Source organism: Pseudomonas sp. CIP-10 (assembly GCF_020911845.1).
Lineage (GTDB): Bacteria > Pseudomonadota > Gammaproteobacteria > Pseudomonadales > Pseudomonadaceae > Aquipseudomonas > Aquipseudomonas alloputida.
On the sequence record NZ_CP087161.1, the window covers coordinates 57672 to 173014 of the forward strand.

109 protein-coding genes and 1 pseudogene (1 of these 110 only partly in view) are annotated in these 115343 nt (G+C 54.9%); 53 read left to right on the plus strand and 57 right to left on the minus strand.

Annotated elements, in window-relative coordinates:
* A protein-coding gene (locus LMH93_RS27370) for a TetR/AcrR family transcriptional regulator (protein WP_230065416.1) crosses the window boundary here: on the minus strand, positions 1-281 show its 5' end (the start). It extends 358 nt beyond the left edge of the window; 281 of the gene's 639 nt are visible here — the first part of the coding sequence; its start codon is at positions 279-281; its stop codon lies beyond the left edge, outside the window.
* Between the two features lie 217 nt (positions 282-498).
* On the opposite strand from LMH93_RS27370, the gene LMH93_RS27375 reads away from it, so the two are divergent.
* On the plus strand, positions 499-1416 hold the full coding sequence (locus LMH93_RS27375; RefSeq protein WP_230065417.1) for an NAD-dependent epimerase/dehydratase family protein: 918 nt from the start codon (positions 499-501) through the stop codon (positions 1414-1416).
* Between the two features lie 113 nt (positions 1417-1529).
* On the opposite strand, the gene LMH93_RS27380 is transcribed toward LMH93_RS27375, so the two are convergent.
* From LMH93_RS27380 to LMH93_RS27405, 6 genes are all read right to left on the minus strand, one after another.
* Entirely contained in the window at positions 1530-2324 is a 795-nt protein-coding gene (locus tag LMH93_RS27380; protein WP_230065418.1) for an IclR family transcriptional regulator, read from the minus strand.
* A gap of 213 nt (positions 2325-2537) precedes the next feature.
* Entirely contained in the window at positions 2538-3686 is a 1149-nt protein-coding gene (dgoD, locus tag LMH93_RS27385; protein ID WP_230065419.1) for a galactonate dehydratase, read from the minus strand.
* A 48-nt stretch (positions 3687-3734) separates the two neighbouring features.
* Positions 3735-4355, minus strand: a complete 621-nt coding sequence (locus tag LMH93_RS27390) for a 2-dehydro-3-deoxy-6-phosphogalactonate aldolase (protein WP_230065420.1) — start codon at positions 4353-4355, stop codon at positions 3735-3737.
* Between the two features lie 12 nt (positions 4356-4367).
* Positions 4368-5357, minus strand: a complete 990-nt coding sequence (locus LMH93_RS27395; protein ID WP_230065442.1) for a 2-dehydro-3-deoxygalactonokinase — start codon at positions 5355-5357, stop codon at positions 4368-4370.
* Between the two features lie 253 nt (positions 5358-5610).
* Positions 5611-6492, minus strand: a complete 882-nt coding sequence (locus LMH93_RS27400) for an SMP-30/gluconolactonase/LRE family protein (RefSeq protein WP_230065421.1) — start codon at positions 6490-6492, stop codon at positions 5611-5613.
* Between the two features lie 496 nt (positions 6493-6988).
* A complete protein-coding gene (locus LMH93_RS27405) occupies positions 6989-7753 on the minus strand; it encodes an SIR2 family NAD-dependent protein deacylase (protein ID WP_230065422.1) in 765 nt (254 codons plus the stop codon).
* Between the two features lie 197 nt (positions 7754-7950).
* Between LMH93_RS27405 and LMH93_RS27410 the strand changes: the two genes are divergently transcribed.
* Positions 7951-8661 (plus strand): hypothetical protein, encoded by a 711-nt coding sequence (locus tag LMH93_RS27410; protein WP_230065423.1) that lies wholly within the window; start codon positions 7951-7953, stop codon positions 8659-8661.
* A gap of 103 nt (positions 8662-8764) precedes the next feature.
* Positions 8765-9061: a hypothetical protein gene (locus LMH93_RS27415; protein WP_230065424.1), complete on the plus strand. Its 297-nt coding sequence runs from the start codon at positions 8765-8767 to the stop codon at positions 9059-9061.
* Positions 9062-9333: 272 nt separating this feature from the next.
* On the opposite strand, the gene LMH93_RS27420 is transcribed toward LMH93_RS27415, so the two are convergent.
* Genes LMH93_RS27420 through LMH93_RS27440 form a run of 5 tightly spaced genes read right to left on the minus strand, consistent with a single transcriptional unit; the run spans position 9334 to position 15046 of the window.
* Positions 9334-9801, minus strand: a complete 468-nt coding sequence (locus LMH93_RS27420; protein ID WP_151883987.1) for an antitoxin Xre/MbcA/ParS toxin-binding domain-containing protein — start codon at positions 9799-9801, stop codon at positions 9334-9336.
* Between the two features lie 47 nt (positions 9802-9848).
* Positions 9849-10259 (minus strand): hypothetical protein, encoded by a 411-nt coding sequence (locus LMH93_RS27425; RefSeq protein ID WP_151883986.1) that lies wholly within the window; start codon positions 10257-10259, stop codon positions 9849-9851.
* A complete protein-coding gene (locus tag LMH93_RS27430; RefSeq protein ID WP_230065425.1) occupies positions 10234-12216 on the minus strand; it encodes a hypothetical protein in 1983 nt (660 codons plus the stop codon). Before LMH93_RS27430 ends, LMH93_RS27425 begins: the two co-directional genes overlap by 26 nt.
* A gap of 48 nt (positions 12217-12264) precedes the next feature.
* Complete coding sequence (locus LMH93_RS27435; protein WP_230065426.1) at positions 12265-13860, minus strand: site-specific integrase; 1596 nt, start codon at positions 13858-13860, stop codon at positions 12265-12267.
* Positions 13844-15046, minus strand: coding sequence for a tyrosine-type recombinase/integrase (locus tag LMH93_RS27440; protein WP_151883982.1), 1203 nt, complete (start codon positions 15044-15046; stop codon positions 13844-13846). The genes LMH93_RS27435 and LMH93_RS27440 overlap by 17 nt, the downstream gene beginning before the upstream one ends.
* 210 nt (positions 15047-15256) lie before the next feature.
* On the opposite strand from LMH93_RS27440, the gene LMH93_RS27445 reads away from it, so the two are divergent.
* Positions 15257-16444 (plus strand): hypothetical protein, encoded by a 1188-nt coding sequence (locus tag LMH93_RS27445; protein ID WP_230065427.1) that lies wholly within the window; start codon positions 15257-15259, stop codon positions 16442-16444.
* 61 nt (positions 16445-16505) lie between these two features.
* Here the strand turns inward: LMH93_RS27445 and LMH93_RS27450 are convergent, their stop codons facing one another.
* The 4 genes from LMH93_RS27450 to LMH93_RS27465 form a co-directional block, all read right to left on the minus strand.
* Entirely contained in the window at positions 16506-17270 is a 765-nt protein-coding gene (locus tag LMH93_RS27450) for a hypothetical protein (RefSeq protein WP_176483540.1), read from the minus strand.
* Positions 17271-17390: 120 nt separating this feature from the next.
* A complete protein-coding gene (locus tag LMH93_RS27455; RefSeq protein WP_023383606.1) occupies positions 17391-17606 on the minus strand; it encodes a hypothetical protein in 216 nt (71 codons plus the stop codon).
* Positions 17607-17645: 39 nt separating this feature from the next.
* Positions 17646-19658, minus strand: coding sequence for an RNB domain-containing ribonuclease (locus tag LMH93_RS27460; RefSeq protein ID WP_023383605.1), 2013 nt, complete (start codon positions 19656-19658; stop codon positions 17646-17648).
* A 61-nt stretch (positions 19659-19719) separates the two neighbouring features.
* Positions 19720-20520 carry a phosphoadenosine phosphosulfate reductase domain-containing protein gene (locus LMH93_RS27465; RefSeq protein WP_023383604.1) on the minus strand — a complete coding sequence of 267 codons (801 nt, stop codon included), beginning with the start codon at positions 20518-20520 and terminating at the stop codon, positions 19720-19722.
* Between the two features lie 648 nt (positions 20521-21168).
* On the opposite strand from LMH93_RS27465, the gene LMH93_RS27470 reads away from it, so the two are divergent.
* Positions 21169-22188 carry a hypothetical protein gene (locus LMH93_RS27470; RefSeq protein ID WP_023383602.1) on the plus strand — a complete coding sequence of 340 codons (1020 nt, stop codon included), beginning with the start codon at positions 21169-21171 and terminating at the stop codon, positions 22186-22188.
* The gene (locus LMH93_RS27475) at positions 22176-22943 is read left to right on the plus strand and encodes a hypothetical protein (RefSeq protein WP_023383601.1); all 768 of its coding nucleotides are present in this window, start codon (positions 22176-22178) and stop codon (positions 22941-22943) included. Before LMH93_RS27470 ends, LMH93_RS27475 begins: the two co-directional genes overlap by 13 nt.
* On the opposite strand, the gene LMH93_RS27480 is transcribed toward LMH93_RS27475, so the two are convergent.
* Genes LMH93_RS27480 through LMH93_RS27490 form a run of 3 tightly spaced genes read right to left on the minus strand, consistent with a single transcriptional unit; the run spans position 22938 to position 24171 of the window.
* Positions 22938-23414, minus strand: a complete 477-nt coding sequence (locus LMH93_RS27480; RefSeq protein WP_023383600.1) for a hypothetical protein — start codon at positions 23412-23414, stop codon at positions 22938-22940. The genes LMH93_RS27475 and LMH93_RS27480 overlap by 6 nt on opposite strands.
* Before the next feature lie 5 nt (positions 23415-23419).
* Positions 23420-23728, minus strand: coding sequence for a hypothetical protein (locus LMH93_RS27485; protein ID WP_023383599.1), 309 nt, complete (start codon positions 23726-23728; stop codon positions 23420-23422).
* Positions 23729-23745: 17 nt separating this feature from the next.
* Positions 23746-24171 carry a hypothetical protein gene (locus LMH93_RS27490; protein ID WP_023383598.1) on the minus strand — a complete coding sequence of 142 codons (426 nt, stop codon included), beginning with the start codon at positions 24169-24171 and terminating at the stop codon, positions 23746-23748.
* Between the two features lie 884 nt (positions 24172-25055).
* Here LMH93_RS27490 and LMH93_RS27495 point away from each other — a divergent pair.
* Positions 25056-25970, plus strand: a complete 915-nt coding sequence (locus tag LMH93_RS27495) for a TniQ family protein (RefSeq protein ID WP_110765414.1) — start codon at positions 25056-25058, stop codon at positions 25968-25970.
* Positions 25971-25997: 27 nt separating this feature from the next.
* Here the strand turns inward: LMH93_RS27495 and LMH93_RS27500 are convergent, their stop codons facing one another.
* The gene (locus tag LMH93_RS27500; RefSeq protein ID WP_082422064.1) at positions 25998-27632 is read right to left on the minus strand and encodes a TnsD family Tn7-like transposition protein; all 1635 of its coding nucleotides are present in this window, start codon (positions 27630-27632) and stop codon (positions 25998-26000) included.
* Positions 27633-28261: 629 nt separating this feature from the next.
* Here LMH93_RS27500 and LMH93_RS27505 point away from each other — a divergent pair.
* From LMH93_RS27505 to LMH93_RS27535, 7 genes are all read left to right on the plus strand, one after another.
* Positions 28262-29224 (plus strand): hypothetical protein, encoded by a 963-nt coding sequence (locus tag LMH93_RS27505; protein ID WP_060519787.1) that lies wholly within the window; start codon positions 28262-28264, stop codon positions 29222-29224.
* On the plus strand, positions 29221-29889 hold the full coding sequence (locus LMH93_RS27510) for a hypothetical protein (protein WP_230065428.1): 669 nt from the start codon (positions 29221-29223) through the stop codon (positions 29887-29889). Before LMH93_RS27505 ends, LMH93_RS27510 begins: the two co-directional genes overlap by 4 nt.
* A 40-nt stretch (positions 29890-29929) precedes the next feature.
* Entirely contained in the window at positions 29930-30910 is a 981-nt protein-coding gene (locus LMH93_RS27515; protein WP_064613796.1) for an IS5 family transposase, read from the plus strand.
* Between the two features lie 289 nt (positions 30911-31199).
* Positions 31200-32426: a transposase gene (locus LMH93_RS27520; RefSeq protein ID WP_230065429.1), complete on the plus strand. Its 1227-nt coding sequence runs from the start codon at positions 31200-31202 to the stop codon at positions 32424-32426.
* A complete protein-coding gene (locus tag LMH93_RS27525; RefSeq protein ID WP_060519786.1) occupies positions 32423-33754 on the plus strand; it encodes a hypothetical protein in 1332 nt (443 codons plus the stop codon). Before LMH93_RS27520 ends, LMH93_RS27525 begins: the two co-directional genes overlap by 4 nt.
* A gap of 264 nt (positions 33755-34018) precedes the next feature.
* Positions 34019-35317 carry a HEPN/Toprim-associated domain-containing protein gene (locus LMH93_RS27530; protein ID WP_060519785.1) on the plus strand — a complete coding sequence of 433 codons (1299 nt, stop codon included), beginning with the start codon at positions 34019-34021 and terminating at the stop codon, positions 35315-35317.
* 193 nt (positions 35318-35510) lie between these two features.
* On the plus strand, positions 35511-35987 hold the full coding sequence (locus tag LMH93_RS27535) for a DUF488 domain-containing protein (RefSeq protein ID WP_060519784.1): 477 nt from the start codon (positions 35511-35513) through the stop codon (positions 35985-35987).
* Here LMH93_RS27535 and LMH93_RS27540 read toward each other — a convergent pair.
* Entirely contained in the window at positions 35944-36684 is a 741-nt protein-coding gene (locus LMH93_RS27540; protein ID WP_197864294.1) for a hypothetical protein, read from the minus strand. The two genes, LMH93_RS27535 and LMH93_RS27540, sit on opposite strands and share 44 nt — an antisense overlap.
* A gap of 503 nt (positions 36685-37187) precedes the next feature.
* On the opposite strand from LMH93_RS27540, the gene LMH93_RS27545 reads away from it, so the two are divergent.
* A complete protein-coding gene (locus LMH93_RS27545) occupies positions 37188-37376 on the plus strand; it encodes an AbrB/MazE/SpoVT family DNA-binding domain-containing protein (protein ID WP_060519780.1) in 189 nt (62 codons plus the stop codon).
* Positions 37377-37481: 105 nt separating this feature from the next.
* Here the strand turns inward: LMH93_RS27545 and LMH93_RS27550 are convergent, their stop codons facing one another.
* From LMH93_RS27550 to LMH93_RS27575, 6 genes are all read right to left on the minus strand, one after another.
* The gene (locus tag LMH93_RS27550) at positions 37482-37937 is read right to left on the minus strand and encodes a DUF411 domain-containing protein (protein WP_230065430.1); all 456 of its coding nucleotides are present in this window, start codon (positions 37935-37937) and stop codon (positions 37482-37484) included.
* Complete coding sequence (locus tag LMH93_RS27555; protein WP_060519775.1) at positions 37927-38709, minus strand: c-type cytochrome; 783 nt, start codon at positions 38707-38709, stop codon at positions 37927-37929. Before LMH93_RS27555 ends, LMH93_RS27550 begins: the two co-directional genes overlap by 11 nt.
* A 10-nt stretch (positions 38710-38719) precedes the next feature.
* Complete coding sequence (locus tag LMH93_RS27560) at positions 38720-39835, minus strand: copper resistance protein B (RefSeq protein ID WP_060519774.1); 1116 nt, start codon at positions 39833-39835, stop codon at positions 38720-38722.
* A complete protein-coding gene (locus LMH93_RS27565; protein ID WP_019470286.1) occupies positions 39825-40148 on the minus strand; it encodes a hypothetical protein in 324 nt (107 codons plus the stop codon). The genes LMH93_RS27560 and LMH93_RS27565 overlap by 11 nt, the downstream gene beginning before the upstream one ends.
* 14 nt (positions 40149-40162) lie before the next feature.
* Positions 40163-42076: a copper resistance system multicopper oxidase gene (locus LMH93_RS27570; RefSeq protein WP_060519772.1), complete on the minus strand. Its 1914-nt coding sequence runs from the start codon at positions 42074-42076 to the stop codon at positions 40163-40165.
* Positions 42077-42257: 181 nt separating this feature from the next.
* The gene (locus tag LMH93_RS27575) at positions 42258-42464 is read right to left on the minus strand and encodes a co-regulatory protein PtrA N-terminal domain-containing protein (RefSeq protein ID WP_060519770.1); all 207 of its coding nucleotides are present in this window, start codon (positions 42462-42464) and stop codon (positions 42258-42260) included.
* Positions 42465-42629: 165 nt separating this feature from the next.
* Between LMH93_RS27575 and LMH93_RS27580 the strand changes: the two genes are divergently transcribed.
* From LMH93_RS27580 to LMH93_RS27615, 7 genes are all read left to right on the plus strand, one after another.
* Complete coding sequence (locus LMH93_RS27580) at positions 42630-43307, plus strand: heavy metal response regulator transcription factor (protein WP_060519766.1); 678 nt, start codon at positions 42630-42632, stop codon at positions 43305-43307.
* On the plus strand, positions 43307-44713 hold the full coding sequence (locus tag LMH93_RS27585) for a heavy metal sensor histidine kinase (protein ID WP_060519764.1): 1407 nt from the start codon (positions 43307-43309) through the stop codon (positions 44711-44713). The genes LMH93_RS27580 and LMH93_RS27585 overlap by 1 nt, the downstream gene beginning before the upstream one ends.
* A gap of 470 nt (positions 44714-45183) precedes the next feature.
* Positions 45184-46434, plus strand: coding sequence for a TolC family protein (locus tag LMH93_RS27595; RefSeq protein ID WP_060519761.1), 1251 nt, complete (start codon positions 45184-45186; stop codon positions 46432-46434).
* A complete protein-coding gene (locus LMH93_RS27600; protein WP_101195989.1) occupies positions 46431-47894 on the plus strand; it encodes an efflux RND transporter periplasmic adaptor subunit in 1464 nt (487 codons plus the stop codon). Before LMH93_RS27595 ends, LMH93_RS27600 begins: the two co-directional genes overlap by 4 nt.
* The gene (locus LMH93_RS27605; RefSeq protein WP_060519757.1) at positions 47891-51049 is read left to right on the plus strand and encodes an efflux RND transporter permease subunit; all 3159 of its coding nucleotides are present in this window, start codon (positions 47891-47893) and stop codon (positions 51047-51049) included. The genes LMH93_RS27600 and LMH93_RS27605 overlap by 4 nt, the downstream gene beginning before the upstream one ends.
* Entirely contained in the window at positions 51046-51399 is a 354-nt protein-coding gene (locus LMH93_RS27610) for a copper-binding protein (RefSeq protein WP_060519755.1), read from the plus strand. The genes LMH93_RS27605 and LMH93_RS27610 overlap by 4 nt, the downstream gene beginning before the upstream one ends.
* A gap of 160 nt (positions 51400-51559) precedes the next feature.
* Positions 51560-51886 carry a four-helix bundle copper-binding protein gene (locus tag LMH93_RS27615; RefSeq protein WP_101195988.1) on the plus strand — a complete coding sequence of 109 codons (327 nt, stop codon included), beginning with the start codon at positions 51560-51562 and terminating at the stop codon, positions 51884-51886.
* A 135-nt stretch (positions 51887-52021) separates the two neighbouring features.
* Here the strand turns inward: LMH93_RS27615 and LMH93_RS27620 are convergent, their stop codons facing one another.
* On the minus strand, positions 52022-52354 hold the full coding sequence (locus LMH93_RS27620; RefSeq protein ID WP_039614978.1) for a DUF2790 domain-containing protein: 333 nt from the start codon (positions 52352-52354) through the stop codon (positions 52022-52024).
* Positions 52355-53087: 733 nt separating this feature from the next.
* On the opposite strand from LMH93_RS27620, the gene LMH93_RS27625 reads away from it, so the two are divergent.
* From LMH93_RS27625 to LMH93_RS27660, 8 genes are all read left to right on the plus strand, one after another.
* Positions 53088-53444, plus strand: a complete 357-nt coding sequence (locus LMH93_RS27625) for a metalloregulator ArsR/SmtB family transcription factor (RefSeq protein ID WP_060519748.1) — start codon at positions 53088-53090, stop codon at positions 53442-53444.
* A gap of 27 nt (positions 53445-53471) precedes the next feature.
* Positions 53472-54755, plus strand: a complete 1284-nt coding sequence (locus LMH93_RS27630; protein WP_060519746.1) for an arsenic transporter — start codon at positions 53472-53474, stop codon at positions 54753-54755.
* Positions 54756-54769: 14 nt separating this feature from the next.
* A complete protein-coding gene (locus tag LMH93_RS27635) occupies positions 54770-55240 on the plus strand; it encodes an arsenate reductase ArsC (protein ID WP_031314387.1) in 471 nt (156 codons plus the stop codon).
* 23 nt (positions 55241-55263) lie between these two features.
* Positions 55264-55977 carry an arsenical resistance protein ArsH gene (arsH, locus tag LMH93_RS27640; RefSeq protein WP_060519744.1) on the plus strand — a complete coding sequence of 238 codons (714 nt, stop codon included), beginning with the start codon at positions 55264-55266 and terminating at the stop codon, positions 55975-55977.
* Between the two features lie 4 nt (positions 55978-55981).
* A complete protein-coding gene (locus LMH93_RS27645) occupies positions 55982-56485 on the plus strand; it encodes a cyclin-dependent kinase inhibitor 3 family protein (protein ID WP_082422063.1) in 504 nt (167 codons plus the stop codon).
* A gap of 25 nt (positions 56486-56510) precedes the next feature.
* A complete protein-coding gene (locus LMH93_RS27650; protein WP_101195987.1) occupies positions 56511-57593 on the plus strand; it encodes an ArsO family NAD(P)H-dependent flavin-containing monooxygenase in 1083 nt (360 codons plus the stop codon).
* Positions 57586-58146: an arsinothricin resistance N-acetyltransferase ArsN1 family B gene (locus tag LMH93_RS27655; RefSeq protein WP_060519738.1), complete on the plus strand. Its 561-nt coding sequence runs from the start codon at positions 57586-57588 to the stop codon at positions 58144-58146. Before LMH93_RS27650 ends, LMH93_RS27655 begins: the two co-directional genes overlap by 8 nt.
* Positions 58147-58310: 164 nt before the next feature.
* Positions 58311-59309, plus strand: coding sequence for a DUF4917 family protein (locus LMH93_RS27660; protein ID WP_060519736.1), 999 nt, complete (start codon positions 58311-58313; stop codon positions 59307-59309).
* A gap of 570 nt (positions 59310-59879) precedes the next feature.
* Here the strand turns inward: LMH93_RS27660 and LMH93_RS27665 are convergent.
* The 5 genes from LMH93_RS27665 to LMH93_RS27685 all read right to left on the minus strand — a co-directional run bounded on the left by LMH93_RS27665 (position 59880) and on the right by LMH93_RS27685 (position 63119).
* Positions 59880-60725: a hypothetical protein gene (locus LMH93_RS27665; RefSeq protein ID WP_060495097.1), complete on the minus strand. Its 846-nt coding sequence runs from the start codon at positions 60723-60725 to the stop codon at positions 59880-59882.
* Positions 60726-61199: 474 nt separating this feature from the next.
* Complete coding sequence (locus LMH93_RS27670) at positions 61200-62018, minus strand: hypothetical protein (RefSeq protein ID WP_224459407.1); 819 nt, start codon at positions 62016-62018, stop codon at positions 61200-61202.
* Between the two features lie 94 nt (positions 62019-62112).
* Positions 62113-62265: a hypothetical protein gene (locus tag LMH93_RS27675; protein WP_156342216.1), complete on the minus strand. Its 153-nt coding sequence runs from the start codon at positions 62263-62265 to the stop codon at positions 62113-62115.
* 89 nt (positions 62266-62354) lie between these two features.
* The gene (locus LMH93_RS27680) at positions 62355-62915 is read right to left on the minus strand and encodes a hypothetical protein (protein ID WP_224459408.1); all 561 of its coding nucleotides are present in this window, start codon (positions 62913-62915) and stop codon (positions 62355-62357) included.
* A gap of 39 nt (positions 62916-62954) precedes the next feature.
* The gene (locus tag LMH93_RS27685; RefSeq protein WP_156342218.1) at positions 62955-63119 is read right to left on the minus strand and encodes a hypothetical protein; all 165 of its coding nucleotides are present in this window, start codon (positions 63117-63119) and stop codon (positions 62955-62957) included.
* A gap of 250 nt (positions 63120-63369) precedes the next feature.
* On the opposite strand from LMH93_RS27685, the gene LMH93_RS27690 reads away from it, so the two are divergent.
* The gene (locus LMH93_RS27690) at positions 63370-64401 is read left to right on the plus strand and encodes a TniQ family protein (RefSeq protein ID WP_230065431.1); all 1032 of its coding nucleotides are present in this window, start codon (positions 63370-63372) and stop codon (positions 64399-64401) included.
* Positions 64402-64416: 15 nt separating this feature from the next.
* On the opposite strand, the gene LMH93_RS27695 is transcribed toward LMH93_RS27690, so the two are convergent.
* Together LMH93_RS27695 and LMH93_RS27700 are read right to left on the minus strand one after the other, a co-directional pair.
* Positions 64417-65567, minus strand: a protein-coding gene (locus LMH93_RS27695; RefSeq protein ID WP_087535084.1) for an IS3 family transposase whose coding sequence is annotated in 2 segments (ribosomal slippage) — positions 64417-65333 and positions 65333-65567 — 1152 coding nt in all. Because the reading frame shifts where the segments join, the coding sequence is not laid out codon by codon here.
* 322 nt (positions 65568-65889) lie between these two features.
* Positions 65890-67473, minus strand: a complete 1584-nt coding sequence (locus LMH93_RS27700; RefSeq protein ID WP_230065432.1) for a TnsD family transposase — start codon at positions 67471-67473, stop codon at positions 65890-65892.
* A gap of 609 nt (positions 67474-68082) precedes the next feature.
* Between LMH93_RS27700 and LMH93_RS27705 the strand changes: the two genes are divergently transcribed.
* The 9 genes and pseudogenes from LMH93_RS27705 (at position 68083) to LMH93_RS27745 (ending at position 80377) form a co-directional block, all read left to right on the plus strand.
* The gene (locus tag LMH93_RS27705) at positions 68083-69042 is read left to right on the plus strand and encodes a hypothetical protein (protein WP_230065433.1); all 960 of its coding nucleotides are present in this window, start codon (positions 68083-68085) and stop codon (positions 69040-69042) included.
* Positions 69039-71048, plus strand: a complete 2010-nt coding sequence (locus tag LMH93_RS27710; protein ID WP_230065434.1) for a transposase — start codon at positions 69039-69041, stop codon at positions 71046-71048. The genes LMH93_RS27705 and LMH93_RS27710 overlap by 4 nt, the downstream gene beginning before the upstream one ends.
* Positions 71045-72388: an AAA family ATPase gene (locus tag LMH93_RS27715; protein ID WP_230065435.1), complete on the plus strand. Its 1344-nt coding sequence runs from the start codon at positions 71045-71047 to the stop codon at positions 72386-72388. Before LMH93_RS27710 ends, LMH93_RS27715 begins: the two co-directional genes overlap by 4 nt.
* A 481-nt stretch (positions 72389-72869) precedes the next feature.
* Positions 72870-73061, plus strand: a complete 192-nt coding sequence (locus LMH93_RS27720; protein ID WP_230065436.1) for a hypothetical protein — start codon at positions 72870-72872, stop codon at positions 73059-73061.
* Between the two features lie 69 nt (positions 73062-73130).
* Positions 73131-76103, plus strand: coding sequence for a type I restriction endonuclease subunit R (locus tag LMH93_RS27725; RefSeq protein ID WP_230065437.1), 2973 nt, complete (start codon positions 73131-73133; stop codon positions 76101-76103).
* Between the two features lie 62 nt (positions 76104-76165).
* Positions 76166-76408, plus strand: a pseudogene (locus LMH93_RS27730) (RNA-binding domain-containing protein); the annotation flags it as partial.
* On the plus strand, positions 76405-77634 hold the full coding sequence (locus tag LMH93_RS27735; protein WP_230065438.1) for a restriction endonuclease subunit S: 1230 nt from the start codon (positions 76405-76407) through the stop codon (positions 77632-77634). The pseudogene LMH93_RS27730 and the gene LMH93_RS27735, both read left to right, overlap by 4 nt.
* The gene (locus tag LMH93_RS27740; RefSeq protein WP_230065439.1) at positions 77631-78746 is read left to right on the plus strand and encodes an AAA family ATPase; all 1116 of its coding nucleotides are present in this window, start codon (positions 77631-77633) and stop codon (positions 78744-78746) included. Before LMH93_RS27735 ends, LMH93_RS27740 begins: the two co-directional genes overlap by 4 nt.
* Complete coding sequence (locus LMH93_RS27745; RefSeq protein WP_230065440.1) at positions 78743-80377, plus strand: type I restriction-modification system subunit M; 1635 nt, start codon at positions 78743-78745, stop codon at positions 80375-80377. The genes LMH93_RS27740 and LMH93_RS27745 overlap by 4 nt, the downstream gene beginning before the upstream one ends.
* A gap of 615 nt (positions 80378-80992) precedes the next feature.
* Here the strand turns inward: LMH93_RS27745 and LMH93_RS27750 are convergent.
* The 8 genes from LMH93_RS27750 to LMH93_RS27785 form a co-directional block, all read right to left on the minus strand.
* Positions 80993-81826 (minus strand): hypothetical protein, encoded by an 834-nt coding sequence (locus LMH93_RS27750; RefSeq protein ID WP_224459409.1) that lies wholly within the window; start codon positions 81824-81826, stop codon positions 80993-80995.
* A gap of 167 nt (positions 81827-81993) precedes the next feature.
* A complete protein-coding gene (locus tag LMH93_RS27755; protein ID WP_023383586.1) occupies positions 81994-82227 on the minus strand; it encodes a hypothetical protein in 234 nt (77 codons plus the stop codon).
* Positions 82228-82465: 238 nt separating this feature from the next.
* Positions 82466-83110, minus strand: coding sequence for a hypothetical protein (locus tag LMH93_RS27760; RefSeq protein WP_023383585.1), 645 nt, complete (start codon positions 83108-83110; stop codon positions 82466-82468).
* A gap of 218 nt (positions 83111-83328) precedes the next feature.
* Positions 83329-83670, minus strand: coding sequence for a hypothetical protein (locus tag LMH93_RS27765; RefSeq protein WP_023383583.1), 342 nt, complete (start codon positions 83668-83670; stop codon positions 83329-83331).
* 185 nt (positions 83671-83855) lie between these two features.
* Positions 83856-85403: a DNA cytosine methyltransferase gene (locus tag LMH93_RS27770; protein ID WP_023383582.1), complete on the minus strand. Its 1548-nt coding sequence runs from the start codon at positions 85401-85403 to the stop codon at positions 83856-83858.
* A 668-nt stretch (positions 85404-86071) separates the two neighbouring features.
* The gene (locus LMH93_RS27775; protein WP_023383581.1) at positions 86072-86389 is read right to left on the minus strand and encodes a hypothetical protein; all 318 of its coding nucleotides are present in this window, start codon (positions 86387-86389) and stop codon (positions 86072-86074) included.
* A 188-nt stretch (positions 86390-86577) separates the two neighbouring features.
* Positions 86578-86916 (minus strand): hypothetical protein, encoded by a 339-nt coding sequence (locus LMH93_RS27780; protein WP_175442754.1) that lies wholly within the window; start codon positions 86914-86916, stop codon positions 86578-86580.
* A 116-nt stretch (positions 86917-87032) separates the two neighbouring features.
* Entirely contained in the window at positions 87033-87929 is an 897-nt protein-coding gene (locus LMH93_RS27785; RefSeq protein ID WP_023383579.1) for a hypothetical protein, read from the minus strand.
* Positions 87930-88290: 361 nt separating this feature from the next.
* On the opposite strand from LMH93_RS27785, the gene LMH93_RS27790 reads away from it, so the two are divergent.
* A complete protein-coding gene (locus tag LMH93_RS27790; RefSeq protein WP_023383578.1) occupies positions 88291-89583 on the plus strand; it encodes a DUF5623 domain-containing protein in 1293 nt (430 codons plus the stop codon).
* Positions 89584-89648: 65 nt separating this feature from the next.
* Here LMH93_RS27790 and LMH93_RS27795 read toward each other — a convergent pair whose 3' ends face one another.
* The 10 genes from LMH93_RS27795 to LMH93_RS27840 all read right to left on the minus strand — a co-directional run bounded on the left by LMH93_RS27795 (position 89649) and on the right by LMH93_RS27840 (position 98411).
* On the minus strand, positions 89649-90014 hold the full coding sequence (locus tag LMH93_RS27795; protein WP_023383577.1) for a hypothetical protein: 366 nt from the start codon (positions 90012-90014) through the stop codon (positions 89649-89651).
* A gap of 62 nt (positions 90015-90076) precedes the next feature.
* The gene (locus LMH93_RS27800; protein ID WP_023383576.1) at positions 90077-90523 is read right to left on the minus strand and encodes a hypothetical protein; all 447 of its coding nucleotides are present in this window, start codon (positions 90521-90523) and stop codon (positions 90077-90079) included.
* Positions 90524-90643: 120 nt separating this feature from the next.
* Positions 90644-91249, minus strand: a complete 606-nt coding sequence (locus LMH93_RS27805; RefSeq protein WP_054893892.1) for a hypothetical protein — start codon at positions 91247-91249, stop codon at positions 90644-90646.
* Positions 91242-91907, minus strand: coding sequence for a hypothetical protein (locus LMH93_RS27810; RefSeq protein WP_023383574.1), 666 nt, complete (start codon positions 91905-91907; stop codon positions 91242-91244). The genes LMH93_RS27805 and LMH93_RS27810 overlap by 8 nt, the downstream gene beginning before the upstream one ends.
* Positions 91900-92568, minus strand: a complete 669-nt coding sequence (locus tag LMH93_RS27815; protein ID WP_023383573.1) for a hypothetical protein — start codon at positions 92566-92568, stop codon at positions 91900-91902. The genes LMH93_RS27810 and LMH93_RS27815 overlap by 8 nt, the downstream gene beginning before the upstream one ends.
* A gap of 46 nt (positions 92569-92614) precedes the next feature.
* Positions 92615-93100, minus strand: coding sequence for a DUF2726 domain-containing protein (locus LMH93_RS27820; RefSeq protein ID WP_023383572.1), 486 nt, complete (start codon positions 93098-93100; stop codon positions 92615-92617).
* Between the two features lie 355 nt (positions 93101-93455).
* On the minus strand, positions 93456-93857 hold the full coding sequence (locus LMH93_RS27825) for a hypothetical protein (RefSeq protein WP_023383571.1): 402 nt from the start codon (positions 93855-93857) through the stop codon (positions 93456-93458).
* A 33-nt stretch (positions 93858-93890) separates the two neighbouring features.
* Positions 93891-95762, minus strand: coding sequence for a UvrD-helicase domain-containing protein (locus tag LMH93_RS27830; RefSeq protein ID WP_023383570.1), 1872 nt, complete (start codon positions 95760-95762; stop codon positions 93891-93893).
* Between the two features lie 30 nt (positions 95763-95792).
* Entirely contained in the window at positions 95793-96080 is a 288-nt protein-coding gene (locus LMH93_RS27835) for a hypothetical protein (protein WP_023383569.1), read from the minus strand.
* Positions 96081-97883: 1803 nt separating this feature from the next.
* Entirely contained in the window at positions 97884-98411 is a 528-nt protein-coding gene (locus LMH93_RS27840) for a hypothetical protein (protein WP_023383568.1), read from the minus strand.
* 223 nt (positions 98412-98634) lie between these two features.
* Between LMH93_RS27840 and LMH93_RS27845 the strand changes: the two genes are divergently transcribed.
* From LMH93_RS27845 to ltrA, 3 genes are all read left to right on the plus strand, one after another.
* Positions 98635-99672 (plus strand): ParM/StbA family protein, encoded by a 1038-nt coding sequence (locus LMH93_RS27845; RefSeq protein ID WP_230065441.1) that lies wholly within the window; start codon positions 98635-98637, stop codon positions 99670-99672.
* 704 nt (positions 99673-100376) lie between these two features.
* Complete coding sequence (locus tag LMH93_RS27850; RefSeq protein WP_023383565.1) at positions 100377-100901, plus strand: RDD family protein; 525 nt, start codon at positions 100377-100379, stop codon at positions 100899-100901.
* Positions 100902-101542: 641 nt separating this feature from the next.
* Positions 101543-102799: a group II intron reverse transcriptase/maturase gene (gene ltrA, locus LMH93_RS27855; protein WP_404943680.1), complete on the plus strand. Its 1257-nt coding sequence runs from the start codon at positions 101543-101545 to the stop codon at positions 102797-102799.
* A 684-nt stretch (positions 102800-103483) separates the two neighbouring features.
* Here ltrA and LMH93_RS27860 read toward each other — a convergent pair.
* Positions 103484-103801: a hypothetical protein gene (locus tag LMH93_RS27860; protein WP_054893893.1), complete on the minus strand. Its 318-nt coding sequence runs from the start codon at positions 103799-103801 to the stop codon at positions 103484-103486.
* A gap of 772 nt (positions 103802-104573) precedes the next feature.
* Here LMH93_RS27860 and LMH93_RS27865 point away from each other — a divergent pair.
* From LMH93_RS27865 to LMH93_RS27885, 5 genes are all read left to right on the plus strand, one after another.
* Positions 104574-105212, plus strand: a complete 639-nt coding sequence (locus tag LMH93_RS27865) for a hypothetical protein (RefSeq protein WP_023383562.1) — start codon at positions 104574-104576, stop codon at positions 105210-105212.
* A 210-nt stretch (positions 105213-105422) separates the two neighbouring features.
* Positions 105423-106424 carry a lambda-exonuclease family protein gene (locus tag LMH93_RS27870; RefSeq protein WP_054893894.1) on the plus strand — a complete coding sequence of 334 codons (1002 nt, stop codon included), beginning with the start codon at positions 105423-105425 and terminating at the stop codon, positions 106422-106424.
* 91 nt (positions 106425-106515) lie between these two features.
* Positions 106516-107061, plus strand: coding sequence for a hypothetical protein (locus LMH93_RS27875; RefSeq protein ID WP_082412236.1), 546 nt, complete (start codon positions 106516-106518; stop codon positions 107059-107061).
* 705 nt (positions 107062-107766) lie between these two features.
* Positions 107767-108051: a hypothetical protein gene (locus LMH93_RS27880; RefSeq protein WP_023383523.1), complete on the plus strand. Its 285-nt coding sequence runs from the start codon at positions 107767-107769 to the stop codon at positions 108049-108051.
* A gap of 24 nt (positions 108052-108075) precedes the next feature.
* The gene (locus LMH93_RS27885) at positions 108076-109245 is read left to right on the plus strand and encodes a hypothetical protein (protein ID WP_023383522.1); all 1170 of its coding nucleotides are present in this window, start codon (positions 108076-108078) and stop codon (positions 109243-109245) included.
* A gap of 83 nt (positions 109246-109328) precedes the next feature.
* Here the strand turns inward: LMH93_RS27885 and LMH93_RS27890 are convergent, their stop codons facing one another.
* Positions 109329-109697: a histone-like nucleoid-structuring protein, MvaT/MvaU family gene (locus tag LMH93_RS27890; protein WP_023383521.1), complete on the minus strand. Its 369-nt coding sequence runs from the start codon at positions 109695-109697 to the stop codon at positions 109329-109331.
* Positions 109698-109808: 111 nt separating this feature from the next.
* Between LMH93_RS27890 and LMH93_RS27895 the strand changes: the two genes are divergently transcribed.
* On the plus strand, positions 109809-110132 hold the full coding sequence (locus LMH93_RS27895) for a hypothetical protein (protein ID WP_023383520.1): 324 nt from the start codon (positions 109809-109811) through the stop codon (positions 110130-110132).
* A 37-nt stretch (positions 110133-110169) separates the two neighbouring features.
* Here LMH93_RS27895 and LMH93_RS27900 read toward each other — a convergent pair whose 3' ends face one another.
* Positions 110170-110787: a hypothetical protein gene (locus tag LMH93_RS27900; RefSeq protein WP_023383519.1), complete on the minus strand. Its 618-nt coding sequence runs from the start codon at positions 110785-110787 to the stop codon at positions 110170-110172.
* A gap of 305 nt (positions 110788-111092) precedes the next feature.
* Between LMH93_RS27900 and LMH93_RS27905 the strand changes: the two genes are divergently transcribed.
* The 3 genes from LMH93_RS27905 (at position 111093) to LMH93_RS27915 (ending at position 113645) form a co-directional block, all read left to right on the plus strand.
* Positions 111093-111908: an HDOD domain-containing protein gene (locus LMH93_RS27905; RefSeq protein WP_054893895.1), complete on the plus strand. Its 816-nt coding sequence runs from the start codon at positions 111093-111095 to the stop codon at positions 111906-111908.
* 16 nt (positions 111909-111924) lie between these two features.
* Entirely contained in the window at positions 111925-112581 is a 657-nt protein-coding gene (locus LMH93_RS27910; protein WP_023383517.1) for a hypothetical protein, read from the plus strand.
* Between the two features lie 116 nt (positions 112582-112697).
* A complete protein-coding gene (locus LMH93_RS27915; RefSeq protein ID WP_023383516.1) occupies positions 112698-113645 on the plus strand; it encodes a hypothetical protein in 948 nt (315 codons plus the stop codon).
* A 2-nt stretch (positions 113646-113647) separates the two neighbouring features.
* Here LMH93_RS27915 and LMH93_RS27920 read toward each other — a convergent pair whose 3' ends face one another.
* Positions 113648-115111 carry a RepB family plasmid replication initiator protein gene (locus LMH93_RS27920; RefSeq protein ID WP_175442762.1) on the minus strand — a complete coding sequence of 488 codons (1464 nt, stop codon included), beginning with the start codon at positions 115109-115111 and terminating at the stop codon, positions 113648-113650.
* Positions 115112-115343: the final 232 nt, after the last annotated feature.

Below are 115343 nucleotides of genomic sequence, written 5' to 3' on the forward strand. Positions count from 1 at the left end.
AGTGGTAATTGACGAGAGCGTAGCTCTAAAATTAATCCAGACCACTCACTTTGGATCTCATCCATGACATCCATCATGACGGCTAGAAAAAGTTCATCTTTACCTTTGAAGCGAGCATATATGGATCCGACCGAAACTTTAGAGCGCTTGCTTATTTCGGCAATCGTCAATTGCTCAAAGGTGCCCTCAGACAAAATTTCGCGTGCCGCCATCATCAGCCGCTCAAGCGAAGCTCGGCTGCGGTCTTGTTGCGGGGCATTGCCTTCATAGCGAATGTGCATCGAAATACCTGTTATTGAGCGTTTCAGTCATGAACCTCGATCAAACGCTGACCATCCTAGCATATAGAAATGAGCTGAACGAGGTGATTAGCGCACACGGTTCCCCAAGTCGTTCACGAACGGATTTTGTCAATCAACCGCTGGTCATCTGCGTAAAGCCATAGGACCACGGGCAGCTCCAGAATTTTAAACAATTTAGTTACAGAGGAAATACAAAATGAGTTCAAGTATCGCAATTAAGCGTGTCATGGTGACTGGAGCATTCGGAAACCTGGGCCAAAAGATTATGTCAGGATTGGCTGAGCAACCTTGGTGTGAGCGAATCATTGCGGTAGATCGCAACATTAATATGAGCGATATCCCTGAGGCGCTTAAAAGTAAAATAGTAGCGGTGAAACAGGACCTAACGGAAGCGTCACTTGATTGGTGGACCGATGAGTTGGCTGCTGACGTTGTCATTCATCTGGCCGCTGCCAACCCCCTACCCGATTCAGACTGGGAAGATTGCGTAAGCTCTTACGCCATGACTACCCGGTTGCTCGAAGGCTCAGCGTTGCGAAAGGTCCGTCGCTTCATTTTTGCGTCTTCGAACCATGCCATGGGTGGCTACAAAGACAGTCCGCTAGCAGATAGCTTGGCACCCGGTGGATTGGACTCTGCTAAGCCTGCAGCGCCAGGTACCAACTGGTTCGACGGCCGCGAAGTCATCTACTCTCGTGCTTATGGTACATCCAAGACGCTGGGTGAGCGGGCTTGCAGTATGGTCGCACGCCTGACTAGAGGTGAAATGACCTGCATTTCAATCAGAGTGGGTTGGGCACTGCCAGGGGATAATGACCCGCAAGACATCAGCTACTCCGGCTCACCCGCCTCTACCATTTCGATCGATACGCTCAGCGCTGAAGATAAGCGGTCATTGCGCTGGTTCCAAAAGATGTGGCTCTCAAACAAAGACCTAAAGAACTTGTTCGTCTTGGCTTCTACTTCAAGCGCGGAGCACTGGCCTTCTCCAGCCGTCATCATCAATGGCGTTTCGGGCAACGACGGAATGGTCTGGAATCTCGAAGAGGCTCAACGCTTCATTGGCTACATTCCGGCAGACAACGCCGCTGACGCCATTGACCTTACAACTTAAGCCTTAGCTCCCAAAAGCCCCTCAGGCCGTTCTGACACATAAGTACGCCGAACGACCTGAGGGGCTGCAATCACTCACTGCTGATCGGGGGATACCAAAGATCCGTCAGGACCCTAGCGGGCCTTCATTCCCAGCTCCTCCGACAACCGTGCGGCCACGCCTTTAACTACTGGAATCAGCTCATGCATTTTGTCGAGGGGCATGTACGGCACCGTGCTGGCCACGCTGATGCCGGCAACGATTTGACGACTGGCATCACGCACTGGCGCGGCTACGCAGCGTATTGAAGGCTCATTGTCTTCCAAGTCGAAGGCATAGCCTCCCGCCACATACTCAAGCATACGCTGTTCGAACTGCGCCCAAGTCTGCTCTGTGTGATGTGGCCAGTTCGTATGCTTGCCGTTTTGCGGCACGCTGCTTTCATACAAGCGTCGCCACTCGTCTACCGCGTCATCCAGCATCAGGGCTTTCCCGATGCCTGTACGCGCCATTGGCATTCGATGGCCGATCCGAGAGCGCATTTCCGGCCCGTTTCGACCCGGTGTCTTATGTAGGTAAAGCACCTCGTCACCTTCACGGATCGCCAGGTGGATGGTGTCGCCAGTCAGGGCGGACAACTCATCAAGGTAAGAGCCGGCCAGAGTCACCAGCGGCAGTTCTTCTCGGGCCTGGTATCCTAGTTCGATCAACTTAGGCCCCAGTAAGTAACCGACCTGGGGAACCACCCGCAGATATCGCTCATCGACCAGGCAACTGACCAGTCGATGGGTAGTGCTGCGAGTGGTGCCGATATGTTGGGCGATACTCTTCAGATCCCGGGCACCACTAGCCACGGCCTGGATCACCGCTAGGCCGCGTAGTAACGTCTGGGTGCCAGAAGGGGTGGATTTAGCAAGGTCATCCTGCATGTCATGCCTTTATCGTTGAGCTGGCGGGCGAGCAATGGAGTGCTCATTCGCATGCCGCACCTTAATACCAGGACAACCAGCTGTCCAAAAATGGGAGCTGGTTGTACGGTGTGATGCGTTAAATAGCTGATTGCCCGAGCTCCAATGGTATCGCCCGGCTGCCCAGGCGAGTAGGTCGCCAGCGCACCCGAGCAACGCCTTAAGATAGCAGCATCACCATTCGGCGAAGCTGCCGTCGGCGTGGCGCCAAATGGGGTTGCGCCAACGGTGGCCGACTGCAGCACGCTCAATGACGTACTCCTCATTGATCTCGATGCCCAGGCCGGGGCCATTGGGGATCTTCACCATGCCTTTCTCGTAGTCAAACACGCCTGGATCACGCACGTAGTCGAGCAGATCATTGCTCTCGTTGTAATGGATGCCCAGGCTCTGCTCCTGGATGAAGGCGTTGTAGCAGGCAGCATCCAGTTGCAGGCAGGCGGCCAGGGCAATCGGGCCCAGCGGGCAGTGCAACGCCAACGCGACATCATAGGCCTCGGCCATGTTGGCGATCTTGCGGGTTTCGGTGATGCCGCCGGCGTGGGAGGCGTCAGGCTGGATGATGTCGACGTAGCCTTCGCTGAGCACGCGCTTGAAGTCCCAACGCGAGAAGAGCCGCTCGCCAAGGGCGATTGGAGTGTTGCTCAGCGGTGCCAGCTCTTTCAGCGCTTCATAGTTTTCGCTGAGCACCGGCTCCTCGATGAACATCAGCTTGTACGGGTCGAGCTCTTTCATCAGCACCTTGGCCATGGGCTTGTGCACCCGGCCGTGGAAGTCGACACCAATACCGACGTTCGGGCCCACCGCATCCCGCACGGCAGCAACGTTGGCCAGGGCCTGATCGACCTTGTCGAAGGTGTCGAGGAATTGCAGCTCTTCGGTGCCGTTCATCTTCACCGCAGTGAACCCACGAGCTACGGCTTCTTTCGCCGCTCGGGCAGTATCGGCCGGGCGGTCGCCGCCAATCCAAGAATACACACGGATCTTTTCGCGCACTTGGCCGCCAAGCAGATCGCTAACCGACACGCCCAGCGCCTTGCCCTTGATGTCCCACAGGGCCTGATCGATACCGGCCAGTGCACTCATGTGGATGGCGCCACCGCGGTAGAAGCCGCCACGGTAGAGCACGGTCCAGATGTCTTCGATGTTGCGTGGATCCTTGCCGATCAGGTAGTCGGAAAGCTCTTCGACGGCAGCGGCCACCGTGTGGGCGCGCCCTTCGACCACCGGTTCGCCCCAACCGGTCACGCCTTGGTCGGTTTCGACCTTGAGGAAGCACCAGCGTGGCGGAACGATGAAGGTGGTTAGCTTGGTAATTTTCATCTGCTTGTCTCTCTTGTTGATTGCAGCGCGCACAGCGCAGAAAAGGAATCAGCGAAGGGCTTGCCAGGCGGCTATGTAGGCTTCGGCAGTAGCCGCAACTTGCTCAGGCGTCATGCCCGGTTTGTACAGGCCAGAGCCCAGGCCGAAGCCTCGGGCACCGGCATCGAAAAACTGCTGCATGTTGTCGGGGGTGATGCCACCGACGGGCGCCAGAACAGTGCCGGCAGGCAACACGGCCAACCAGGACTTCACCACCGCGGTTCCCATTTGCTCTGCCGGGAACAGCTTGAGCACATCGGCACCTTCGGCCAGAGCAGAAAAAGCTTCTGTCGGCGTGGCGACACCCGGCGCTAGGTACAGGCCCTCAGCCTTGGCTGCACGCAGCACATGTGGGTCGCTGTGCGGCATGACGATCAATTGGCCGCCCGCTTTTTTCACCAGTTTCACCTGTGCCGGTGTCAGCACAGTGCCGGCACCTATCAAGCAATCGGCGGGTAAGCAATTTCGCAAAATGCGGATGCTCTCGAAGGGTTCTGGCGAATTGAGGGGCACTTCAATGACGCGAAAGCCAGCGCCGTAAAGGACTTCACCAATAGCAGCAGCTTCATGTGGCTGCAGTCCTCGCAGGATCGCGATCAGGCCATTCTGTGCCAGTGCTTGTTCGAGCATGTCAGGTTCCCTTCAAGATGAGTGGACGACGCTGGAGTGGACTAGGCCGGCAGCTAGCGCGAGCTGCCACAGGCCTCGTTCGGTTGCCTGTTCGGCAACGCTCACGTGAGTAAAACCGCAGGCCTGCAGGGCGCGGCTGTATCGGATGCAGAGTTGGCCGTTACCGATCAGAAGGATCGCCGGCAGGTGGTCACTATTACGGCGCTGGCGTTGTGCCTTGGCCAGGGCCGATAACTCGTGTCCGATCATCAAACCGGAGAGGTAATCGGGCTGGGCACTTGCGCTGAGCTCGCCAGTTAGGCCCAAGCTTCGGGCGCTGAATACGGTGGACAGGAGACCCGCTTCGCCTTCGACAGAAAGCGCGACCTGAACGCCGTGATCGAAAGCAACTGCATCGAAATCTCCGCCACGCTGTTGAGTGCGGCCCAGGATGCTGTGCTCGCTGAGCACCGCGAACACCTCGCCAGTCATGAAGGTGTCGAACTGCACGATGCAGCCATCGGCCACCTGCACCCATTTCGAATGGCTGCCGGGCAGGCCGATCAGCATGTCATCAGTGGTCACGCTGGCCAGTGCGCCGAGCACTTGGGTCTCTTCGCCGCGCATGACATTGGGCAGCCGCGAACGCTGGATCACGCCAGGCACAATGTGCACGTCGACGCCGCGGCGGCTACGTACAGTCTGAATGGCTGCACCGAGATTAGCGACGTTGGCTGGGGTATCGCAGTAAGCCGCTTCGCGCCAACCCTGGGCGCTGCCGACCATCCCGCAAGCGATTACTGGCAGTTCAGGCTGGGCATCTAGCCAATCGCCACAGGCGCCTTCAAAGGCCAGTTCGAAACCGTCAGTACAGAGTTCACCGCGGATCAACCGTGGGATTTGGGGCAGCTGCATGATGCCGCTGGGCAGCGCTCGTACGTCCAGAATCTGGCCGTCGGCGGCAAGCTTGTAAGCCCGAAGTGAGGTGGTCCCCCAGTCGAGCGCGATCAGTTGCGCTTGCATCGCTTCACCTGTTTTGTTTTTGGCAGTGAGTGCGGCGACTATAAACCTGAGGACTGGAAATTCCAATATGTAAAACACCATCCCATATATAGGGATCTTCCTACTCACAAAAGTAGCCGCTCCCTTTCGTCTACCCAGGACGCTGAGCAGCGTGCGACAAATGGTTACGGCAATGAGGCATCAGCACAGGGTTGGTTGAGGGCGATAAATGGCATCGCCCATGGCTTGAAAGCTGGTAGGAACGCTCTCTAAGTCAGTTGGCCCTTGAAGCAAGCGCACTGACAGATCCGGAGAAGCGGCTTTCTGCTATGCCGCGAATGCCAAGACCTGAGGCGGTGAGTAGCGCACCGTCGTCCTCGGATGGAGAAGACAAACCGACCCGAGCACTGGTGCAGTAGAGAATGTCCTGATTGGGTCCACCTATAGCTGGACAAGTCGTTTGTGATGCAACTGCCTCCACGATGCAGTCCACCTTGCCATCCGGCGTGTATCGAACTACTCGGCTTCCTCCCCACTGAGCGTTCCACAAACAACCCTCTGCATCTATACATGAGCCATCAGGAACACCATCACCAACTACTTCAACAAATATTCTTTGGTTTTCCATCGAAGGGTAATCGCAGCAAAATATGTTTTGCTTGGTTGAGTCCGAGTAGTACATCGTTTTACCGCTGGGGCAGAAGCAAATACTATTGGAAATCGCCACGGCTCTTAATGGAAGTGGCTCGATCTCCAAGGAAATCGCATTGAGTCGATAAAATGCTCCAATCGGCTGAGGCACATCACTTTCATGCATGGTTCCAAAAACAAAATTTCCTTGGCGGTCACAGCGCCCGTCGTTAAGGCGGGTCCCGACTGCACCAGGTGAATCGGCAATAGGGAAAAGCTCACAAGAGTCGAGGCTAAAGAAAGCAAGTCGAGATTCCAGCCCAAGCAGAAGCACATTGTTATCATCAGTTAAAGCAAATGAGGCAAGTCGCTCTGGCATACTCCAGGTTTGAACGGAGACCGACTCAGGAGAGTAAACAGACAGTTCCTGGCCCAGGATATTCGTCCAAAAAAGGCGATGAGTACGGTCGCACCATATTGGACATTCACCAAGAGAGTTTTTAGCGTCGTAAATTGTTCTTAACATTGTAATTACTTGTAGATGGCTAAGTTTGACTCGAACGGTTCTGTCATAGCTATGGCTGGGTGACCCCCAGTACGCTGAGTTCAAAGGACGTTGTCTTGATCACGATAGCCCCCGCTCGATTTGCCTAGTTATGCTGCTGGTTGCGCACAGGGTGGCAGCAACCGATAATAGAACGAGAACTCTAATTCGTGCAATGATCGGATGTCCCCAGCGACACGCGGCGTGACGGGGGATGCGTCCAAGGTACGTAATCGCCCCCTCCGTCAGTGACGAGACAGCCTACCCGCCAGTCGGGCTGGCGGAAGAAGCATTGCAATCGAGCAAATATGTCTGAATTAAGATGTGCAGAATTCAGTCACGACTCGCCTATGAATAAGCGGTGAAAGGCACAAATCTAATGAGGGAGAGTGACGAGAAATCCGTGCAAAAAAAAAAGCGTGCACATCTGTGGAATGAGGCTAGGTTAGGCATGCTAACCAGAACCATTCGGCTGCGCCTAAACCGCGACCCCTGCGGCTTTTAGCAACGCGGGTAATACCATCCCTGCACTGCCCAGCAGCATTATTTCGTCCGTACCACCAAATCCAACGTCTTCAATATTTACATGGATGACGGTAGCCCCAGCCGCTAGAGCCATGTCGGGAATAGCAGCTGCTGGCATGACGACGCCGGAGGTGCCCACAGAGACCAGTAGCTCACAGCTTTTCACACGTCTGACGGCTGAACGCCAAGAATTCTCGGGTAGGTTTTCCCCGAACCAGACCACTCCAGGACGAAGCTTTCCACCGCATCGGGCACAGCGGGGCGGCTCGATCAATTGTTCCTCTTCAGGAGTCTCCAGCTGCGCGGACGCTAGCGTCCCAGGTCTGTGGCAGGCGAAGCATTTCACGTCCATGAGACTACCATGAAGATGGATTACCGGACTGGAGCCAGCTCGTTCATGCAAGTCATCAATGTTCTGTGTGACGACGGATACGTCCCATCCGGCGACGGCTAGCTGAGAAACAGAATAGTGGGCTGGGTTGGGTTTAGCCTGGCCAACATGATGCCGCCGCCACAGGTACCAGCTCCACACCAAGGCTGGGTTTTCTCTGAAGGCGTTCGCAGTTTCGAGACGCTGAGGCTCGTGCTTCGTCCAAAGTCCAGTCAGCTTGTCGCGGAACGTAGGTATTCCGCTTTCAGCAGAAATGCCGGCGCCAGTGAAAAAGACAACCTTCTTGAAAGCGCGCAAGGCTTCGGCAGCTCTTTGCAAATTGGTCATGCGATACACCTCCGCTCCGGCGGTTTTTATCCAGTAAACTCGGAAATGGACAATCCTCCCAGTCAAGGCAGTCGCGATTGATCGGAAAGCCCAGCGCGGGGCGCAGATTGACGCATACTGATATCACCGCGTGTAATCCCGGTAGATATGAGCTATTCCACCTACAACCGTCTGTAGCCCCTGAGCGGGAGATGCTCATGACCAATCCCTTCGCTCATATCCAGACTCAGCGTGAGCCTGCAGCCGAAACACATACGTCGGAAAGCACGGCAGCCTTGATTGCTACCTTATCAATTGAGGCGAATTCACGCCGGACGATCGATGCATATCTTGATGGCTTGCAGATGTACAACGACTTATTCGAATGGAGGTTGAACGATTATCCCCAGAAAGCGCTCGACCTCATCATCGACTGCTTTCTCCCTGCGGATTCGGTACCCCAGTCGATTCTGCAAAGAGGCGTTTCTGTTGGGGTAATCCGCTCCAGGATCTTCCAAAGCGGAGACTGGATATCAGGCAAACAATGGGTGCAGCTCGCGTCGTCTTCCTCCCGTGGCGACAAATTTGACCCCAATCAGCCACTAGCCGACGGGCAAATTTTCTCGCTCCGACCGGGCAAGGTGAATTTCTTTCCAATCTACGGTTTGGACGGTAGCAACGGATACCAACCACTCCCTGGCCTCTCCGAAGTGTTGTCCGAGCTCTCAGCCAGGATGGACGAATGGGCGATATCAGCGTGGTTCCAGACCGAGAATTCGACTCTTGGCGGGGTCGCACCGAAAGCGTTGTTGAGATTCGCGCCAGACAAGGTGCTGACCGCGGCTAAGAAAACCAAAGGCGGAGCCGGGGAGGAAATGATTCAAAAAAAGCGCACAAGGGTTCAGCGCGCTAAGAAGCTTACGCACTGACCACCTATAACCAATTTTTTAGTGCGCTTCGCCACAAGTGCAGGCAACATTCGGGTATAGCATTCCGCAATGCTGCGGCAAATGAAGTTTGAAGGAATTGAAAATGAGCAGCCAAAAATCAATCCAAAATCCCCGCAACCAAAAGCCTGTTTTCTATGATTGCTACTCTACAGTGATGAAAGCGGTTGACAAGCAGTACGATGTGCGCGGTTATCTACTGGCGGAACTGGTTGTGCTGTGCCTGAAAAATCGAGCAAAAGTTCCTCTTGCCCGGCGTGCCTACTTCGAACGCTGTGTCCAGAAAGAAGCTTTAACGTACTTGGAGCACTTTACTTCGCAACTGCTATTCGGTCCGAACGGACGCTTCTCGCCACATGAATACTGCTACAGCCATCATTGATTCCTCTAAACACAGAGACCTGTCTGAAATGAAAGTCACCGCTCATATGGCGAGCTATTTCAGCAACAAACGCTCCGCCGCTGATTCATCGCGAATCTGAGTAAACTTCAGCTTGGTCCTTTCATAGCCGAAATAGCTCGTCACTCACAAATTGTAAAAGACTAACTTAATTGAAGACGATCGTAGAATAGACAAAGCACTGCATCATCAGCATATTGCCATTTCCCACGCGGGCCATTAACGGGCTCAAGGGCGAGTATCTGTACTCCTACTTACTGATAAACCCCTGAAATCACTCGCTCCAAATAATCAGTAATCAATCGATACCCCCAGAAGTTATCAATCAACTCTAGCGGAATCTCCCCTTCGAATTGGTTGCAAGGCTTCTTCAGCCAGTTCTCTGCCAGTCGCTGATTACCGAACGCCAGGCTAGCATGCTCTAGCACGAGCGCATATTGAAGCGCGACAGCACTCTGATACTCATTCAATAGCAGCGGGCCTCTCTGGAGCACATGACGCTTTAGCGTACGGATCGACTTCCCCATAATTCGGGTCAAAATTTTCTTCGACGAATAAAGCTCCGATACGTTGAGCATCTCGTTGAGCGCTTCCAAGGCGAAGCCTTTCTTCACAAGAAAAACAAGCTCCAAATGGCTAAGATTTTCTATCCGAACTCCGGCTAAAATAGCACTAGGTTTAACAGGCGTCACCTTTAATTCCTCACCCAATGCAACAACCATGCGCCCTCCTCATGAACATTAACTACCAAAACATTTCGGGCGAAAGCTTAACCTTCAGAACGATCACGATCAATTGATGGAAGCGGAGCTCTTATCATTTCTTCGGTTAGGCCATTTTTGTATGCATTATATTGAAGCAAAGTCAGATACTCCAATAACAGTGAATTTCGGAGCTTCAACTCCTTGACTTGGCTTTCCAGATTGTGGATTCGTTGCGCTGCAAACCCCAGGCTGGAAGGCGCCTTTAGCTTAGGCACTGCGACTTTTAGCTCAGCTTTTTTTGAGGCAAAAGCACTGACTATCTCAGGGTGATGATTCAGAGACTGCCGAGTTGGACGCTTACCCACCAAGCCTTTAACTTCACTGCAGAGCTCATCCCAAGTCAGGCGATCACGCGTCCAACCATGCAATACATTTACGATTGCAGCCACATCAGATGCTGTCAGGTGCTTCGCCATGGTTCAAGACCTCAGTGGTCATGGAGCCCAATCGATTAATCACGCGACTGAGCTGAGTGAAATCAGTTCCTTTTAATCGGACAATAGCACCATTCATTATTTTTGGATCATCCAAAAGAGCCAGCAACTCTTTCAACCTACCAATAGTCATTTCGGTATGAACAACCCAACGATCAGCACCGTAATCATCCGATTCTTGCTCACTCCTTGTTTTCTCCAAAACTATTTCCAACTGGTTAAGTCGCATGGCGATACGCTGATAATTCATAGCAAGCCCCTTGACACAGAGATGCTCATTACAATTAAGGCAGTCCCTAAACTTACGACATGGCTCGATAGCGAAGCTATGAGAGCAGAAGCCATATTCTGTAACATGCATTGCCGACACGACTTTCGAAGGAAAATCACTTTCATCCACAGGAACGTATTGATGCGGAGCTTCTGACGGAGTTAAATCATCACTCACGAAACCCAGTTCACGCACCCGAACTATAATCTCATCATCTGAAGTATGATCGTATGCACGATTCGATTTTACATTCACTCTTCCTGACCAACGAGCAATGTCGAAATCGCTGAGCCCACCGCGAATTGCCAATGTATTAAGCAAGTGGCGTACTGAATGACTGTTCATTTTCAGCCGCTCTCCTTCCCGGCTTTTGAAGTCATGACGCTCAAACACACTTAAACGCCGCTTGGTATTATTACCCCCTAGATCATCGGCCAACGTCTTCAACGTCGGTCGAGCCAGCATGACGGGGTTTGTGGCTACCTTTGACGACAACTGATGCTTAAGCACTGTGCAAATGCACTGACTAAATTTAATCCCTTTGCTTTCATCAAACCACGGAAAATTTATGTCGTCTTGCTGTACCGTTTGCCAAAGGTCATCCAAAGTGTACGCATCGCTAGCACTCGAATACCCTCGAATAGTGAGGAAAGACGCGACCTGTTTGTCACTACCAGAAGTAAAGCCTAGCGCTTGGGCGGCCTGAGTATTACTCAACCAAGCGTTGCTCATCACTTTCGGACACGTGGGATGACGGTAAAAAGCTTGCGGCCGACCTTCAAGATATTCCGCCAGCTTTCGGCCCGGCTCGCTCAACTTTACCAATCGAGAAAACGCTTCCTTTGCCAGTGGAACCATTGAAGAAGGTACCCACTTGATCATTGGCCCATAACCCTTACTAGCAAAGAATCTGAACCCGTATTGCATATTGCCACTGAGATCCACCTCTTCAACCTCTGCATCGATAGTCAATGCCAATATCTCTCCGCCCCTTGATGGCGCACACAATAACAATGCAATCAGTGAAGTTGTGAAGATGTCTCTAGGTTCGGTTAGGTTGCTGCTAAAGATTTCCGCCAGCGCATCAAGAGCTTCTTTATCTGGCAATTTGCGCTCGCGAGCAAGATCTCCTTTTCGTCCCGTCGCTCTGAGATTTTTATGGACGGGACCAATAGGTGACCGCCATTCTCTGAGGTCAAAGACTACAAAGAAGTTTTCGGTTAGAAATTTGGCGAACACCGCCAATAAACGCGAAGCGTTATAGGCTCCGTCTCTTGAAAAATTTGCCTTGATCAACGAGGCAGCCTCATCCAGCACCGCAGGGGATACTTTAGATACATCACCTGCGCCTGTAATGTTACATAGTGCCGCCTCCACAGCTCTAAACAGCATGCCTAACTGAGCGAAGCTAGGCCCGCCTTTCTCTAGAAACATGAAAACTAAATATGCTTTTGCTAAAGGCAAGAATTCCTGACACAGGAGTTCGCCTTCCTTAAGATCAGGACCTTTTGAGGCATTCATTTTTTTCAAGCGAAGCCCTGGCCACGACCATGACTCCCAATCATCAACAACAAGGTGGGCATGGAGCTTCATTTTCTCCACGAATCGCTCTATATTTCCCTGGCAATCGCCCTTGGTAAGCTCAACCGCATACTTTTCATATAGCATGATCGGCCTCCACCAATTGTGATGAAACTCGCAATGATCCTTTTCAAACTAGGGTTTCTTTTCACCCAATGAGCTTGTAACCAACTTATGCTCGGAAACAATGTTCTGATTTTGAAATTCAGGTATTTGTTCCTGCCTCGCTTTACAGAGCGCGACAACCTCTGCCACGGCGAGTATTCCTCTATCTAGAGATGTCGCAACAGCTGCATCACCCGTCAGATCTATCAGCCTGGCTCTTTCGGACAACAAATAGTCATATACGGCTTGATGTGGGCCGTTAAGCCATGGTTGAAAATGGGCACAGGTATAGCAGGGTATCGGGACGCTCGCCGTACAAAAACCCAAAAACCCACATGTCCCTGAGGGTTGTCCGTCAGGGGTACGGATCGTGGCTGAATTATCATCACCTCTTAGCGCGTTAGCTTTTGAAGTGACCAAAACCCCAGCGAACGCCTTTGCGTAAGACACCAACATCGGATCTAATACCGCGCTGATCTTTGCCCCGTATTCCGGTACATTCTCTGTGTAAACAGTGACGTTTTGTAAGTCATTGTGATCAAGTAGTTCTGCAATAACTAGCGGACCATAACCCTCTCTAGCTGCACGCGTAGCAACGGTGTATCGAAAACGCCGAGGACAAACCGTAAGTGCTTTGCCAGTCCGTTCCGACTGAACTTTCAGGATAGAGACGGCATTTTTGATACGGATGGTCATCAAAGATCCAGTCATGTGAAACACATCACTAGCAAGGCCCTCGCTGAGCGAAGCGATGCTCATACCTTCATGAAACTTACTCCAATTGGGAAACAGAGGAATTTCCTCTAACAAGTCCTCAGGAATAGGCTCAGAACACATTGATCTAATTCTTTCAATGACGTATTTTTTCTGTGCACTCAAAACTTGCCACACATCAGCAGGTAACAATCGACGCTTCTTGAATTGGCGAAACGCCCCTCCTTGCTGTTTTGCACGAGGTACCATCAAAACAAATTGTGGCTCACCGGCTTTGTCCTTTTCCAAAATTAAGTCAACGCCACGCAAGTCGGTAATTTGGATAGGTCTACTACCCAACGCCAATGTAATAAGGGTTAGCGCGAAAGCTTCTAGGTTAATCGCTCCAAATTCATACCCCTGGATGAGCACCTCGTACAGCCCCTCAAGCTCTATATCGCTGAACGGCCCCTTGATTGGGTCGCGCCGCTTCACCGCATCCCCTCTGGGATTACCAAACGATTTCATAGCCTTGAAATACTCAACCACACTCACCGATACGGCACCGACACCTAATTTATTCCACCGAACAAACAGTGACTTCAAGAAATTAAAATACCAATCACGCCCATTCAAGGAAATTCGGTAATTGATTAGCAGGTCGACAGTCAATTCCCTGCCCGCTGCAAATTGAGCGAGATACAGATATCGTTCAAATATATTTAACGCATATGCAGGCGTGTTATCCCTAGCATAATAGGACATGACCACTTTAAATGCAGACAGAACCTCATCACTTACAAGCCCGACGAGCCGAGAAAAGTCGAGCTTAACATTTCGATTTAACTGCCACACCGTAGAATCAACGGTAAAAACACAACCACTTTTGGTTGCATAGCGTTCACTGTCGTGAGAATCAATCCGAAGCTCCATTTTTCCTCCGAATGCTTTCGCGCAGCTTTTCTTGAAGCTCCAGTCCGACTTGGTTAGCTTTCCTGGAAATAAATCGTTCGTTGTAGTGCTTCGCGCTGCCAGACCCCTTCTTCCAGCCCATCAACTTGGAGCGCAGGTGCTCTTGTTCCGTCTCGGAGGGAGGACTGGGCAGCGAATCCATATATTCCGAAAAATTCTGATTCCAACTATGCCGCAGTCGATGCCCATGCACCTTCGCCAGCGTCAATGACGAAAGCTGCAGTGTTCGCCAAATTTTCTGATAGCCCGCGATCGACAGCGGCTGGCCTTGGGTGGGGCCAGATTTATGGGTTATAAAAAGGTAAGGACATTTGCGGGCATTAGGTATTCTTCGTCGCACCCCGATGATGTACTCATGAAGGTCAGTGCTTAACCTATTACTCATGGGCAACGCGCGAGCCAGAGTCTTTACCAACGGCTGGCGTTTTCTAGGATCATCGACTTGATCAGGACGTCGTACGATCTGAACAACATTCTCAGAGAAATCTATGTCCTCCAAGCGAATGCCTAATAGTTCCCCCGCCCGTATCCCTAGCTCGCTCATCGTACGAATGATCAAATAGTTCCGATCCCGAACCTCTGGCTCAAATATATTCACGGGACTATCAGGATCAATTGCCGCGAGGAGCGCTTGTACCTGAAATGATGACAAAGCCTTTTCTTTCTGCACTGCTCGACTAGAAACCTTAGGTCGACGTGCGCGAATATACGACACCATACTGGCTGCCGCGCTGGGCGGTGGATTATTAAAATCAAAAAAGCGCCCAACCAACCAATCGCAATATTTAGCTATAGTTGAAAGCCGAGCATGAAGCGTTTTTCGATCCACATCGCGTGTTTTTTTTGGCTTAGTAAGCCCATACTGTTCTTTAGCACAGAAGTCACGAAGCGCATCTAGCTCATGCACAAGAAGAAAACGCTTAGTTTTATATCTATCGTGCAACTCTATCTGCCGCACCATCAGAAAACAGTAAAACAGACGCAGATGAGAAGCTGCTGACAGCAAGGTGGCGTATGCCTTGTCAGCGTTCCTGATCTGAGTGGTCAAAAAAAGATTGGTATTGAAATCTGGGAGATGTGAGAGATCGTCAAGCAGTACGACGTACCGTTCGCCCGAAGTCATCACAAAACTCTGAGCGGTTAGCATGATCGGCCTCCCATTCTTTACTTTTTATTCAAGGTACACCCTAGAAGAAAGCAGTGATGGGAAACCGACCAAAGGTAGAAGAGGAATTACTCTATATATATTAGGCTGTTGAGAGACAAATTTTACATTTATGTCTCAGGTATGTTCTAGAACCCATACAGTGCGCAGCTCGAAGCAGCTGTCGCCGCCCTGGCCGCGGCTGAAGCGGGCTTGCAGGAGCAGTACGAACTCTACGGCCATCTGCATCGCTTTGATGAAGACCAGGCCAAGTTGGCGCTCAGAAATGCCGAGGTGAAACTAAAGGACCTCGAACGGGAACGAACCGAATTGGGTGTGGTGCCCCTGCTTGATCGTGCCACTATCTACAAGGCCGTCTATCGCGCTAACCGCTCGCTCCTCGGGCAAGCATTCGATGCAGTGACGGGCCGGATTCCAGAACCACCCAAAATGTCCGAGGCAGAGGAAGCCAAGCTAGCCGAGAAAGCTGCTCGGTTGGGGGCATTGCTTGGCGAGGATGGAGAGATAGCCACCCAGCAGCATTTGGTACAGAGGCTTCGATACGATATTCAGTTCCACTCTTCCCTGGACTGGCTCGAAACCGACTCCGACTACGCAACCTACAGTTCGCAAATCGCGAGACTGCAGCCAGCCATTGAAAGTCTTTCAGCCAAAATCGCTAGGTTTGAAGAGCATATTCGGGAGCCACAGGCACAGTGCCTCAAATATCGTCAGCGTCTGGATGTGGCCAAGGAGAAGCTGGCCCAAGCGATCCATTTCAGAGATCGCCACCGAAACGCACCACCACGCTCAGTCGAGGCTGCGAGAGTAAAGGGGGCTTGCAGTAACTACTTCGGAACAGATGACATTGCCCAGGTCGTCAGACACAAAACCAGCGATGTTGAGGACCTTGAACGTGAGCTCGCCAAATGGGAGCAGCGCATGGCGTCACTGCAGCAGCGCGATAATCGAGTCATCGAGCGGCTGATCATTGACGGGAACAACCTATGCAATCGTGGCCGGGGCAAGAGTCAACAGTTCATCGGATTGAACGCTTTGAGTGCACTCGTTCCGGCCCTGCTGTCAAACTGGCCTGGCAGTGAAATCATTCTGGTCTTCGATCCAGGCATCACGAGGAAGCTCCAGGTTTCGTGGGAGGACATTCAAAGCACCTTCCCAACTGTGGAGACATACCGCGTCGACAAAGGCCACAGCGCCGATGAAATGATCATTGAACTGGCCTCTTCACCGAATGCATTCATCATCAGCAACGATCGTTTCACGGAATTCAGCAACCGACCCGCCCTCAAGGAAAACAGAGTCTTTGGCCATGACATTACCAAGAAAAACATCTTGGTGAATGAGCTGTGGATCTCAGTGGATTATTCCTCTCCAGGCTGAGCAGGATAGTAGGATAGGCTTCCCTGCGCTCCCATGCGTTACGAATCAGCTGCACGTTCAATCATCGTCTTTGGCAAGGCCATAGTCGCTCTGCGCAGGCCGGACCGCCGGTAAGGTCGTACAGCTCCTCGACCGTGTAGATGTTGCCGTTATCACCGAACAGCACATCATTATCACGGTTGAGCGAAGCTGCAGCGCCCGGCTTCGGCCGGCGGCACCATAGGGAGATGTCTCGGATGAAGAAGCCCGCCGAGATGACTGCAAAAACCAAGAATGTGAACAGCACGCCCTTCGTCACTAGCGCGAGCGCTCCAACGCCCAGGAACGCCAAGAGCCCCTTCGGTACGGTGTGGTCAGGGTCTCGCAGATGGCTCAGGCTACAGCCGAAAGACAGCATCACCAGGGCCGCGGCTATCGCTACGCCCACATCTGCTTCAGCACTCTTTTCGATGGTTCCCCAGATACCCGCTGCCACCGATCCTGCAATTGCGGCAAGGTGACGAACCAGCGCCAGCGGGGTACGACGAATCCTATCTTCGATAGCCCAGAGAGCGCGAGTGGGCGCCATCATCTGAGGTGCCCTGACCATGCCGGCCAGTGCATCCACGGCGGCCTCCATCTTCCGTACAGTCGACGGAGTGACCACCGTCATGGTCGCGAGGTCCTGGATCAGCTGCACGCAACGCTTGAACTCTGGAGTTGCCCGCTTGATCGAGCCTGGGTTGAAGTCAGCCAGGTCGATGCTGCCAGCGTACAAACCAAGGTAACCAGCAATCAAGGCCTCGGCTCGCGCCATCTGCTGATCAACAATTCTGTTCAGATTCATCGCTCGTCCATTCGATTGCCCTTGCTGGCTAAAGGCTCCAGCAGCATCTGAGAATGCAACTCTCAACAACCAGACTAGCCCAGCTAGATGGCTGGGCTTGAGTACACCTGGTGCTTGCTCCTAGTTCAGCACTTTATTCAGGCCGTCACGCAGACACCGGGCCTGATCCTCGTAACGCTCGGAACGGTCCAGGACCTGACCGCTCGCATTCGTGGTTTGCCAAAAGCTGTCCCCAGTGTCCATCTCGTCAACTAGTAGCTCAAGTAGTTGGCTGCTGTCGATCTGCACACTGTAGGTCAGCTCGAACCCCTCTAATTCTTCCCGTTCAGTGCTCATTTGCTTAGCTCCCTCGCGGCGGTCAACTGGGCGCCTCAATCAGCTCGCTATTTTCACTTGCCCAAGGATTTCGGCAGCAGCTAGCTCTTTCGCGACTTTCTTACCTCCAGCCACTGTCTTGGCCGAAAGCACATTTCCATCTACCACAATTTGCGCCACGCATTCGAATTGCGGAGGGGCAATGCTCAGCTGGGTGAAGATGTAACTGGGCTCCGCCAGCCTGTTTTTTTGTGCCATCTCATTTAGCTGCACTACCGGGTTTGAGCTGCTCACGGAAGTCGCCTCACGTGACTTGGCCAGTCGCTCCAATAGGATGGCCGAAGCAGCTGCTTCAGCGGCCTTCTTGGTTGCACACTCTGGTGAGGTAGCACTTTCGACGTCGCCACCCTTCGGGTGGACAGTCGCGGTGGCTGTGAAGCTTGCAGCATTTGACGGTCCACTCATCGCGACATGCAAATGGGGAGCAGCCCACCCCCGCTTCCGGCAAAGTTCAATTAGCGCACCTTTGTAGTCAGTAGCGCGGGGCGCTGGAGAGCTTGATGACTGCGTCGGAGCCTCAGGGCTAAGGCTGTTTATGGGCAAACTCAAGTGACGACACAAAATCTCGACCATGGCTTTCTGCTTTGCTACACGCTTCTCGCGGTGCACACCAACTCCCTGAAGACGCCGCCCACTTGCCGAGACAGCAACCACACACTTGAAGCCTCCATTTACACCGTGCACCGTTTCATCGAGCCCCTCAAAAACTTGAGTCTGGATTCCGTTCATGATGATCCTGACCACGTTGTGAGGGTGCTGGCACATCCAGTTCGAGAAAGCCACCCCAAGATCTTCGGTGATTGCTTCCCTTGGGATTTGAATCGCAAGTCGATCGACGATGGCGTCCGCTATCGTGTTGTTGTTGAGTCTTCGTATCAATTCAGCCACTACAGCTTCAGGCAAATGACCGGCGTCTTTCGCGAGCTTCACGGCAGCGCTGAGTACGTTGTCCTCCATATTGACCAGGTTCCCACTCGCCACCAAGCGCTGAGCTTTCCGCGCCAGCACCTCCTTGTGGTAGTCGACAGTGGATTCGGATCGCTCTCGCAGCGTTTTGTTGATCGACGCAGAGATTGTAAGCAGATCTGCTTGCGAATATGGCAGCGGGCAATTGTCGAGATGCGCCCGAATCTGGCGAATGTTCACCAAGTCGGCATACCGACGAAGCGGAGAGGTGCCGTGGAGGTACAGCGTTAGGCCAAGACCGTAATGCCCACGCGCCACGCCATCGTAAACAGCACGCTCTATGAGTGCCCCTAACTGCGCACCCACAGAGGCTTCGGTCACCAGCCCCTCTTTCAACCACTGCTCGACTGTGTTGGCCAGGTCCAGTGCATGCGGAGCGGAGACTCGGCTTGCGTGGTTACGGTATACCGCCGGCAGCCCATTCTCGGCCATGAAGAGGGCTATTTGGGAATTCGTCAGAATCATGAATTCTTGCACGATGATGTGCCCGACCATCTGATCCAACGACTCGTATTGGCGAAGATTGCCCTCCTCATCCGAGAGCATGAGCTTGCGAATATCGTAAAGGGCAAGCGCTCCTTTCGATCGGCGGCGCTGCAGCAGCAGCGTCGAAACCCTACTGAGGAGCTCCACCATTTCACGCAAAGGGCTTTGAGTGCTTCGGGCTATCTCCGGAATGGCCTCATATGTGAGACGGGTGTTGACGGTGATAACCTGGCAGCTAGGTTCAAAACCGACGACCTCAAGCGAGCTATTGAGCGTGATTGTAAAAACCATCGCTTGCCGTGGTTGCCCCGCGACAAGGCTACTTTGATCTGCGCCGATGTGCCGTGGCAGCATTGTTTGCACTGCACGATCTCGGGCATAGATCGAGGCGGCCCGCTCAAACGCCAACTTATCGTCATGAGAGCCGACCCCAACCTTCGCAGAAGGATCGGCGATGGCAACTGATATGATGTACAGATCGCCGCTCTGGGTGATCGATATCGCGTCGTCGATATCAAGCGTTTTCTGGGAATCGATGGTCACGAAGAATGGTGAAGTCACGGTGGATCCTTGGCCTATCAAGCTGTGTGTGGATTCTACACTGGAAGCAGTCAGAGGGCGGTCATGCCGCCAACTCAACAAGTGGGATTCGATTCATGTGCATCGTGTAGCCCGTGCGCCGCTCAAGAGCGACGTACTGCTCGAAAAGCTCAGGGTGATGGACACGCCCGTTACGCAAGTCAGGCTTGGACGCCATCACGCAGAAAATGCAGCTCAATCGATCATTACCGAGGGCATAGGCGTGATGAGGACGCTGCCCCGCTGCAGCGATGGCACCGAAGACCTCATCCGTGCGCATGTCATGTACTGGCAACCACTCGAACCAGGTCAACACAGAGTTGCTGATCCCCATCCGGCTGAAAACTACCCGCTTCGCTCGCCCTGGCGACTCTTGAGCGCGCAGGCCAAGGCAGTTGACGATCGTTTTGAAGCCATTGGCCTTTGCATAGCGCCTGACCTCACGTTGGATGGGTCCTCGTTTCAAGTCGCTCGTGCATTGGCGAGTAGACGCAGATGGCCAGCTCGGTACCTCGGGGCGAATCTCGAACCGACGCTCTACCATTTCCAGCAGCGTCTTCGAGGCTGTGGCAACAATGAAAGGAAGGCCTGCAGCGGCGGCTTGATCACGGGCCAGCTCCATCGCCCCCGGCCACTCCATCGGGCCCAGCGATGCATGGACAACCACCAGCTGGCTAGCCGGAACGCGCTCCAGGAGACGGATCAGTTGCACCTGCGAATCCTTACCGCCCGAATGGTTGGCCACAAACAGCGCACCACTGGCGATCAACTGGTCAAGCTCGGCTTTTGTGGAGTCACGGGTTTCATCCCCGAAAAGCAAGCCCTGCTGCTGAAAACGATCCATTTCCTGCTGGCCTCATTGATAGACGTCAATGAGAAAAGATTAAACTATAGAACAACTATTTTCAATTGAAATATTGTCCTATAGGACAACATTTTTCTGCGGTCGCGGGTGTGGTTCTGCCGTCTCAGCCGCAGTCTTGACCAGAAGCTCGTCAACCGCCCTGGCCAGGTCGGCCTCAGCTTGCTGGAGCGCCAGAAACATTTCTGCGCTGGCAGCTGTATCGTCGTGCGCATACTTCAAATGTGCTGCACGTGCGGCCCTGAAGCGGATGATCGCATCCAGGGTGCTCTGATCCAAGTGTAAGCTGAGAGGTAGCTTCAGTTCGCTGGTGTTTGGCCTAGCCATTTTCCTTGCTCCATTTCCTCGGTGAAAAACCTGACCTTCCCCCTCTGATCCAACGGTGTCGATCAGACGGTTCCGTTATGGATGTAGGAAAAGTCAGCAGACCACCTGACGGCGCTTGAACTGCTTGTGTGCACTTCACACTGTGCAGTGCACAGCGCATACTCTGGCTGGGGCTTTTTCTAACCCACTATAAATGGCACATTTCCGTTTAACCCCAGTAAACATTGGATTGTAAACCACTTTTTTGACTTGTAAACCACTGTGGTTTACAGTGAAAAAAAGTAGTTAACACGAGGCCGGCTCATGCCGAATTTACAAGACGAAGCTAAGGCCTACATTGAGTCCGTTTTAGGTGTGGCAGCGCAGATGACTCCGGTGCCACTCCGAGTCCCCTATACCATCCGGGACAGCTACAAGACCTACGAGTTGAGCGTACCTATGGGGAACAGTTCGGCGTTCAACATGATGCTGCTGGTCTCCCGTGATGATATTGAGTACCCAGGCATCGTGAAGCTGCAGAAGCACATCGAGATGGTGCGCAACGTCACCAACCAGGTAGTAGTGTACGTCTGCTGGTCCTTGTCGACTCAAGACCGCCGCAGCCTGATCATGCACCAGGTCAATTTCATCCAGCCCAGCTTCCAGATGTTCATACCTGAGATGGCGCTGGACCTGCGTGAAAGCTTCCGTCAGCGGCGAGAGCAGAGCGAGGTAGCCGCCCTCCTCCCCGCGGCCCAAGCCATGCTTCTCTCGTGCCTATATTCCGGGATACCCGACGAAACCTACTTCACTACGAACGCTTTGCTGGGGGACCTGGGCTACAGTCGCGTGACCCTCTCGAAGGCAGTGGATCAGCTGGTATCGCTGGGGGTGATTAGCCCTGCGAAAAGCGAGCTGCATTGGAAGACCTACGCCTTCAACGGGTCGCCTGCAGAGGTGTTCCAGAAGGCCAAGAAGCACCTGCGGTCCCCCGTCAAAAAGAGAATTGGTATTACCCGAAATGCTATCCCCATGGCCCCGGGAGTATTCATCGCGGGGGAAACTGCCCTGGCCAAGTACACGATGCTGGCGGAGCCTAAGCAGGCCGTATGGGGGATGAGCAAGAAAGTGTTCAATGACATGCTGGCGCTTGATGCGTTTGAGGTAGTCGAGTCGGTGGACTCGATCGAGGAGTGGGTGGAGATCTGGGGGTATCCGTCGCTCACCGAAACGCAGTATATGGCAGACACAGCGTCGCTGTTTCTGAGCCTGGAAGACAACCCCGACGAACGCATTCAGATTGCGTTGGATGAACTCAAGGAGCAGGTACATTGGTTAGCGTGAAAGGTTTAGATATTTTTGGCCGGCACTTTCGCGATTTCCGCGATAGCTACGTCCTAATCGGTGGCGTTGCCTCTGCTCTGGCGATGGAAGACGCGGGAGAGAGCTTCAGGGCCACGAAAGACCTAGACATCGTGCTCGTGATTGAGGCTCTGGACTCCCATTTTGTTAACAGGTTCTGGGAGTTCATAAAGGCCGGCGGCTATGAGATCAAACAAAGAGGGGGTGACAGGCCGGTCTTCTACAGATTCCAGAATCCCGCCGACGAAACCTACCCGGTAATGATCGAACTATTCTCTCGTGCACCGGATGGCCTTGAGCATGAGGAAAACGCAACGCTGACCCCAATCCCCACAGATGAGTCGGTTTCGAGTTTGAGCGCTATCCTGCTCGATGAAGACTATTACACCCTGTTGCGTTCCGGCCGCCATCAGAGCGAGGAGCTGACATACATCAGCGCTGATCGTCTTATCCCCTTCAAAGCTAAGGCCTGGCTCGACTTGTCTCAGCGCAAGGCAAACGGTGAAGCAGTTGACTCGAAGAACGTCAGGAAGCATCGGAACGATGTCCTGGCCCTGGCGGGCCTGCTGACTGGCGAGGTGATTGAGTTGCCCGCAAGCATTACTGCAGACATGGCGCTATTCCTTGAGCGCCTGGCGGTCGAAGAGATCGACTTCAAAGCGCTCAAGATTCGGGGTGACCTCAAGACCATCATCGGCCGAATTGCAGAATCCTTCGGCCTTCAGCCGACCTCATAACGCCGGCAATTCCTCAAAGCCTTTCCCAGCGCCCGGCCCCAGTTCGGGCGCAGCGAAAGCGACGACCGCGTTGATGAACTCCTTCCACTGGTCAAGTGTGAAGCGCATCGGTTCTAACAGCTGGCCGGTTTCTGTCCAGAGCCCGCAGCTATCCAGCTCCAAAAATTCTCCATGCTCAACGCTCCACCAGGATCCGGTCATCGAGGTGCCCCAATCGAGGCGCCCAGCGAAGAATGGCATGTTGAACATCAACAAGAACCAGAGGTGCCCGTCTTTGGTAGTAACGTACTCCCGCATCGTTCGATTGCCCAGCGCAGCGCAGACCTCTACAGCTTTGGCAGCGAACAGCTCGTCAGCACTGGGTGAATCCGTAGTGAACCCGAAAACGTGCTCCGCGAGATATCCCAGGCGGCTTACAGACGTGTGAGCCATCTGAAGAAAGCTCCGCTCAAGCAGTTGCGAGTAATCCATGTTGCTTACCTCGTATGAGCCCGCATTCGCTGGGCATGCGCCAGCAGCTCTGGGCAGATGACCCGCCACACAGGTGCGTCTTCAAAACCAGCAGGTTCAACCCTGCCAGTGTCTTCAAACTTTCCGGATGCCAGGTGCAGATCCAAGACCTGATCGGGCAGTTGCCAGGCGTGGATACACACCTCATCGACCGCCAACTCGGCCTCCACGAGGTTTGTTGTGAGCACGCCCCAGTGCTCACCATCCTCGTAGAGCAGCTCCAGGGCTAGCCGCCCGTTTGGGTACAGCCGTGGCCGCAATTTCGACAGCTGCATGATGCTCTCCCCCGGGGCTATTTGACCGTTGCTGTCTCGGTGACCACAAACGGGACCACGCTGCCCAACGTAACACCGGCCAGGCCTTGTTTGCCGTCTTCACCGATCACATAGCCCTTCAGCTCTCGCTGATCAGCTCCGTCGCAGGACAGTGTGGCGGTAGAAGTCTCATGCTTGAGCTGGCGGCTGTTCCATTTCAGAGGAATGCCCAGGGCGCATTCATTTCCGGCCAGGACCTGAGACATTTCATATTCCACTTTGCCAAACCCTCCAGCCCGGTACTCGGTTGGCAGAACCGAGCCGAGCGCAGGATCACCGAGGTGATACAGCTTGACGTAGAGGGTCGAGCCAGTCGGAATGGTGACATTGATCTTTTTGTCATTGCACCCTGCCAGCGACAGAGCGACACAACCGAGCACAGCAATCTTTCGAAGTGGTGACATGCTTTTTCCAGTGAGTGTATGAACGTTCGAACCTGTGTAGCTGATCAAGCTCACGACAGAGCAGGTGCACAGCCCGGCGAATCTTCGGGGTTGTTGGGGAGTAGCTGGTAAGGACCGTTGCCAGTCGACTGGGCCGAGGGCGACGCTGAGTCTTCTTCCGTACCGTAGTACGTGGCATGCGCAGCTGAATTACATTTTGGGCAGGGAATGTCGCCTCCATGGAGAAGAGCACCTCCAGGCTCATCGCAGCTATCCTCATCCCAGAGAAAACCGTCGACGCACTGCGCATCGGGATAGGCCGCACCGAAATGCCTGCCTTGGTAATCACACCCTAGAGCTTCGTCACTTGCCATACACACCCCCAGACACAAGCAAATTGATACATAACACGTACGTATAACTGATGTTACCACAGCCTGAGGACAGATAGATTTAGGGAATTAAACCTGTCGCAAGGGAAATAAAGCTGTCGCGGGTAACCCTGTTCGTGACCAATCCGGGTTGGCGGGGTGCAGTGATGCACGCCGTTGTCCCGACTTGGAATTACGCCTCAGAATCTAATTGACAGGTGTGTCACGCTGTATAGGCTTGTAGTCGAGGACTGCAACTGCGCATCCGTTGGGACTGGGTACCAGCAAGGCCCCCCCGCAATTTCGGCAGCAGAGAATGCTGGTTTCTCTGAAGTAGTGACGACGGGCATAGCCGGTCGGATTCTGAACCCAAGGTCGCAAGGCTGGGAGTTAAAGGATCGCTGCGACTACTCCTCGAACCTTCCGAAAAGGCACCTTTGGGTGCCTTTTTTACACCTTATTTCTGGCAATGTTTGCTCAACCGCAACCTTTGAACGATGACGCGGGATCAGTCGCTGAGGGGCCAACCCATCCATGCTGTTGCGTATCCAACCTGATGAATCTTTGCGCTCATATGTTGACCGCAATTTGCTCGTGAATTTTATGGACTGGAGGGTAGACAGGTTACGATGGCTTTCTGAAGGGGAGATTACTCACCAAGCAGTTAAGGTGATCGCCTCAACGATGGGTTGGCAAGGATGCTATGGCTTCAACCGCTTGCTGCACGAACACACTCAATTGCCCCTGCAGTTTGTTATCAGGGATACCCGAGATGCCAGTTATTCTCGAACGGCGTATCTCAAACCCCGAATGGCGATTACTAATTCCGACTTGCACGCCTACTGCCCGGAATGCGTCAGGCAGGACGTGCAGGATTTGGGCTTTTCCTACTGGCGACGAAATTTCCCTGATCATGTGAGCGTGTGTGCCACACACAATGTGGTGCTGCTGTCCACTTGCCCATATTGCGATCAACCTTTCTCATCAAAAGGCCACAATCTCGATGTGATGTGGAGAAAGTGTTCTGGGCGACACCTCGGTAACGCAGAGAGCGTAATGAACTTGGATGAAGATGCTCTCAAACATGCTCGCTTCGTAGAAGCGCTATGCGCTTATGAATTCTCCATTTCAATCCATTCTGCAGTGGCCATTCTCTCCGATAAGTTGCGCAGCCTCAAGAAACTGACGAAGCGGATGAAATCTGAGCGGACAGCCATGATTGAGTATCTCGATCGGATTTCAAATAATTTGGAAGAAAAAAGATTTGAGAGTCCTGTTGTAAAGACGGAATTTTTCCCCGAAGAAATTTTGAAAATCGTGGTTTATGCCTATGAGACTTTCGATGAATTTGTTGTTGATTTGTACGAGTATGATAAAGATTTGATTCCTATTGAGTCTCTATGGCGAAATTATGGTAATGGTAGGTATGCGACCACTTGTCGGGAATAGCTGACTGAGCGTTGCTGCACTTGCATGTTAAGTCTTGGTCGATTGGGTAACAATTTCTAGTAGGTTTCGTGCTTCTGGGTAGCGATTCCTTTTTTCTAGGCACCGATGCAGTGTGGGCACCAACGCGAAAATATGACTAGCTCGAACAGGGAAATTCGTGGCCGAGTATTTCAGTCTTTGAATGCTCAATTCAATTGATTCGCATAGTTGCCTGTCGCGAGCACTCCAATCGATTTTTTGATTGTTGCCTACGCGACCACTTGGCATCCGCTTAGTTTGAGCCATCAACCAGTCATTATCGTTCCGGTATAGCCATTGATAGACCTTGGGGAGCATTGATCTCAGGCTTTTCGGACTGGCGTCTGGATTCATGCCGATGGCGCTAACCCACTCCGCACGGTGATTGTGTAGCAGTAGCTCCCTGCGCTGAGTTGTCCAAGCAGCCATCAGTAGAGGATCAGCACTTAGGATCCTGTTTATTGTAGAAACCGAAACGTCATATCGTTCCGCTATGGAATGTTTCTCCACTCCTTTGCCCAAGCAACCCAAGATTTGTTCCCGAAGCTCGGGTTTCAGCTTTTTAGGCTTCAGTTTTTTGAAGACTCTATCCCTGATTTCCTGACCTTTAAATCGGTGTGCTGCTTTATCGCCTACTGCTCGTCTTCCGTGGTCTGGAGACTGTACTGGGGTTTCCTGATCCCCTGGAGACTGAAATCTTTTTAACGCACATAAAAACGGCGCAAACTCGCCGAATATACAGGTGATCAAAATCAGATGTTTGAGCGGATGGGAGTAAACGCGCGGTGTACGGGTCAGACTCTGTATAAAAGTTTCAGCTCTCTTTGGAGTGGTCGGAAGCGAGGCCAGTGGAAGATACGGTTGCAGTTGTGAAGCGAACGAAGCTAGGTCTGCTTGGGCATCAAAGCATGCTTCTGTATTGACTGAGAGGCGACGAATAGCTTCGTTATAAGCAGCCGTGACATTTTCTGGACGAAATTGCTCAGAAATGCCTAGCTTGGCTAACTCAATCACTGAGTGTCCTAAACGCTTGAGGGTTTGTACCACTGTCGGGCATACGGGCTGCTCTGCAACGCTCGCTATTAGGTGCTCGGCAGGTAATACCCAGTGCGCAGAGTCCGACCACTGCCGGTTGGCCGAGCAAATCCTGATGAGAGTTCCGTGCTTAGGGCATAACGTGACGCCTGGATACTGATGGGACAGGTGCCAGTAGGCGACCCCATGATTGATACGGTCTTCCCTTAAACATTCGAGGCATGCTTTCAATGGGTGCTCTGCGCCAAAGCGACCGGTCACCAGACCCAGGCGATATTTTAAGGTGCCCAAAGAATTGTTTGAAACTGTATGAAAGACGTCGTCAATTCTTTCCTTGGATTGAAAAGGAAAAAACAACGGCAATATCGTATGTTCTGTAATGATGTTGAATGGGCTTCCCCATACTTCTTTGGCTTTTTGGGGCAAAGAGTTTAGTCTGCTAGGAAAGTCATGCTGCACACTACTTGATCCCTCACCAAATAGCCATGCAGTGGTGCTAGCCTTAGTAACGTGGCACATAAAACGATGCTGACGACAACAAATACTGAAAAAGGTCTCATCCGGTAGCCATCGAACGACAGGGACAGATGCATTTGCAGAATCAGCCATTTCCCTCACCAAACGCTTGTCGTTTTCAACATTTTATTTGATTGGGGCTAAACCCTTAAATTATCAGTTGAGATAAGGGGGTGAAGATATATATCCGATGGGTGTGAGGCGCACGGTTGATCTAGATAATGACCCAAGCTGGACAATTTTGAATCCAGTCGCGACCCAGAGAGGGATGACTTTTCAGTTGTCACCCTGTTAACCACGGCGGTAACATACCCTGCTAAGCGAAGCGCTTTAAAATGTGCACACAGATACGTGTACACCCAGCCAATCCATTGCAGATAGCTGCTAACTATGTCCTAGATTCTTAACACGTATGAATAATAAGGAAGTATTGAATGAAATCTGACTAGTTAATTAGCGCTAGAATTCAGATAGACAAAGGCCCAAGTGCGACCTTGGGCCTCTGTGGATAAGTCAGAATTTAGCGACCTGACCTTTCCATTGTCTATTCCGAACATGCGGGACGTCAAGTCCTGCAGGGCTTCGTTCATCCACAAGAAGGTGAGCGTTATCCACAACCCGCACTCTTGGGTACGCCCGGGAGGCAAGGGCTATAGGGGCATCCAGCAAATTATCCCCAGGCTGGATGACGATCCTAGGTCCGTAGACATTGGACTGTATTGATGACTTTGCAGGAGAGATTTGCCCTCATCAGGAGCCGACAAGCTCACTTCGCGTGGGGCGATATCTACACGCCTTCGATTTTAGCGGTTCCACGAGAAGCCCCTAAGGGCTCTCGTATCAGCAGAATGAATAGCCGGAAGCTCGGCCGTGCGATTCACTCGCTGTCCACCCCAGAAGCGGTGTTCGCACAGCTCGCGCTCTTCCATCCTCAGCTGCTCGATATTCACGAGCAGAAGATGCTGTGGCCATATCACGCCCCGCATCCATTGCACGGGCATCCACTCACCAAAGGACATTTTTCTCATCCTGTCACTGGGACGATGGAAATTGCCAAGCAAATTGGCTTCAAGCATCACCAGGTGGTGATTACCACTAAAGCTGGTAGCCGACAGAGAATGCCCTTTCCCTATCAGGGGGACCTTTTACTGTATTTGATGGGTTCAGATGGGAAACCCTACGCGGTCAATTGGACGGTGAAGGATCAAGCTCATGCCTTCAGCGAGAGGCGCTACTCAGCAGCCAAGACCCCTAATCAGCAAAAAAAGGACCGTGATCATGCTGAGCTACGCACAGCCCTAGAGCAACTGCATTACGCAAGCGGCGGTATCAGGACCGTGCAAATGTCTTTGGATCGTCTGGACCCGATCGTCATGGGCAATCTCGATCTGCTATTTCCGATGCATGGCTTGCCGCTGACCCACGACCCCGAGCTGCTCAGGGAGTTTAGCGCTGAGATTGAGGGCGCTGTGCATGCTGGGGCCTTGATCCACCCCATCATTTACCGGTATGCAGCCCGATGGGGTAAGCGTGACCAGTTTATTGCGAAGGTCTACCAAGACATCTGGGACCGAAAGCTGCCAGTAAATTTCTTCAAGCCGATTCTGATCGACCATCCTCTCGATACCGACGGTGGTGATCTGCTGGCAGCCTACGGCAAATTTTTCTTGGAGATTGAGCCGTGATCACGGGCGCTAGGTTATTTGCGCCTGAAGGTTATCGGAGCCTTGTCAAAGGCCACTATTACCATTTCCTGAACAGTGATGCGGTCCACAACCGGGTGCGCTTGGTGGAGTTCAGTGATCTAGCGAAAGACGTGCGCACCACCTTGATCACCCTCACAAGGTTCGAGTTCGAAGAAGCGCTCGAAGCGGGTGCGCTGCTGGCGTCAGGGGAGACGGACAAATTTCCGCCATGGCTGGAACCGATTAAGGGGATCGCAATTTCAGATCGTGAAACGAAGCGGGTTTCTGCTAAGGAAACCTACGACCAAAAGGTCAACCGCCGTTTTCTGGCTATCTCAGGCCTGATGGTTCGTCTCCAGGAGGTTCTAGCCAGTGACGATCCGGACGCTGTAATTAACGCTCATGCCAAAAGCCAGTCGCCTCAGCAAAATGCAGCTCGCTTGAGGTTGTGGTTCTACACTTACATTACTTTTGGACAAAACAAGTGGGCTCTCATGCCTCCCCTGCACCGCATCGGGAGGTGGGACAGGGAGGGGCCGGGGAAATTACGCAGGCTGGGCCGGCCATCACCCAATGGCAAAGAGTGGGGTTACCGGGCCGATAGCGCCATGAGGGAAAGAATCCTTTCTGCGTATCTTAGGGAAATCCTGAAAAAGACTTCCTGATTTTGGCAAAATACCCGGACTCCACCCGCCGAGTTTTCCGATGAAGCAAATGACCTTCGCCGACGCCGAGTACGCCGGCAAGCGCAAGCAGACCCGCAAAGAGCTGTTCCTGATCGAGATGGATCAGGTGGTGCCGTGGAAGGGGTTGATTGCCCTGATCGAGCCGCACTACCCGAAGGGTGAAGGCGGTCGTCCGGCGTATCCGTTGATGGCGATGCTGCGCATACATCTGATGCAGAATTGGTTTGGCTACAGCGATCCGGCGATGGAGGAAGCGCTGTACGAGACCACCATCCTGCGCCAGTTCGCCGGGTTGAGCCTGGAACGCATTCCTGATGAAACCACCATCCTCAACTTCCGTCGCCTGCTGGAAAAACATGAACTGGCGGCCGGCATCCTCGGTGTGATCAACGGTTACCTGGGTGATCGTGGTCTGTCGCTGCGCCAGGGCACCATCGTCGATGCCACACTGATCCATGCGCCGAGTTCGACCAAGAACAAGGACGGCAAGCGCGACCCGGAAATGCACCAGACCAAGAAAGGCCAGCAGTTCTACTTCGGCATGAAGGCGCACATCGGCGTGGATGACGAGTCGGGCCTGGTGCACAGCGTGGTGGGTACGGCGGCCAACGTTGCGGACGTTACTCAGGTCGACAAGTTGCTGCATGGCGACGAGAACGTGGTTTGTACGGACGCGGGCTACACCGGCGTTGAGAAACGTCCAGAGCATGTCGATCGTAAGGTTATCTGGCAGGTGGCGGCACGCCGCAGCACCTACAAGAAACTCGATAAGCGCAGCGCGTTGTACAAGGCCAAGCGCAAGATCGAGAAGGCCAAGGCCCAGGTGCGCGCCAAGGTCGAGCATCCATTTCGCGTGATCAAGCGGCAGTTTGGCTACACCAAGGTGCGTTTCCGGGGGCTGGTGAAGAACACCGCGCAACTGGTGACGCTGTTCGCCCTGTCGAACCTATGGATGGCACGCCGACATTTACTGACGAATGCAGGAGAGGTGCGCTTGTAATGCAGAAAATGGCGCGGCGAGGTGCTCGCTGGGGCCAGAAACACCGAAATAAGCGGGCGATTTGATCGTTTTTTGATCGGTTTACCGCTTTCAAAATCAGCGTAGGCTGAAGTCAGTCAGAAATACAGGGCTATTTCAGACCATCCTTAGGTTCCGTTCCGCTGACAAAACATATAGTCAAGTTTACCGAAAAATCCTTACAGAGGAATTTGGTTGCGTTTCCGTTGAACGAAATGGAGTAGCATTTTTCATCAATCGTAAAGGGCACCCATTTCCAACTATTGACCAAGTGCGTTACTGCATCGAACAACAAGTTAGCGCTAAAGAGAAATCTATTGGCGTAAGAGGTAAACAAAAGACCCGCGACCAGAGCGGCAGTTTGGGCAGTTTCTCAGAACGCTTGACGAATCTAAATCAGCAGGTCGAGTTTGATGGTTACTACATAGTTGAAAAACTTTCGGGCCTGACAGAGGGTAGCCCCGTTGACGGATTTTGCGTCGTTCGTGCCGTGTGTGGATTGTCCGGAATGGTGGTTGGCATTGGATTTGCCGAAGGTAAAGAAACCAAAGAAGCTTATCGGATGTGTCTGTTTTCCATGGCTGTCGACAAAGTATGGTTTTGTGGGCTTTTCGGAGTAACCATCAAACCGGACTGGTGGCCCTGCGAAGGCTTGGCAGGTGGGCTGGTGTTTGATCGAGGTCCTGCAGCAGCCCTGGACACGGAGCCTGAGATCCACTGGCTAGGCACACTTGAAAATACGCCAGTTTTTTCTGGCCAGTCTAAAGCTACGGTTGAGTCATCGCACCCGCGAGCAAAATCCGACCTCGATCAACCCACCTATGTTCATAGCACACTGAATTTTGTCCAAATGGCCCGCAGGGAGATTCACCAAGTCCTGAAAGACAACCGGTCGTCTGACGCAAGTGGCCGCATGGAAACCGAAATGTATTGGTGCGGAATAAAGCCCACCCCGCTGGGTATCTGGAATTACTGGGACAGCCGCTTCCGTAATTCTGCAATCGGGATGCAGCAAGAGGTTGCCATAAAGAGCTTCCTGTCTGTGCACCCGGCCGTTGTACGTCAAGACGCAGTCTATCTGTACGGGCGCAAGTATAGGTCTGTTGATTTGATCAATACCGGGATATTTGATCGAGTTGCTAGGAGCAGCGTTATTGAAGTTGATGTATATGTACTGACTATGTGCGTTCGGCATATATGGATTGAGGTAGGAGGCACACTGTTCGAACTGGACTTTGTAACGACGCAAAGGACCGTTGACGGTGATCGGGACATATCATTACGTGATCTTCAGTCACTAGATGCCTTAAGGCGAAAATCTCAAACTTTGCTTCGTAATGAGATGCCGGCAATTCATCAATTTCACGATGATAGATTCAAAGAAGATACCGGTGAAGAGTGTAAAGGTGGCGTGAGAAGAATTGGTCGACCACCTAAATCGGCATCTGCGCAGCGAGATACAGATGACTATGATCGATTCCGAGGTAAAGCCAAATGAATGAGGCCATTGCGAGTTGGTTCGACGGCTGCCAAACGGCTGATCAGGTCCGCCAGATCATCACGCGTCGACCTGAGCCATTGGAAAGTCTGTACGAAATTGAACCTCGGTTGGCGGCAGAGGTGCTGTCTCAAGCATTGCGTGAATCGTTCATTCCCAACGCATTTACGATTGAGTTCATCCAGGAGATGGTGGGGCGCGCAGCGCTGCATGCGCGAGCATTGTTCTCTTCTGAGCGCGAGTACGCCCGAGGGCTCTATGAAGCACCTGCAGTCGATGCTGTGCCGGTGTGTTTTACAGGGCTTGCAGGGGTTGGGAAGAGCCAGACCATTGCTGCGCTGCGCAAGGTTCTGCCTGGCCCCGTTGATCTGTCCTGCGATCACTTCCAGGGTGAGCTACCGTTGCGGTCGCATTGGTATGCAAGCGCCCGAGGTACCACCAATGCTAAGGCCCTTCTTCGAGAGTTCGTTGAGTTGCCTCTGTCGCGACTGACCGTTGCTGAGCTGCTGAGTGAATGCCGGCGTAGGGCGAATCGTGATGGGGTATCGTTAGTCATCCTGGATGAAATGCAGTACATCCAAAAGGGGCTTGGTGCAGCGAAGGTTACCGATATCCTCTTGAACATGGCTGGTATCGGTCCGCCAATGGTCTACGTGTGCAATTACAGCTTGGGTCACAAGTTGTTTGAGAGAAACAATGAGGATCAGCAGCGCTTGCTGACGGACCCAAGAATCATGCTTCCCGATGAGCCTGGCAGTTCCGACTGGAAAGCTTTCATTGATGAATGTGTTCGCGTGGGCAATGGCGCGATTCGCGGTAATCAGGGTGAATTGGCAAGGGAAATTTACCGTTGCACCTTCGGTATCAAGCGCCTGGCGGTGGAGTTGTTGAAGCAGGCGTACATTGAGTGCCGCAGTGCAGGCCGTCATGCGGCCTCCCTTCAAGACATCGGCCATGCTTACCGCTCAGCGGCTTACACGTCCAGTGCCAAACAGGTCGAACACCTTCAAAAATTGGCTCTGGGTGGTCGGGTGTCCAAACAGCATCCAGACCTGCGGTGTCCGTTTGACCTGCCAGCCGCGTTCACGTCCAACGTAGTGAAATTTGCGCGAGCTGAACGGCAGGACCGAGTCACCCAGAAGGTTTTCGACTCATCGCTCACTGCGTCGGAACGATCTGTAAAAAAGCAACTTGATGCCTCAGCGAATGCTCTGCAGAAGCCGACTGCGCGCCCGCGGCGGACTCCGGTTGAGGAGCTCTCCGAGGAAGAGCAGGCCAAAGCTTTCTTTGCCTTGATGGAGGACGACAAGGACCCCAAACCCAAGTGATGGTGTGGCGAAGAATTCCGTTCGCGGGCCCTATGATTGCTGGCGTGTAAACCTATTTTTTTCACTGTTAACCAGAGTGGTTTACAGTGAAAAAAACAGGTTTACACGCCTGAGTTAGCGAGGGGCAGGTACACCAGGATAGAGCACCTGAGCTCGGATGCATCTCCGACGCCGCTGAAATGTGCTATCACGTGCCAGTACAAGCATGTCCAGATTCGCGTCATGCATTGGCGTTAGACAGTTAACTCCAGGTACAAAGATCTTATGAGCACACCAATTACGCTGTCTGTGGGTAGCCTCGATCTCACATACAACACTGGCTATATGGGCATGGATCACGGGATGCTCTATCAAGAGTCCGACCGCCAGTACCGTCGGCACGAGGGCATCGACTACGACTACGCTCATAGCCCTGAAAGTCTGGAGCAAATGGAGCTGTGTTTTTGCCGGACACTTGGTTCGATGGTGTCACGGTTGGAGCTGCTCGGATACACATTGGCGGCGGTGAGGTCGGAATACGAAAATCAGGTCGTGCTCGACAGAGACCAGTTCGAGGAATACCTGCCAGGTGAGCGTCGATCCGACCGTTTGACTTTCGATCAATTTATCGACTTCATCAAAGCGTACGCATTGCGAGACCTAAAAAGCGACTATGTCGCCAGCTACGATTCCGATCATGCACAGGGCCGGGGCCGCTTTGCGGCTGATCCAGCGGCATCTCTACTCCCGACGGGAGTGTTTGATCGAGACATCGGAGGCTACTCCGAGCGCAGCCATTTCGGCTCAATGTTAGGATTTCTGAGCCCATATGCAACTCTGCGAATCCTTGCCGAAAACCCCGCTAATCTAGGTGAAGATGTCGTCTGGGATTACGGCAATTTTGTGGATGCAGGATGGGCTAAAAATGAGGATTTCATTGGGAACGCACGTCGGACCCAGACCTATTTGATAGCGACTGAAGGCACTTCTGATACCCACATTCTGAAGCGGGGTCTGGCGCTGCTCCGCCCGGACATCGAGGATTTTTTTCGATTCATTGACATCGAGGAGCGTCACCCATTTTCCGGTACAGGTAATCTGTCCAAGTTCGCCGAGGGACTGGTCAAAATTGATGTTCACAATCGCGTGGTCTTCCTGTTCGATAACGACGCCGAAGGAGTGGATACCTATAAAAATCTACTCAAACGCTTTCAATTCCCAGTGAACATGAAAGCTATGGTTCTTCCTGACTTGGACGAGCTGCGCGAGTTTCCGGCGAAAGGCCCGTGTGGTGTTGCCAACGCTGACATCAACGGCTGCGCGGCCGCTATCGAGTGCTATCTCGATCTCAATCTTAAGGGGCGACCCCCAGCGCAGGTGACCTGGACGAATTACAAGGAGTCGTTAGGTATTTATCAGGGCGCCCTCGATTTCAAAGATAGCTACGCAAAGGCGTTTTATGAAACCACTCAGGAGGATGTTGAATCAGGTGTGTATGACGCGAGTAAGCTCCGATCCGTGATAGCGGCGCTTCTTGAGGAATGCACTGGTTTGGCTGCTGCGATGCTCTATTCGAAGTCCTAAACCTCAATAGCCTCTCGGCGAAGGCGCTTCCACCTAACGCGGACCGAGATGATTTCTGGCCCCTACCATCCGCTCGTCGCTACCTCTTGGAGATGGCCATCCATCCAATGCCCATGGGGTACAGCATGGCTAGAATGGTATAGTCTCTCATTTATTTGCAGAACAGCCGCAGGAAGCCGCTGGGAGATTTCACATGGCGATCTACACCGCAGGCTATGAAGGGTTGTCTATCGACGCCTTCATCGCTCGTCTTAAGCAAGCTCAGATCGACAAGGTTCTGGACGTTCGCGAGTACCCTCTGTCCAGAAAGCCTGGTTTCTCCAAGAAGGCTTTCGCCCAGTGCTTGGCGGATGCAGGAATTGCCTACGAGCATTCCCCTCCCTTGGGTTGCCCAAAACCGATTCGAAACCGCTATAAGGTCGATGGCGATTGGGGGGTCTATGCGCGCGACTTCAGGGCTTACATCCGTACCCGGATGGACCTTCTGGAGAACCTGACAGCTGATGCCTCAAGCCAGCGCATTTGTATGGTTTGCTACGAAGCTGACGCGAATTTTTGTCACCGCAGCCTTATCGCCGAGGCTGCGAGTGAATTGGATTCATCCCTGGATACGCGGCATCTGCCTCTCAAAATAGAGAAATTTGCTGATTTGCTTCGGGCGGTTGCTTAGGTGGATAGATGAGACTGATGATAAGCCACTGTTGCGGAAATCGATGAATCGTTCCCATTAGAAGCATAAGATCTTTTCCTGGTAACTCGACCTCCAGCTTCTGTCGAAACGGCGCTTCCCAGCCGTTAGGCCCATGAGCTCGGCGCATGTTTCTGTACAGCTGGCTTGCCTCCCAGTCTACGATCTTGTGCTTATAAATCTTTACCTCACCATCAAGTACTGACTCATAGCTGTAGTAGAAATCGAAGGGCACCTTCTCTAGGCGCTTGATGCTGGCTTTGACATCGTCCTGATCGAATAAACCGGGCTGGCGCTGCAGTCTCTCCAGTTTTTCAAGCTCCTCATCAGTCCAGCTTTCTGACGCGGCTTTACGGATCTCTAATCCAATAATTCGCTCAGGCTTGATCAAGCCGAGCGTGACATTGGAATTCTGTCGAGCCTGCTCCAGAGCCTCAAAACTGTCGTAGATGGGCAGCTTGCTAAGCATTTCCCTCCTTCGAATCCACGCTTTCGAGGTTGGAATAATGTCTTGGGGCTGAATCGTATCCACGCCAATCTTATGGCTTTCAGGTCGGTGATCGTTGGAGCTTTTTTCGATGGAGGCTTCGATCCACTGCCACTTTGAAAATCGTTGATCATCAGTGACCAGGCGGAACGGTACAGGGTAAAGACGGATCAGATTGCCTGCCTCGTCCATCCCCGCAACGCACGAAGTCTCTGTATAGGCAGCGCTGGGTGACGGGTATGTTTTGCATAGGATTAGTATGCGAGCTTTCCTTCTCATACAGGCACGTCCTTATTGTACTGCTGATACTGTAGCGACCAGAGCGTAAACTGGCCATATGATATCGCCCTGTCCCGACAAACCTCATCCATGTGCGGCTGCCACTGAGCGTCATCACCAAGAGCGAGCAATTCAGGCATAGCTGCTGCTAGGGATTGCCTAACCGGGCTGCACCGCAGAAAGATTGAACGCAGCTTCGGCACGAACTTGCCGTCCGATTGAAGCGGACGAGCTACGCACCGTTTGGGGTTGCGGCCCCTTTCGATGTTCGTCGATGGGATCTAGCTCAGTCGCAAGGGGCTTCCGGCGTACTGAACACTCCAACAAAATGGCATTTGCAAAGCTGCTTGAGCAAATCACCGCTTGCATGGCTGCTGGAGTATGATGGGGACTGGTAGCTCTGGCAGGAGAGCCCAATGACTGAATCAGCGCGCACCACGGTAAAGTGCCTGGATCCCGGCGACGGCTCCGGCGATGTGATTGTGGAATTACCTGACGACATTCTGCGCGAGCTCGGGGTCACGACGGGCGACAGACTCTCCATAGAGCTCATCAACGGCGATATCGTACTCAAGCCAGTCCGCGAGCGCCGCGAATCTGATTAGCTACGCGTTGCAGGCCCTCTGTGTCGTCGTGTTGAGCTGATGAAGCTTTCTAGCGGGGATACATGGGACGGCAGTCAGCCTACTGCCGTCCTTCTGGTCGGTGCGTTATTTGGCTGGATAGTTGGCGACTACTAGGTCCGCGCCGCTTTTGGTTAACCCAATGACTTGGTAGGCATGGCTTACGCCATCAACCTCCATGCCTGGGGATCCAGCTGGCATTCCTGGCACGGCGATCCCGACCAGATCGTTCCGCTCCTTGAGTTCTCGAATCTGCTCAGCTGGCATGTGACCTTCAACAAACTTTCCATCAATCACGGCTGTGTGGCAGGACGCTAACCGTGGCGCTACGCCCAGCTTCTGTTTCACTGCGCTCATGTCCGTCTCAATATGGTCGGTCACTTTGAAACTATTGGCTTCCAAGTGCGCGATCCATTTCTTGCAGCAACCGCAGTTCGCGTCTCGGTGAACGTCGATGGACAAAGGCTCGGCAGCGTAGGCCGCTGAGGTCACCAGCAGCCCAGCGATAGCGGCTAGACGAACGAGTATCCGGTTAGTTGGCATGAGTGTGCTCCTTACCGTCTTTGTGAACATGCGTCTTTGTCGACGATTTCGGGTGGGCGTCCGAATGGGCTTCGGCCGCATTGTGGTCACCGTGATGATCTGCCGCTTGGGTGGCGCCTGCGGGTGGAGCTCCATGGTCGTGAGCTGCCTGGGCATGATCGTTGTCTGCCGCTTCGTCGTGATCGCCATGCTCGGCATGCCCGCTCCCGCCGTGCTGGCCCTCATGGTTATGCATATCGCTTTCGCCGCCGCCGTGCTGATGGCCACCGCTCGTGGCCACCAAAGCCTTGTACTGCTCGGGATTCATTTCGGGAAGTTGATCCAGGAACGCGACTATTCCCCAGATGTACTCATCACCCATGCTCTTGCCCCAAGCGGGCATGCCGGTGGCTTTGATGCCGTGCTTGATCGTCCAGAATGCGGCAGCCGGTTCGCCTCCGACACCCACCTTGGTGAGGTCAGGTGGCGACGGGTATAGCGCTTGGCTAAGTTCTGTCTTTCCAACGCCAGGGGCGAGGTGGCACCCAATGCACATGGCGTTGTAGTTGCCTGCGCCTGCCTTGATCAACGCAGCGTTCTTCAGGTCAGGCACTTCAATGTCTCGCGCTCGAACCTCAATCGACCGGTCGCGAGCCATGGCGAGAAACGAATGGACAGCCGGGAAGTGAGGATCATCGGCGCCGACATTCACCAAGCCGAAATACGCGGTGCCCAATACCGCAGCACTTCCGACAGCACCGGCCACAAGCAGCGTTGTAATTGTTCTTTTCATGTTGGAATTCTCAGAACCACATCCTGATACCGGCAACGAAGCGTGCCTCATCAACATCTCCACCCTCGTCTCGGATGAAGTCAGCGGTGTTGCCGTAGGAGCGGCTCCAGGTAACGCCTATGTACGGGGCAAACTGGCGGACGATTTCATACCGTAGACGCAGCCCGACTTCGGTATTGGCCAGACCCGATCCAACACCGCGCTCAGGATCGTTCTTGCCATAGAAGTTCGCCTCGGCCGTGGGCTGCAAAATCAAGCGATTGGTCAGCAGGATGTCGTATTCGCCTTCAAGACGCGCAGCAGTCTGGCCGTTCTCGCCGATGAACGCCGTAGCTTCGGCCTCGAAGTCATACAAGGCCATGCCCTGAATACCAAAGGCTGCCCAGGTCTGCGGTGATTCCGGTTTGAAATCCTGACGGACTCCGGCGACCACGTCCCACCAAGGACTGACCGAGCGCCCGTATAGCAGTTGCAGCTCAGCGTCTTCGGTTACCCCATTGGTGCGCTCGCCTTCCGAGCGAACCCAGAGTCGATTGATGTCGCCGCCTACCCAGCCTGATGCGTCCCAGGCCAGGGTGCTGCCCTCATCGGCGTCTTGGTATTCGAGCTGGTCCAACAGGAAGAAGCTGTTGATTCCGCTGTCGTGCACCTGGTGGCCACCCAAAGGCGGAAAGGCTGCCTCGCGGTCGGCATCAGTGAGCACTGGAATCGGCGTGCGACTCGTTGTGGTCGGAGAAATCGCTGAACCATGATTCATCTGGGAATGGTCCATGCCCTTCATCGAACCGTGATCCATGCCCTTCATGTTTCCATGGCCCATTTTGCTGTGGTCCATCTTGCTATGGTCCACCGGGCTGGATTTGCTCTGGCTTTGAGCATGCTCCATCTGGCTGTGATCAACAGGGGCAGGCTGTTTCTGCTGTTTGCTCACCCCCATCTTGCTGTGATCCATCGCCGGCATCGATTCGGACGGAACAGCATCCATTTGCATGGAACCGTGCCCCATTTTCGAATGATCCATGCCCGAGTGATCCATTTCTTCAGCGGCGAAGCTGGGCGTTACGCCCAGCATGCCGATTGAAACAGTCAGGGCCAGCAGCGAAGGCCGCCCAAGGCTATTGACCATCTTTCCCTGCCTTAGCTTTGTCGCTGCCATGCGATTCCATCATTTTGTCGTGGTCCATGCCTTCCATCGAGCCATGGTCCATCCCCTTCATCGAGCCGTGGTCCATACTTTCCATGGACCCATGGTCCATGCCTTCATGGTTCATCCCCTGACCCTGCTTGTCCTGCGAACCTTTGGCTTTACCGGCCTCGGTAGATTTCTGGGAATGCTGATCATGGTTGTCGCTGGACCACGACGACGGGGCATAAACAGCCAACATGCCGACCATCGCAGCAGAGAGGAAAAAGGCGCTTCGTTTCATTGGTTTGCTCATCTCAAATCTCCAGCTCATTCGTCCACACGGACTTCTCGGAACATGCCCATTTCCATGTGGAACAGTAGGTGACAGTGATAGGCCCAACGTCCCAAGGCATCTGCGGTGACGCGATAGCTTCGTTTTGAGCCAGGTGGCATGTCGATGGTGTGCTTGCGAACCATGAAGTTGCCGTTCTCGTCCTCCAGATCACTCCACATACCGTGGAGATGGATGGGGTGAGTCATCATGGTGTCGTTGACCAAGGTGATGCGAAGACGCTCGCCATATTTCAACCGCAGCGGTTCAGCATCAGAGAATTTGATACCGTCGAACGACCACGCGAACTTCTCCATGTGGCCGGTAAGGTGCAGTTCGATTGTGCGTCCAGGCTCTCGACCATCGGGATCGATGAAGGTGCTCCGCAAATCGGCGTAGGTCAGCACTCGGCGCCCGTTGTTGCGCAGGCCAATTCCCGGATCGTTCAGCTTCGGGGTCGGCGACATGGTCTGCATATCGACCAACGGGTTGTTTGTCTCGGAAGCCGGATGGCTCTGCATTGCACCGCTCATGCCGGCCATGCCCTCATGACTCATCCCAGCCATCGTGCTGTGATCCATGCCGGCCATGTTGCTATGGTCCATTCCAGCCATCTTGCTGTGGTCCATGCCGGCCATGCTGCTATGGTCCATTCCAGCCATCTTGCTGTGGTCCATGCCGGCCATGCTGCCATGGTCCATCCCAGCCATCTTGCTGTGATCCATCCCGGCCATGTTCCCCTGGTCCATGCCAGCCATGCCGCCGTGATCCATTCCGCCCATGCTGCCGTGGTCCATGCCCATATCGCTCATGGCGATGATCGGGCGTGGATCTACCTCCGGCACGGGCGCTTGCAAGCCTTCACGAACTGCCAGGGTGCCTCGGGAGTACCCGGTACGGTCCATGGATTGCGCGAAGATTGTATAGGCCTGCTCGTTTTCAGGTTCGACGATGACATCGTAGGTTTCGGCAACGGCGATCCGGAACTCATCGACCGATACGGGTTTGACGTACTGGCCGTCGGCAGCCACAACCGTCATCTTGAGCCCAGGAATCCGGACATCGAAATAGGTCATGGCCGAGCCGTTGATAAAGCGCAGGCGGATCTTCTCGCCGGGCTTGAAGATACCCGTCCAGTTGCCGTTCGGAGCCTGGCCGTTCATGAGGTAGGTGTAGGTATACCCGCTCACGTCAGCGAGGTCGGTGGGGCTCATCTTCATTTCAGCCCACATCTTCCGATCCGCTACAGCGGCCGACCAGCCTTTCTCGCTCACATCGTCAACGAAGTCGCTAACAGTGCGCTTGTGGAAGTTGTAGTAGTCAGATTGCTTCTTGAGTTTGGAGAGCACCCGCGCCGGGTCTTCATCCGTCCAATCGCTGAGCATGACGACGTAATCACGGTCGTACACAAACGGCTCCGGATCCTTGGCATCGATCACCAACGCCCCATAGACCCCGGACTGTTCCTGGAAGCCTGAGTGGCTGTGATACCAGTAGGTGCCGTTCTGGTGGACCTTGAACTTGTATTCGTACATGCCATCGGGAGCGATGCCGTGGAAGCTCAAGCCCGGCACACCGTCCATGTTGGCGGGCAGGATGATGCCGTGCCAGTGAATGGAGGTGTCTTGTTTCAGCCGGTTGCGTACGCGCAGTGTCACGGTGTCGCCTTCGCGCCATCGCAGGATCGGCCCTGGCACCGAACCGTTGATGGCCATGGCCGTGCGAGCTGCACCCGTGATATTGACGGGGAGTTCGCCGATATACAGATCGAAGTCCGTGCCGCTCAGCACGTTCGGTTGGCCAGGGCTGGTCACGGCCCAGACCGGCGCGCGCCACATGCCGAGCCCACCCAGAAGTCCGGTAGCGGCCAGGCCTTTGACGAAAGATCGTCTCGTGGTTTTGCTTTGCATGCCGTTGCGTCCAGTCAGGTAGATCGCTGATATCCAGGCTGCTCGATGGGGCAGCCCTTGGGTTCATTGGAGCTCTCACCAGTCTCGTAGACTTTCGTCACTGCGCGAGGCTGATGAGAGGCCGTAGTCTGAAACTGCCATAGTTCAGATTCCGGGGTGATTACATTTCTGTAAGCTGGGATCAGCAGCTTTCGTGGCCGGCATGCTTGCTGGACTGGGCGGCAACTGGCGCCTGCTCTTTCTTCTCCTGCGCAACTTGGAATGCCTGCATGGAGCTTTGGCGAGCCGCTTCCATCCGCGCAAAGGTCCGGTCCGCGCCGCCCTCTGCCAGGGCGATGCCTGCCATGCCGAAGGTAACGACCATCACAATTGCTTTGACCATGTTCATCTGGAGATCCTCAGTGGGTTCTGCGCCTCATGGCGTCAGGTACAGGGTCAAGTTAGCTTCGCGGTGCTGTCAGAAAACTGATCTCGACATTACTTTTCCGTCAGCTTCTGGTTGGGCGTCTTTTTTCCTGCAAACTGGAGATGCACCCCGCGTGGATGAGAGCAGATGAAATTACTCGTAGCCGAAGATGAGCCAAAAACCGGTGTCTACCTCCAGCAAGGTCTGACAGAAGCTGGCTTCACCGTTGACCGGGTGATGACAGGCACTGACGCCCTGCAACAGGCACAGAGCGAAGCGTATGACTTGCTGATACTCGACGTGATGATGCCGGGGCTCGATGGCTGGGATGTCCTGCGCAAGATCCGTGCGGCGGGTCAGGATGTGCCGGTTCTTTTCTTGACGGCCCGAGACGGCGTAGACGACCGCGTGAAAGGTTTGGAACTGGGCGCTGATGACTACCTGGTGAAGCCCTTTGCGTTCTCGGAGCTGCTGGCTCGGGTTCGCACGTTGTTGCGCAGAGGCAACGGTGGTGCTGCTCAAACCACCATGAAGATGGCAGACCTTGAGGTAGACCTGCTCAAGCGTCGAGCTACGCGAAACGGCAAGCGGATCGACCTTACCGCAAAGGAGTTTTCCCTGCTGGAGCTGCTCATGCGCCGACGCGGCGAGGTGCTCCCCAAGTCGCTGATCGCTTCTCAGGTCTGGGACATGAACTTCGACAGTGACACCAACGTGATTGAGGTAGCGATTCGCCGACTGCGGGCCAAAATAGATGACGACTTCGCGCCAAAGCTCATCCATACCGCCCGAGGCATGGGCTACATGATGGATGTGCCCGAGTGATGCGCCCGCAATCATCGCTCGTCAAGCGACTGACCCTGATGTTCATGTTCGCAGTGACTGCTGTCCTGGTGGTTGCCGGGGTGGCTTTCTACGGGCTCAGCCAGCACCATTTCCGGATGCTGGATGAGCAGGCGCTTTCCGAAAAGCTGGAGTCAACGCGTCATATCCTGTCCATCTCAGCAGCGCGAGGCGGGCTCCACGATCAGGAGCAGCAGCTGCGGGCATTGCTCGGCGCACATCAGGATTTGTCGGCGAAAATCACCAAGGCTGACGGTACGGTCCTGTTTTCAGACCCCAAAGCCTCCCAAATTCCCCAGCGGTTCGAGCAGGCGCACCGGGGTGCGGTCTGGGAATGGCAGGATGAATCGCAGAACTTTCGCGGCATTACCGCCCAGCTGACCATTGCAGGCGAGCCGGAACCGGTGACGGCCGTGCTGATGCTCGATGTCACCACTCACGCCCATTTCTTTGTCACCCTGCAATGGTGGTTCGGAATTGGCCTGGTGATCAGCGCGATTGTAAGCGCAGGCTTGGGTTGGGTCGTGGCCAAGAGTGGGCTTCGGCCTGTTGGGCAAATCACCAAAGTGGCCACCGGGATGTCGGCAAGATCGCTCCGCGAGCGCATTCCCCTGGAGCCCGTGCCGCTAGAGCTTCAGGAGCTCATCCTGTCTTTCAACGGGATGCTGGGACGGTTGGAGGATGCATTCGTTCGGTTGTCCAACTTCTCTGCCGATATCGCTCACGAGTTGAGAACGCCAGTCAGCAACCTTCTGACCCATACTGAAGTGGTGCTCACCAAGAAGCGTGACCTGGATGCCTATGAGGAGAACCTCTATTCGAACCTGGAAGACCTCAAGCGTATGTCGCGCATGATCGACGACATGCTGTTCCTCGCCAAGGCGGATAACGGTCTGATCGTCCCTGAGCAGATTGATGTGGAGCTCTCCGACCTCGTTTCCAAGCTGTTCGAGTACTACCAGTTCCTGGCTGAGGATCAAGGCATCCAGCTGACCCTACACGGGCAGGGTAAGGTTCGTGGCGATCGCCTGATGATTGACCGAGCGCTTTCCAACCTTCTATCCAACGCGTTGCGCTACACCCCGGAAGGTAACGAGATATCAGTGCGAATCGAGCAGACGCCTGAAAGCGTGACGCTTTCCGTGCGTAACAGCGGGGTAATCATCGATTCCCAGCACATTGGCAAGATCTTCGACCGATTCTATCGAGCCGATCCAGCCAGGCGCGAAGGCGGCCCAAGCAATGCAGGCCTGGGTCTGTCGATAACCCGCTCTATCATCGAGGCTCATAGCGGACGAATCTGGTGTACTTCAGCGGAGGGTGTCACAACCTTCTTCATCAGTCTCCCAGCCTCTAAGCGGTGGGTTAGTGCAGCCCCAACCCCTTAATGCTGAACTCATCCCGGTAATCTATACTCGCCCATCATGAATCGGTTCATTCGACTGCTCACCATCCTGATGCTTATCGTGGCGCTTCCGCTTAACGGGATGGCGGGCATCGATTCGGCGACTGAACCTTGCCCAATGCAGACCATGGGCATGGAAATGATGGCGGGTATGGATCATGACTGCTGCCAGGACCAAGACCTGGGCAAGGCCGGCGATCACGCCAAATCCTGCAAGGTCGGCCAGGAGTGCAGGACTGCTAGCACAGTGCAGCTCAGCTTCCTGACGCCTGGGCTGACCTTTGCCAAGCCACGACCTGCCGATACCTACGCGGTAGGCATAGCGACAGGCTCTCCCCCCGATCCATGGCGGCCTCCCCGCGTCTGATTCCCTCTTAATTTCACACCGTCGTTCCGCCTAGCAGCGGGGCGATGGCACGCGCCTGGGCGCTGATCTTTCGAGGAATCATTTTCATGACTCCCCAACGTTTTCAGGGACGGATAACCACGGCCGTCCTGTTCATACTGCTGCCGGCTGTCTCGGCACAGGCTGCAACGCTGTCGCTGGATGAGGCGCTGCAACTGGCTGAACGCAACGCTCCCTCTCTACAGGCCCGCCAGGAGCAGGCATCAGCTGCGCGCAGCGCAGTCATTCCAGCGGGCGAACTACCCGATCCGCGCCTGAATCTCGGGGTACAGAACCTGCCGATTGAAGGCACCGACCGCTGGAGCATGAACAGAGACTTCATGACCATGCAGGTGGTTGGCCTGTCCCAAGAAGTACCGAACCGGGACAAACGCAAAGCTCGCATAGAGACAGCGCAGGCCACGGTCGAGCGAGCCGATGCCGAGGCGCTGTTCGAACGGCTGAAAGTTCGGGCGGCAACCGCACAGGCTTGGGTGGCTGCATACACCGTGCAGCGAAAGCTTGAACAGTTCGACGCCTTCTACAAAGAAAACCAGCTGCTGGCTTCCACGGTGCGGGCCAGCCTGGCCGGAGGCGCAGGCTCAACGGCCGATACGTTGGCTCCCAAACAGGAATTGGCACAGTTGGACGAGCAGAAAGACGTTCTGTTGAGTCAGTCAGCTCAGGCGCGAGCCGCGCTGAAGCGCTGGATTGGGCAGGACGCCGAAGTGGGCGCGCCGACGTTCCCTGTCTGGCCTGTAGATGCAGCTGAATACTTGCACTCCGTCCATGCCCATCCGGAGCTCAATACCTACAACGCCATGACACGCGAGGCTCAAGCCCAGGTACACCAGGCTCAGGCGGAAAAGAAATCGGATTGGTCCTGGGGGGTGGATTATCAGCGCCGTGGTCCGGACTTCAGCAACATGGTCAGCCTGCAAGTCAGCTTCCAGTTGCCGTTGTTCACCAGCTCCCGGCAAGACCCAATGATTGCGGCACGACGCGCACAAGTTCGCCAATTGGAAAATGAGCAGGACGCTGCCCTGCGCGAGCATCAAGCTCAGCTTGAAACAGACCTTGCCGAGTACCAACGCTTGCAACGGGCTGTACGGCGCAGTCGCGAAACACTTTTGCCCCTGGCCGAGGACCGGGTACGCCTCGCTCTGGCGGACTACCGCGCCGGTAATTCGCCGTTGAGTGAAGTGCTGTCGGCACGCCGGCAGCGTGTGGAAGCGCTGCTACAGGATGTGGACCTGCAAGGACAGTTGGCGGCAACAGCAGCGCGTCTGCATTTCGTTTATGGAGAGGTGCGGGCATGAGGAATAGGTCGATTGGTTTGCTCGTGGCTGCTGCCCTTGCTATTGGGATAGGCGCGGGCTTCTGGCTAGGTGGAAGAGGTGCGTATTCCTCATCCCAGCCAGTAGGTGAGGAAAAAAAAGCGCTGTACTGGTATGACCCGATGTATCCCCAGCAGCACTTCCCGGCGCCCGGAAAATCGCCGTTCATGGACATGCCGCTCGTGCCCAAGTATTCGGATGACACGGCTGGCGAGGAGCAGCCTGCGGTTCAGGTCTCGGCTGGGCTCCAGCAAAACCTTGGGATTCGATTGGCGACGGTGACGGCTGGCCGGCTAGAACGGACCCTGAGTGTGAGCGGCGTTCTAACGTTCGACGAACGCGACTTCAGCGTATTGCAGGCCCGGACTGGCGGCTACGTCGAGCGCGTCTATGGTCGAGCGACGGGCGACATCGTTGCCAAAGGGGCTCCTCTAGCCGATGTGCTAACCCCGGAGTGGGCTGGTTTGCAGGAGGAATACCTGGCGCTGCGGCATTCCGGCGACACGCAGCTGACGGCGGCGGCACGACAGCGGCTTGTGCTCGCCGGCATGCCGGCCGACCTGATCAACCGGGTCGCGAGCACTGGGAAGGTGCAGCTCTCGGTCACACTCTCCGCACCCACGGCCGGAGTCATCCAGGTTCTCGATTTGCGACCCGGAATGACGTTGACGCCGGGGGCTACCTTGGCGAGGATCAATGGAGTGGCCAACGTCTGGCTGGAAGCGGCTGTGCCGGAAGCCCAGGCTCAAGGTCTTCGCGAAGGCCAGCCTGTGCGGGCGCAATTGCCAGCGTTCCCAGGCGATCCCATACCGGGCAAGTTGACCGCGTTGCTCGCCGATGCCGATTTGCAGAGCCGCACGTTGCGCCTGCGTATCGAGTTGCCCAACCCGGATGGACGGCTTCGTCCTGGGATGACCGCTCAAGTGGCTCTCCATCCCGGCGAGTCTTCCGAGCAAAGCCTCTTGGTGCCTGCCGAGGCGGTCATCCGCACCGGCAAGCGAGACCTGTTGATGCTGGCTGAAGACGGTGGTCGCTTCCGGCCGGTGGAAGTCGTGTTGGGCCAGGAGAGCAGAGGGAAAGTTGCGGTGTTGCAGGGCCTTCAGCCAGGACAGCGCATCGTCGCGTCCGGGCAATTCCTGTTGGACTCCGACGCTAATTTGAAAGGCATCGAGGCGGCGACGGCGCAGGATAGTCAGCCTAATGCGGGGCCAGCCCTGCATGAAGCGGATGGCCGTGTCGTGCAGATAGACGGCACCCAGCTCACCGTTGCCCACGGTCCTTTCATCACCCTGGGCATGCCAGGGATGACCATGACCTTTCCTGTGGTTGATCAGTCTCTCCTTGATGGCCTCAAGGTCGGTGCGCAGATTCGCTTTGGCATACGCGAACGCGACGAGGGCATGGTAGTTGAGCAGATCAACGTGGTGGAGGGCCAACCATGATTGCCAAACTGATCCGCTGGTCGGTAGGCAACCGTGTGCTGGTGCTCCTCGCCACGCTGTTTCTGGTGGCATGGGGCTTCGTCTCGGTGCGTAGCCTGCCAATCGACGCCTTGCCCGACCTGTCGGACGTGCAGGTGATCATCCGCACGTCCTACCCAGGCCAGGCTCCCCAAATCGTTGAGAATCAGGTGACCTATCCGCTGACCACAACCATGCTCTCGGTTCCGGGGGCCAAAACGGTACGCGGTTTCTCCGCCTTCGGTGACAGCTTCGTCTACGTGCTGTTCGAGGACGGCACCGATCTGTATTGGGCGCGCTCACGGGTGCTTGAGTACCTGAGCCAGGCGCAATCGCGATTACCTGAGGCAGCCAAGCCGGTACTGGGCCCGGATGCCACCGGAGTGGGCTGGATTTATCAGTATGCGTTGGTCGATCGCAACGGCGGCCATGACCTGTCGCAACTGCGCAGCCTGCAGGACTGGTTCCTGCGCTATGAGCTCAAGACCCTGCCGGATGTCGCTGAGGTAGCCACCATCGGCGGTATGGTCAAGCAGTACCAAGTCGTCCTCGATCCGCTGCGCATGGCCAGCCTCGGTATCACCCAGGCTGAGGTGGTTGAGGCTATAGGCAAGGCCAACCAGGAGACCGGTGGCGGTGTACTGGAGCAGGGCGAAGCGGAGTTCATGGTACGTGCGGCCGGCTACCTGCGATCGCTGGATGATTTCAGAGCGATACCGCTGCGACTGGCTACCAAGGGCGTGCCGGTGACATTAGGCGACGTCGCTACGGTGCAGATAGGTCCGGAAGCCCGCAGAGGCATAGGCGAACTGGACGGCCTCGGCGAAGCCGTAGGAGGGGTGGTGATCCTGCGCAGCGGGAAGAATGCTCGTGAGGCCATCGGGCACGTCAAGGCCAAGCTAGAAACCCTGAAGAAAGGCCTGCCAGCCGGGGTGGAGCTTGTCACCGTCTACGACCGCAGCCAGTTGATCGACCGTGCCGTGGAGAACCTCAGTCACAAGCTGATCGAGGAATTCGTAGTAGTGGCGTTGGTATGCGCAGCGTTTCTCTGGCACCTGCGCTCGTCGTTGGTGGCTATCGTGTCGCTTCCCGTGGGAATCTTGATTGCGCTGATTGTCATGCGTCATCAGGGTATCAATGCCAACATCATGTCCCTTGGCGGAATCGCTATTGCCATCGGTGCAATGGTGGACGCTGCCGTGGTCATGATCGAGAACGCCCACAAACGTGTTGAGGCTTGGCATGCCCGGCATCCTGGTCAACCCTTGCGAGGCGAAGCGCATTGGAGGGTAATGACAGAGGCGGCCGTCGAGGTAGGACCGGCACTATTCTTCAGCCTGATGATCATCACGCTATCGTTCATCCCGGTGTTCACGCTGCAAGCCCAGGAAGGGCGTCTCTTCGCACCCCTGGCCTTTACCAAGACCTACGCAATGGCAGCGGCGGCTGCGCTATCGGTGACCCTGATTCCGGTGCTGATGGGGTACTGGATCAGAGGGCCACTGCCTGCGGAACAGCGCAACCCGCTCAACCGGGGCCTCATCCGGCTGTACCGTCCGGCATTAGAGGTCGTCCTGCGCCGGCCTCTGGTTACCCTCGCTGGAGCATTGCTCATCCTGCTCAGCAGTCTGTGGCCCTTGAATCATCTTGGGGGCGAGTTCCTTCCTCCGCTCGATGAAGGTGATCTGCTTTACATGCCTTCAGCCTTGCCTGGACTCTCGGCGCAGAAAGCTTCAGAGCTGTTGCAGCGAACGGATCGTCTGATTCGAACTGTTCCCGAGGTGGCCAGTGTCTTTGGTAAAGCCGGCCGCGCCGAGTCCGCTACCGACCCGGCACCGCTGGAGATGTTCGAGACCATCGTTCGGCTCAAGCCCAAGAGTGAGTGGCGTCCAGGAATGACCACGGAGAAGCTCATCGAGGAGCTTGATCGCACTGTGCGTGTGCCTGGGCTGACCAACATCTGGATCCCGCCCATCCGCAACCGCATCGATATGCTGGCCACCGGTATCAAGAGCCCAATAGGCGTCAAGGTGGCCGGCAGCGACCTAGACCAGATAGACCGGGCTACCCTCGCTGTGGAGCGGGCAGCGAAAAAGGTTCCTGGAGTGACTTCGGCGCTGGCGGAGCGTTTGACTGGTGGCCGCTACATTGATCTGGATATCGATCGCCATGCCGCTGCCCGTTACGGTCTGAACATCACCGACGTACAGGCCCTCGTGGCTGGCGCCATTGGTGGCGAAACCATTGGAGAAACGGTTGAAGGCTTGGCCCGCTATCCCATCAGCGTGCGCTATCCACGCGAATGGCGTGATTCCGTGGAGGCGTTGCGTCAGCTGCCGATCTACACCTCGCAGGGCGGTCAGCTGACGCTCGGCAGCGTGGCCCGCATACGTATCGCTGATGGCCCGCCCATGCTTAAGAGCGAGAATGCTCGCCCCTCGGGTTGGGTGTACATCGATGTGCGCGGCCGGGATCTATCGTCTGTTGTGGCAGACCTTCGTCAGGCGATCAACAGCGAGGTGAAGCTCGATCCAGGCATGAGCTTGAGCTACTCCGGCCAGTTCGAATACCTGGAGCGGGCGAATGCCCGTCTGGCCTGGGTGGTGCCGGCGACGCTGGCCATCATCTTCGTGCTGCTCTACCTGACCTTTGGGCGCCTCGGTGAGGCGTTGCTCATCATGGGCACACTACCGTTCGCGCTGACCGGAGGCGTTTGGCTGCTGTACCTGCTGGGCTACAACCTGTCGGTGGCCACAGGCGTTGGTTTCATTGCCCTGGCCGGCGTAGCGGCGGAGTTCGGAGTGATCATGCTCATCTACCTGAATAACGCTTGGGCTGAGCGTCAAGCCAAAGGCGAAACCACACGAACAGCGCTGCTCGACGCGATCCGTGAGGGCGCGGTGCAACGCATCAGGCCCAAGGCAATGACTGTGGCGGTCATCGTTGCAGGCTTGCTGCCCATCCTCTGGAGCAGCGGTACCGGCAGCGAGGTCATGAGCCGCATCGCGGTTCCCATGGTGGGCGGCATGCTCACCGCCCCCTTGCTTTCCCTTTTTGTAATCCCTGCGGCGTACTGGCTGATCCGTCGCCGCGAACTTGCTGTAACTACCCCCAACCTCTCAGGAGAAATCCAATGAAAAAGCTAATTGTCATCGCAGGCCTGGTCACCGCTTTTGCCACCAGTGTGCATGCCCAGGACATGGATGGTATGGACATGAAGAAAATGCCAGCCTCCGCCGAGGGGGGCCAAGGGAGCCAGGCGGCTCCCACTGCGCATGCTGAGGGGACAATAAAGGCGCTGGATCTTCAAAGCGGGAAAATCACCTTAGCGCACGGCCCGGTAGCAGAGCTCAAATGGCCGGCGATGACCATGGGCTTCCAATCTGAGCCTGCACAGCTGAAGGGCTTGAACGTAGGCGACAAGGTGAAATTTGGGTTCCGCATGGAGGGAAGCTCCGCGAAAATCGTGAGCATCCAGAAGCAGTGATTGAAAAGCCTTGAATGATCGGGCACGCCTTCATACTGAGATGATTCGGACAAGCTTACAGAAATGTAATCAATCTTCAGGAACCCCTCAGGTCGAACGCTACATACCGTCATGAGACGGTGCACTGGCATCACATCGACCCGATACCGGAGATATGATCATGAACAGTAGCTTTGATGAATGCATCTCGGAATGCCTGCGCTGTGCGCTGGCCTGTGAAGGCTGCGCGTCAGCCTGCCTGCAAGAGCAGGACGTAAAAATGATGGCTGACTGCATCAAGTTGGACAGGGATTGCGCAGATATGTGCAGGCTGGCGGCTACCTTGATGGCACGAGAAAGCATGCTCGCCAAGGAATTTTGTGCGTTGTGCGCCAGGATTTGCCGCGCCTGCGGGGAGGAGTGCAGTAAGCACACGGCAGACCACTGTCAGCATTGCGCACAAGCCTGTTTGGCCTGCGCACAATCCTGCGAAGCAATGGCTGCCTAATTAATTTCGACCGACCGTCGTTCTTTTGCAAAGTACTTAGGGAAGACCTCGGTCGGTCGATCACAAGCCCCCTGGCGGCCGATCAGCTGGCGCTACTGGTGATCAGCTGACTTCAAGAATTAACCTGTGCTTCGGTCAGTTTTGACCCCTGCAGTTAATTCCGGCAGTGCGATATTCAAGGATTTTCAGCTCTCCTGTTGAGTCCTCGTAATTCATCTGTGCCGGCATCACGTCGCAGCTGCCGTTGGTCGAAGTCCTGCTGATGACTCTCGCCACGTCCAGCTTCATTCCATAGCGATAATGGATCACCTCAGGTGGCTTTTTTCCATTGGCCGCTGCGTATGCACGCATAGCCTGCTCATTCGCCTGAATCATTTTTCCGTGCAAACGATCAGAACCTCCTTCGGAAAAAGCGGATGAGGAGGCGATTAAGAGAAGTAGGCCGGCGATGCATTTGGCTTTGATCATTTCAATTACTCCATGAAAACATGACTGCAGCCTAAGGCCCGGTAGCTGTCATCCATGTGATCCAGGCATTACATCTTTGTAAGGCTGTGCTGGGTTGACAGCGCTATTCCCTCATAGACAGTTTGCGGGTGCCTAAGGTAAAGCCGACACGGGACAGAGCTTTTCAAACTCTGCGGAGTTGGAAATCACCCTAGGGGCTAGGGATCGCTCTCTGCGCTCATATCCCCGAGCCTCGAATAAATCGGGCGCAATTGTGGTCCGCAGAGGCTTTAAGCCCCGTCGGCTTCGGCTATGCGTTCAAGTGCTCTAAGCAGCAAGGTACCGACCCCGGATCCTCTTTCCCAGGATCCACAACCAGCGAACGAATTAGACGAGCCTGGCCATCCTTCGATGCCCCATATCCCAGTTCCGTTTCTCCACGGTGAAAGGAATAGAACATGCGGTCGTGCTGCAGAAGGTCCGGGGTAGGCAAGCCGGCTGCGGAAAGATACTCATCCAACCCCTGGATCTGATCGGCACCAAGCAATCGGAGAGACATCTCAGGGTGGTTCATCGTGGACTCGATGGGAAGGGAATCAATATCCGGATAAGGGCGCGAACCCTGGATTTTGCCTCCTACTGTGACTCGGTCATCTGGTCAGTGAATTAATATCTGCTTTACCGTATATCTGAATGGTCATATATTCGAGCCTCCAGATATGAGCCGCCCGTGCTGCGTTCCCCAGGAGGTCAAATGCGGGAAACCCTAACCCCCCCCATCGTTTTTAAATGTCTCGCTGACGAAACACGAGCCCGGATGACCTTGCTGATCGCCAGTGAAGGCGAGCTATGCGTATGTGAGTTGACCTGCGCACTCGACCTCAGCCAGCCGAAGATTTCTCGGCATCTTGCTCAATTGCGAGAAGCCGGAATCCTCATGGACCGGCGGCAGGGACAATGGGTGTATTACCGCCTCAATCCGTCCTTGCCAGAATGGGTGCAGATGATGCTCAAGAGTGTTGTCGATGCAAACGCCCAGTGGCTAAGCGCCGATGCTGTGCGCCTTGCTGAAATGGGCGAGCGTCCACAAAGCCCTGCTGCTTGTGCTTGATTTTCACTTCGCTGACTGAGTTGAGCCATGTTCATCGCATTTTTGATTTTTCTCGCAACGATCGTTCTGGTGATCTGGCAGCCAAAGGGTCTGGGGGTGGGCTGGAGCGCTGGTCTAGGGGCGGTCGTGGCGCTACTGGCGGGCGTAGTGAATCTGTCTGATATCCCAGTGGTGTGGCAGATAGTATGGAACGCCACCGCAACGTTTATCGCTGTCATCATCATCAGCCTTTTGCTGGATGAGGCGGGTTTCTTCGAATGGGCAGCGTTGCATGTGGCCCGCTGGGGCAACGGCAGTACCCGCAAGCTGTTCGCTTTCATCATTCTCCTGGGAGCAGCAGTGTCGGCGTTATTCGCCAATGATGGCGCAGCGCTGATCCTGACGCCGATCGTTATCGCCATGCTGCTTGCCCTGCGTTTTTCCCCGGCGGCGACGTTGGCATTTGTCATGGCAGCAGGTTTTATCGCCGATACCGCGAGCCTGCCGCTGGTGGTGTCCAACCTGGTGAACATCGTTTCCGCCGACTACTTTGGCATCGGTTTCAGCGAGTACGCCTCGATCATGGTGCCGGTGAACCTGGTCAGTATCGCCGCCACGCTGGGAATGCTGCTGTGGTTCTTCCGCAAGGACCTGCCGCGAACCTATGAACTCGACCAACTGAAGGCTCCCGAAGCCGCTATCCGCGACAAGGCGACGTTCGTTGCCGGCTGGTGGGTGCTTGCGCTGTTGCTGGTCGGCTTCTTCGCCATCGAGCCGCTGGGCGTTCCGATCAGCGCCATCGCTGCTGCCTGTGCGCTGATCCTCTACCTGATCGCTGCGCATGGGCACGTGATCTCAACCCGCAAGGTGCTCAAGGACGCGCCTTGGCAGGTCGTGGTGTTCTCGCTTGGCATGTACCTGGTGGTCTATGGCCTGCGTAATGCCGGCCTCACCGACTACCTGACGCAGATCCTCAATGTCTTCACCGGCTACGGGGTCTGGGGCGCATCCCTCGGGACGGGGCTGCTCGCCGCTGGCCTGTCGTCGGTCATGAACAACATGCCCACTGTACTGGTAGGAGCTTTGTCGATCCATTCCGCCGAGGCCACTGGCATCGTGCGTGAGGCCATGATCTACGCCAACGTCATCGGCTGTGACCTCGGTCCGAAAATCACCCCAATCGGCAGCCTGGCCACCTTGCTGTGGCTGCACGTGCTGGCCCGCAAAAACATCGTTATCACCTGGGGTTACTACTTCCGCACCGGTATCGTCCTGACGCTGCCGATCCTGCTTGCCACCTTGGCCGCATTGGCCATACGCCTGAGCTTTTGAACCGGAGATATCTGATGAAAGTCTTGTTCATGTGCACCCACAACAGCTGCCGCAGCATCCTGTCCGAGGCGCTGTTCAATCATCTGGCCCCCGAGGGTATGGAAGCTGTGAGCTCGGGTAGCTTCCCAAGCGGCAAGGTCAATGAGCGGGCGCTGAAGACCTTGGAAGCCGCCGGTATCCCCACCGCTGGTCTTTCAAGCAAGGCCTCGGATGTCTTCGAGAGCTCTCCTCCCGACATAGTCGTCACCGTGTGCGATCGAGCTGCCGGCGAAGCCTGCCCGATCTTCTTCGGTCCATCGCTCAAAGCCCACTGGGGCCTGGCCGACCCTTCGGCGGTTACCGGCAGTGAGGCGGAAATCGAACAAGCCTTCCAGACCACACTTGCGAAGATCGATGAGCGCGTGCGCGCTTTCATTGCGCTGCCCTTCTCGCAACTGAGCCAGGACGAACTGAAAGCCGAACTTGCTCGCATCGGCGCGCTGTAGGCCCTGGATCAATGGAGACTGAAATGAACGACCACCTGCCAAATATCCAGCCAGAACTGATCGATCTGCCGTCGCTGGAGCGTCTGGAGCCGAAGGATCCCTCCACGCATAAACCACGCATCCTGCTGCTGTACGGATCGACCCGCGAACGCTCATTCAGCCGCTTGATGGTCCAGGAAGCTGCGCGCCTGCTGGAAGAGTTCGGCGCCGAAACCCGTATCTTCGACCCTTCCGGCCTGCCGCTCCCGGATGACGCTCCGGACTCCCACGAGAAGGTGCTGGAACTCCGCGAGCTGATGCAATGGTCCGAGGGCCAGGTGTGGTGCTCGCCCGAGCGTCACGGTTCTATGAGCGCAGTCTTTAAGGCGCAGATCGACTGGGTACCTTTGGCCATGGGCGCCGTACGTCCGACCCAGGGCAAGACATTAGCGGTGATGCAGGTTTGTGGTGGCTCGCAGTCGTTCAACGTGGTGAACCAATTGCGCGTGCTGGGCCGTTGGATGCGCATGTTCACTATCCCTAACCAGTCGTCGGTTCCAAAAGCCTTCCTGGAGTTCGATGATGCCGGGCGCATGAAACCTTCTTCCTTCTATGACCGGCTGGTTGATGTGATGGAAGAACTGACCAAGTTCACGCTGCTATTGCGCGACCGCCAGGATTACCTGGTGGATCGCTACTCCGAGCGCAAGGAGTCGGCGGAAGAGCTGTCCAAGCGAGTCAATCTGCGGTCCATTTGAGGTCATGAGCATGTCACATCCCTACTCGATGAAATCGCTGCCCCATGCCCCAGGAGCGCTAATTTTCACACCCTGCCCGGGCACCCAGGCCAGCGATCTTGCTGAAAGCCTGAAGACGCTGAAGCAGGCTGGCGCCGTGGCGCTGGTTACCCTGATGTCGGATACAGAGCTTCAGGAAAACGGCGTTGGTGAGCTTGGCGTCGCGGCCAGGCAGTATGGGTTGGAGTGGTACCAGTTGCCGATCGAGGATGATCAGGCTCCTGATCAAACCTTCGAGGCTCGGTTGGGGGAGATTCGCCACCAGTTAGACGATTTGCTCGCTTCCAACAAGGCCCTGGCCATCCACTGCAAGGGCGGCTCCGGTCGCACCGGGCTGTTCGCTGCCCGTCTGCTGATCGAATCCGGAATGCCGCGTCGCGAGGCGATCGCTTGGGTGCAGGAGCTTCGCCCACGGGCGATTCAGAAGCCTGCGCACATCAACTACATCAACCAATTCGGCGAAGACTGAGCGCTCCAGCCAGACAGGAGAGACCATGGCCACCGACGGCGAACTACTCGATGTCATCGTGATTGGCGGCGGGCAGTCCGCGCTTACGGTGGCCTATTTTCTCAAGCGGGCCAAGTTGTCGTTTCTGCTGCTCGACGCCGAAGAGGCTGCGGGCGGGGCGTGGCGCCATGGCTGGGACTCGCTGACGCTATTCTCACCCTCAGCATGGAGCTCGATCGCGGGCTGGCCGATGCCGCTAGTCACCGAAGGTAATCCCGATAGGGATCACGTGGTCAGCTATCTGGAGCAGTACGAGGCGCGCTACGGGTTTCCTATCGTTCGCCCCGTCAGCGTTACGGCGGTGGAGCGAACCGGGCGTGGCCTTCGTGTTCGCTCGAAGGACCGCGACTGGGAAGCCCGTGCCGTCATCAGCGCAACGGGGACTTGGAGCAAACCCTATGTTCCGGTTTATCCGGGGATAGAGCTGTACGGGGGGCAGCAAATTCACTCCGCCCATTATCAGTCACCAGAGGCTTTCCAAGGAAAGCGCGTGCTGGTCGTTGGTGGTGGCAACTCGGGGGCGCAAATCTATGCGGAGCTGTCCGAGGTCGCCGACGCAACGTGGGTAACCACGGAGGAGCCGGCGTTTCTGCCTGATGATGTCGATGGCCGGGTGCTGTTCGAGCGGGCTACCGAGCGCCTCAAGGCTCAACAGGAGGGCCGTGTTATCAACGTACCGGTCGGCGGGCTTGGCGATATAGTCATGGTGCCCCCGGTGGTCCGGGCCCGCGAGCGAGGAGCCCTACGGTCTGTAAGGCCTTTTGTCTCATTCACGCCTGACGGGGTCGTCTGGCCCAATGGTGAGAAAACCCAGGTCGATGCGGTGATCTGGTGTACCGGTTTCCGGCCGGCTCTGGATCACTTGCGGGACTTGGACGTGCTGGATGACAGCGGTAAGGTCGAGGTTGACGGGTCGCGCTCTATTCGCGAGCCGCGCCTCTGGCTGGTCGGATATGGCGACTGGACCGCCCTGGCCTCGGCGACGCTGATCGGCGTCACCCGTACCGCGCGCAGCACCGTAAACGAAGTAGTGGAATACCTGAACAGCTTGGAGCAGCCGGATGCATAGCGGAATCGAGATTCGTATTGCTGGTCCAGAAGACGCTGCAGCCATACAGGCTATCTACGCTCCGATTGTGCTCCACACTGCCATCTCGTTTGAAGAGGTAGCGCCGAGCGCGGAAGAAATGCGCCAGCGTATCGAGACGACGCTTCATACCTATCCATATTTTGTGGCTGTGCAGCAAGGTCGGGTGGTCGGTTATGCCTATGCTAGCCAGCATCGAGCGCGAGCGGCATATCGGTGGGCGGTAGATGTGACCGTCTACGTTGCAGAGGGGCAGCGTCGGAGTGGGATTGGCCGGCAGCTTTATGACGTTCTCCTGCCGGTTCTGAAGCAGCTAGGATATCGTTCTGCATACGCGGGTATTTCTTTACCGAACGAAGGAAGCGTGGGTCTCCATGAGCGACTCGGCTTTCAGCACATCGGTACGTTTTCGCAGGTCGGGTTCAAACTCGGTGCGTGGCATGACGTGGGATATTGGCGGTTTGATTTCGGTGGCGAGGGTTGTCGGCCTGAGGCTCCTACAAGCTTCTTATCCCAAATCCCGATGCCGCGTTAGAACATGAGGTCCATTTTGAAGGGTCCATTTGAGCGGCCGCTGAGCGTTTCGTCACCAGGGCTTGAATCTGAGCTAGCGTGTTGCGAAGACACGTCGGCGGCCTAGAAGACTCGATGGAACCATCAGAGATATGATCCTGCGATCACAACTCGAAGGTGGCCTCTATGCCATACCCCGTAAAGCCATGGGCAGAAATAGCTCAGCATTATCAGCGCGGTACCATCTTGTTGGGCAACGGCGCGAGTATCGCTGTGTCGCAGAGTTTTGCGTACCGCTCACTGCTAGAACATGTCAGGGAAAATGAGCTGCTCCAGAACGACGTGGCGCGTCTGTTCGAGTTTTTTGAGACAGAAGATTTTGAGCTAATTCTGCGGGTCGTCTGGCAAGCATCCAACGTCAACAAATCGTTGGAGATCCCAGATCAGCGTACCCACGAAGCCTACGTGCGCGTCCGGGATTGCCTGATCCAGGCAGTGCGGGATGTTCACCCTGAATATCACCAGATCACCGATCATCTGCCGAACATGTACCGGTATCTGAAGGAGTTCGACACGGTCTTGTCGCTAAACTATGACCTGCTGGTTTACTGGACGGTGGCCTATGGTCTCAACATCCCGGACGGCCATATGTTCAAAGACTGCTTCGTCGATGGCGGGGTATTCGATGACGACTGGCGTCGATTCCGGAAGCTGTACAAGGAGCGAGTGAATACGTTGGTGTTCTACCCCCATGGCAGCTTAGCTTTATGCCGCAACAACATAGAGGAAGAGTTCAAGATCCGCGCATTGGGCGGCGGCTTGCTGGAAGCCATTCTTCAGGAGTGGAAAAACGAGCGTGTGGTACCGCTGTTTGTCAGTGAAGGAACCATGCGTCAGAAGGTAGCTTCGATTCAAAATAGCTACTACCTGTCGACTGTCTATCGAGAGGTGCTTACGGCGCCCCGGAAGACACTGACACTGTTCGGTTGGGGCTTGGGGGAGCACGACAGGCATTTGCTCAAGCGAATGAAGGGGACGGGCATTGAGCGCGTAGCCGTCTCAGTCTTTCGGGGATATCAGCCTTATTGCAACATGGCTTACCAAATCATTCAGGATGACCTGGGGCCAGTTGACGTCGATTTCTTCGACAGTGAGAGCCCGGGCTGCTGGGTTCAACCCGAATAGCGGGCAGGACATCCACTCCTGAAATCTCAGAGGTGGCTGTAAGGCCCGTCATTACTGGGCTAGACAGTTTTTATTCTCTGGCGCATTTGTCCGAGTCAACGGTTTTGGGGGCTCGCGACAGTTTTGCGTTTACTCCGAATCGGGCTGAAGGCCACGGAAACTGGGCCTCTTTGCGACAGTTTTAATTCTCTAAATCCACAGATCAGTATAAGAGCTACAGCTGAAGAATGATCGGATAGCATGCGTTGAGGAAGGGATTTGATGATATGCCGGAAATGCTGAGAGGGTCGGCGGGCAAGCCGGTTGCTTGAGATTCTGATCAGTCATGAGAGTCATGACCAATGAGCAGAAAAGGAGACCCCAAAAATGTAGGAAAACGCGACCAATCCCAAGAGGACTGACCGCGCTCAACGAAACAGACTTGCGTCCTCAGAAATCGCAATGTCTGATTTTTCGAAGCGGCTGTCAATCCTCTCGCATCTTTTCGACCTTAGCGAGGCTACTCGACAGCACTGTGTTGACTGTCACTCCCAGGATTTTCCGGCGCTTCGTGGTTCTGCAGGCTCCTGGTTACATGCCCTGCGTGTGACCAAATGCAAGGAAGCGCTCGCAGGACTCTGGCGACGAATCTCCGAGGTGCCACAAAGAACCTTGCGTAGCGAGGTAGGCCGATGTCTCCTCCTCCGCCAGGACAGCAAAGGCGGTCGTCGAGATGAAGAAACCATCGCACTTGCCGCTCATGACAGCATCTTGCAGCACGTCTCGATGACGCTCAATGAAGTCCAAGTTGAACTTGGTCAGAACAGCCTTTGCAAGCTCCTTGGTGGGAACGCTCACAGCTTTCCCGACGGGGACCAAATCGTCCAGATTGAGAGCGATGACCCCGCCATTGTTGAACGGCGCCAGTTGTTTGGCAGCATGGCTAACACGCTTCTCAACTCCGCTCTCAGACCAGATCTTCTTACAAGCGATCGGGTAGTCGCCCATGCCGAAGTCAACCAGGATATCGGGTTCTGCAGCTTTGGCTGCTAACCCTCGGCTCTTCAAGTCGGACAGCAGCACCAGCTCCCAGAGAGCGTCCTTCCCTTGGGAGGTGTTCCGATCATCCGGCTGCATGACGCTGCCGGCCATACGCTTGAGCGCCTCTTGAATTCCTGGCTCTTCAGGCAAGTTGGTGACCGCATCAGCCAGACGGTTCACGAACGCCGCTTCCCAGACCACCCGGTCATCTGGCTTCACTTGCTCTGCCCACGCTAGGCTCAGCTTGTCGGCCTGGCTAAGCAGTTGCGAAAGTGCGCTGCCGGACCGCAGCCTCACGTTGCGCTGCTCCAGCACATCCCGCACAAGCTGGGCCTTAGCAGCAATTTCTTCGTATGTATCTGTCCAAGCCTTGCTCACAACATCGACGGACTTCACTTCACAGCTCCTATGGAAATGACAGGTGGTTTCACTGGCATAATGGCTGCGATAGCTGATGCGCTGCTATCGCCACTGACAGAATGGGTGTTCGCCCAGCAACACTCTGCCAAAGCGGCGATCAACCCGCACCTTCAACAGGAGGGAGAACGAATCTGCCCGGCAGGATGGCCAAGTAGCAGTCAGTGCAATCCCACAGATGGGTTTAGAGGAACTGGAGCGTCGCCCAAAACTGCATGACCCGGCTGGATCTCTTTAAACCCAGGATGTTCCAGGTTGACCGTCAAGCTGCTTTCAGTGAAATCCTTCCCTACGTACTTCTGCGCCCAGGCCCGACGCTGCTCCGGCGTCCTGGTTGCACACGGCCGCTCGTGGCGGCTGAGCCAGGCCCTGCAGAGCCGCTGCATATCGCGATTGTGTTCTGTGACCAGTCGATACTCAGCCCCACAGTGCGAGCACTGAGCGGTGCCAGTGTTATGTGCCATAAGTCAGCTCCGATTGGCGGGCGCCCGAGGGGCCGGGTTGCTGGTGATACGGATCCAGGCGCAGAATCGCTCGTACGGCACGTGTGCGCGACGTCTCAAACGGATTGTCCGCCGGCGCTTGCCGCATTTCCTTAGCCGCGAGGCTGATTTCCTTGATGCGGGACCGCAGCCAGTTCGCATCTGCCGTGTAGATGGCATCGGGATTGTTGGCCAGCAGGGCACGCAGTTTATCGCCCAACTCGGCGTTGATCACCACACGCCCCAGCAGGTGGAAGTCGTGATGGTGCAAGGTTGCACAATCCTCAGCACTCATTGCCGCCAAGTTGGATGGGATTCCCGCGCAGAACTGGTCGGTCTGAAATATCCGCTTGGCATGCGCCAGCATCTCTCCGGCAGACAGCTCCCCTCGCTGCAGGGGAATGATCACACGAGCGCCGGCCGTGATCCATGTGCGAACTCGCTCTGCGTGCACAGCCCACAAGTCGAGGGTTGCCGACTGGTCACCGATGACATCCGGTGCCACGATGCTCAGCGCCCCGGGGTTGTCCGTCCACCCCAGCACGCATTCGTAGGCGAAAAACACTTTCTCCCAGCTCACGAGCTCGCCCTTTTGGAATGCAGAAAAGGCTCCCGAGTCAATGAACACGGCGCCGCCTGCATCCAAATGACGTGGAAGCGTCCGAAGGAGTTTAAGGGTGTCCAGCAGTGTGGCAACAACACCTACTGGGACGCCCTCATCAACGGCAGCCCTCAGGTCCTGAGTGCTGGACATCCCCGAGTAATAAGCAACGTTCCAGGTCAACGGCATGATCTTCCTACCCCTGCTGCGCACGCGAAATCCGCGCCGCTTCCACGGCATCGACCCAGCTCGATGGCTGGGGATGCGTGCTTCAGGAGCTGACCTAGATCTGTACCGCAGACTGGAAGTACACGTTGAAGAGGTTGGCGGACGCCCTGCTGATGGCGTCGTTGTAGGTGGATGCAATCACCTCGACGGTGATGGTCTTACCCTGGTTGTCATGGTAGGTAACTCGCCAATTCGGCTGCTGGTCCATGTTGGATCCTGTGTGTGCTGGCGCTGATTTCAGACCTCAACCCAACCCACGCCCTGGTCATGCTTCTCTCCCGGGCGCAGAGAGGAACCTCACTGAACAGAGAGAGCAGCCATGGCATCGAGCAAGGCGCTTTTAACCTCGTCGGTGTCACCCTCCTCCGACACGAAGGCAACGCTGTCCAGCTTGGCATAGGCCTGCTGCATGGCAGCCAGCGCTTTGGGAGCTGATGTCACGGCACGAGTACAGGTATCGGCAAGGAGACGCTCTTGGTCTGGGTCGGCAGCCCGCACGGTGAGGTGCAGAATGTAGTCCTCGTCGGCCAGGTCCATGCTCGGCACTTCGGCATGACTGTAGAGCTTGGAATCGCTGACGCTCGCACGTTCGGCCGCCGGGAAATTGATCTGCAGCGCCTTCGGGCCCATACCGATCTCCAGCGCGCTGGCCTGAAGTTGTTCAGCCAGCTGCAGGCCTTCCCACGCCCCACGCACCCACTCAACGGCGTAGCGGCCATTACGGTTGCGCTCGATCAGCATGTAGAAGGTGTTGTCATTGGCCGAGTGACCAAAGCGCTCGACGGCGATCTTCTTGATGCCCTGCTCAAAACCTGCACGCTTGTGCTCAAGCGTCTCCTGCGGATAAACCTGTTCCATCGCTATCACCTGTCCAATCTGGGTGGGGGCCGAAGTGCCTTACGAGCCCTTCACTTCCTCGAAATTCCAATCCACGTGCTCGAAGGCAGCCTGCTTGGCTTCGTATTCGATTTCAGTCTGGGTGGCGTTGTCCTCGACCTCGAACTCAAACTCCACATCGGAGCCCTGAACGTCAGTCTTGATGGACCCTTTGAAGGTACGCATTGATTTGTCCTGGTAGATGAATACGGAGAATAAGATTAAACCATAGGACAATAATTATGCAAGGCAAAAATTATACTATAGGACAATCTTTTTCGCCCGCCCTTGATGTCACCTGTGAGCGCCCAGTGGTTTCCGACAATAAAAGCGGTACCGCGACAATAAAAGCTGTCATGCGCGACTGCGGCCTCCCATAGGGGCCGCGGTCGCGTGGGTCGGCGAGACACAGTTACGTTATCCAAGCAGTCTCAGCATGCTCTCCATACCGCGTTTGAAAATTCAGCCTGAAGAGTCAATTCGCTCGTATCTGGAACGTTCTTTGTTCCTCTGCTGGGATTCTCATGCTGTCGACGACATCCGTAAATTTCAAAATAAGGTTCGATTCTTCAAATCTGACCTGAAAGAAATTTCAGTCTTTCTGGGGTGGGATGGAAGCTATGGTTTCGATCGGCTGATTTCCCTTCATACTTCCCTAGCTGTGAATTACGTTGTTAAACATTCACAGGATATTTCCTACTCGCGGAAGCTATATCCGTTTAAGGGTGAGCCGTACGCAGAAAAAAATGTAAGTTACTGTCCTGAGTGCGCTAAGGAAGACCTAGCAAGGCTAGGATTCTCATATTGGCGTCGGGCATACTCCCTATTTGAAAAAGACACTGTTTGCCACAAGCATAATACGTTATTGCTTACACACTGCCCGTATTGCGAAATTTCGTTGGGCGATCCGAAACATCGTCTAGATGTAATGTGGAAAGGCTGTGATGGCCATTACTTGTGGGAGGTGGAACCTTCCATTAATAGTGATGGCGCCGAGTTCCAACGAGCACGCTTCAATCATGCATTTTGCACATCAGCTCGCCACATCTCGGCCGAGGCTGCAGTGAGTGCTTTGCGGCGGAAGGTGAAGGCTACGATGCCGGAAGGGGTCACCACGTGGCACGACATCTACTGGTTGGAGAAAGACCTCGAATTAGCGGCCATTCGCATGCAGGATCAAGCCGTCGACAATGATGCTGCGCACGTAGAGAGCTCCCTTGAACTCATAATAAAAGCAATTTTTTCGCATTATGGCGACATTGATGAATTCACGCGGGACATCGGCGAGCACGGCGTTTCTAGGTTGGTTCAGAATGGATGGGGCACCTACTTAGCAATGGGCGATGAGTCTGCTTGGTACGTCACGGAAGACTATACAATGGGTATAGCAGTTCTTTCCTGCCCCTATCCCTGTGATAAGTCGATGCGTCTCTCTAGTCAGTCGGCATTCCGTGATTTAGATTCTTGAATCGCCCCTGGTTTTCTAGACACTCTCCAAGCTCAGGAAATAGCGTTTCTCATACTCTACTGGAGACAGCTGCATAGCACTGCTGTGTCGGCGTTTAGGGTTATAGAACATCTCGATGTAATCGAAAATATCACTTCGGGCTTCTTCACGGGTTGTGTAGATCTTTCGTCGGATTCGCTCTCGCTTCAAAAGCTGGAAAAAGCTCTCGGCTACGGCATTGTCGTGGCAGTTTCCCCGCCGGCTCATGCTGCTGATTACATTGTTGGCCTTCAAAAAGCTTTTCCAATCCGAGCTACTGAACTGACTGCCTTGATCTGAGTGAATCATAACTTGCTGCTGAGGCTTGCGTCGCCAAACAGCCATCAACATCGCGTCGATAGCCAGGTCGCTGCACATCCTTGGCTTCATTGACCAACCAATTACTTGGCGTGAGAACAGATCCAGCACTACCGCGAGGTAGAGCCACCCTTCATAGGTGCGGATGTAAGTGATATCTGTCACCCAGACCTTGTTCGGCTCACTTACCTTGAACTGCCGCGCGAGGTGGTTGGGCGAGGCCACTGTTGGTTTTCCACCATAGAACCCTGGACGCCGCCGATAGCCCGTTTGAGAACGCAGCCCCTCCGCCTGCATCAAGCGCCTGACTCGATTTCGGCCGCATTCCTCTCCCAGCTCACGCAGGTCATCGTGAATTTTGCGGTAGCCGTATACACCTCCGCTTTCCAGCCAAGCGTGTTTGATCAAGCCAAGCAGACGTTGATCTTCTTTTGCTCGGGCAGATTGAGGCTCGGCCAGCCAGGCGTAATAGCCGCTGGGGTGCACCTTGAGGGTTTGGCAAAGGCGCCGCACCGGGTAATCAGTCGAGTGCTTCTTGATGAAGGCGTACTTCAGCCGCACTCCTTGGCAAAGTACGCGGCGGCCTTTTTTAAGATGTCTCGCTCTTCCGTCACGCGCTTGAGTTCAGCGCGTAGCTTGCGCAGTTCGGCCTGCTGATCGTCGTCTTGCTGACGCTGCTCTTGGGGCTTGCTGTAGACCTTGATCCAGGCGTAAAGACTGTGCACGGACATGCCCAGGCGCTGGGCGACATCGGCGACAGGTTTGCCTTTCTCGGTCACTTGCTTGACCGCTTCGATCTTGAATTCTTCGGGGTAACGCTGACGACTCATGGCACCTCCTATTTGGGCCTCATTATGAGGCTTGGAGGTGTCTACGAAACCAGGGGCGATTCATCTCTGTATCACTATAGCTGTTGTATGCAGAGCGACAGTCTATCGAGACGTTTGATCAAAAGGTCACACCTGGTCTTACCTCCCGTTCCCAGACTGGGTGTCAGAACCAGACAGAATATGGGGCAACTGGACGGAGCTGCTGTTTAAGAGTTCGCATTCAGCTCCCGCCAGGGAGCGAAACATAAATGCGCCACCGGCAGTAAGGGAGGATGGTCTATTTTTATTACGCCGCGAAACATGGCGGTCGACCGTGACACGGCTAGGTAAGGACTATCGATTTCACAAAAGCTCGTGTGCGTGGGTAGCGGCCGTACTTTTCAAGGGCTCCGGCCAGCGTAGGACAGGCGAGAAAAAGCGCTCGACGGCTGACCTCGCCATCTCTGCCAACTCTACTCAGTTCGATGAAGGTGCGACTGACCTGGATGAGCAGGTCCTCGTCACGTTTCGCCCAGTCCACCCGCGAATGGTTACCCAGCCGTCCTGAGGGCATCTCTCCTGTTCGTGAAAGCAGCCACTCACGGTCATTCCGGTAGAGCCAAGCGTAGATGTCTGGGGCAAGGGCTCGGATGGCGTGTGGAGTATGGCTATGTTGGGTGGCTGCTGCGGCGACCCATAGGGATCGATGCTTCTCCACGTTGGTCGTTAGAGACTGCTCTATCCAAGTTCTCTCCACTTCTGGCTCTGAACGAAGCAGCTTGTTTACCGTCGATACCGTGATTCCGAATCTTGCGCAGATCTCGTTCTTCGGCTCCCCGCGGCCCAGGCGGTCCAAGATTTCGTTGCGAATGGGTAGCTTAAGCACCTTCGGCCTGCGCGTCTGCGGCGTTTTGTTACGAAGATCTGTGCACAGGGATTTGCAGCATTGGTAATCAGCTTCCTCGTGGTCCGCCGGCCTTTCCTGAACCTCCAGACGTCCAATAGCGCGATCGTACGCTTCGATAAAACCGCTCACCGATCCAAATAACCAGGTGATCGCGACCAGGTGCCTGAGCGGATGACTGCGGCTCTGCCGGTCGCGGACGAGCTGCGCCCAGAAGGTCGGCACTTGCTGAAACGTCGTCGGTAACGAAGCGAAGATTGGAAACGGTTGGAGCGAGGCGCAGTGATGAGCGAAGGCGTCCATTGTGGGCTCGATCCCAGAAGCCAAGGCTGTCTTGTACAGTGTTCTTACTAGGTCTGGGCGAAATCGCCGCCGACGCCCGCAGACGGCCAGATCCAAGACCGCCGTTGCGATCTGCTCCAATGCCTTTTGCGATGGTTCGGGAGCGGGGACCTTGGGCGGCTCAAGCGTGTTTTCACCTGGCAATATCCAATGGAAGCGCCCAGACCACTGCCGGTTGTAGCAACTTTCTCTCAACATCTCCCGGTGCGTAGGACATACCAGAACGCCTGGGTACTGATGGGAGAGATGCCAGTAGGTGAATCCATGGGTAGCAAGGTCTGTCTCCATGCACTGCGAGCATGCCTTCAGCGGATGCTCAGCGCCGAAACGGCCGGTAAGGAGGCCCAGCTTGTACTTCAGCGAACCTAGGGTTGCGCCTTCCATTACCTGCATCGCTTCCACTTCATGATGAGCCGATTGGAAGGGCAGGAAAAATGGCAGGATCGTGTGCTCAAAAATAATCGATCGAGGGCTTCCCCAGCTTGCTGCAGCTGCACCGTTCAGCGCAGCCAGGTTGAAGGGAAGATCGTGAGCGGTTGACGCTGTTGGCGAGCCGAAAAGCCAAGCGGATGTAGACAACGGGGTTGGGCTGCTCAGTACAACGTGCTGACGGCTGCAGAGGCTATAGAAAGTCTCGTCCTCGGCCCACCTGGTGATAGGGGCATTTCGGAGCGGAAGCATTTTATCAAGCTCGGATCGAGGTCCGGGTACAGAATAAACGCAGAGGCCAAGCCTTGAAAATTCCCGTTAGGAATATTGGCAAGAATTGTTTAGATAGAAATAGGGTAAAAACCTATTTTGTTAAATCAGAGTTTAATTTTTAGGTTTCGGCCAAAAAATAGCGTGCGCTAATCTGTTGTCAGAAATTAAAACTGAGCGATAAAATTTAAGATTAAAGCGAAACGAGGTCAACCCAGCGTCCAGCTGGACACCTCTGACATCATAACTATTACCGAGCAAGTAGCCGTAAGGCGGCTACGCCACCTGACCAAGGATTTTCACATGACATAACTAGCAGCAGCGCTAGAAAAAGTCAGATAGAACAGGGAGCCCGAGTGACAGCTCAGGCCCCCTGTGGATAAGTCAGAAAGAGACCCTGACCCTTCCATTGTCTATCTCGCGCATGTGGGGCGTCAAGCCCTGCACGACTTCGTTCGTCCACAAGAAGGTTGGCGTTATCCACAGCGCCGTGAAGGGGCCTGAGCCCGCAGTACAAGGGTTTGGCCGATGGTTTGCCTGTTATCCCCAGCCCAGGCGCATCGGCAAAACCGGTGGCAATGGACAATTGATATGACTCTGCAACAACGCTTCGCCCTGATAATGGAACGCCAAGCCGGGTTCAAATGGGGGGACCAGTACGCCCCCTCTATAATGGCGGTTCCAGGTGAGGCACCGAAGACCTCCAGACCCAGTCGGCTAAACAGTCGCTTGCTGGGCCGCACTATCCATACACTCTCGCGGCCAGAGCGCGTATTCACTCAGCTGGCTCTCTATCATCCTGATCTGTTTGATCTGCATGAGCAGAAGATGCTGTGGCCAATTAACAGCTCGCATCCGCTGTTTGGGCATCCTCTGATGCACGGGGTTTTCCCTCACCCAGTACGGGGAACAACCGACATTGCGCAAGAGATTGGCTTCCAGCACTTTGAGATCGTAGTACAAGGTTCCGACGGACAACGAGAGAGGATGCCTTTTCCTTACCAGGGAGACCTACTGCTCTACCTGCATGGAAAAAATGGACCTTATGCCCTGAATTGGACGGTCAAGGATAGGAAAGATGCCTTTGGCGAACGCAGGAGCGGCCAGTCTAAGACTCCGACGCAGCAGAAGAAGGACAGAACGAAAGCTGAGCTTCGAGCAGCGCTTGAGGAAGCCTATTACGCCAGTGCCGGCATCAGAACCGTTCAGGTATCCCTGGACCTGCTCCAACCCACGCTCGTTCAGAACCTGGGGCTTCTGTTCCCCATGCATGGTCTTCCCCTGAGGCTCGAACCCAGCTTGCTGGAGGATTTTAGCTGCGCGGTGAAAGAAGCTGTCGATGAAGGCGTACCACCGGCGCTGATTGCTATCCAATATGCAGATCATTGGGGCGCACGTGATCAGTTCATCTGTCAGATCTACCAGGACATCTGGTACCGCCACCTTCCGGTGAGCCTACTCGATCCGATCTTGATTGATCAGCCGCTTCTGAAAGACGGGCCCGATGTTTTGGCGGTGTATGGCTCGTTCTTTGAGGAGTGTTCCTCATGATGATGGGGTCGCGCATTGTTGCGCCCGAAGGCTACAAATCACTGCAAAAAGGAGATGTGTATCATTTCTTGCTCAGTGATGGAGTCAACAATCGGGTTCGGCTGGTTTTCTTCAGCAAGGCCAAGAGTAGCCTGAAAGCACAGTTGATTAATTTCGGTCGAGTCGAGTTTGAAGAGGCGCTTGAGAATGGCCTGTTGATCGAAGAAGCTCCGGATAAGTTTCCTCCCTGGCTCGCCAATATTCAAGGCGTGTCGATTCAGTATCTAGAAGAAAGTCGTAAATCAGCTCAAGAGAGTTACGACCAGAAAGTCAATCGTAGGTACTTAGCAATCGCTGGTTTAGTCCAGCGCGCCAACAAAATACTTTCGGCTGACAACCCTTCCCGTGAAATTGCCGCACATGCCAAAGATCAATCGCCACCGCAAAACCCTACCCGGCTGCGGCTGTGGTTCTTGACGTACGTCGTGTTCGGGCGAAACAAATGGGCCCTGCTGCCGCCTTTACACGCGGCCGGCAGGTGGAGTCGTGAGGATCATGCCTGCAAGCAGAAGCTAGGGAGGCCTTCGCGTAAAGGCAAAAAATGGGGATTTCATGCTGACCGCACGATGCGAGACAAAATACTTGAGGGCTTCCTTTGTGAGAAATCCAAGCATAAAACACAAGGTCAGATTTACAGCGACGTGCTTGTAAAGTTTTTCGGCTGCATATCTGTCCAAAAGAAAGGTTCAGGACATAAATTCATTCATCCTGAGGGTAAACCCTTCCCCACGGAGCGGCAGTTTTGGTACGCGATAAAAAAACGACTTCCGCAGCGTGAACTGTCTTTGGCGCTCAAGGGACGCTATGACAGTAGAAAGCTTTCTGGCTCCGAAGGTGAGTTTGCCGAACTTTTGACAAACGTTAACCAACTCGTTGAGTTTGACGGCTATCACTTCTTCGAAAACCCAGCAGGGATGATTGAGGGAACTGCACAGAAAGGTTATTGCGTTATACGGGGTACCTGCGGGCTTTCTGGGGCGGTCACGGCAATCGGTTTTTCCGAGGCTGGCGAAACCATGGAAGCTTATCGGATGGCGCTTTTTTGCATGGCAATCAACAAAGTCAAATTCTTCGAGCTTTTCGGATTTGTCTTGGATCCCGAAGAATGGGCTTGTGAGGGGCTTTCGGGTGACATCATCTTTGACAGAGGCCCAGGAGCGACCTTCGACTGCTTACCGGAGATCCACTGGCTTGGAGCGTTCGAACTGACGCCTACCTTCTCAGGCCAATCCAAAGCCACGGTTGAGTCCTCTCATCCAAGGGATAAACATCCGACAGGCCAGCCAAGTCATTTCCTCAGCGATAAGAATTTCATCTCGCTGGCGCGCAGGGAGCTCTGGAGGGTTGTTATGGATAACGCTTCGTCTGATGCCACAAGTCGACTTAATGACGACATGGTTTTGGCTGGCGTAAGGCCAACCCCACAAGGAATCTGGGACTACTGGGATGCCCGAGGGCGAAACTCGGCTATTTCCATGGAATTCGAAACCGCAGTCAGAACATTTTTGACCCCTACGCCGGTTACCATCACTAGGGATGCGGTTTACCTGCACAAACGGAAATACCGATCGGAAGCTTTGATTGCAACCGGGGTATTTGATCGCGCTGCTAGGCATGGTGTGATTCAGACCACTGCCTATGTGCTGACAATGTGTGTGAGGCACATCTGGATCGAGGTCGAGGGTGTTCTCTATGAGCTGGATGTGATGCGCTCTGTGAAGACGACAGAGGGAACAATCGATTTGACCCTTCGAGAATTGTGCGAGCTTGGTCAAATGCGGCGCGACAGCGAAGCCGATCTCGAAGAGGAAATTCCAGCGACACGGTGGTTCTACCAAAATCGTTTCGAGCAGGCCACCGGTGAAACGTGGGGTGGGGGTGTACGTAAGCCAGGTGGGGCACCCAAGAATGCTGCTGCCAAGCGCGACAGTGCAGACGTTGCTCGTTTCACAGGGAAATCGCAATGAACGCCGCAATCGAATCACGGTTTGACGGATGCTTCGAGATCGAGCAAATCCGCAAGCGTGTGACCGTTCAACCTGAACCGTTGCGCGACCTCAGCCAATTGAATCCAATGATCGCGGGTGAGGTGGTATTGGACAAGCTGAAGCAGATCTACCTGCCCAATCAGTTTTCGCTGACCTTCATCCAGGAAATGGTTGGGCGAGCGGATCTGTTCAGCCGAAGCTTGTTTACGAGTGAGCGCGACTACCAATCGAAAATCTACAACCCGCCGGATGTCGAGGTCGCACCCATCTGCTTGAGTGGCCTGGCCGGGGTAGGAAAATCCCAGACCATTGCGGCGCTGATGCGTCTGCTTCCATCGAATGCTGAGTTCGAGAGCACCCATTTTCAGGACAAAGTACCGCTGGTCTCCTATTGGTACGCAAGTGCCCGCGACAAAGCCCGCGGAAGGCAATTGCTCGCTGATTTCTTGCTGAATTTCGACCCTACTGAACAGAAAACCAACGCTTCCCAGCTGTTGAACTTATGCCGTTGCATCGTCCACAGGCATGGCGTATCACTTCTACTGCTGGACGAGACTCAGCATATCGTCAAAGGCCAAGGCACTGCCGTGGTGACCGACATACTCCTGACCCTGGCTCGGATAGGTCTGCCGATGATCTACCTCGCCAATTACAGCCTGTTGCACAAGCTCATGGGACGAAATCAGGAGGACACTCAGCGATTGTTGATCCAGCCCAGAGTCATGCAGCCGGACGATCCGGCCGGCCCTGACTGGAAGGCATACGTCGCTGAGTGCGTCAGGGTAAGCAGCGGCCAGATACGAGCCAATGAGGGGGAGTTCGCTGCGGAGCTCTACCGCTTGACCTTCGGACTGAAGCGATTGGCCGTGCACCTGCTGAGCCTTGCGTACATTGAGTGTCGCAAGGCCCGCAGAAGCCACATCGTGCTGAGTGATCTAAGCCAGGCCTACCGGTCTACGGAATACTCCAGCAGCAGGAGAGATGTAGAGGAGTTGTACCGGATAGCGGTGGAAGGCCCTAGAGGGACGAAACGGAAGGACCTCTATTGTCCTCTAGAAGTGCCGGCTGCGCGCACATCCAACATCGTGCAGTTCGCTAGGCAGGAGCGAGACGAACGCGTCACTGCACTGGCGATCGACTCCTCCATGACTGAGCACGAGCGCAAAGCGATAAAGCATATCGAGTCAGCAAGCCGGAGCCCCCATGCCAAACCCCCGCGGCGCAAGCCTTTACCCAAAGCCACCCCTGGTGAAACTCAGGTGGCGTTCGCGAAGTATGTGGAGGAAATGAAGTCGGGTAAGCCTAAAAAGCCCAGATGAAAACTGCTTGGTGCATGGAACGTGTAAACCACTTTTTTAACCTGTAAACCTAGGTGGTTTACAGGTTAAAAAAGTGGTTTACACGGCCGGCAACTGGCCGTCGCGAATGACCGCTCTGGGTCCAGGTTGTGTGAAAACACGCGAAATACGTTGAAGGGCGCGGGGATCTAGAGAGGCTTGCAAAACTGGCGAAAAATTGCGCGGTTTAGCTCAAATCGCCGTGCTGGGGCGCGTGTGGCGATGTGAATCGTTCTTGAGGTCTTTGGGCTTGCATGCCGACGCCTCAGTAGGCCAGTTCACGCCTTGATCGCTTCGAGCAGCCCCTTGATGCCCAAGATACTCATCATTTGCTTGAGGTTGTACACGTCCATTCGCTGCCTGTTGTGAATGACAGCTTCCCGTGTAGACCACTATAAAACGGCAATAGCCAGGCACTGCAAAACGCAGTACATTTGCACGACATCACCAACGAGGTGACGTCATGTCACGCCTGAAAGACGAAACTCTTTCCATCCGTACCTCTGCCGAAATCAAGCAACTGCTGCGTATGGCCGCTGAGCACGAGCGCAGGTCGATCGCGTCCATGATCGAGATTCTCGTGGTGGAATACGCCAGGTCGCATGGGCTAAAGGTGGAGCAGAGCGAGAGAGATATCACAGATAAAGGGGCCTGAAGTGACCCACCCGTGAGCATGCGGGACGGCCTCCATACATAGCGGGATATTGATGTCAGGAACCAATCTATGACCACAACAGAACGCCAGATCGAGCTAGATCTGATCGCAAGGCTAGGCGAACTTAAGTACTCCTACCGCCCCGACATTAATGACCGCTCAACGCTAGAAGCTAACTTCCGCAACAAGTTTGAGGCGCTCAACCGAGTGCACCTGACTGACAGCGAATTTGCGCGTCTGCTCGACAGTATTATTACTCCTGATGTCTATAACGCCGCGCAGACGCTACGCAACATCAACAGCTTCGAGCGTGATGACGGCACGCCGCTGAACTATACCCTAGTAAACATCAGGGATTGGTGTAAGAATGACTTCGAGGTCATCCACCAGCTACGTATCAATACCGATAACAGCCACCATCGCTATGACGTGATGCTACTTATCAACGGCGTCCCGGTAGTGCAAATTGAGCTGAAGACGCTCGCTGTCAGTCCACGCCGAGCGATGCAGCAGATAGTCGATTACAAGACCGATCCGGGCAACGGCTACGGCAAGACGTTATTGTGCTTCCTTCAACTTTTCATTGTCAGCAACCGCACCGATACTTGGTACTTCGCCAATAACAACGCCAGGCACTTCAGCTTCAACGCTGATGAACGTTTCTTGCCGGTTTACCAGTTTGCCAGCGAGGACAACAAGAAGATCACGCAGCTTGATAGCTTTGCTGAGAAGTTCCTCGTCAAGTGCACCTTGGGTCAGATGATCAGCCGCTATATGGTGCTGGTGGCCAGCGAACAGAAGCTTCTGATGATGCGGCCGTATCAAATCTATGCCGTCAAAGCCATCATGGAGTGTATTCACCGGAACTGCGGCAACGGCTACATCTGGCACACTACGGGTTCTGGTAAGACGCTGACCTCATTCAAGGCTTCTACCTTGCTCAAGGACAATCCGGATATTGACAAGTGTCTGTTCGTTGTCGATCGCAAAGACCTGGATCGCCAGACCCGCGAGGAATTTAATCGTTTTCAGGAAGGATGCGTCGAAGAGAATACCAACACCGAAACCCTGGTGCGCCGACTGCTATCGGATGACTACGCCGATAAGGTCATCGTTACGACCATTCAGAAGCTAGGCCTTGCTTTGGATGGGGCCAACAAGCGAAACTATAAGGAGCGTCTGGAGCCACTACGAAATCAGCGCATGGTATTTATCTTTGATGAATGCCACCGTTCGCAGTTTGGCGACAACCACAAAGCCATTAAGGAATTCTTCCCTAACGCTCAGCTCTTTGGTTTCACCGGCACACCCATCTTCGAGAAAAACGCTAGCTATCAGCAAATCGAAGGTCAGCAGGCCAGTTACCGTACTACCGATGATCTGTTTCAGCACTGCTTACACCAATACACTATCACCCACGCCATTGAAGATCGTAACGTCTTGCGTTTTCACGTGGACTACTTCAAGCCCGAGGGCAAAACCCCGCCCAAGCCTGGCGAAGGTGTGGCCAAAGTTAAGGTCATCGAGACCATCCTTGCCAAACACGATTCTGCGACCAATGGCCGTAAGTTCAACGCAGTGCTGGCAACGGCCAGTATCAACGACGCCATCGAATACTTTGGACTGTTTGCTAGCATTCAGAACTCAAAAGCAGAACAAGACCCTGAGTTCAGGCCGCTGAATGTCGCCTGCGTGTTCTCCCCACCAGCGGAAGGTAACAAGGACGTGCAGCAGATTCAGGAAGACCTGCCGCAAGAAAAAGAAGACAACCAACAAGACCCCGAGGGCAAGAAAGCGGCGCTTACCCGCATTGTGGGTGACTACAATGCTCGCTTTAGTACCAGCCATCGCATCAGCGAGTTCGACTTGTACTACCAAGACGTGCAGAAGCGCATTAAGGATCAGCAGTACCAGAATGCCGACCTACCCTCTGCTCAGAAAATAGACATCACCATAGTGGTGGACATGCTTCTGACTGGCTTCGATTCCAAGTACCTCAACACCCTGTACGTGGACAAGAACCTCAAGCACCATGGCCTAATTCAAGCGTTTTCACGGACCAATCGCGTACTCAATGATAGCAAGCCATACGGCAACATTCTCGACTTCCGTCAGCAGCAGAAGCCGGTCGAGGAGGCAATTGCGCTCTTCTCCGGCGAGAAGATCGATAACCCGCGCGAAATCTGGCTGGTAGATCCCGCACCGAAGGTTATTGACAGCCTACAGGCTGCTACTCAGAGGCTGGCTGACTTCATGCAGTCGCAAGGTGTGGCCAACGCCCCAGAAGAAGTTGCGAACCTGCAAGGCGATGCCGCACGAGCGCAGTTCGTCAATTTGTTCAAGGAAGTGCAGCGCCTTAAGACCCAGCTTGATCAATACACCGACCTTTCCGGAGAGCAGAAGGCGCAGATAACTCAAATTGTGCCTCCCGATCAGTTGCAAGGTTTTAAAGGGGCATACCTAGAGACAGCCAAACGGTTGAGGGAACAACAGGACCGCGATGAAGCTTCGCTTGAAGTGCAGCAGCTTGATTTCGAGTTCGTGCTCTTCGCATCAGCGGTAATCGATTACGACTACATTATGGGCCTCATTGCGAAGCTAATGCAGCAGAGTCCCGGCAAACTCACCATGAATCGTGAACAGCTCATTGGCCTGATTCAGTCCGACGCCAAGTTCATCGACGAACGCGAGGACATTGCCGAATACATCCGCGGCCTGCCAATCAATGAAGCCTTGGACGAAAAGCAAATTCGCATCGGGTTTGACTGCTTCAAATCGGAGAAAAAGGTACGGGAACTTACCGATATAGCCAACCGTCATGGTCTTGAACCCGATGCCTTACAAGGCTTTGTAGATGAAATCTTGCGTCGTCGCATTTTCGACGGCGAACGGCTTTCCGAATTGATGGCTCCATTGGAGCTTGGCTGGAAAGCCCGCACCAAGGCCGAGTTAGCACTGGTTGAAGAGCTTACTCCATTGCTGCACAAGCTAGCACAAGGCCGAGAGATTGCTGGCCTGGCAGCCTATGAGGATGGGCGATAATGAGAGTTTTTTGCACAAGCTTCGCAGTTGATTCCAGCGGACGTCCATCCATACAGTACCGTCCAATGCGTGTGGTAGCAACTGCGGATTGCGTCGAGACTATTAGTCCCGTCCATCTACGCAGCGACCTGAATATTGAAAAAATGAATCCCGGTAACTCAAATATGCATAACTCCGAGCTTCTGCCGTATCATGGTTTGGGCAGCGGCCTTCTGCGCGTTTGCCCCCACATTGAACTGATTGACGACTGTGTGGGTAACTTGTTCAAGTCTAATTTTGCTCTGCATCAGGAGCAAGTCGCATGAATGGCAATGATAAGCGCCCGCTAGAGCCAAATTCGAGATTTCCAGAGTTTCGAGAGGACGGGGAATGGCAGGAAAGCGAACTTGCGAAGTTTCTAACCGAAAGTCGCATCGAGGGTAGTGCGGGGGATACGGCACAGAAAATTACCGTAAAACTCTGGGGGAAAGGTGTATTCGCGAAAAATGAATATATCAAAGGCAGTGAAAATACCAGATATTACAAGCGTAGAGCCGGACAGTTTATATATAGCAAGCTTGATTTCCTCAATCAGGCCTTCGGGGTTATACCGGAATCTCTAGATGGCTTCGAATCTACTGTAGACTTGCCTTGCTTCGATATTGGGGATGAATTAAATCCAGGATTTCTTCTTGAGTATGTGAAGCGCGATGATTTCTATAAGAAAAATGGGGAGATCGCAGACGGAGGACGGAAAGCAAAACGCATTCAGACTGAGAGCTTCCTGTCTTTCCCAATTGCTATACCTGTCCGGAAAGCAGAACAACAAAAAATCGCAGACTGCCTAGCATCCCTTGATGAGTTGATCATGGCGGAAGCCCAGAAGCTTGATGCTCTCAAGGCCCACAAAAAAGGTTTGATGCAGCAGCTTTTCCCCCGAGAAGGCGAAACTGTGCCGCGGTTGCGATTTCCGGAGTTTGGGAATGCAGGGGAATGGAAGAATGTTGCGCTTTCAACAAAGATCGACCTCATCTCAGGGCTTCACCTCGCTCCAGATCAGTACTCTGAGGCCGGTGAGATTCCGTACTTCACAGGGCCTTCCGACTATACAAATAATCTGAACGTAGTTGGCAAATGGACTGTGCGCGGAGCTAATACCGGACGGGCGGGAGATATTCTTGTAACTGTCAAGGGTAGCGGTGTGGGTGAATTGCTTTATCTGGAGCTTGATGCAGTAGCCATGGGGCGTCAATTAATGGCGATCAGACCACGCAGCGCGCACGGAGAGTTTTTATTTCATAGTCTTGCGCTGCAGAGGCAACGGTTTGTTGCACTAGCCTCTGGCAATCTAATTCCTGGACTTTCACGGGGTGATATTCTGGATCTGACTGTGTCATTTCCGGAGCGAGGTGAGCAAAAAGCAATAGCAGAATTTCTATCGTCTCTTGATAGACTATCTGCTGTCCAAAGCCAGAAATTAAGCGCCCTCAAAGCTCACAAAAAAGCTTTGGTACAACAGTTATTTCCTGCGCTCAACGAGGTATCGGCATGAGGCCCGGACAGACCTTCGCCGATCTGTCGGCATTAGCCATACATCTGCGTGGTGAATTAGAGAACAAGAAGGCTATACTGCTCTACGCCTACAACGGCACAGGTAAGACGCGCCTGTCCATGACCTTCAAGGATATTGGCAAGCAGGGCGATGCCCGCGATACGCTCTACTTCAACGCCTTCACTGAAGACCTGTTTCACTGGAATAATGATCTGGAAGGCGACGCGGATCGTCGTCTGCTGCTCAACAAGGATTCCCGTTTTTTCCAGGGTTTGTTCGATTTGGAGATGGACAACCGCATCCGCCCGCTGCTTCGCCGTTATGCGGATTTCGATTTTCGCATTGATGCCCAGGGGCACGAATGGGCAGTTCGGTTTTCGCGATTGGTCGGCGGACAGACCGTCGACAACATCAAGGTGTCACGTGGCGAAGAAAATATTTTCATCTGGTGTTTCTTCTTGGCCGTGGTCGAACTAGCAATGGACCCAGATATCGAGGCCTACCACTGGGTCAATCACCTCTATGTTGACGATCCGATTTCCTCTCTTGACGAGCATAACGCGATCGCTGTGGCCAATCATTTGGCACAATTGCTGAAGCGACAAGACAACAAGCTAAAGACAGTGATCTCGACGCATCACACCCTGTTCTTCAACGTGCTGTGTAACGAGATGAAGAACGCTCGTAAGTACGTAGTGAATAAGAATACAACCAACAGCGGTTATTTACTGCGTCCTGAAGATGGCGACACACCGTTCTTCCACCACGTTGCTGCCTTGGCCGAACTCTATCAGGCTGCGCAGGAAGACCGGTTGTTCACCCATCACTTCAACATGCTTCGCACTATTCTGGAAAAGTCGGCTAGCTTTCATGGGCACAAAAACTTTTCTGCTTGTATTAGGCAAGACGATGACGACCCGGATGGCATTCTGCATGCCCGCCTCATCAATATTCTGAGTCACGGCAACTATTCGCTTTATGAGCCACAGCAGATGCTCGATGAGAACAAAGCGTACTTCCGGAAGATTCTGAACGATTTCCTGAATCGCTACCCCTTCAATCCTGAATTATTCCCTCAGGCACCTGAGGCGGCACAAGTAGGTGAACAATGACCGAATTTGAAAAGCAGAAGCTAGGAAAAACTCTCTGGGCAATTGCTGATCAATTGCGTGGCGCGATGAATGCAGATGATTTTCGCGACTATATGCTGGCCTTCCTATTTCTTCGCTATTTGTCGGACAACTACGAATCTGCTGCCCAGAAAGAGTTGGGGCTGGACTACCCACAGCAGGTCGACGGCTCGGTTTCCACGCCGCTGCAGCTTTGGTACGAAAGAAATCTAGACGATGTGCCGGAATTCGAGAAGCAGATGCGCCGGAAGGTGCATTACGTGATTGAGCCTCAATATCTGTGGGGCAACATCGCTGAGATGGCACGCAAGCAAGATTTGTTACTGTTAAATACGCTACAAAGCGGTCTCAGCTATATCGAGAATGAGTCCTTTGCCAGCACATTCCGGGGACTATTCTCGGAAATCAATCTAGCTTCCGACAAGCTGGGCAAGACTTACTCCGAGCGTAATGCACGCCTGTGCAAGATTATCGCCGAAATTGCCAAGGGTTTGGGTCAGTTCTCCACCGACAGTGATACCCTAGGTGATGCCTACGAATACTTAATTGGCCAGTTCGCGGCTGGTTCTGGCAAGAAGGCTGGTGAATTCTACACGCCGCAGCCTATTTCCAGCATTCTGTCTGCTATCGTCACGTTGGATAGCCAAGAGCCCGCCGCCGGTAAGCGCTCGCACTTGGACAGCGTTTTCGATTTCGCCTGTGGCTCTGGCTCACTGTTGCTCAACGTCCGTCGCCTTATGGGGGCACATGGCATTGGTAAGATCTACGGACAGGAAAAGAATATCACCACTTACAACTTGGCACGCATGAATATGTTGCTGCATGGGGTGAAGGATTCAGAGTTCGAGATCTTCCATGGCGATACCCTGCTCAATGAGTGGGACATGCTTCGTGAAGCCAATCCTGCCAAGATGCCAAAATTTGATGCCATTGTGGCTAACCCGCCGTTTAGCTACCGCTGGGAACCGGGTGAGGCATTGGGTGAGGACGCTCGTTTCAAGAACTATGGCCTGGCACCAAAGTCGGCAGCTGACTTCGCCTTTCTGCTACATGGCTTTCACTTCCTTAAGCAAAACGGCGTGATGGCCATCATCCTGCCCCATGGTGTGTTGTTCCGTGGGGGATCCGAAGCGCGCATTCGCACCAAGCTGCTGAAAGATGGCCACATCGATACGGTGATCGGCCTGCCGGCCAACCTGTTTTTCTCTACTGGTATCCCTGTGTGCATTCTGGTGCTGAAGAAGTGCAAAAAACCTGATGACGTGTTGTTCATTAACGCTGCAGAGTACTTCGAGAAGGGCAAGCGGCAGAACCGATTACTTAAGACAGATGAGATGCCTAACGGTGAGATCGGGCACATTGAAAAGATCATCGATACCTACCAGTACCGTAAAGAAGAGTCTCGTTATTCGCGTAGAGTGAGTATGGAGGAAATCGAGAAGAACGATTTCAATCTAAATATCTCGCGATATGTCAGCACTGCTGAGGCGGAGGAGATGATAGACCACAACGTCATTTATGAAGAGCTACTTTCCATAGAACAAAAGATCAGGAGGGCTACAGAGAAGCACAACGAGTTCCTGAGTGCTTTAGGGTTGCCCCTGCTGCCATAGTCTGCCGCAGCTGATGTAATTAGCTAGATTTTAGGGTTGTCGAGCGCGATCACCCAAATCCGGCCAAGCGTACAGCGGCCTTAGAGTGAGGGAAAACGGGGTGTACGGATACAGCTCCCCCTCTCTCGGGCAGGCGAAGGTTTGGCGGCATTTTCGTTGATTTTATCTTTAGCGCTGATCCAGATTTTGGTAAAGAGCACGGTCAATCTGTTGTTTGCGCCGAAAGGTCGTTTTTGGCCAGATGAAAATCGATATTCAACGAAGACCAATTTAGGCATAAAATCTATTAAATTCAGTTGGTTGTGAGAAAATTACAGCTTTTGTTGTCTCGCGTGTTCCTGAAAAATCCAGATTTCAAGGTCTGTGACAGCTTTGCGAAATTGTCTGCATGAGTTGGAGTCCCCAGTGTGTAAGGCTCTGAAATAACTGGCTTTATTGTCGAAAAGCACCAGCAGCAGCGTGTCCAGCATTGTCGCTTGCCGTGATCGGTGTGGTGTGATCGAGTTCTTACACCGCTCTGGGTTGCATGGACGCAAGCAGACCCGGGTGTGGAATTATCTGTGGGTGAAGAGCATTTCGGCGGTCAGCCTGACTGGGCCGAAGCCTCGGCCATGGTCACGTGCCGAGTTGCTTGCGCCGCTCTGCGATACGTGCGGTCGACACGCCGGCGAGTTTGGCTACCAGGCTGTTGGGGACCTTGCCCAGCAAGTGATCAAAACGAACCGCCTTGGACAAGCGCTTGTAGGGTGCTATGCCCAGGAACACACGTCTCTGCTCTACTACGTCATAGGGTACCCCGACCTCCCTGCTGATCTGGGCCGGAGATACCTTACCCAGCAAGGACTCGTACCCGAGCCATGGCCCGTGGTAATCCGCGGTTGGGATTGAAGTAGCCTCTTCTATCAATGGGCTCACGGGTTCGAAGCCCAATGCTTCGCGCACCTCTTGCACCAGATGAAGATCCACACCTGCCACCTTCGCGATTTCTTGATCACTGACATAGCCAAACAGAGGTTTGTAGATCCTCAGTGGATGACCGGTGGGAAGCACCTGCTTTCGAGGAGCCGGCCTCAACACCGGGAGGATACCCAGTGACTCACGGTAAACCGTGACGCTTTTTGGCGACACGCCGCACAAGGAAGCGATCGCCCCATCGGTGAGCACGCCGAGGAGGTGCTTGAAAGGCTCTATCTGTTGAGCAACCGACCATGGAGGTATCCCCAATTGCTCCCGCCGGCGGCGAATTCGATCGGGGTGTATGCCGATCAGTCGCGCCAGCTCTACGTCCGAGAGTTTTCCAAGCTTGCAGTCGAACCATCGGGCAGGCCCTACTGCAGCCCAATCTACCGGAGGGTAACGCCTCCCGCTGGTTTCGGTGATCGCCACACCACCAGCGGCCGCGTGTTCACGATAAACCCATCCTGGTGGACTGTAGTCCTGGTCATCCATTGACTTTCGAGCCTCTTCAATAGCCTGCCCGATGGCCTGGTTCAGCCTGCAACAGGCCGCACTTTGGCGTTTGGCTCCGTGCGGTTCTTGCAGTGGAACAATCTAGCGTCGCATGACGGGCGGCTCTTTTCCTGGGTGAGTTGAGAATGGTTGGAACGAGGCGGTCCTCAATCCAGCCCGCGCAGACTGGCAAGCCCATAGTCATCGCGCAGAATCCGCAGCTCCTCTTTGTCCATTTCGTCCATGGCCGAGCAGTTGGCATCGGCTAGCCCCTGACGCTTTAGCAGCGCAGCGGCATCGCCCCTGTCGTAGATGTAGCGAGAGAGATCCGCAGCGGCAAGGAGAATGCCGGTCTGCAGTTGAGTCGGCTTGTTGCGAGGTTTGCGAGGGGTGACAGCCATGTGTCGGCTCTCCATCGATGAGTGGGTCTGAGATAGAGAATCCTCAGTAGGCACTTGTGCCTAGTAGGCTGATTTAGGCACTTGTGCCTATTTTTGCTGCGCCGCTGACGCCGGTTCGGTCTGGAGACCCACCACCATCAGCACAGGCCAGTGGATGATTCGCAAGTCAAACAGCTGCGGCAGCCCAGCTCATACTGGGCATTCGGTACCGCGAGAGCTCAGTGATCAGCGGGCATGCTCATGCCTTCGCCAGCGCTTCGACCAACAGCGCCTCGAACTCATCCACGGCCAGCGCTTCCCAGCGGTCATTGACCAGCTGCTCGTGGTACCACTTCAGTCCGGAGTATGTAACCCGCACGCACACACCGCCCAGCATCACAAGCGGATGCTGGCGCACGGACGCTGGCAGGAATACGGGTGGGTGGTCGGCCACAGAAGCGCTGATCGCGAGGTTCTCCATCGCCTCACGCAAGACAACGGCGCTGACCTTCTTGGCCTGCACCTGGGCGGACAGGGCGGCACGCAGAGTCTCGACTGCTGCGCAGGAGCCGCGGTCATCCCCATTGCAGCGCGCAACAAAGTCGTCAAGCCACAGAAGCGACTCTTCAACCTCGCCAGCACTGGCGGCCGTTGGTACGGCATCGCTGCCTTGGTACTGAACGGACTGTGCCTGCCCTTGTTCTGTGAGCCATGCCGCTACTTGATCGGCGCTCATAATGGCCAGAGTTTCCGAGCAGTGATCACAACCCAAAATCAGCTGGCAACGAATGTCGCTCGTACGCAAACGCCCGTGCTGAGCATCGCTGATGTTCTTGTTGTGCGTCTGCCAGCTCAGGGACGTGCTACCGCACTCGCGGCATTCGGTGATCTTGGTGATGCTCATGCTTTGCCTCCTGCAGGCGTTCGACCTCTGGCGCAACGGCGCCAGCAGGGCATTGATGATTGTGTTTCTATGGGCTCGGCACAGCTCGAAGACTGTGCATAGCGGTGTTGCGGATGCCGGAGGTCTACACACCCGTCAGCTCGATCGCATGAGGTGGCGGATGCGTGCACCGATCTGTGAGAAGCCCTGAACGCAGTCCAGGGCTTCAGGCGGCTGCCTTACCGGCCAAACACCTGGTCAAGCACTGGACGCGACTCGATGATCACGGTGCCCAGCTCATCGACGGTCGTAGCGCTGGTCAAACGCTCTTCGACTGCAGACAGCTCGGTCAGCAGCTCATCATTGCCACCTTCCTTGTAGAGGGTGCTCTGCAATGCTTCGACGGTACGCTTTACATCGCGCTGCGTGTCCTGGAAGTTGCTTTGACTACCGGAGACGGTTGCCTGAGACCAGCTGGTGAGCGGGTGGTGGCGAGCCTCCACCTTGCCGGCACCGAACATACGGTCATAGGAACCCTGCACGAAGCCTTCGATCAGAAGGCCGTTGTTTCTATCATCCATTTTCTACATCTCATCGTGTTGACGTGATTTTCACGTCGTGGTGATGATGCCAGGCGCACCCGGCATCGGTTTTGCCGATCAGTGGCAGCACTGTATCGACGGTCTCCAAAGGGTCTTCAGCCGGTGTGCGCCGGCGGAGCTCGCGCCTAAGCCGCGGTCACGCCGGAGCCGTGGGCCGATCATGATCACTGTGCCGCCAGCTGAGATACGCTCAGGCCAACCGCGACTGGCCGCACCCAGATGGGCATGCTGCTCAGCATGAAAGTCTCCCCTTGAGCTGCCAGCAGCAACGTAGTGCCCATCACATGACCGATGGCTTTCGCTGCCTTCGGGGGAACTGCGTTGCCGATTCGTTCGCGCCAGGCCTGATCGCTCAACCCGTCCAATTCCAGCTGCTCCTCTGGCTCGACAAGGCTCTGGATCGCCGCCAGCTCCAAGGTCGTGAAGGGCCGGTGCCAGGTCCCGTCGAGCGATTCGATGATGCAGGTGAGCTTCTCGTCAGCGCTTGGGAGCTGGGTGCCGGCAACGTCCCACCGGCTGTCGTCATGCTGACCTCCCGCGACGCCATGCAAAGGCACCACGCCGTAGTGCCCGCCAGGCAGGTAGGGTTCGCCACTCGTGCGCATCTTGGCCGCTCGGGGATCAGCGACACTGAATGTGCCTTGCCCTGGGCTCTTGACGCCAATGATGGCGCCGCTGGTATCTTGCCACCGGCGAACACCGTACTGCTGATATTGCAGGGCGCCTGCCCGGGCACGCGGATCAGCCACCGAGAACGCCCCGTTTGTTGGGTTCGATCGTCCAGCCACCGTGCCCATACTTTCGTTCCAGCCATGCACCCCCATATATCCCGCTCGATATCCTGGGACGATGACCAGGTCACGCAGATACCCATCTTGGATCGCCAGGTTGTTGAGGCTGCGCCAGTCTTTCCCGGCCTCAACCAAAGCCAGGCGGACCCAGGTTTTCCATTGCAGAGCTGGCACTCGGTGCATTGGTCCCGCTCGCTCGATGTCGCCGGCAAGAGGCATGCGGCTGAGGATGTCGCCTACAGAGCGCAGGCTCTTCTTCTCGGGCTCGTACAAGAACGGCGGGACCTTCTCTACATGGCGAGCCACCAGCAAGAAACGCTTGCGGCTTTGAGCCAAGCCGCCGATCACCCCGCAGTCATGGGTGGTTTCGGCGACTGCGTACCCATAGTGGCTTAGCAGGGCGCCGATCTGGTCCAGCAGGTGCCGGCCGCGGTTGGCCAGACGCGGGACGTTCTCGAACACCAGCATCGGCACAGGGTCGTCGCGCCAGGTCTCCGCCATCAGCCAGATGCAACGCAGGGTGAGCTCGTTCAAGGCTTGGTACTTGGGGGTCGCGCTCATCTTCTCCGACAGCAGTCCGCTGGCGCCCTTGCACGGGGAGCTGATGAAGACGGTATCGGGCCGGCGGTTCTGTGCTGCACGGCGGATGTCTTCTGTGGTTGCTTCCCTCCATCCGGCTGGCGGTTCCTTGCCGTGGAACCTGATGTACTGCTCGCGGGTGAAGAGATCCAACTGCGTACCCTCCACACCGGTCAAACGCTTGAAGTCAGCAAGGCCGGCCGGATCAACGTCGACGCCGCCTAGGCACTCCCATTCAGCCTGCATGTTGCCGACGATGGGCTTCGCCTCGTTGAAGCCTTTGGCACCACCGCCCAAGCCGCAGCAGAAGTGGAAGTGAGTGAGGATTTTTTTGATCAGCATGCAGCCGTCCTAGAAGAGTTGTGTGGTGCCCGCCAAGTGGATTGGTGGAGCTCACCTGGTGTGCTTACTTACTGGACACCGAAATTAAACTATAGGACAATCTTTATCAAGAGATTATTAAACTATAGAACAACTCTCTGGCCGCGCCCTTTCAGTATTTGTCTTTTAGATTTTGGCTTTTGGCGTGAGCTCTACAGGTTTTCTTCCCCTGCATGGCTACGTTTCTGCACCACGTATTCGACTTGGTAGTAGCGCGACAACGTTCCACAAGCGTCCTCTCCTGAAAGTCGTAATGCGCCCCAGAGCAACCTGTAACTGGCTTCCGCTTGACGTATTTGAATGAGCTGGAAATCATCCAGTTGTCGGGCAGCTCGAATGCATCTACGAAGACACCTACAACCCCGCCTGGCTCATCCGTGTATCCGCTCCCGCTCGGAACGCTCACAGAGTCCCCCAAGCTTGAACAGGGAACGTCCTCCTGCACTTCGCCATTTTTAGGCCCACCGTGAAAATGAATTGATGTAAAGCCTCTTGGCATCGTCAGGTCACTCCAATTGATTGGTAGGTTCAGCAACGAAAAACTCCGGCCAAGCATGGCCGGAGTGGGTGTAGCGTTCATGCGGCCGGGCAGCATCCAAGGCCAGAGTGCGGTGCATGCCAACCGATCGCTAAAAGGGTGGGTTCCGCAGGTAGTCGCAGTACTGCGCGTCCAGCAGCGCAGATGGTGAAGGCTCGATCGCAATCAAGGTCCATTCCCCATCGACAAACCGTCCCTCCTCGCCGTAGTGGAGCCCGGACAACGAGTAGCTTCGCTCGATCGTCGCCCAGTCCTCGGGGTACTGTGCTTTGAAGGCCTCCTGGAAGGACTTGTTGCCGTAGCTGCCCATGCTGGTAACGACTTCAGAGAACTTCTCGTCTCGGTCGGTGATCAGCTCGATCGACCTGGCCATCAGTTTGGGTGAATCCTGTTCGTTGGGTGTGCGCATCAATGATCTCCGTTGCTGACTTCTGTCAGTAGCAGGATTGAGTAGGTGCGAGGCCGACAGCGCCATCGCGTTCACTGGTCAACTCGATATGGGGAACACCCGCAGATAACGAAGCCCAGACCAGCAAGGCACACTGAACAAGAGGGGGATCCCCAGTGCCGAGCAAAGGCCGGCTATAGCGCTGGCCCCTATTCTTCTCGATCAAGATCAGGCGTTCTGTATGTCTTCCATTGCAGCACCGTGTATCGACCGAGTTTCACCTTCGTCTCGGTAACCACCTGGCCAAAGGCGTAACTACCTGTCTCTGTCACCCAGACTTTAATCAAGTTCTGCCCAATTCCAGCGCCGAAGAGCCGCTGCAGCAGCGTTCGCCGGGGTGGTGCTTCTGGGAGTTGGGGTTTGTTCATGGCCACCTCTGTTGTGCTAGTTGTCCCGATGGCGCCGATATGTGCCATCGCTAGTGTTTGTTGCGGAACCGCCATTTCCAACCTGTAAACACTGGGCTGGCGCCATTCGAAATGTGCCATCGTTAGTTTCTGGTGATCCGCGTGGCACATTTGGTCGAGTCGCCAAAGTGCCACCTGCACGCTAGGAGTACATTTGTACTCCTAGCGCCAGCAGCTGATCTCAGGCACCAGATCACTCAAAGGAACACCGTTGGAGCATGTTCCTTGGCCTTCCCCCTTCTCTGCCGCGGGGAGCCCTTTCTCTGTTCGGTCTTGCGCCCGTTCCCAGGACTGTTCAGGTTCACCCCGTAGAGCTCACACAAGCTTGCGAGCTGCTCAGCCGGTATCAAGCGGTGCGTGTTGCTCAGTCGCAGCAAAATGGCCTTGGGAGTGCGCCTGTGAGCCGTAGCCAGAACGTCGATCGCCGAGCCGTCACGGTAGCTCGCAACGAGCCGCTGATCTTCCTCGTCTGTCCATTTGCTGCCTTGGGCGGTCGACTCAGCGCCAGTACTGCTAGGCGCAGGTGCCTGTTGCTGTTGCTGTTGCTGCACCTGCTCAGTTGCCCGGGCTGGCGCCGACGGCGTCAGCGCAGGTACCGCAGGAAGCTCCGAATCAAGGACCGTTGAAAGCATGGCCAACCACCTGGTGCGATCAGTGTCGCGAGAGTGGTGGAAACCAACGCTGCCGATCACCACCATCGGGTTCACATTCAACGCTGCTGCGATCTGCCAGGCGTGGTAGTTGTCCAGGAGGTCCTTGCCGGTACGCCAGCGGGAGAACTGGGTCTGGCTGACACCGAGAAACTCGGCAGCCGAGACGTCTCCGTGGAACCCTTTGACCACCTTCAGCTGGTCAAGCCAGTTAGCAGCGGTCTTGACCAACTTCACATGCGGACTATTCGTCTGGTTCGAGAACGGCGTCGACCGCTTGGCTCGCTGGGATAACGAGGCGGCGCCGGCGGCGGCGGCCAGGCGCAGGTGTGCGGTGAGCGGTACGCGCTCATCGCCGCACTCGATGCCGGCTTCATCCAAGCCCGCAGACAGATTGATCAGGATCGCGATGGATCGATTCGTCATCTCATCTTGTTTGGCCATGCCCCCTCCCCTGGATCCGCTGAGGATCGCTACATGAGGCCCTGGGATACCGAGGGCCGCCTTCAGACCTACATCATAATGGCAAATCTAATTCACCACACGTACCTATACGTCGCGTGAGGTGATTTCTTTTATAGGTGATTGCCGGCCTGTAGTGCGTGGTCCGTCTGTGTGTTTGGTCTAGTCACACACACAGAACGCAGCTTACAATCTCCCATGGCGCCCAGCAGACGCCAGCTACCCGTCATCGCGAAGCTGCACGAGCAGCACTGCCAGCTACTCAAGATTCGGACCATAACTTTGGCCCTGATGCATAGCGGTGGACGGGTGACGCAGCAACAAGTAGGGCCGGAGAGATATCGTGGCAACCGAACACACTCGACCTACCACCGTTGCGCGTATCAAGCGCGTAGCTAAATTAATCAAGCAAGAGAAGAGCATTCCTCATCATGCTGCCCTTGATGAAGCGGCGCAGAGTGCTGGCTTTCAGAACCTCCGGCATGCCCAGTCAGTTTTAGGGACCGCAAAGAAACTCCACCAGACTTTTGTATCCTTCTACTGGAAAGATCACGGCCAGAGCCCAGATCCCTTCAAACGTGGTCCTGAACTTCGATCGGGGCGGACCACCCTGTCATTCCTGCTGCCGCTCCCCCTGACAGAAATTCTCCCAGGAAGATCTCTTGAAAGGACAGCCTACCTATCCGGTTTTCGGCTGGAGGCCCCTGATCATCTGGAGCTCAGGGGTGATGCTTATAGCGAGCACGACGGCCTGAGGAAGGCGCAACGGGCCGCACTCGCTCTGAATTTCATGGCTGTGACAGGTTTCCGAGCCCCATTTGTAAACGAGACCTATGGCACAAGCCTGAATCTCTCAAAAAAGGCGGATCACAAGTCTACCTGGTACGACGATGAGTCGAAGTGCATTGTCATTCTGGATGAGCCATATCGGCATTTGTTCCGAGAAGAGATCGACTGGGCTAAAGAGCACGGGTTTCATACAGTTGGGATTCGATGGCGAGGGGTCTATTCGGCCGGCGAAACCCCACGCCTCCACTCGGTATCAGCCGCTCTAATCACGCGTTCGGCCAAGAAGCTCCATGCCCTCGAAGCCCGGTTACAAGCTGAGGAGTGGACATACGACTCTCACGCATACAACAGCCAATTCATCAGCCCGGCTAGAGCGCTCAGTGGAAAAAGGAGGCGTGCGAGGATAATGCCACCCCCTCAAGGGGTTGAGCGAGACGGCGCTGTGCCTTGTGGCCCCGGTGAGCCGGGATTTCGCTCGCGATGGCGGCCGGCTCGCCGCATGGACTTGGATAAGCACTTACAAGTCGGCCCTATTTTGGAGAATTTCCCGTTCTCAATGATTTTTAGCCCTACGTCACCGCTTATTGATGTCCGCATAACCCTTAACAAATGGTTCGAGGAAGAGTACGAAGATGCAGAGCTTCCCGACAAGCAGATGCGCCAGGACTACTACTCACCGGCCCCTACCCCCATCAGAGGAGCAGCTGACGTCCTGGCAGGGCTAGGAGTGGTCAGGCAGATGGTTTCAGATGGGTATCAAGACTGCAAGCCAAAGAAGGACCTCCTAGACCGCCTAGATAGATGCGAAGAGTGGGTTCGCCGGTTCGCTGCACGTAGAAACCCGTAACCCTCCCCCGCAGCCTCAAACAACAAAGCCCGCCATGATGGCGGGCCTTGCGAGTAGTGCGGAGGTCAGCGAGCTGGGTTGAAGATGAGCACACCTATCCCAAGCATGAGGAAAGGAAAGCCGATCGCCCCCATCGTCGCAGCCGCATCCAGAGCGTAGTACAGCTCAAACGCTGCCCCAGCGACCAAGACCCCCAGCATGAGCACGATGAAACCGGCGATCCCCCTTTGGGACAGGACCACACCGGCCGCCGATAGAATCATCACAGCGGTCTTCTCTGGTGACATGTTCAGAGCGATGTTCACCAGCTGCTGATCGATCACCATGGGACCGATGCAGAAAATCCCGACGGCCAAACACATTGCGCCCAGGACCCGATAAACCGAGCTTCGGTCAACACCGTCCACTGCGTCCAACTCATGCTTTTGCATCACCTACCCCCTTCTGTTCTGTGTTTTTGGCTGCCTCAAACAGCCCGCCCCCAGTCGATCCGTTAGTCGGTCAGGTAAACCCGCTTCCTCGCCTGCTCTTCACGCATCCCGATGTAAGCCATCAAGGTGTAGAACAACACCAGACCTCCTGGCGCAAGGTACATGACAGCCTTGGCCCCGAGGATGCCCAAGGCATCCAGCTGAGCTCGGATCTGCTCAACCTGGTCGCCTGCAGGTACCGGTTCGATTCCCTGAGTCAGTCCAGTTCCCATGATCAGAAACAGGGCCAAACCGAACAGCCCCATGAGCTTCCACATACGTCGGGCAGGTTTGGACATCACCAGCATGGTGATGCACAACATCAGGCTAAGGATGTAGTACCTGGCTGTATTTTCAGTGAACCCTAAGTGTTCAACCCCGGCATCGAACAGGCCGACGATACCAATCATTGCCCCCGCGAGCGCAACCCCTGCAAACCAACCAAAAACGATCCCGAACAGCGATTTCATATCTCGATTCCTTATGGCTGGTGCTCAGCGCATCCAGTTAACTATTAGAGCTCCACCCCTTGTTCGGTGGAGCCTTAGATTCGGAGGTGGTCGGCACCGGCCACCCCGAGACTTCACCGACTACTCGGCGTAAGCGTCCAACTGCTTCTTCAGTTCGGTGCGCTGCGCATCGAGCATTTGGTTGAGCTGATCCGCTTTGAACACATCGAACGGAGCCCGGACAAACGCCAGCACCTCGATCGCCGCCAATGTCTTGCCTTCGACTTTGCTCGACTGCTCAGAGGCCGCGGCGTCGGGAAGGCCCAGCATCTTGGTGCAGGCGCTGCTCGTGTAGTCGTAGCAGCCCACCTTCGCCTCACCTGCCAGAACAGCGCTGCGGAAAGAGACGCTCGGGAAGATAGTGGTACCACTCACAATCCCAGCCATGATCAGTACCAGGCCGAAGGCACTGCCCATAAATGCGCGAAAGGCGCCGATGACGAACGCGAAGACGCTGACACCGGACAAAAAGAACGAGAGGGTTGGAGGAGTTACCAACCACGAGGCATGTTTCAGGTCCTCGGGGCTCACAGGAGCCTTGAAGTTCAGAACGGCTGCGCTGATCACGGCAAACACGACGAACAGCACCGGCACGGCCAGTAGCAGGCTTGCGATGATCAGAGGCCCCTTGGCGGCCGTCCCTGGCGCAGGGTCGACGTATTCACTGGAGGATTCCTGGTTACTCATAATGCTCACCTGCTGGGTTAGTGACTAGGGATGTAGGGGGCGTGTTTTCCTGGCTGTGCAAGCCCTTGCGGATCTCTTCTTTCAGCTCCTGGCGCTGGGCATCGAGCATTCGGTTGAGCTGGTCCGCTTTGTACACATCGAAAGGTGCTCGCAGGAAAGCCATCACCTCGATCGGCGCCGATGTCTTGCGTTCAACTTTGCTCGACTGATCGGATGTCGCGCTGCTGGGGAGGCCAAGCATCTTGGTGCAGGCAAGGCTCGTGTAGTCGTAACAGCCGACCTTCGCCTCGCTTGCCAGCACGGCGCTGCGGAACGAGACGCTGGGGAAGATGGTGGGCATAGCAAGCACACCAATCATGATGAGGAACAGTCCCAAAGAGCTGCCTCTGAAGGTTTGCAGGGCGCCACCCATGATGCACATGAAGCTGAAAAATGCGCAGATGAACGACAGCGATGGCGGAACCACCAACCAGGAAGCGAGGTGCAGGTCCTCGGCGCTCACGGGAGCCTTGAAGTTCAGGACGGCGGTGCTGATTGCCGCAAACACGACGTACCCCACCACCGCAGCCATGAAGACGCTCGCGAAGATCAGTGATCCCTCGCCTGCCGTCCCCGGCGTGTGATCGAAGTAGTCATTGGAAGAATCGTGGTCACTCATGATGCTCACCTGTTGAGCTCGTCGCTTCGGATGTGGGGAGGGTGTCGGGCTGAGTTTTCAGGCCCTTGCGCATCTCACCTTTCACTTCCAGGCGCTGTGTATCGAGCATCTGGTTGAGTTCATCCGCTTTGAACACATCGAACGGAGCTCGAACGAAGGCCATCGCTTGGACAGGGATGAATTGGTGGACACTCGGCTGGGCCGGCTGATCTAGGTTGGCTGCGCGACTGGGTAACCCCAGCATCTCGGTACAGGCGAGCAAGCTGTAATCGTAACAGCCGATTTTCGCTTCCCCAGCCAGAACAGCACTGCGCAGTGAGACACTCGGTTCAGTGGAAACGGCGCCGATAAAGCTGATCATGAGCACACCGAAGCTCAGGGTCATCGGGCTAATCAACTGAAGCACGAGTGCGAAGCCTATGATCAACAATGCGCCGGAGATAAAGGGGAGCAAGTAGGGGGCGTGCACCAGCCAGGATGCATGCTGTAGATCCTCAGCACTGACCGGTACTTTGAAAGTCAAGACGCCGATGCTGATTGCCGCAGCAATGACATACAGCCCTAGCAACGCGAGGAACAGCCCCCGGAAAGTCAGCTTTCCTTCGCCGGCCGAAGCTTCTGCGCGAGCGAAGTATTCGCTGGATGAATCGAAGTCACTCATGGTGATCACCTTCTGAGTTCTAATTGTGGATGAGAGGTCCTGAGCTCTACAGCTTCAGGTCCTTGCGAATGTCTCTGGCCGACGGCATCCCGCGGTACCGATGCACGGTGACCCCGACGGCCTTCATCAGCTCGTCGCGACGCCGGTCCTTTGCCTTGGCCTTGCCGCTGTTGTGCGTGGAGTCGTCGACCTCGACCAGCGCTACCGGCTTGAGCTGCTTGTCGCAGAGCAGGAAGTCGCAGCGGTTGTGGGCGACCATATGCCGTGCGTGGTTCTTGTCGGTCATGGCGGTGGCTTTCACCTTGATGAAGGCGCCGAAGACCACCTGGGGCGCGATGACCAGGTCGTCGCGTACCGCCTCCTTGAGCCGCCAGAAGAAGTCCTGCTCGCGCTCGGTGAGCAGGGGGATGCACTGGTAATGCTTGGTCGAGTAGCCTTTGCGGCGCTTCAGCATCGCAATGGCGAAATACGCAAAGGCGCAGATCACCAGCGCGGGAACAAGCACTCCATCCATGCTGTTGAGAATTGACATACCTACTCCTAAATAGATTCTTTACGCGTACCAATACGCACACTGGCTAAAAAATGGCGTGTAGTCCGCCTGTGATGTTGGTCAAGTAAATGTGATTTCGCTTCCAACTCGGGAGGAGCACGCGCCTCCGCCGATCAACAAACCTGCCCTGGGTATTGCTCGTTGGGCGTGGAACCGTTAGGGTGAGTCATCCTCCCTTAGCGACACGCTCGTGTCGTGCAACACCTCTCTCCAAACCTCCCGTAGCCAAAGCAAGTCACCGTCCTGCAATCATGCGCGCCGACTTGACCAATCACACAAACGAACCATTCGAAGCCTGCCCCGCCTGGCACGATCATGAGCGCCAGCAACGCCGCTAGACGTGATCCTCCGAGAGATGCCCGGTGACCGCCGGCAGCTGATGCGAGGGTTGGACACCCACCACCCGCTTGCCCCGTCGAGAACCCCGGCCTTTCCCCTCGCCCGCGGCTTCCGTCTCTTTCACCGCCCGAGCGGCCATGCCTTCATTGACCATGTCCAGGATTTCCTGGGACATCCGCTGCTGCACAATTCGAGAGTTCCCCATGCGGTAGTTCGCATCGGTACGCTCGGTATCCGCAGCCTTCGCCCATTCCCTCAGGGTGTCCCGGGCCTCACCGATGCTCCCCTTGATCTTGACGAAAATCTCGAACATCAGCGGGTCAATGGAAACGGATGATTTCTTGGATTTTCCGCCCGCTTCCCGGCGGTAGAAGATCCGGATGAAATCGTCAGCCATGTTCGCCCCCTGCAACGATCAGTAGGTAGTGCATCAGGCCACTTCCAGGTGCAGGTCACTGACCAGGCGCCCGGTGATATCTGGGCAACCGATGAACAGGCCACCATGCAGGCGACCCTGGCGCACCATCGACGCAACGGTATCGGCCGCCTGGGATACGGAGACACCCACTACGCCCGCGATCGCCGCCGCAGTCAGGGCCGCATGACGCAGGATGGCCAGCTCGATGCGCGACTCAACCTGATCGCCCTCGAACAGCAGGGCAGCATCGGCGCCGACCAGCTCAGCCACTTTGGAAAGCGCCCCCACGCCGGTGATCGCAGCAAAGGTCTCGGCCTCTTGTTCAGGGCTAACAACCAGCGATAGGCCCCCCACTTGTTCGGTGTGCTTCGCGACAGGTTCCACCGCTTCACCCACCACCCCAGCGGTCTCGCAGTAACGCAAAACTGCCTGGATCTGCTCATTCACCTCAATGGATTCCATCGCACGGGTCAGCGCCACGTACAGCAGGTGGAGCTCTTGGCGCAGCTCTGGGGTATCCAGCACCAGCGGCAGGCCGGCATCGGTGATCAGGTTGAGGAAGTCGCTCAGCAGAACCACCTGCGGAAACTCCAAACCTTTCGAGCGGTGGGCAGTACAAAGAATGACGGTCGCGTCGTTGATGTCGCTGACGCAAGCATCCTTGATGCGCTGTACCAGGCTCGGGATTTGATCGCCATACTGCTTGGCAACACTGATGAGGGCGTGGATCTCTTTGTCATCGGTGTCGTTGGCATAAGCCTCCAGATCTTGGAGAGAGCGGAACGCACTGAGCAAAGGATCGCGCAGACGGACACCCGTGTTGGCGCGCAGGTGGTGCACTTCAACGAGCTTGTCGAACGGGTACTCGTTGACGCCACCCACGAAGTGAAGACGCTGGCCTTCCAGCAGCTGGACAGCACTGGCGAACAGCTTCGCATTGGTGCGCCCGATGATCGCGTAAGGCTTGGTGCGGTCGACGGCAAAACGGGTAGTCAGCTCATGGCGTGAACTGCGCACTGGATCCTGCTCGCCGGCGAACTCACGCAAGAGCATGGTGGCCAGCTCGGCGATGCCGGCGCCATAACGGTGGCTCTCGCTCAGCGATACGACCTGGTCGAACTGCGACGGTTCGAAGGTGTTGTAGGCACCACGGAAACCGAAGATTGCCTGGAAGTCGTCACCGGCCAAGCGCAGCGGGCAGTTCTGCCGCAGGATCACCGCAGCAAAGACAGGATTGGTGTCCTGGTACTCGTCCAGAAGGATCTGGTCGTAACGGTGGCTCAGGTCAGGGTCACCCAGGCTCCACAGTTTCAGGTAGCCGTCGTGCGGCATTCGCAGATGAGTGGTTTCCAGGAACTCAGCACGCTCGGCTTGGCTATCGCCGCACCCGCGAGACCATTGGCGCAAGCGCTGCAGGTCTTCCCAAACAACCTTCGCCCACTCCGCTGTTTTCTCACGGTCATCGCCAACGATCTGTGCCGGCACATGCGCTGCCAGGATCTCCCGGTCTGCAGAGACCATGTAGTTGTGCAGAGTGACGTAGAGGTGGCGAGCGAACGCCATTGGGATGCCGTACTGCTTGGCCAGGTGGGATGGGTGGAGATCATCCTGCTTGCCAACCTTCTTGAACTGGCCACCGACTTCCCAAGCAAGCCCATGACTGGTCTTGGTGGTCACGTTGTCAGGGAAGCGAGCAGCTGCGTCCTCCTTGTTGGCCTTTCCAAAGGTCACATACAGCAGGCGCTGGGTTGGGAACTGCAGGGCGTGCTTGATGAGCAGCGAGGTCTTACCAGCACCCGCCTTGGCGCGGATCAGCAAGCGCTTGGCGGTACTGCCCAGGGCAACAGCCTGGTCTTTGTTTGGGGTGAAAGCTTTCGCGGCCATTGCCGGCCTCCTTGAGGTGCGAGTGGTGAATCAATCGTCGTCTTTGCGGAACATGTTGAGGCTGTCATTGAAGATGCAGTGAGGGTCTTCCTGATCCATCAGCCGTTCCTTCTTGCTGAACTTCACGTTTGGGTCAGCAAACAGGTTGAAGAACAGGACCATCGGAATGCTGGCTGCGATCACCAGGAGTAACGAGCCGGCGAAGGCCCAGCCACCAAAGGCCTGTCGAACGTATGCAGCAAACAGACAAGCTGCAGCAGCCAGAGCGATCGACCCGGCCCCCTTCCCAACCTGCTTCATCACAAAGGACTTGTTCATCTCGGTGGCTCCTTGGCACAACCATTTATGGCTCCACAATACCTATAGATTTGTATGGATGCAAGGCAAATTATAGTTACGTGTTACGAATACAGGCACAACCATTTATGACTCTGTAGCGAGAAAAGCGTTGGCCGCCAGCACAACCATTTATGCCCTAGGAGAGACAAAAGCGGAAAGCCGCAGCACAACCATTTATGCTTAAGCGCAGCCATAAAAGCCGGCCCCGTCGGCGCCGATACGCCGCCCAGCAACCAAAAGGGAGGCGCTCGCTGGCAGAGATACCCCGGGCCGCAATCGCCTAGGGGCATGCACGCATGCAATGAGCTGAGAATCATGGAGGCAATGAAGTGCTTCCCACCCACGAGACACCGAACAGAGAAAAGCGGCTCCAAGCACCCTGAGCTGAGACGAATCCGACCAAGCACCACCACTCGGCACCAGGTGCTGACTACTGCCAGCCAATCGTCAATACCCGCCTGCCCGGTCACAAGCGGCACCAGGAGAGCAGCAGGGTCGGCCTCGCCAGGCAGGTCACATACCACCCACCGCCAGCCAAGCATCACACGCTGCGAGCCGGATCGAGCACCGCCAGCACAGATCCAGCTTCACCCACCACCGGCCGCCGGGCATCGCACTCTGCCGGCCACGCCAGGATCGCAAACCGCAGCAACAGGTCTCACACCGCCCACCACCGACCGCGACCGATCATCGGAGGCCAGCTGCAGGACCAGCATCGAGCCCCTGCACAGCCAGCCTCTCTCCTCCCCCCGTCGCATCCTTCTCAGCCCGTCGCTCTCCTCCCCCGTCAGATCCTTCTTGGGGTCGCCACCGACTGCCGGTGGCCTGTTTCGCTTGACGCAACCCGCAGGGACTGACGGTTGAGCGCCGGCCGAGGTGCGTAGCGAAAGGCACAAATGGTTATGCTGTCGGCAGGAGAAAAAGCGCCAAACCTGCGGCAGCAGAACAAGCGCCAGCACAATGAAATGCCAATGCGGCAGCGCAACAACGAAACCCCAAACTAGCGATGGCACAATTCAACATCTAGAACTGGTGCGAGAACAATAGGATCCCACCACTCATGCTCTCACGCACAGCAGACGACGTAGAAGTCGCAGTGAAATAATGGAGATGAAGAAGAGAAGAGAGAAAAGAGAATCCACAGAAGAAGAATGAACCCAATACGTCATCAGCAGAAGGGAGCCGGCGGGTGCAGAGGCACAAGCGGCACAGAAAGAACTGGCAGATCCACAACGGCCAGCCCCACGACAGGCACCCAAACCAAACTTGCAAAACGAGGGGTGGCACAACGAGCAGCGGAAAAAGAGAATCCGACACAAGTGCCGGCGCCAGAATGAGGCCGATGGTGCAACCGGAATAAGAGAAAATGAATGAAGAGAATTAAATTAGATTAAGGGAGCGGGCGCGAGGCAGTTCGGTTCAAACACCGCCAGGCCCAGATAAAAGTCAGCTCACCACCGAATGCAAAAGCAATTCTCAGCGGCCGGATCACACTACGCTCAGCAAGAGCCCGGATAACACTTCGCCAAATCACCGGTAGGCTTCTTGTCCGCTTTACCGAAGCCGCAGGATCCCACTGCGCATAACACCGGTCAGCTTCTAGTTAGCTTCGCCAAAGCCGCAGAGTCACACATCGCGTAACACCGGTTCGCTTCTAGTCCGCTTTGCCCATAGCCCGGTTCATACTTGGCCTGTCACCGAATAGTTTCTGGTCGCCCTCAGCCACGAAAAAAAAGCCCTGCCGACGTTGATCGACAAGGCCTTCGCGAAACTGATTAGCGATTACTCATCCACGTCGATCTCTCCTTCGAACTTCGTTTCCACCTGGTCCAGCATGCTGCCCACCAGAGACTCAAGAGATGCCAGATCATCTTCTCTGGCCTTGAGCGTCAGCTTTACGCCATGGCTCATATTTCGTACCCGCTCGTGCATTTCGGCTCTGAGGTCAAAGAGTTTGGAAACCCTTTCGCACAGGCTCAGAACAAGCTTGTGATTGGGCTCGAATTCTCGGGCTCGCTTCACTCTCTTCGTGAGGCCTTTGTGGCTCACGTTCGTGGACATCCATTTCCCCTTGCCGGCCTTGAGCTTTCGATAGACCCGCACGAATGGTCGCGATTGGCCCCGGTGCTGGTTGAAGTCGATCCCTATGCGCCCCGTCTGGAACGGCTGCATGACGTAGAGCAATTCACCCATGCGGACCAGGAGCTGATCGATGCGAATCAGGTAGTCGACAGCGGTGTCGACCGACTCCTTGCCTTTGCGCCGAAGCTCTTCGAAATCGTCGATGGAGGGGGGGTTGTGTATAGCCATTGTTTAAGCGTTCGCCGGGGGGTTGTGTATAGCCGCGCCGAGGGGGCGCGTTCCGGCGAATTTTCTTTGTCACCATCCAGTATTGTCAATACGTGTTATGTATCTTAGACTCACATCAATGCATACAGCACAGTAGCTACATCGCACTGCACTGTAGGCACTGCACACTGCACAGTGCGCATCGTTAACCCTTCTAAGTCACTGGTTTATATAGGTTTTTTTCATGAAAGGTCGCGTAGCAATCGATTTGGATGCGGGTCGTAGTGCCATTAAAGTCGTCGCTTACCACGACGGCAAACGAACGGATATCATGTACCCCACTCTGGCGGTTCCAGCTGTCGAACTCACCGACCCGACGACTGCGGCTCGCGCCCAGGCCGAGACCGAAATTGTCGATGGCAAGGCATACTTCACTGGCGATACCGCTCGCCTCCAGGGCAACCTCACCTCCTCTATCGGGTTGAACGACAACTGGACGGATACCGCTGAATATCTGGCGCTTATTCAGTCGGCTTTCACCAGGTTACGTGCTAAGGGAGTTCAAGGTATTGAGGAGGCATTTGTAATTATCGGTACCCCGTCTAAGTTGTTCGGCTCTCGTAAGGACAGTCTGGTCGAGCGCACTCGGAAAGCACTCCCTAAAACTGTCGAGTTGAAAGCACTTCCTCAGCCAATGGGCGCTTACTGCGACTACATCCTTGATCAGTCGGGCATGCCCATTGAAAATCTGATCAATGGTGCTAACGGAAGGCCTAAATCCTATGGCGTCATCGAGGGTGGGCATTACTCGACTGACTTTCTTTTGATGAGGGAAGGTCAATATATTGAACGGGGCGCTGACTCCTGCGCAGGAATGAGTGCTGCTGCAGAGCAGTTGCGCCGCATCCTAGGCAAGCGCGAGATTCAAGCAAGCCTGGTGGAGTGTGAGGAATCGTTCAGCACCAAATGTCTTTTCCAGTACGGTCAGGAGGTAAACATTCAAGAGCAAGTGACCGAAGCTCAACAGCATGTGGTTCAGGAGGTTATCTCTAAAGGTAACTCGTTGTTTTCCGATGATGCTCGTTCCCTCAATGGGATTTTAGTTGCGGGTGGAAGCGCCGAGGCGATCTATGCTCGCGCCAAAGATGTATGGCAACACAGCATTCTTGTAAAAAATCCTCGCTGGGCTGTTGCTGACGGTTTTGCTCGCTATGCCCTTGGACAAATCATCCGGAGCATCGTAAACGCGAATGCAAAAAGGGTGTCTGCTGTAAATGGCTAAGTTAATTCGTGTATATGACCCTAATGAAACTGAGCGCAAAATAAATCTGAATATCCCAGAAGACGTTTGCCCAGGTTTGCTGGAGTTCATGTCCGAACTGCCATACGGTAAAGACACGCCTCTTATCAGGGGAGTCTTTTATCAGTGGTTTTTGAGCCACAGTGAGGCCGGCACCCTAGACGAAGCTCTGAATAACGCTCTTGCTGGCCCGGGGGGAATGATTGCGACGGGCCGCCAATCCAAGCGTGAAAGTGCAGCTCCACCGAGCCGAAAGAAACGGGTACCACGGCAGCGAGAGATCACCGCAAAACCAGGGGCTGTAAAAGCTCCGGCAGTCGCGCCGCCCTCAGGGCCCCTAGCTCCCGCTGAACCGATGGAGCCGGCCCTGGTTGTCGAGGAGGTTCGCCCTCCCCTGCAACCTGAGCCGGTGGGCACCCAGAGTGGTGCTCCCTTGCACACAGGTGCTGTCGAGGCTCATGCACTGTCTGTCCCTGTCGCCACCCCACCTGACTACGGTATGGATGCTCGGGACTCGTTGATCGACCAACAGCCGCAGCTGCTCTCAAGCGCAGGTGCCCTTGATGAGGCCAGCCCATCGCATGACTCTCAAGATCCGACCACGGCCGAACCCACAAACTCGCAAATGGCAGCACTCGATGCGATGGGCAACATGTTCTAGTCCTCCACAAGCAATCAGGTGAACGATGAAAATTGGCTCCAAACTGCTGAACGTCGCTCAGCGCATAGCGGCAACCACGACAGATTTTGTTTTGGTATCGCTGGTACTGGGTGGATCGCTAGCACTACTGGCTTTAGTCATGGCTCATAATGCCCATGTCGATACGTCGGGCCCATTCGACGTTGCTACCCCCGGCCTGAGCTGGACTGAGGGGGCAGCACTCAGCCTGGCACCTTACTTCCTTGTTCTGTTGCCTTTGGTGTGGTTGATCTACGAAGCGACACTGACCAGGACTTGGCGTGGCACGACGGCCGGCAAGCTGTTGTTCCGTGTCAGGACGATCTCGCTCAACGGCAACCTATCCATCTGGCAGTGCATCTTGCGCACCACCTTGAAGATCATGTCCGTCTTGCTTCTGCTCAGCATCGGGCATCCGCTCGTGCTAGCCGTTGTGCTTGCAGCCTTCATCGCGGTTCCGGTTTTCACTGTGAAATCCCAGTTCATCTTCGACCTCATGGCGTCCACCACCGTGACTAAACGGGGCACGTGACCACCCGCACCAAATTACATGACCGGCCTCAGGGCCGGTTTTTTTTGGGTGCGCCAGGCATGGCGCGTTGCGCGCAAGCGCAACCAGCTTGGCTGTGGTGGCCACGCTGGTGACTTGGAGGTGAAAGTCCTCTACACACCCGGCAAGGGGAAGTGTTAGCCGAAGACAAGGGTGTCGCGGGTGACTGCGAATCTGAAGGAAGCCCGAGGCAAAATGCTGGCCTGACGAACAGGAAGCGGATAGAGGCGGCGCAGCGGGGTAAGATGGCCCAAACCGTCAAAGCCCGATACTTGCACGGAACGCTGTGACGTAAATCCGACAGGCATAAGCAGGAAGGTCACGCGAATTACCCTGGGAGATCTGTAGGTTTGCCACTGTGCTACCGAGCGTCGAGAGGCGACGGGATGAACCTACAGAAGTCAGCCGAGGCCGTAGTAAGTGGCAAATAACCATGCCACCAAGGGCCGAACAGGTTATGCCGCCAGTAGGCGTCAGAGTCTCGTCGAATGTCGGAAAAGCAGAAATTTCTCCGCAAGAGAACTGTAACCCCAAGTCCGGGACAGAATCCTGGGCTTGCGGCTGTCAGTGCGCAGACATCGGCGGCGTCTGTGGCGTGGACGAACGCGGAGCCGGACACGCTGATGGAGCGGGTGCTTGCACCCGCCAACCTCAAGCGTGCGTATCAACGCGTAGTCAGCAACAAGGGTGCACCGGGTGCCGATGGCATGACGGTCGACCAATTGGCAGGCTACGTGAAACAGTATTGGCCGATCCTCAAGACTCGGTTGCTGGCTGGCGAATATCACCCGCAAGGTGTACGCGCCGTCGACATCCCCAAATCCAAAGGCGGAACACGGCAGCTGGGTATTCCCTGCGTCGTGGATCGCCTGATCCAGCAGGCTTTGCTGCAACAGCTCACGCCGATCTTCGACCCCTTGTTTTCGGACTACAGCTACGGCTTTCGTCCGGGCAGAAGCGCTCACCAAGCCATCGAAACCGCCCGCGGCCATGTGGTGGCGGGTCACCGTTGGTGCGTGGAACTCGATCTGGAGAAGTTCTTTGATCGGGTGAATCACGATGTCCTGATGGCCCATGTTGCGCGTCAGATCGAGGACAAACGCGTTCTTACGCTGATCCGTCGTTATCTTGAAGCGGGAACGATGTCAGGTGGACTCGTCAGCCGACGGCAGGAAGGGACGCCGCAAGGCGGCCCGCTCTCGCCGTTGCTGTCGAACATCCTGCTCAACGAACTCGATCGCGAACTGGAACGGCGGGGCCATCGCTTCGTGCGCTATGCCGACGATGCGAACATTTATGTGCGTAGTCATCGTGCAGGCGAACGGGTCATGGCCAGTGTTGAGCGTTTCCTGATCCAGCGCCTGAAACTGACACTGAATCGGGAAAAGAGCCGTGTGGCACGGCCTTGGGCCTGTGATTACTTGGGTTATGGGATGAGCTGGCATAAACAGCCGAAGCTGAGGGTAGCGAGCATAAGCCTGCACCGCCTGCGCGACCGACTCAGGGAACTCTTGCGTCGGATACGGGCCCGCTCAATGAGATTTATCGTTGAGCAAATGACTCCCGTGCTGCGTGGTTGGGCTGGCTACTTCAAGCTGAGTCAGAGCAAGCGGCCACTTGAGGAGCTTGATGGCTGGGTGCGTCACAAACTTCGTTGCGTCATATGGCGTCAATGGAAGCGGCCCTCTACGAGGGCGCGCAACCTGATGCGTTTGGGAATCGACGAGGCGCGGGCGTGGAAATCGGCGGTCAATGGCCGAGGCCCATGGTGGAACTCGGGAGCGTCACATATGAATCAGGCGCTACCGAAGAAGCTGTGGGATCGACTCGGGCTGGTCTCAATACTGGATACGATAAACCGGCTTAATCGCATAACCTGAACCGCCGTATACGGAACCGTACGTACGGTGGTGTGAGAGGACGGCGGTTGTGAAACCGCCTCCTACTCGATTATAGAAATGGTGTTTATCAGCCCATGTTGAACATTACCTGAGGCAAAGTTAACGGATACTCCCACTGGAGAAGCCAGTCAGGTCCGAGGTCGCGAAGCCTCCTTTGTAGTCAGCAACACGGTAACGGGTTAGCGCACTACCCACATACCGCCTGATATCTCCGCTCCCTAATGCATCCCCTGTGTTTGCCTCTGTGTTCTCGACTCGGTGATGCACCGCCAGTTTTGAGATCAGACAATAGTCGAGTCCGGGCTTCTCCCAGGAACTGACAACACAGCTGGACGATTAGGTCGAAGCGGTTATCCCTCAGGTCGCTCACCACTACGTGAGCAGCGCAAATGACTTCCCCGGACGTATGTCCTTCACATAGCAGCCAGGTGCAACTGGTGGGGATTCGCAAGCTAGCCAAGCAGGACGTCGTACTGCTGTCGACTATCCTAATGGCGATAAAGAGGTGAGCTCAGTCTTGGTAACGGTGGATTCTCCACCTACAGCGCCGCGGCAGCTGTGGTTACCAGGACTGGGCTCTTTGTATATCAAAGGCCCAGTTTTTTTTCGCCGCGGGCGCCTTTGTTAGCCCTTACGTCTAGAGGCGTATTAGCCTCCACTGTCTCAGTGACGTCGGGCCTTCCACAGACCCACCGTACCACTGCCGCCGGCAGACTGATCGATGTTTGGAGAGTCGCCCGTCTCGATCACTTTTGTCCTCACTACCGATTTGTACGCCCCCGTCTCCAGTTTACCGATGTACTCCTGCCAGTCCTCCGCCGCATGATTCTCGTTGGGAAGGGAATGACCTTTGGTCTTAATCCCACACCTCACACGATCCCGACCAGCTGCGTCCATCGCATAGGTGGTTATTGAATAGCCATCCCTCAGCTTCTCTTGCACTTGAAGCTCCAAAAGCCTGCTCATTTCCGATTTGTCCATTGCAACCTCGGTAAAAACATGTGAGGGGGCGAGCGGCTGGGAGCCGGGGCCACGAGATGAGGATCGCACACGCCACTACCATCTTGGCTCTACCCTAGCGGCAATGGCACCATTTCTTCGCTAGTAGCTCTGAGATACCAATCTGAAAGGTAAGGGTTAGTACCAGCTGCATAACGCTTCGCAATTCTCGGATGCGATCTCACCCAGGCTCTCAATCCCTCCCAAGCCTTGCTGCGATAAAAAAGCGTTCGACTGTCCCAGCCCCCGTGGTCCAGCAACTTGATCCCGAACTCATCCGATAAGGCACGGGCATCGTCAATAGTGAACCCCCTGAGAAATACCCGAGCTTCACTGCGATATTTGACGATGTACCACCCAAACCCATGGCACCTATAGCTAGTAGGATCGAACTGAACGATGTTGCACACCCCGAGGTGCACACCATCATGGACGGCCGACCGTGGGGTGATTAATGAAATCCAGGGGCCTTCGTAAATCATTGAGGCCTCGAAAAGCTGACCCCTGATGGTGGCGCTGTGGAAGACGTTATTGTTCATGGCCTACTCTACCTCTCCGCACTACCAGAAATTTTAGCCGATCCCCCTCCTGCAGCTCGTTGAGACGACTAGCGGTGCAGCGATTCGCAACTAACGCAGATGGCTATTTGCGCCGCCGGCAGCCCCGGCCCCATCTGCATGAGCATTTTGCCACTAGCCTCCATGGCCACCCATCAGTATTATAGTTACATGTTATTCAACCCCCTGAGGCTCACGTGATCCATAAAGCAATCGCGGCATTAGCTGCCACCTGCGTCATCATCGCCTTACCTGGTTGTGCAGCGAAGCCAATCACCGTTGAGAAAGGCCCGGTGCGCGTTCAAGCAGCACAGATCAACGGGCGCCTGGTAGAGGGTGTGCCTGTCAAGGCCGTGACCGAGGACGCCGCCCTTGGTGACATGACAGCGTATGTGAATGACGCTCTCAAGAAAGCTGGCTACAACCAGACTGCGGGTGATGCCAAGGTCACGTACACAATCAGCGAGGTCTATGCGGGCCCAGCCTCACAGTACAAGGAAGCTCACACAGCAGTGGGCAATGCTGTTGCCACGGGTGCCTCTCTGGCTGTATCCCTCGCGACCTGCTCACTGCTGAACAATTGCACCGACTCTGGGATGGTTGGGAACAACGTCGCCTCAGGCCTAACCGCAGCATCCGATGCAGCACAGACCACCAGCGGCCAGAACGTCGACAAGCTCGCGGGGACGAACCTGGTGATTCACACGGTTTGCTTAACCGGCCGGGGTTGCGCCAGTTCAGCTGCAGCGACTTCAGACCCCTCGATCTCGCTGAATGATCTCCGTATGCAGAACGCCATGCTGGGCCTTCCCCGCACGATGAGGATCGGCGAGTAACACCGCTGTTGTACGCTACCGGCTGCCTAGCAGCCGGTCTTCAAGGTTAGCACCATTGCTCCAGTCCCTTCTCCTCAGACCTTCCTTACTTAAATCCCCCTCTCACTGACGCCAGTCCAAGGCATCTAGTTTCTGCAAGAACGTTACGCATCTCCCGTTATCAGGCCTTCCACTGTTCCGGTGCAGGTCACTTTTAGAGGAGATTGCGATATGGCAATGCGCATCATCACGGGTCCAGCTGCTCAGCAAAACTCCGCTGCTTGGTTTGCATGGCGTCGTGAGGGAATCGGAGCTAGCGAGGCGCCCCAGATCATGGGCACGTCAAAATTCCGCAGTTCATATGAGCTTTTCAGACTCCGCCTGGGCATCGGGCCTCCCCCGCCGCCAAACCCCTACGTCGATCGTATTCGAGCCAGGGGTCATCAGCTGGAACCCATAGCTAGGGCGGCTTATGAAAAGCACACCGGTACCACGGTTACGCCCATCATTGCCGAGAGTGACTCGATCCCATTTATCAGGGCATCGCTAGACGGGTTCAATCCCTTTCTGGGGATACCGGTCGAGATCAAATGTCCAGGGGATACAGCTCATGGGCTTGCTCTCAAAGGAATCGTCCCACCGGAGTATGTGGACCAGGTTCAGCACCAGATCTTTGTTGCTGAAGCCAGCTTCGCCCACTACTACTCATTCGATGGGTCTAAAGGCGTGCTGCTCAAAGTCCCGCGTAACCAGAAGCGGATCGATCAAATACTTAAAGGCGAGCTCGACTTCTGGCACCGGCTCCAAACAGGCAAATGGAGTACAGATGAATGGGAAGCCGCAGCGGCCGCCTGGCGGCTGTCAAACCGGCAATTTCAGGAAGCCACAGCGCGAGAGGAAGCAGCCCGAGCTGTGCTGCTCTCTCAGATGCCGCCAGGCCGCAAGCGACATGAAAGTGAAGGTGTCTCTGTTCACCTTTCCACACGTAAAGGATCTGTCGACTGGCGCGCCTTGCTCAAAGCACACGGCGTAGACCTGACTGAAAGCCAAATCGATGTCTACAGGAAACCCTCTGTAGAACATGTGACTGTTCGTGATCAGTTCAATGCACCCCTGACGATGCCTAACTTGCCGGCGGCGACTTTGCCTCAATCGGTATCCCCCACCGTGCAAACTGGACAGCCAGCACCTAAACCAGCGGTACAAACCTTGAGGAAGGAGTTCATCTTCTAACGCTACACCCCCCGGAAACGGGGGTTTTTTTTGCCTGTTTTGCACAGGCGTGTGCGGCATCCCCTCTCATAAAGCGAACCTGGGAGACCAAATGAAACGTATCAATAGGCATGTATCCGCGTGGCTTGTAGTAGTTTGTATCTACACCGCGTTGGTGGCGGCTACGGGTGCATCGCATAAGCTAGCGCTATTCACATTGACGTTTGTTATATGTGTACCAGTGATTGCTTGGTGGAAAACAGGAAGCTTCACATATTGGCCGGTTATTCATACCAAAAGTGACAATGCTTCATTTAAACCAAAACGGACATACGACCACGAACGTACAGGACAGACTAAAGGCAAGCGGGATACGCCGAAGGCGTATGACCTTAGCGACATTCCGCACCCACCTAAAAGAAGAAACGATGCACATCTCAAGAATCTTCCTCAAGGAAACGGCATCAGTCCACCCACCAGTAAACAGCGGCCAAAACCCGTGCAATGTGCACTCGTAGCCAAAAGGGTCAAGCAACTGATCCCGGAAAATGTAGCTCCTACTATTGGATCCATGGGCGACCTGTTCGAAGATCAAACCCGCATAGTAGACACGTTAGAAGACATTCTCATTGTTCCTGATGGAGACGTCTTTCTTTAACTGCATCACATAAACCAGCGCCTTATTTAAGGCGCTGGTTTTTTTATTCATCAAATAGATTACACTTCACCCACCCAAGGCCTGAGCTGCATTTTTGCATACGAAAAATCGTGCAGACCAAATTTTGCACGCATTAAACCGCACTTTTTAGGGAACTTTTCTGGCGCCGATTTGTTGACCCTCATAACAACACGTCCCTATAATTTGTCCCGCATCGCCAATCAACGGACTAGATAGGAATTAGGGACACAGCATGTCTTTCAGCTTTGACACATACCAGGGAGCTACGGAAATCGGTCTTTCGTCGCTGGGTTGCCTCTCAACCGATGGCAAACCGCACTGCCCACGATTCAATAAAAGCTGCTCTAACAAATGCGCATCCAAGTGCATGCTCAAAGCAATGACAGACTTCCCAGAAGCCAAGACTGAAATTCTTCTGGCTGGCGTCGTTATCGCGTCAACATTTGCATCAGATATGACTGAGGTTCACGCGGCATTGTCCGGCTTCGAGCGGGCAATCCAGGCTACCTGCATCTGATCACTCGCCCCTGCATCACCAATCACATGCCTGCGTAATGCACAGTACAACGATTTGAAACGGACCAGTCTTCCACTTACGCGTTATGGATTTGATTGACGTTCTCTGTCACGTACGTATAATCAATAAAAGCGACCTTATGCGGTCGCTACCAGAGGTAATGCTTCATGATCCACGAGTACTCCCCAATCGAAATCGGCCTGGACGCCCTTGGTGTGGAACCTGGTCAGAACCCCAGCACAGTGTTCGGGGTGGATGATCTAAGCCAAGCGGACCAGATCCGAAAAGTAGGTGAGCGGATCGAGCACGCGATGAGTGCCTACCCTGAGATCAAGACTGAGATCTTGGCCGCCGGCATCAATGTCCTCCTCGATGTGTCCAGTTCGCTGGCGCAATTCAGGAGTGTCGCTCTCCCTCAACTGGACCGATCTGTGGATACCGTGGCTGCGTAGGTTGGATAAATCAACGAGCCCTTTATGGCAGTAGAAAAGATTGATGCCCTGGAGCAAGAGACTGCTTCAGGGCTTGTGCAAGACACCGACATCGAGTCACTCCCCCCCTCCGAGCCATCCGGCCCCCCCTCGACCTTTGAAAAGCTGTGCGGGACTTACATCTCGAATGTGGACCGCTCACGCAAGTTTGTGAACCGTCTGGCCTTCGAGATGGATCGCGATGAGCGCGTTCGCAAAATCTGCAGGGTCAAGCTCCGTCAAAACAAGTGCGAACTCAGCGACTTTGAAGAGGTCCTGCAAAGGACGCTGGAAGTCTTCTTCGGCTCTATGCTGGCTAAGATTGAAGATCAGGATGCCGTCTATGCGGTTGTGTACGCTGTGGCGCACAACGTCAGCCGAGAAGTCCTGCGAGATCGCCAGAAGCTGATGATCAATCATCGCTCCATCGAGGACATGCAAGAGAAGGGTGAGGAACTGGAGCAAGTCGGTCTAGCCGACCAGGTAGAAGTAGACCACGATCGAGATATCGATACAGAAGCTGCCACCATTAAAATGGCCGCAGCACTTAAACGGGTGATCAACGGAGAACAAACAGTGGCCAGTTCCGGCATCTATGCCATGGATCAAGATCCAATGGTACGCCTTGTACAACCTCAGCCTACGGACGACCAAGAAAACGATACGGACACTTCATCGCGATCCAAGCCAGCTGATGCTGGTGTGAAGCGTCCCCGCGGCGGAAGCCGGGCCGAGCTTTCGGTTGATCAGCAAGAACTGGTGAAGATCGGCTCTGACCTGGGCCTACGCAATCAAGACTACGCCTTTGCCCTGGGCATCGGTCTCCCTCGACTCTCCTCCTACATCTATGGCCGGACTGCGTCGGTGCCCACGGAGGTAATGGAAAAGGCTCGGGGTCTTCTGGCAGAGGAGCCGCACCGGAGAGAACGCCTTTTGCGTTTCGACCGGGACATGAACGTCATCTTGGCTGAATGGATGACTCGCCTCGCCATCGATACCGAGAAAGACGAAGACATGGCCACCATACTTGGGGTGACCAAAATGACGATCTACCGGTGGCGCAACAACGAGACCAAACCCGATGCAACGGCCCTGGCTCGTTATGAGCAGCGGATCGACTACGAAATGCGCATGAGAAAAGCTGTAGAGCAGCGGCTTCAAGCAGAGCGCACTTAAATAAGAACCCGCATCTATGCGGGTTTTTTTTGGACGAAAAAAAACCGGCTGCAGAAGCCGGTTTTGTGAAGAGCTAATGGGGCTTAGCTTTTCCAGGATTCGACGACGTCACCACCATACTGAGTTTTCCACTCTTTCAGCTGGCGGTGATTGCCGCCTTTGGTCTCGATAGTCTCACCGGTGTGGGGATTTTTATAGACCTTGACCTCACGTGGCTTACGTTGCTGACGATCGGCTTCTGGCCGTGCATTGATTTTGCGCAGACTTGAAGCCGGGTCAAGTATGGCGATGACCTTGCCCAAATTCGCGCCGTACTCTTCCATCAGGCTTTTGAGCTTTTCTTCGAACTCAATCTCACGTTGCAGCCCTGAATCATTTTTCAGCGCTTCCAAAGCAGAAAGTTGCTCTTGCAGTGCTTTCTCTGCAGCACGAAATTCAGCCAACTTGCTCATGCGTAATCCTCATTGGTGTGCAATTCAGCAAACAAGTATCTATAACTAATTTGCATAAAAATTACTATACCCTAGGTGCTGTTCTTTTTCTACTGAGTCGACGGAAATTCCATGATTTGCAACGCTGATGAGTACGCAGAAAGCGGCCGCCACCACCACATTGCAACACTGCTTGCCGGCCGTAACTTCGAGGGCGTCTACTTGATTTCAGAGCCACCCAAGAGCGCACTCATTGAGGGGGAGACTTGGTTGAGCTTCATTGCATCCGACCTCACCGGCACCATCAGCTGCATCGTTGATCCAGCAAGGGCAGGCTGGGTAGAGGGTGACTGCTTTACGAGCATTTGGGTGCTTCTGAGAGGCCAGGTAGCTCACTTCCAGGACCAGTTGCATGCGCGCATCAGTGAGCTACACCAACTGAAAATGCAGTGGTAAAAAAAAGACCTTCTGGAGGGTATCCAGAAGGTCTTTTTTACACCAAGGCCCGAATGCAGGCCTTGCTCAATGCAACACGGGTGATGCTCGCCATCGTCAGTACCTGATAAGCGGCAACAGCCCTCCCCTCCCCCAGCGCCAAGGTGGCCAGCGTCAGCAAAGCATCTGCCGGCACGAGCGCAAACTCAGCGGAACTGGAATCTTCGAAATCAAGGGTGATTTCCTCATCATCTGCCACCCGATCGCCGGAGCATAGCCCGTCAAACGCATGAGGGGCCTCGGATAGGATGAGGTCGAAGAACTCAACGTAAGCGCGCAACTCGCTGGTGGAACCAGCTGAAAACGTGCGGCCATTATTGAGGGAATTTTGAACGGTGTGAATCACATACTCGACAGCCTCTACTTCGCTGAGGAGGTCCTGCTTGGCCGACAGTAGCGAGTCCTGTACAGATGACCCAGTGGCAGCATCTGTCAGCCCGGTGACATCCAGGTCACCACCCAGATCGCTATAGCGACACTGGGCGAGCACCTTGATCTGGGCTACGTAGGAAGAATCGGCTTGGACCTCTTCCGCGAACGGCTCCCCATTGGGGAACAGTCCGGAAATCAGCAGGGAACGAGTTTGCGCTTGATTATGTTGTGGGTACGAAATCATGTGGGTCTCCTGAAAGAGTGTGCTGTTGAGGCTTTTCGCCTAACTGCCTTGCCTCAGGGGATGTGTCACATGCGTGTGTAAGATGAAATCACGAACCAATAACGAAAAATACTATCAAAATTTAATCAATACAGGTGACGTACATCTCCGCGTTACGGATTGCTGAAATTACTTTTTTTTGGCCATTTGACACTATCGGCGCAGGTTTCCAATTCTTGAATCATTAATGACCGTGCCTGTTCAAGACGTTACAATTTGAATTTCTACCTACGGATAGATGGCTCAAAATTTCACTGAGACTTTTTATGAAAGCCCTAGCAAAAATATTCAAGAATCCCGCAGCCTTACCCACGATCTCTTCGGTGGTTATGGAGCTACTAGCGATGTCTAGGGATCTCTCAGTGCCGTTGTCCAGCATTGTGAAAGCAGTGAGCCTTGACCAGGCTCTCGCCGCAAAAGTACTACGCACGGCCAACTCTGCTTATTTCGGACGCAGCGGAACTGTCTCCCGTCTCGAAGATGCCATATCTACAATTGGCATACACAACTTCCGTACCACCATTATCACGACTGGCCTACTGAAGGCGCTGCCGGACGCACCAGGCATTGATATGCCGACCTACTGGAAAATGGGTTTGCATACTGCGTTCATGGCATCTGCCCTGGCGGAGAGCATAGGTGCAGAACGGGATATCGCTTTCACTACGGGTTTGATGCAAGGCATAGGCGCTCTACTCATTCACCTGGTAATGCCCGATGAAGCCTGCACTGTAGTTCAATCCGTTGATGCATTCGATCTTGTCGGCCGGCGTCCTGTCGAGCAGGCGCAGCTTGGATTTGACAATGCTGAGGTTGGAGCAGAGCTGCTGAAGCGCTGGAAATTCCCGACCCCAATCCAAAAAGCGTTGCTCACGTATTCCAATAGATCCCCCCTACCCGATATCCTTGGCCAATTGCTATCAGTATCCTCGACCTATGCTTATGGCGTGGTTATGGGGTTGGATAGATCATCACTCGCAGACTGGGTGGACCCAGAGATAGCAAAATCTCTTGGCCTCTCTCATGATTTGTTGGATAGCTGCCGACAACGTGTGTCTGAATCAGTGCTGATGATCGGTTAAGAGAGAAGGATTTGTAGTGAACCCAGGGCTCCGCCTATATCAGGCCATAATCGATAGATCTGAACTGCTATCGCTCCCCTTCCAAGAGGCTAGCAAGGCCTGTGGTTTCACCGCAGACACGCTGGCCAGTTGTTTTGGGGATGAGTCAAAAGCCAAACCGCGCCCCCTCCATGACGTACTGGATCGAAAACGAATCGACCTTATTGCTGCATTTCTTCATTGCTCGGGGTTCCGAGTTCTGCAGATGGCGGACGTTTTTCGCTGGTCGGACTACTGTCTGATTCAGCAGTCAGCGGTGTTCAATTCGAAAGCTGTCAGCCAGAGCCATGAGACCGCGGCCTATTTCGAAGAGGTCACGAAGGCAGACGTCGCCTCATCCCCGATTTTCATTCTGGATGAACTGATCGCAGCCACTTGGTCAGAAGACCTGAAGGAGGCCGCCGAGAAAATCGATGTGCCGTATGAGACGCTCAACTCGTGGCGCACAGGTCGCCCTAAGCCCTCCCTCCGCGATCTTGCTGCTATCAGGATCGTAGCAAAGCGTATTGATCTCGGAACCCCAGTGATCATGATGGCGTTGGGCGTACTGGCGAAATCTGATTTCCAGCTGGATGGCTGCTCCGTCGACATTGAAGACGAGCTAAACAAAGCCCTGGATATAGACATCCTGTAGTATCTTTTGCGTAGTTATTCCCAAATGGGATATAACACGTATTGATAAGAAAAGACCCTATTGCTAGTATCCGTAAGGCTACGAACGGTATTTTACTGAGCCAAGGGTTCTTCTTTATGCGTTTCGATGCCCAGTCTGCATCTGCCAAGCTCTCTAGTTTGCGAATTCCTGCACCCGACATCGAAGTGCTCGATGAGGTTTACAAATCAGAGGGTGATGACCTCACCGACGCGATCGATCGGGCAAAAGCCGGCGACAACTCAGCCCTGCACTATCTTCGTGGAGTTTTCTTCACGATTCTACCAGGGTGTACCGAGCGCATCCTCCAGGCCAAGCTCCCACAACCATCCCTCCCAGTGCTGATCAGCATTGGGAAATCCGAGGGCCCGCAGTTCTCTCAAGATCTCAAACAATGGGCCAATGGTGGTTACGTAGACTCAGATGTTGGTCAGTCTCTGTGCGAAATCTACCGGAACGCTCATTCGCAGCACAGTGCATCCCTGGAACCAGAGGTGCTGATCGAAGCTGCGGATATTGAGGCTGCCGAGGAGCCTGTCACTTCCGACAATGCCTGCGAGCCTGCAGGCGAGAAGACCTTTGTTACTCGGCACGTGTACGGCGGAAAGGTCGCCGTTTGCTTCCAGTCCGATATGACCAGGGGCGGTGAGCACACGATTAGGATCGAAGCCGCGGAGTCGACCGCATCCAAGAGATTCAACTGGTCTGACAAGATCAGCATTCAGCTATCTGGACGCGAGCTGCCTGGCGTGCTGGCGACCTTCATGCAAATGCAGACAAAGTTTGATGGGAAAGGGCATGGTGCACAAAACGAAAAGTGGTTCACGATCGAGAATCAGCCCGGGAAGGTTTTTCTCTCAGTGAATACGAAAGGCCGGCCACCTCGATCGGTGCCTATCGGGCCAGGCGACTGCTTTGGCGTGGTGACTCTGCTCATTGAGCAGATGCTGAAGAACTCCCCTTTCCTCTCCGCTGATACGCTGTTGAACATTGTCCAGCGCACCGCACAGATAGCCCCGCAGCCGTCCTCGAACGGCCACAGATAGCTTTAGATCTTCGCTCCACCCAGCAAGAATTGCAGGAGTGTTTCCGAGCTTGGGGTCTCAGGGAAACGCTCCTGGAACTGGATCGCTACCAAGCAATTGATCACCATCGTGTTCAAACCCTTCGACCGGTATTGCGAGTAGGCCAGATCGTCTTTGCGCAGCTCGGTCTCATATTTCTCCGCAAGCTCTTTCTTCTGCTCGTCCGACAGTTCCATGAACTGGGCGCGAATAGCTTCACGCTGAGCTGCTCCCCACTGCTCCAGCAGGTCTGCCATTTGGTTCGATGGTGCTGCTTTCGGCGCTTGCGATGGCGCCTGCGCCGGCTTCGACTTCTCACCGGTTTTAGAGGCGGCTGGCTTTTTGCCCCTGCCTGGTTCCGCGGCCTTCTGTTGAGTTGGCGCCTTGGCGTAGTTGTTGGCTACTGCAGCCTTGAAATATGCCGCTGGACTTGCAACGTTAGCCCCTTCCTTGCGCATCTGTGCCTCGGTGTAGTCAGCTTGCGCAAGCAGGTACTCTTCATCGTGAGTCATGCCAAGCTCATCGATATCTTTTTGACTCAAGGACAGTGCTTTAAGGCGCTTTGACACGTCCTGGCTAACCAGCTCTGGTGATGGTCCAAGGTCTAGGCCAGGCTGAATCAGTGTCTCCAGCTTGAACCAAAGCTTGTCCATCTTCCGGTTTAGCTTTGTGACGTGCGGTGAGATGCGGAATCTGCGTTCAATGCTGTTGACCTGGTCGATTGCGCGACCCAGCATTTTGTTGAAGTCGCGAAATTCGGCATGTGGCGTAGCAGATCCTGACAGCACAACGCTCCACTCAGACCAATGTGCACGGTACGTCTCTCCCATGGGTGAGCCGAGGTAGCGAGACGTGATCTCGTGCAGAGTGAGAGCAGAGAAGCTGGAGAAGTGGTACTGCATCCGCAAGTCGATCAAGTTGAAGATCGCTGGGTCGAGTAGCCGGCGTTTCAGATCCGGTGGGAACGAAAAGCGAAGGGTCTGGCCATCTTCCAAGATGTAGGCTTCAGCGATCAGGTTTGCGATGCCCCATTCGCTCTTGCGCCCAGGGCTTTCACCCTTGTAGTCAAACTCCACCTGGGTCTGAGACATGCTCACGAGTACCTTCTTGAGGTAATCACGGCTGTTCGACGTGGTGTGTCCAATGTTGTCCTCGACCTGTTTGATCGGGATCTCATGAACCATCTCCTCTCTCGGCCGCTGCTGGGCGAATTGAAGGAGGGTGTTGTAGAGTTTTCGCTGAAGGAATGTGAAGTCACTGGCGGCAGAGACGTTTCGCATCGAGAGGGCTTCGGTTGCCTTTTTCAGCTCTACGGCTTTGGATGGCTCTACATCACGAACGACCTGGAGCTTGGGTGCCCTCTTGCGTTTAGCTGGACTGGTATCCGTTGTCGCTCCGGCTGTACGCTTTGCTCTCGGAGCTCGCGGTGTGGGGGTTTCTGAGTCCATGTGAATTGTGCCATCGGTGACTGTGGTGGCACATTACTCGAACGTATGACTTCTGGTCAACGAAAATACGGTTCCAACGTCAGTGCCCAATTGTGCCATCCCTAGGTACCGCTTTTGCCCTTCGCTTTTGACTCAAAAAAGCGATAGCAAAAAACCTACAACAGCTTGTTTCTGTTTTCACTGCTTTTTTAAAGCTTTGTTAGTGAATCACTCAAACCCTTGATACACAAGG

Excerpts from the sequence above, each read along its gene's own strand:
- LMH93_RS27375 (WP_230065417.1), top strand. The coding sequence starts at position 499 with ATGAGTTCAAGTATCGCAATTAAGCGTGTCATGGTGACTGGAGCATTC.
- LMH93_RS27380 (WP_230065418.1), bottom strand. The coding sequence starts at position 2,324 with ATGCAGGATGACCTTGCTAAATCCACCCCTTCTGGCACCCAGACGTTA.
- dgoD (WP_230065419.1), bottom strand. The coding sequence starts at position 3,686 with ATGAAAATTACCAAGCTAACCACCTTCATCGTTCCGCCACGCTGGTGC.
- LMH93_RS27390 (WP_230065420.1), bottom strand. The coding sequence starts at position 4,355 with ATGCTCGAACAAGCACTGGCACAGAATGGCCTGATCGCGATCCTGCGA.
- LMH93_RS27395 (WP_230065442.1), bottom strand. The coding sequence starts at position 5,357 with ATGCAAGCGCAACTGATCGCGCTCGACTGGGGGACCACCTCACTTCGG.
- LMH93_RS27400 (WP_230065421.1), bottom strand. The coding sequence starts at position 6,492 with ATGTTAAGAACAATTTACGACGCTAAAAACTCTCTTGGTGAATGTCCA.
- LMH93_RS27405 (WP_230065422.1), bottom strand. The coding sequence starts at position 7,753 with ATGACCAATTTGCAAAGAGCTGCCGAAGCCTTGCGCGCTTTCAAGAAG.
- LMH93_RS27410 (WP_230065423.1), top strand. The coding sequence starts at position 7,951 with ATGACCAATCCCTTCGCTCATATCCAGACTCAGCGTGAGCCTGCAGCC.
- LMH93_RS27415 (WP_230065424.1), top strand. The coding sequence starts at position 8,765 with ATGAGCAGCCAAAAATCAATCCAAAATCCCCGCAACCAAAAGCCTGTT.
- LMH93_RS27420 (WP_151883987.1), bottom strand. The coding sequence starts at position 9,801 with ATGGTTGTTGCATTGGGTGAGGAATTAAAGGTGACGCCTGTTAAACCT.
- LMH93_RS27425 (WP_151883986.1), bottom strand. The coding sequence starts at position 10,259 with ATGGCGAAGCACCTGACAGCATCTGATGTGGCTGCAATCGTAAATGTA.
- LMH93_RS27430 (WP_230065425.1), bottom strand. The coding sequence starts at position 12,216 with ATGCTATATGAAAAGTATGCGGTTGAGCTTACCAAGGGCGATTGCCAG.
- LMH93_RS27435 (WP_230065426.1), bottom strand. The coding sequence starts at position 13,860 with ATGGAGCTTCGGATTGATTCTCACGACAGTGAACGCTATGCAACCAAA.
- LMH93_RS27440 (WP_151883982.1), bottom strand. The coding sequence starts at position 15,046 with ATGCTAACCGCTCAGAGTTTTGTGATGACTTCGGGCGAACGGTACGTC.
- LMH93_RS27450 (WP_176483540.1), bottom strand. The coding sequence starts at position 17,270 with ATGAATCTGAACAGAATTGTTGATCAGCAGATGGCGCGAGCCGAGGCC.
- LMH93_RS27455 (WP_023383606.1), bottom strand. The coding sequence starts at position 17,606 with ATGAGCACTGAACGGGAAGAATTAGAGGGGTTCGAGCTGACCTACAGT.
- LMH93_RS27465 (WP_023383604.1), bottom strand. The coding sequence starts at position 20,520 with ATGGATCGTTTTCAGCAGCAGGGCTTGCTTTTCGGGGATGAAACCCGT.
- LMH93_RS27470 (WP_023383602.1), top strand. The coding sequence starts at position 21,169 with ATGCCGAATTTACAAGACGAAGCTAAGGCCTACATTGAGTCCGTTTTA.
- LMH93_RS27480 (WP_023383600.1), bottom strand. The coding sequence starts at position 23,414 with ATGGATTACTCGCAACTGCTTGAGCGGAGCTTTCTTCAGATGGCTCAC.
- LMH93_RS27485 (WP_023383599.1), bottom strand. The coding sequence starts at position 23,728 with ATGCAGCTGTCGAAATTGCGGCCACGGCTGTACCCAAACGGGCGGCTA.
- LMH93_RS27490 (WP_023383598.1), bottom strand. The coding sequence starts at position 24,171 with ATGTCACCACTTCGAAAGATTGCTGTGCTCGGTTGTGTCGCTCTGTCG.
- LMH93_RS27495 (WP_110765414.1), top strand. The coding sequence starts at position 25,056 with ATGCTGTTGCGTATCCAACCTGATGAATCTTTGCGCTCATATGTTGAC.
- LMH93_RS27500 (WP_082422064.1), bottom strand. The coding sequence starts at position 27,632 with ATGGCTGATTCTGCAAATGCATCTGTCCCTGTCGTTCGATGGCTACCG.
- LMH93_RS27505 (WP_060519787.1), top strand. The coding sequence starts at position 28,262 with ATGACTTTGCAGGAGAGATTTGCCCTCATCAGGAGCCGACAAGCTCAC.
- LMH93_RS27515 (WP_064613796.1), top strand. The coding sequence starts at position 29,930 with ATGAAGCAAATGACCTTCGCCGACGCCGAGTACGCCGGCAAGCGCAAG.
- LMH93_RS27525 (WP_060519786.1), top strand. The coding sequence starts at position 32,423 with ATGAATGAGGCCATTGCGAGTTGGTTCGACGGCTGCCAAACGGCTGAT.
- LMH93_RS27530 (WP_060519785.1), top strand. The coding sequence starts at position 34,019 with ATGAGCACACCAATTACGCTGTCTGTGGGTAGCCTCGATCTCACATAC.
- LMH93_RS27535 (WP_060519784.1), top strand. The coding sequence starts at position 35,511 with ATGGCGATCTACACCGCAGGCTATGAAGGGTTGTCTATCGACGCCTTC.
- LMH93_RS27540 (WP_197864294.1), bottom strand. The coding sequence starts at position 36,684 with ATGGACGAGGCAGGCAATCTGATCCGTCTTTACCCTGTACCGTTCCGC.
- LMH93_RS27545 (WP_060519780.1), top strand. The coding sequence starts at position 37,188 with ATGACTGAATCAGCGCGCACCACGGTAAAGTGCCTGGATCCCGGCGAC.
- LMH93_RS27550 (WP_230065430.1), bottom strand. The coding sequence starts at position 37,937 with ATGCCAACTAACCGGATACTCGTTCGTCTAGCCGCTATCGCTGGGCTG.
- LMH93_RS27555 (WP_060519775.1), bottom strand. The coding sequence starts at position 38,709 with ATGAAAAGAACAATTACAACGCTGCTTGTGGCCGGTGCTGTCGGAAGT.
- LMH93_RS27560 (WP_060519774.1), bottom strand. The coding sequence starts at position 39,835 with ATGGTCAATAGCCTTGGGCGGCCTTCGCTGCTGGCCCTGACTGTTTCA.
- LMH93_RS27565 (WP_019470286.1), bottom strand. The coding sequence starts at position 40,148 with ATGAGCAAACCAATGAAACGAAGCGCCTTTTTCCTCTCTGCTGCGATG.
- LMH93_RS27570 (WP_060519772.1), bottom strand. The coding sequence starts at position 42,076 with ATGCAAAGCAAAACCACGAGACGATCTTTCGTCAAAGGCCTGGCCGCT.
- LMH93_RS27575 (WP_060519770.1), bottom strand. The coding sequence starts at position 42,464 with ATGAACATGGTCAAAGCAATTGTGATGGTCGTTACCTTCGGCATGGCA.
- LMH93_RS27580 (WP_060519766.1), top strand. The coding sequence starts at position 42,630 with ATGAAATTACTCGTAGCCGAAGATGAGCCAAAAACCGGTGTCTACCTC.
- LMH93_RS27585 (WP_060519764.1), top strand. The coding sequence starts at position 43,307 with ATGCGCCCGCAATCATCGCTCGTCAAGCGACTGACCCTGATGTTCATG.
- LMH93_RS27595 (WP_060519761.1), top strand. The coding sequence starts at position 45,184 with ATGACTCCCCAACGTTTTCAGGGACGGATAACCACGGCCGTCCTGTTC.
- LMH93_RS27600 (WP_101195989.1), top strand. The coding sequence starts at position 46,431 with ATGAGGAATAGGTCGATTGGTTTGCTCGTGGCTGCTGCCCTTGCTATT.
- LMH93_RS27605 (WP_060519757.1), top strand. The coding sequence starts at position 47,891 with ATGATTGCCAAACTGATCCGCTGGTCGGTAGGCAACCGTGTGCTGGTG.
- LMH93_RS27610 (WP_060519755.1), top strand. The coding sequence starts at position 51,046 with ATGAAAAAGCTAATTGTCATCGCAGGCCTGGTCACCGCTTTTGCCACC.
- LMH93_RS27615 (WP_101195988.1), top strand. The coding sequence starts at position 51,560 with ATGAACAGTAGCTTTGATGAATGCATCTCGGAATGCCTGCGCTGTGCG.
- LMH93_RS27620 (WP_039614978.1), bottom strand. The coding sequence starts at position 52,354 with ATGATCAAAGCCAAATGCATCGCCGGCCTACTTCTCTTAATCGCCTCC.
- LMH93_RS27625 (WP_060519748.1), top strand. The coding sequence starts at position 53,088 with ATGCGGGAAACCCTAACCCCCCCCATCGTTTTTAAATGTCTCGCTGAC.
- LMH93_RS27630 (WP_060519746.1), top strand. The coding sequence starts at position 53,472 with ATGTTCATCGCATTTTTGATTTTTCTCGCAACGATCGTTCTGGTGATC.
- LMH93_RS27635 (WP_031314387.1), top strand. The coding sequence starts at position 54,770 with ATGAAAGTCTTGTTCATGTGCACCCACAACAGCTGCCGCAGCATCCTG.
- arsH (WP_060519744.1), top strand. The coding sequence starts at position 55,264 with ATGAACGACCACCTGCCAAATATCCAGCCAGAACTGATCGATCTGCCG.
- LMH93_RS27645 (WP_082422063.1), top strand. The coding sequence starts at position 55,982 with ATGAGCATGTCACATCCCTACTCGATGAAATCGCTGCCCCATGCCCCA.
- LMH93_RS27650 (WP_101195987.1), top strand. The coding sequence starts at position 56,511 with ATGGCCACCGACGGCGAACTACTCGATGTCATCGTGATTGGCGGCGGG.
- LMH93_RS27655 (WP_060519738.1), top strand. The coding sequence starts at position 57,586 with ATGCATAGCGGAATCGAGATTCGTATTGCTGGTCCAGAAGACGCTGCA.
- LMH93_RS27660 (WP_060519736.1), top strand. The coding sequence starts at position 58,311 with ATGCCATACCCCGTAAAGCCATGGGCAGAAATAGCTCAGCATTATCAG.
- LMH93_RS27670 (WP_224459407.1), bottom strand. The coding sequence starts at position 62,018 with ATGCCGTTGACCTGGAACGTTGCTTATTACTCGGGGATGTCCAGCACT.
- LMH93_RS27675 (WP_156342216.1), bottom strand. The coding sequence starts at position 62,265 with ATGGACCAGCAGCCGAATTGGCGAGTTACCTACCATGACAACCAGGGT.
- LMH93_RS27680 (WP_224459408.1), bottom strand. The coding sequence starts at position 62,915 with ATGGAACAGGTTTATCCGCAGGAGACGCTTGAGCACAAGCGTGCAGGT.
- LMH93_RS27685 (WP_156342218.1), bottom strand. The coding sequence starts at position 63,119 with ATGCGTACCTTCAAAGGGTCCATCAAGACTGACGTTCAGGGCTCCGAT.
- LMH93_RS27690 (WP_230065431.1), top strand. The coding sequence starts at position 63,370 with ATGCTCTCCATACCGCGTTTGAAAATTCAGCCTGAAGAGTCAATTCGC.
- LMH93_RS27700 (WP_230065432.1), bottom strand. The coding sequence starts at position 67,473 with ATGCTTCCGCTCCGAAATGCCCCTATCACCAGGTGGGCCGAGGACGAG.
- LMH93_RS27705 (WP_230065433.1), top strand. The coding sequence starts at position 68,083 with ATGACTCTGCAACAACGCTTCGCCCTGATAATGGAACGCCAAGCCGGG.
- LMH93_RS27710 (WP_230065434.1), top strand. The coding sequence starts at position 69,039 with ATGATGATGGGGTCGCGCATTGTTGCGCCCGAAGGCTACAAATCACTG.
- LMH93_RS27715 (WP_230065435.1), top strand. The coding sequence starts at position 71,045 with ATGAACGCCGCAATCGAATCACGGTTTGACGGATGCTTCGAGATCGAG.
- LMH93_RS27720 (WP_230065436.1), top strand. The coding sequence starts at position 72,870 with ATGTCACGCCTGAAAGACGAAACTCTTTCCATCCGTACCTCTGCCGAA.
- LMH93_RS27725 (WP_230065437.1), top strand. The coding sequence starts at position 73,131 with ATGACCACAACAGAACGCCAGATCGAGCTAGATCTGATCGCAAGGCTA.
- LMH93_RS27735 (WP_230065438.1), top strand. The coding sequence starts at position 76,405 with ATGAATGGCAATGATAAGCGCCCGCTAGAGCCAAATTCGAGATTTCCA.
- LMH93_RS27740 (WP_230065439.1), top strand. The coding sequence starts at position 77,631 with ATGAGGCCCGGACAGACCTTCGCCGATCTGTCGGCATTAGCCATACAT.
- LMH93_RS27745 (WP_230065440.1), top strand. The coding sequence starts at position 78,743 with ATGACCGAATTTGAAAAGCAGAAGCTAGGAAAAACTCTCTGGGCAATT.
- LMH93_RS27750 (WP_224459409.1), bottom strand. The coding sequence starts at position 81,826 with ATGGATGACCAGGACTACAGTCCACCAGGATGGGTTTATCGTGAACAC.
- LMH93_RS27755 (WP_023383586.1), bottom strand. The coding sequence starts at position 82,227 with ATGGCTGTCACCCCTCGCAAACCTCGCAACAAGCCGACTCAACTGCAG.
- LMH93_RS27760 (WP_023383585.1), bottom strand. The coding sequence starts at position 83,110 with ATGAGCATCACCAAGATCACCGAATGCCGCGAGTGCGGTAGCACGTCC.
- LMH93_RS27765 (WP_023383583.1), bottom strand. The coding sequence starts at position 83,670 with ATGGATGATAGAAACAACGGCCTTCTGATCGAAGGCTTCGTGCAGGGT.
- LMH93_RS27770 (WP_023383582.1), bottom strand. The coding sequence starts at position 85,403 with ATGCTGATCAAAAAAATCCTCACTCACTTCCACTTCTGCTGCGGCTTG.
- LMH93_RS27775 (WP_023383581.1), bottom strand. The coding sequence starts at position 86,389 with ATGCGCACACCCAACGAACAGGATTCACCCAAACTGATGGCCAGGTCG.
- LMH93_RS27780 (WP_175442754.1), bottom strand. The coding sequence starts at position 86,916 with ATGGCACATTTCGAATGGCGCCAGCCCAGTGTTTACAGGTTGGAAATG.
- LMH93_RS27785 (WP_023383579.1), bottom strand. The coding sequence starts at position 87,929 with ATGGCCAAACAAGATGAGATGACGAATCGATCCATCGCGATCCTGATC.
- LMH93_RS27795 (WP_023383577.1), bottom strand. The coding sequence starts at position 90,014 with ATGCAAAAGCATGAGTTGGACGCAGTGGACGGTGTTGACCGAAGCTCG.
- LMH93_RS27800 (WP_023383576.1), bottom strand. The coding sequence starts at position 90,523 with ATGAAATCGCTGTTCGGGATCGTTTTTGGTTGGTTTGCAGGGGTTGCG.
- LMH93_RS27805 (WP_054893892.1), bottom strand. The coding sequence starts at position 91,249 with ATGAGTAACCAGGAATCCTCCAGTGAATACGTCGACCCTGCGCCAGGG.
- LMH93_RS27810 (WP_023383574.1), bottom strand. The coding sequence starts at position 91,907 with ATGAGTGACCACGATTCTTCCAATGACTACTTCGATCACACGCCGGGG.
- LMH93_RS27815 (WP_023383573.1), bottom strand. The coding sequence starts at position 92,568 with ATGAGTGACTTCGATTCATCCAGCGAATACTTCGCTCGCGCAGAAGCT.
- LMH93_RS27820 (WP_023383572.1), bottom strand. The coding sequence starts at position 93,100 with ATGTCAATTCTCAACAGCATGGATGGAGTGCTTGTTCCCGCGCTGGTG.
- LMH93_RS27825 (WP_023383571.1), bottom strand. The coding sequence starts at position 93,857 with ATGGCTGACGATTTCATCCGGATCTTCTACCGCCGGGAAGCGGGCGGA.
- LMH93_RS27830 (WP_023383570.1), bottom strand. The coding sequence starts at position 95,762 with ATGGCCGCGAAAGCTTTCACCCCAAACAAAGACCAGGCTGTTGCCCTG.
- LMH93_RS27835 (WP_023383569.1), bottom strand. The coding sequence starts at position 96,080 with ATGAACAAGTCCTTTGTGATGAAGCAGGTTGGGAAGGGGGCCGGGTCG.
- LMH93_RS27840 (WP_023383568.1), bottom strand. The coding sequence starts at position 98,411 with ATGGCTATACACAACCCCCCCTCCATCGACGATTTCGAAGAGCTTCGG.
- LMH93_RS27845 (WP_230065441.1), top strand. The coding sequence starts at position 98,635 with ATGAAAGGTCGCGTAGCAATCGATTTGGATGCGGGTCGTAGTGCCATT.
- LMH93_RS27850 (WP_023383565.1), top strand. The coding sequence starts at position 100,377 with ATGAAAATTGGCTCCAAACTGCTGAACGTCGCTCAGCGCATAGCGGCA.
- ltrA (WP_404943680.1), top strand. The coding sequence starts at position 101,543 with ATGGAGCGGGTGCTTGCACCCGCCAACCTCAAGCGTGCGTATCAACGC.
- LMH93_RS27860 (WP_054893893.1), bottom strand. The coding sequence starts at position 103,801 with ATGGACAAATCGGAAATGAGCAGGCTTTTGGAGCTTCAAGTGCAAGAG.
- LMH93_RS27870 (WP_054893894.1), top strand. The coding sequence starts at position 105,423 with ATGGCAATGCGCATCATCACGGGTCCAGCTGCTCAGCAAAACTCCGCT.
- LMH93_RS27875 (WP_082412236.1), top strand. The coding sequence starts at position 106,516 with ATGAAACGTATCAATAGGCATGTATCCGCGTGGCTTGTAGTAGTTTGT.
- LMH93_RS27880 (WP_023383523.1), top strand. The coding sequence starts at position 107,767 with ATGATCCACGAGTACTCCCCAATCGAAATCGGCCTGGACGCCCTTGGT.
- LMH93_RS27885 (WP_023383522.1), top strand. The coding sequence starts at position 108,076 with ATGGCAGTAGAAAAGATTGATGCCCTGGAGCAAGAGACTGCTTCAGGG.
- LMH93_RS27890 (WP_023383521.1), bottom strand. The coding sequence starts at position 109,697 with ATGAGCAAGTTGGCTGAATTTCGTGCTGCAGAGAAAGCACTGCAAGAG.
- LMH93_RS27895 (WP_023383520.1), top strand. The coding sequence starts at position 109,809 with ATGATTTGCAACGCTGATGAGTACGCAGAAAGCGGCCGCCACCACCAC.
- LMH93_RS27900 (WP_023383519.1), bottom strand. The coding sequence starts at position 110,787 with ATGATTTCGTACCCACAACATAATCAAGCGCAAACTCGTTCCCTGCTG.
- LMH93_RS27905 (WP_054893895.1), top strand. The coding sequence starts at position 111,093 with ATGAAAGCCCTAGCAAAAATATTCAAGAATCCCGCAGCCTTACCCACG.
- LMH93_RS27915 (WP_023383516.1), top strand. The coding sequence starts at position 112,698 with ATGCGTTTCGATGCCCAGTCTGCATCTGCCAAGCTCTCTAGTTTGCGA.
- LMH93_RS27920 (WP_175442762.1), bottom strand. The coding sequence starts at position 115,111 with ATGGACTCAGAAACCCCCACACCGCGAGCTCCGAGAGCAAAGCGTACA.